This window comes from Bacteroides oleiciplenus YIT 12058, assembly GCF_000315485.1.
In the GTDB taxonomy this organism is placed as follows: domain Bacteria; phylum Bacteroidota; class Bacteroidia; order Bacteroidales; family Bacteroidaceae; genus Bacteroides; species Bacteroides oleiciplenus.
The window spans coordinates 230,687-346,029 of the sequence record NZ_JH992940.1 but is presented as its reverse complement, the minus strand read 5'-3'; the positions used below and the strand labels follow the sequence as shown (position 1 = coordinate 346,029).

85 protein-coding genes and 3 tRNA genes (2 of these 88 running past the window's edge) are annotated in these 115,343 nt (G+C 41.7%); 46 read left to right on the top strand and 42 right to left on the bottom strand.

Annotated elements, in window-relative coordinates; genetic code table 11:
* The 10 genes in view from HMPREF9447_RS01320 to HMPREF9447_RS01275 are tightly spaced (at most 57 nt apart) and all read left to right on the top strand, a layout consistent with a single transcriptional unit that may run on beyond the window.
* A protein-coding gene (locus HMPREF9447_RS01320) for a glycosyltransferase (RefSeq protein WP_009127403.1) crosses the window boundary here: on the top strand, nucleotides 1–354 show its end. It extends 624 nt beyond the left edge of the window; the window shows 354 of its 978 coding nt (coding positions 625–978); its start codon lies beyond the left edge, outside the window; it ends in the stop codon at nucleotides 352–354.
* Entirely contained in the window at nucleotides 351–1,244 is an 894-nt protein-coding gene (locus tag HMPREF9447_RS01315) for a glycosyltransferase (protein WP_009127402.1), read from the top strand. The genes HMPREF9447_RS01320 and HMPREF9447_RS01315 overlap by 4 nt, the downstream gene beginning before the upstream one ends.
* Before the next feature lie 11 nt (nucleotides 1,245–1,255).
* Nucleotides 1,256–2,452, top strand: coding sequence for a glycosyltransferase (locus tag HMPREF9447_RS01310; protein WP_009127401.1), 1,197 nt, complete (start codon nucleotides 1,256–1,258; stop codon nucleotides 2,450–2,452).
* Nucleotides 2,453–2,491: 39 nt separating this feature from the next.
* Nucleotides 2,492–3,505, top strand: a complete 1,014-nt coding sequence (locus HMPREF9447_RS01305; RefSeq protein ID WP_009127400.1) for a radical SAM/SPASM domain-containing protein — start codon at nucleotides 2,492–2,494, stop codon at nucleotides 3,503–3,505.
* Nucleotides 3,506–3,509: 4 nt separating this feature from the next.
* Nucleotides 3,510–4,607 (top strand): glycosyltransferase family 4 protein, encoded by a 1,098-nt coding sequence (locus HMPREF9447_RS01300; RefSeq protein ID WP_009127399.1) that lies wholly within the window; start codon nucleotides 3,510–3,512, stop codon nucleotides 4,605–4,607.
* 57 nt (nucleotides 4,608–4,664) lie between these two features.
* On the top strand, nucleotides 4,665–5,285 hold the full coding sequence (locus HMPREF9447_RS01295; RefSeq protein ID WP_009127398.1) for a sugar transferase: 621 nt from the start codon (nucleotides 4,665–4,667) through the stop codon (nucleotides 5,283–5,285).
* Between the two features lie 4 nt (nucleotides 5,286–5,289).
* On the top strand, nucleotides 5,290–6,726 hold the full coding sequence (locus HMPREF9447_RS01290; protein ID WP_009127397.1) for a capsule assembly Wzi family protein: 1,437 nt from the start codon (nucleotides 5,290–5,292) through the stop codon (nucleotides 6,724–6,726).
* 4 nt (nucleotides 6,727–6,730) lie between these two features.
* On the top strand, nucleotides 6,731–7,276 hold the full coding sequence (gene rfbC / locus HMPREF9447_RS01285; protein WP_009127396.1) for a dTDP-4-dehydrorhamnose 3,5-epimerase: 546 nt from the start codon (nucleotides 6,731–6,733) through the stop codon (nucleotides 7,274–7,276).
* 9 nt (nucleotides 7,277–7,285) lie between these two features.
* The gene (locus HMPREF9447_RS01280) at nucleotides 7,286–8,599 is read left to right on the top strand and encodes a UDP-glucose dehydrogenase family protein (RefSeq protein WP_009127395.1); all 1,314 of its coding nucleotides are present in this window, start codon (nucleotides 7,286–7,288) and stop codon (nucleotides 8,597–8,599) included.
* Between the two features lie 24 nt (nucleotides 8,600–8,623).
* Nucleotides 8,624–9,421: a DUF4738 domain-containing protein gene (locus HMPREF9447_RS01275; RefSeq protein ID WP_009127394.1), complete on the top strand. Its 798-nt coding sequence runs from the start codon at nucleotides 8,624–8,626 to the stop codon at nucleotides 9,419–9,421.
* 41 nt (nucleotides 9,422–9,462) lie between these two features.
* On the opposite strand, the gene HMPREF9447_RS01270 is transcribed toward HMPREF9447_RS01275, so the two are convergent.
* From HMPREF9447_RS01270 to serB, 4 genes are all read right to left on the bottom strand, one after another.
* Nucleotides 9,463–10,770: a DEAD/DEAH box helicase gene (locus HMPREF9447_RS01270; protein WP_009127393.1), complete on the bottom strand. Its 1,308-nt coding sequence runs from the start codon at nucleotides 10,768–10,770 to the stop codon at nucleotides 9,463–9,465.
* A gap of 80 nt (nucleotides 10,771–10,850) precedes the next feature.
* The gene (locus tag HMPREF9447_RS01265; protein ID WP_009127392.1) at nucleotides 10,851–12,479 is read right to left on the bottom strand and encodes a RagB/SusD family nutrient uptake outer membrane protein; all 1,629 of its coding nucleotides are present in this window, start codon (nucleotides 12,477–12,479) and stop codon (nucleotides 10,851–10,853) included.
* A gap of 11 nt (nucleotides 12,480–12,490) precedes the next feature.
* Entirely contained in the window at nucleotides 12,491–15,223 is a 2,733-nt protein-coding gene (locus HMPREF9447_RS01260; protein WP_009127391.1) for a SusC/RagA family TonB-linked outer membrane protein, read from the bottom strand.
* Nucleotides 15,224–15,298: 75 nt separating this feature from the next.
* The gene (gene serB / locus HMPREF9447_RS01255; protein WP_009127390.1) at nucleotides 15,299–16,528 is read right to left on the bottom strand and encodes a phosphoserine phosphatase SerB; all 1,230 of its coding nucleotides are present in this window, start codon (nucleotides 16,526–16,528) and stop codon (nucleotides 15,299–15,301) included.
* Nucleotides 16,529–16,915: 387 nt separating this feature from the next.
* On the opposite strand from serB, the gene HMPREF9447_RS01250 reads away from it, so the two are divergent.
* The gene (locus HMPREF9447_RS01250; protein ID WP_009127388.1) at nucleotides 16,916–17,419 is read left to right on the top strand and encodes a thioredoxin-like domain-containing protein; all 504 of its coding nucleotides are present in this window, start codon (nucleotides 16,916–16,918) and stop codon (nucleotides 17,417–17,419) included.
* A 159-nt stretch (nucleotides 17,420–17,578) separates the two neighbouring features.
* Here HMPREF9447_RS01250 and HMPREF9447_RS01245 read toward each other — a convergent pair whose 3' ends face one another.
* The 3 genes from HMPREF9447_RS01245 to lon are packed head-to-tail and all read right to left on the bottom strand — an operon-like array spanning nucleotide 17,579 to nucleotide 22,319.
* Complete coding sequence (locus tag HMPREF9447_RS01245) at nucleotides 17,579–18,715, bottom strand: LptF/LptG family permease (RefSeq protein ID WP_009127387.1); 1,137 nt, start codon at nucleotides 18,713–18,715, stop codon at nucleotides 17,579–17,581.
* Entirely contained in the window at nucleotides 18,712–19,842 is a 1,131-nt protein-coding gene (gene tgt, locus HMPREF9447_RS01240; RefSeq protein WP_009127386.1) for a tRNA guanosine(34) transglycosylase Tgt, read from the bottom strand. Before tgt ends, HMPREF9447_RS01245 begins: the two co-directional genes overlap by 4 nt.
* Nucleotides 19,839–22,319: an endopeptidase La gene (gene lon, locus HMPREF9447_RS01235; protein ID WP_009127385.1), complete on the bottom strand. Its 2,481-nt coding sequence runs from the start codon at nucleotides 22,317–22,319 to the stop codon at nucleotides 19,839–19,841. Before lon ends, tgt begins: the two co-directional genes overlap by 4 nt.
* A 173-nt stretch (nucleotides 22,320–22,492) precedes the next feature.
* Here lon and HMPREF9447_RS01230 point away from each other — a divergent pair, with 173 nt between their 5' ends.
* Nucleotides 22,493–23,200, top strand: coding sequence for a tRNA1(Val) (adenine(37)-N6)-methyltransferase (locus HMPREF9447_RS01230; RefSeq protein WP_009127384.1), 708 nt, complete (start codon nucleotides 22,493–22,495; stop codon nucleotides 23,198–23,200).
* Nucleotides 23,201–23,372: 172 nt separating this feature from the next.
* Here the strand turns inward: HMPREF9447_RS01230 and HMPREF9447_RS01225 are convergent.
* Nucleotides 23,373–23,447 (bottom strand) — tRNA-Pro (locus HMPREF9447_RS01225).
* A 417-nt stretch (nucleotides 23,448–23,864) separates the two neighbouring features.
* Here HMPREF9447_RS01225 and HMPREF9447_RS01220 point away from each other — a divergent pair.
* The gene (locus tag HMPREF9447_RS01220; protein ID WP_009127383.1) at nucleotides 23,865–24,224 is read left to right on the top strand and encodes a lipocalin-like domain-containing protein; all 360 of its coding nucleotides are present in this window, start codon (nucleotides 23,865–23,867) and stop codon (nucleotides 24,222–24,224) included.
* A 72-nt stretch (nucleotides 24,225–24,296) separates the two neighbouring features.
* Here the strand turns inward: HMPREF9447_RS01220 and HMPREF9447_RS01215 are convergent, their stop codons facing one another.
* From HMPREF9447_RS01215 to HMPREF9447_RS01195, 5 genes are all read right to left on the bottom strand, one after another.
* On the bottom strand, nucleotides 24,297–25,253 hold the full coding sequence (locus HMPREF9447_RS01215) for an ABC transporter permease (protein ID WP_009127382.1): 957 nt from the start codon (nucleotides 25,251–25,253) through the stop codon (nucleotides 24,297–24,299).
* Nucleotides 25,240–25,989, bottom strand: a complete 750-nt coding sequence (locus tag HMPREF9447_RS01210; RefSeq protein WP_009127381.1) for an ABC transporter ATP-binding protein — start codon at nucleotides 25,987–25,989, stop codon at nucleotides 25,240–25,242. Before HMPREF9447_RS01210 ends, HMPREF9447_RS01215 begins: the two co-directional genes overlap by 14 nt.
* A gap of 2 nt (nucleotides 25,990–25,991) precedes the next feature.
* A complete protein-coding gene (locus HMPREF9447_RS01205; RefSeq protein WP_044137293.1) occupies nucleotides 25,992–27,140 on the bottom strand; it encodes a COG1470 family protein in 1,149 nt (382 codons plus the stop codon).
* Nucleotides 27,141–27,317: 177 nt separating this feature from the next.
* Nucleotides 27,318–28,622, bottom strand: a complete 1,305-nt coding sequence (locus tag HMPREF9447_RS01200) for a sensor histidine kinase (RefSeq protein ID WP_009127379.1) — start codon at nucleotides 28,620–28,622, stop codon at nucleotides 27,318–27,320.
* Between the two features lie 11 nt (nucleotides 28,623–28,633).
* On the bottom strand, nucleotides 28,634–30,004 hold the full coding sequence (locus HMPREF9447_RS01195; RefSeq protein ID WP_009127378.1) for a sigma-54-dependent transcriptional regulator: 1,371 nt from the start codon (nucleotides 30,002–30,004) through the stop codon (nucleotides 28,634–28,636).
* Between the two features lie 184 nt (nucleotides 30,005–30,188).
* Here HMPREF9447_RS01195 and HMPREF9447_RS01190 point away from each other — a divergent pair, with 184 nt between their 5' ends.
* The 13 genes from HMPREF9447_RS01190 to HMPREF9447_RS01130 all read left to right on the top strand — a co-directional run bounded on the left by HMPREF9447_RS01190 (nucleotide 30,189) and on the right by HMPREF9447_RS01130 (nucleotide 57,836).
* Nucleotides 30,189–31,682 carry a TolC family protein gene (locus HMPREF9447_RS01190; RefSeq protein ID WP_009127377.1) on the top strand — a complete coding sequence of 498 codons (1,494 nt, stop codon included), beginning with the start codon at nucleotides 30,189–30,191 and terminating at the stop codon, nucleotides 31,680–31,682.
* Nucleotides 31,683–31,738: 56 nt separating this feature from the next.
* Entirely contained in the window at nucleotides 31,739–32,989 is a 1,251-nt protein-coding gene (locus HMPREF9447_RS01185) for an efflux RND transporter periplasmic adaptor subunit (RefSeq protein WP_009127376.1), read from the top strand.
* Between the two features lie 11 nt (nucleotides 32,990–33,000).
* Nucleotides 33,001–35,301: an ABC transporter permease gene (locus HMPREF9447_RS01180; RefSeq protein WP_009127375.1), complete on the top strand. Its 2,301-nt coding sequence runs from the start codon at nucleotides 33,001–33,003 to the stop codon at nucleotides 35,299–35,301.
* 23 nt (nucleotides 35,302–35,324) lie between these two features.
* Nucleotides 35,325–37,694, top strand: coding sequence for an ABC transporter permease (locus HMPREF9447_RS01175; protein WP_009127374.1), 2,370 nt, complete (start codon nucleotides 35,325–35,327; stop codon nucleotides 37,692–37,694).
* A 38-nt stretch (nucleotides 37,695–37,732) separates the two neighbouring features.
* The gene (locus HMPREF9447_RS01170) at nucleotides 37,733–40,141 is read left to right on the top strand and encodes an ABC transporter permease (RefSeq protein ID WP_009127373.1); all 2,409 of its coding nucleotides are present in this window, start codon (nucleotides 37,733–37,735) and stop codon (nucleotides 40,139–40,141) included.
* 14 nt (nucleotides 40,142–40,155) lie between these two features.
* Entirely contained in the window at nucleotides 40,156–42,561 is a 2,406-nt protein-coding gene (locus tag HMPREF9447_RS01165) for an ABC transporter permease (protein WP_009127372.1), read from the top strand.
* A 28-nt stretch (nucleotides 42,562–42,589) separates the two neighbouring features.
* Nucleotides 42,590–45,001 carry an ABC transporter permease gene (locus HMPREF9447_RS01160; RefSeq protein WP_009127371.1) on the top strand — a complete coding sequence of 804 codons (2,412 nt, stop codon included), beginning with the start codon at nucleotides 42,590–42,592 and terminating at the stop codon, nucleotides 44,999–45,001.
* 29 nt (nucleotides 45,002–45,030) lie between these two features.
* Nucleotides 45,031–47,418, top strand: coding sequence for an ABC transporter permease (locus HMPREF9447_RS01155; RefSeq protein WP_009127370.1), 2,388 nt, complete (start codon nucleotides 45,031–45,033; stop codon nucleotides 47,416–47,418).
* Between the two features lie 196 nt (nucleotides 47,419–47,614).
* Complete coding sequence (locus tag HMPREF9447_RS01150; protein ID WP_044137290.1) at nucleotides 47,615–49,933, top strand: ABC transporter permease; 2,319 nt, start codon at nucleotides 47,615–47,617, stop codon at nucleotides 49,931–49,933.
* 23 nt (nucleotides 49,934–49,956) lie between these two features.
* Entirely contained in the window at nucleotides 49,957–52,353 is a 2,397-nt protein-coding gene (locus HMPREF9447_RS01145) for an ABC transporter permease (protein WP_009127368.1), read from the top strand.
* A gap of 11 nt (nucleotides 52,354–52,364) precedes the next feature.
* Nucleotides 52,365–54,650: an ABC transporter permease gene (locus HMPREF9447_RS01140; RefSeq protein ID WP_009127367.1), complete on the top strand. Its 2,286-nt coding sequence runs from the start codon at nucleotides 52,365–52,367 to the stop codon at nucleotides 54,648–54,650.
* A gap of 29 nt (nucleotides 54,651–54,679) precedes the next feature.
* Nucleotides 54,680–55,354, top strand: a complete 675-nt coding sequence (locus HMPREF9447_RS01135) for an ABC transporter ATP-binding protein (protein WP_009127366.1) — start codon at nucleotides 54,680–54,682, stop codon at nucleotides 55,352–55,354.
* Nucleotides 55,355–55,508: 154 nt separating this feature from the next.
* Complete coding sequence (locus tag HMPREF9447_RS01130; protein ID WP_009127365.1) at nucleotides 55,509–57,836, top strand: ABC transporter permease; 2,328 nt, start codon at nucleotides 55,509–55,511, stop codon at nucleotides 57,834–57,836.
* On the opposite strand, the gene HMPREF9447_RS01125 is transcribed toward HMPREF9447_RS01130, so the two are convergent.
* From HMPREF9447_RS01125 to HMPREF9447_RS01115, 3 genes are read right to left on the bottom strand one after another with little or no spacing between them, the layout of a single operon-like run.
* Nucleotides 57,823–58,422 (bottom strand): aminotransferase class IV family protein, encoded by a 600-nt coding sequence (locus HMPREF9447_RS01125; RefSeq protein ID WP_009127364.1) that lies wholly within the window; start codon nucleotides 58,420–58,422, stop codon nucleotides 57,823–57,825. The two genes, HMPREF9447_RS01130 and HMPREF9447_RS01125, sit on opposite strands and share 14 nt — an antisense overlap.
* Nucleotides 58,406–59,398: an aminodeoxychorismate synthase component I gene (locus tag HMPREF9447_RS01120; RefSeq protein ID WP_009127363.1), complete on the bottom strand. Its 993-nt coding sequence runs from the start codon at nucleotides 59,396–59,398 to the stop codon at nucleotides 58,406–58,408. The genes HMPREF9447_RS01125 and HMPREF9447_RS01120 overlap by 17 nt, the downstream gene beginning before the upstream one ends.
* A 43-nt stretch (nucleotides 59,399–59,441) precedes the next feature.
* Nucleotides 59,442–60,128: a hypothetical protein gene (locus HMPREF9447_RS01115; protein ID WP_009127362.1), complete on the bottom strand. Its 687-nt coding sequence runs from the start codon at nucleotides 60,126–60,128 to the stop codon at nucleotides 59,442–59,444.
* Nucleotides 60,129–60,345: 217 nt separating this feature from the next.
* Between HMPREF9447_RS01115 and HMPREF9447_RS01110 the strand changes: the two genes are divergently transcribed.
* Nucleotides 60,346–61,179, top strand: a complete 834-nt coding sequence (locus HMPREF9447_RS01110) for a hypothetical protein (RefSeq protein WP_009127361.1) — start codon at nucleotides 60,346–60,348, stop codon at nucleotides 61,177–61,179.
* Between the two features lie 500 nt (nucleotides 61,180–61,679).
* Here HMPREF9447_RS01110 and HMPREF9447_RS01105 read toward each other — a convergent pair whose 3' ends face one another.
* The 3 genes from HMPREF9447_RS01105 to spt all read right to left on the bottom strand — a co-directional run bounded on the left by HMPREF9447_RS01105 (nucleotide 61,680) and on the right by spt (nucleotide 64,939).
* The gene (locus tag HMPREF9447_RS01105) at nucleotides 61,680–62,831 is read right to left on the bottom strand and encodes an acyltransferase family protein (RefSeq protein ID WP_009127360.1); all 1,152 of its coding nucleotides are present in this window, start codon (nucleotides 62,829–62,831) and stop codon (nucleotides 61,680–61,682) included.
* Between the two features lie 97 nt (nucleotides 62,832–62,928).
* Nucleotides 62,929–63,492, bottom strand: a complete 564-nt coding sequence (locus tag HMPREF9447_RS01100; protein ID WP_009127359.1) for a Crp/Fnr family transcriptional regulator — start codon at nucleotides 63,490–63,492, stop codon at nucleotides 62,929–62,931.
* Between the two features lie 259 nt (nucleotides 63,493–63,751).
* Nucleotides 63,752–64,939 (bottom strand): serine palmitoyltransferase, encoded by a 1,188-nt coding sequence (spt, locus tag HMPREF9447_RS01095; RefSeq protein WP_009127358.1) that lies wholly within the window; start codon nucleotides 64,937–64,939, stop codon nucleotides 63,752–63,754.
* A gap of 213 nt (nucleotides 64,940–65,152) precedes the next feature.
* Here spt and HMPREF9447_RS01090 point away from each other — a divergent pair, with 213 nt between their 5' ends.
* The 3 genes from HMPREF9447_RS01090 to HMPREF9447_RS01080 all read left to right on the top strand — a co-directional run bounded on the left by HMPREF9447_RS01090 (nucleotide 65,153) and on the right by HMPREF9447_RS01080 (nucleotide 68,464).
* The gene (locus tag HMPREF9447_RS01090) at nucleotides 65,153–66,196 is read left to right on the top strand and encodes a diacylglycerol/lipid kinase family protein (protein WP_009127357.1); all 1,044 of its coding nucleotides are present in this window, start codon (nucleotides 65,153–65,155) and stop codon (nucleotides 66,194–66,196) included.
* Nucleotides 66,197–66,304: 108 nt separating this feature from the next.
* The gene (gene aspS / locus HMPREF9447_RS01085; protein ID WP_009127356.1) at nucleotides 66,305–68,062 is read left to right on the top strand and encodes an aspartate--tRNA ligase; all 1,758 of its coding nucleotides are present in this window, start codon (nucleotides 66,305–66,307) and stop codon (nucleotides 68,060–68,062) included.
* Nucleotides 68,063–68,077: 15 nt separating this feature from the next.
* Nucleotides 68,078–68,464 (top strand): GtrA family protein, encoded by a 387-nt coding sequence (locus HMPREF9447_RS01080; protein ID WP_009127355.1) that lies wholly within the window; start codon nucleotides 68,078–68,080, stop codon nucleotides 68,462–68,464.
* A 23-nt stretch (nucleotides 68,465–68,487) separates the two neighbouring features.
* On the opposite strand, the gene HMPREF9447_RS01075 is transcribed toward HMPREF9447_RS01080, so the two are convergent.
* The 4 genes from HMPREF9447_RS01075 to HMPREF9447_RS01060 are packed head-to-tail and all read right to left on the bottom strand — an operon-like array spanning nucleotide 68,488 to nucleotide 72,185.
* Nucleotides 68,488–69,651, bottom strand: a complete 1,164-nt coding sequence (locus HMPREF9447_RS01075; protein WP_009127354.1) for a clostripain-related cysteine peptidase — start codon at nucleotides 69,649–69,651, stop codon at nucleotides 68,488–68,490.
* Nucleotides 69,652–69,673: 22 nt separating this feature from the next.
* On the bottom strand, nucleotides 69,674–70,558 hold the full coding sequence (locus HMPREF9447_RS01070; RefSeq protein ID WP_009127353.1) for a carbon-nitrogen hydrolase: 885 nt from the start codon (nucleotides 70,556–70,558) through the stop codon (nucleotides 69,674–69,676).
* 13 nt (nucleotides 70,559–70,571) lie between these two features.
* Nucleotides 70,572–71,609, bottom strand: a complete 1,038-nt coding sequence (locus HMPREF9447_RS01065; RefSeq protein ID WP_009127352.1) for an agmatine deiminase family protein — start codon at nucleotides 71,607–71,609, stop codon at nucleotides 70,572–70,574.
* Nucleotides 71,610–71,642: 33 nt separating this feature from the next.
* Nucleotides 71,643–72,185 carry a ferredoxin domain-containing protein gene (locus HMPREF9447_RS01060; RefSeq protein WP_009127351.1) on the bottom strand — a complete coding sequence of 181 codons (543 nt, stop codon included), beginning with the start codon at nucleotides 72,183–72,185 and terminating at the stop codon, nucleotides 71,643–71,645.
* Nucleotides 72,186–72,370: 185 nt separating this feature from the next.
* Here HMPREF9447_RS01060 and HMPREF9447_RS01055 point away from each other — a divergent pair, with 185 nt between their 5' ends.
* Together HMPREF9447_RS01055 and HMPREF9447_RS01050 are read left to right on the top strand one after the other, a co-directional pair.
* Nucleotides 72,371–72,991, top strand: a complete 621-nt coding sequence (locus HMPREF9447_RS01055) for an ABC transporter ATP-binding protein (protein WP_044137621.1) — start codon at nucleotides 72,371–72,373, stop codon at nucleotides 72,989–72,991.
* A gap of 15 nt (nucleotides 72,992–73,006) precedes the next feature.
* Nucleotides 73,007–73,816 carry an ABC transporter permease gene (locus tag HMPREF9447_RS01050; RefSeq protein WP_009127349.1) on the top strand — a complete coding sequence of 270 codons (810 nt, stop codon included), beginning with the start codon at nucleotides 73,007–73,009 and terminating at the stop codon, nucleotides 73,814–73,816.
* Here the strand turns inward: HMPREF9447_RS01050 and HMPREF9447_RS01045 are convergent.
* Nucleotides 73,813–74,220 carry a DUF4891 domain-containing protein gene (locus HMPREF9447_RS01045; RefSeq protein WP_009127348.1) on the bottom strand — a complete coding sequence of 136 codons (408 nt, stop codon included), beginning with the start codon at nucleotides 74,218–74,220 and terminating at the stop codon, nucleotides 73,813–73,815. The two genes, HMPREF9447_RS01050 and HMPREF9447_RS01045, sit on opposite strands and share 4 nt — an antisense overlap.
* 107 nt (nucleotides 74,221–74,327) lie before the next feature.
* Between HMPREF9447_RS01045 and HMPREF9447_RS01040 the strand changes: the two genes are divergently transcribed.
* The 5 genes from HMPREF9447_RS01040 to HMPREF9447_RS01020 all read left to right on the top strand — a co-directional run bounded on the left by HMPREF9447_RS01040 (nucleotide 74,328) and on the right by HMPREF9447_RS01020 (nucleotide 82,168).
* Nucleotides 74,328–75,422 carry a Nif3-like dinuclear metal center hexameric protein gene (locus HMPREF9447_RS01040; protein WP_009127347.1) on the top strand — a complete coding sequence of 365 codons (1,095 nt, stop codon included), beginning with the start codon at nucleotides 74,328–74,330 and terminating at the stop codon, nucleotides 75,420–75,422.
* Nucleotides 75,423–75,427: 5 nt separating this feature from the next.
* A complete protein-coding gene (locus HMPREF9447_RS01035; protein WP_009127346.1) occupies nucleotides 75,428–76,246 on the top strand; it encodes a zinc ribbon domain-containing protein in 819 nt (272 codons plus the stop codon).
* A gap of 150 nt (nucleotides 76,247–76,396) precedes the next feature.
* The gene (locus HMPREF9447_RS01030; RefSeq protein ID WP_009127345.1) at nucleotides 76,397–77,833 is read left to right on the top strand and encodes an efflux transporter outer membrane subunit; all 1,437 of its coding nucleotides are present in this window, start codon (nucleotides 76,397–76,399) and stop codon (nucleotides 77,831–77,833) included.
* A 43-nt stretch (nucleotides 77,834–77,876) separates the two neighbouring features.
* A complete protein-coding gene (locus HMPREF9447_RS01025) occupies nucleotides 77,877–78,995 on the top strand; it encodes an efflux RND transporter periplasmic adaptor subunit (protein ID WP_009127344.1) in 1,119 nt (372 codons plus the stop codon).
* 38 nt (nucleotides 78,996–79,033) lie between these two features.
* Complete coding sequence (locus HMPREF9447_RS01020) at nucleotides 79,034–82,168, top strand: efflux RND transporter permease subunit (protein WP_009127343.1); 3,135 nt, start codon at nucleotides 79,034–79,036, stop codon at nucleotides 82,166–82,168.
* Nucleotides 82,169–82,276: 108 nt separating this feature from the next.
* Here the strand turns inward: HMPREF9447_RS01020 and HMPREF9447_RS01015 are convergent, their stop codons facing one another.
* Nucleotides 82,277–82,726: a type I restriction enzyme HsdR N-terminal domain-containing protein gene (locus tag HMPREF9447_RS01015; protein WP_009127342.1), complete on the bottom strand. Its 450-nt coding sequence runs from the start codon at nucleotides 82,724–82,726 to the stop codon at nucleotides 82,277–82,279.
* A gap of 135 nt (nucleotides 82,727–82,861) precedes the next feature.
* On the opposite strand from HMPREF9447_RS01015, the gene HMPREF9447_RS01010 reads away from it, so the two are divergent.
* The 5 genes from HMPREF9447_RS01010 (at nucleotide 82,862) to HMPREF9447_RS00990 (ending at nucleotide 88,025) form a co-directional block, all read left to right on the top strand.
* On the top strand, nucleotides 82,862–83,638 hold the full coding sequence (locus HMPREF9447_RS01010) for an AMP nucleosidase (protein WP_009127341.1): 777 nt from the start codon (nucleotides 82,862–82,864) through the stop codon (nucleotides 83,636–83,638).
* Nucleotides 83,639–83,645: 7 nt separating this feature from the next.
* Entirely contained in the window at nucleotides 83,646–84,665 is a 1,020-nt protein-coding gene (gene holA / locus HMPREF9447_RS01005) for a DNA polymerase III subunit delta (RefSeq protein ID WP_009127340.1), read from the top strand.
* A 1,147-nt stretch (nucleotides 84,666–85,812) separates the two neighbouring features.
* Entirely contained in the window at nucleotides 85,813–86,274 is a 462-nt protein-coding gene (locus HMPREF9447_RS01000) for a helix-turn-helix domain-containing protein (RefSeq protein ID WP_044137284.1), read from the top strand.
* Nucleotides 86,275–86,349: 75 nt separating this feature from the next.
* Complete coding sequence (locus tag HMPREF9447_RS00995) at nucleotides 86,350–87,126, top strand: dihydroorotate dehydrogenase electron transfer subunit (protein ID WP_009127337.1); 777 nt, start codon at nucleotides 86,350–86,352, stop codon at nucleotides 87,124–87,126.
* A complete protein-coding gene (locus HMPREF9447_RS00990; protein WP_009127336.1) occupies nucleotides 87,114–88,025 on the top strand; it encodes a dihydroorotate dehydrogenase in 912 nt (303 codons plus the stop codon). The genes HMPREF9447_RS00995 and HMPREF9447_RS00990 overlap by 13 nt, the downstream gene beginning before the upstream one ends.
* An 89-nt stretch (nucleotides 88,026–88,114) precedes the next feature.
* Here the strand turns inward: HMPREF9447_RS00990 and trmD are convergent, their stop codons facing one another.
* Nucleotides 88,115–88,795: a tRNA (guanosine(37)-N1)-methyltransferase TrmD gene (gene trmD, locus HMPREF9447_RS00985; RefSeq protein ID WP_044137282.1), complete on the bottom strand. Its 681-nt coding sequence runs from the start codon at nucleotides 88,793–88,795 to the stop codon at nucleotides 88,115–88,117.
* A gap of 79 nt (nucleotides 88,796–88,874) precedes the next feature.
* On the opposite strand from trmD, the gene ligA reads away from it, so the two are divergent.
* Nucleotides 88,875–90,872 carry an NAD-dependent DNA ligase LigA gene (gene ligA / locus HMPREF9447_RS00980; protein WP_044137619.1) on the top strand — a complete coding sequence of 666 codons (1,998 nt, stop codon included), beginning with the start codon at nucleotides 88,875–88,877 and terminating at the stop codon, nucleotides 90,870–90,872.
* 104 nt (nucleotides 90,873–90,976) lie between these two features.
* The gene (dapA, locus tag HMPREF9447_RS00975) at nucleotides 90,977–91,870 is read left to right on the top strand and encodes a 4-hydroxy-tetrahydrodipicolinate synthase (protein WP_009127333.1); all 894 of its coding nucleotides are present in this window, start codon (nucleotides 90,977–90,979) and stop codon (nucleotides 91,868–91,870) included.
* Nucleotides 91,871–92,107: 237 nt separating this feature from the next.
* Here dapA and HMPREF9447_RS00970 read toward each other — a convergent pair.
* The 5 genes from HMPREF9447_RS00970 to HMPREF9447_RS00950 all read right to left on the bottom strand — a co-directional run bounded on the left by HMPREF9447_RS00970 (nucleotide 92,108) and on the right by HMPREF9447_RS00950 (nucleotide 99,530).
* A tRNA-Arg gene (locus HMPREF9447_RS00970) sits at nucleotides 92,108–92,181 on the bottom strand.
* Nucleotides 92,182–92,197: 16 nt separating this feature from the next.
* Nucleotides 92,198–92,271 (bottom strand) — tRNA-Arg (locus HMPREF9447_RS00965).
* A gap of 75 nt (nucleotides 92,272–92,346) precedes the next feature.
* Nucleotides 92,347–94,638, bottom strand: coding sequence for a patatin-like phospholipase family protein (locus HMPREF9447_RS00960; RefSeq protein ID WP_009127332.1), 2,292 nt, complete (start codon nucleotides 94,636–94,638; stop codon nucleotides 92,347–92,349).
* A gap of 183 nt (nucleotides 94,639–94,821) precedes the next feature.
* The gene (gene htpG / locus HMPREF9447_RS00955) at nucleotides 94,822–96,867 is read right to left on the bottom strand and encodes a molecular chaperone HtpG (protein ID WP_009127331.1); all 2,046 of its coding nucleotides are present in this window, start codon (nucleotides 96,865–96,867) and stop codon (nucleotides 94,822–94,824) included.
* Between the two features lie 134 nt (nucleotides 96,868–97,001).
* Entirely contained in the window at nucleotides 97,002–99,530 is a 2,529-nt protein-coding gene (locus HMPREF9447_RS00950; RefSeq protein WP_009127330.1) for an ATP-dependent Clp protease ATP-binding subunit, read from the bottom strand.
* 302 nt (nucleotides 99,531–99,832) lie between these two features.
* On the opposite strand from HMPREF9447_RS00950, the gene gyrA reads away from it, so the two are divergent.
* Both gyrA and HMPREF9447_RS00940 read left to right on the top strand, forming a co-directional pair.
* Complete coding sequence (gyrA, locus tag HMPREF9447_RS00945) at nucleotides 99,833–102,415, top strand: DNA gyrase subunit A (protein WP_009127329.1); 2,583 nt, start codon at nucleotides 99,833–99,835, stop codon at nucleotides 102,413–102,415.
* Nucleotides 102,399–103,703: a tetratricopeptide repeat protein gene (locus HMPREF9447_RS00940; RefSeq protein WP_044137280.1), complete on the top strand. Its 1,305-nt coding sequence runs from the start codon at nucleotides 102,399–102,401 to the stop codon at nucleotides 103,701–103,703. The genes gyrA and HMPREF9447_RS00940 overlap by 17 nt, the downstream gene beginning before the upstream one ends.
* Nucleotides 103,704–103,886: 183 nt before the next feature.
* Here the strand turns inward: HMPREF9447_RS00940 and HMPREF9447_RS00935 are convergent, their stop codons facing one another.
* From HMPREF9447_RS00935 to HMPREF9447_RS00885, 11 genes are all read right to left on the bottom strand, one after another.
* Nucleotides 103,887–105,017, bottom strand: a complete 1,131-nt coding sequence (locus tag HMPREF9447_RS00935) for a universal stress protein (protein ID WP_009127327.1) — start codon at nucleotides 105,015–105,017, stop codon at nucleotides 103,887–103,889.
* 82 nt (nucleotides 105,018–105,099) lie between these two features.
* Nucleotides 105,100–105,372 (bottom strand): hypothetical protein, encoded by a 273-nt coding sequence (locus HMPREF9447_RS00930; protein ID WP_009127326.1) that lies wholly within the window; start codon nucleotides 105,370–105,372, stop codon nucleotides 105,100–105,102.
* A gap of 199 nt (nucleotides 105,373–105,571) precedes the next feature.
* Nucleotides 105,572–106,402, bottom strand: coding sequence for a tetratricopeptide repeat protein (locus tag HMPREF9447_RS00925; RefSeq protein ID WP_187389030.1), 831 nt, complete (start codon nucleotides 106,400–106,402; stop codon nucleotides 105,572–105,574).
* 15 nt (nucleotides 106,403–106,417) lie between these two features.
* Nucleotides 106,418–108,268 carry a BatD family protein gene (locus HMPREF9447_RS00920; protein WP_009127324.1) on the bottom strand — a complete coding sequence of 617 codons (1,851 nt, stop codon included), beginning with the start codon at nucleotides 108,266–108,268 and terminating at the stop codon, nucleotides 106,418–106,420.
* 22 nt (nucleotides 108,269–108,290) lie between these two features.
* Entirely contained in the window at nucleotides 108,291–109,001 is a 711-nt protein-coding gene (locus HMPREF9447_RS00915) for a tetratricopeptide repeat protein (RefSeq protein WP_009127323.1), read from the bottom strand.
* Nucleotides 108,985–110,031, bottom strand: coding sequence for a VWA domain-containing protein (locus tag HMPREF9447_RS00910; protein WP_009127322.1), 1,047 nt, complete (start codon nucleotides 110,029–110,031; stop codon nucleotides 108,985–108,987). The genes HMPREF9447_RS00915 and HMPREF9447_RS00910 overlap by 17 nt, the downstream gene beginning before the upstream one ends.
* A 42-nt stretch (nucleotides 110,032–110,073) precedes the next feature.
* Nucleotides 110,074–111,057: a vWA domain-containing protein gene (locus tag HMPREF9447_RS00905; protein ID WP_009127321.1), complete on the bottom strand. Its 984-nt coding sequence runs from the start codon at nucleotides 111,055–111,057 to the stop codon at nucleotides 110,074–110,076.
* A gap of 57 nt (nucleotides 111,058–111,114) precedes the next feature.
* On the bottom strand, nucleotides 111,115–112,194 hold the full coding sequence (locus HMPREF9447_RS00900) for a hypothetical protein (RefSeq protein WP_009127320.1): 1,080 nt from the start codon (nucleotides 112,192–112,194) through the stop codon (nucleotides 111,115–111,117).
* Nucleotides 112,195–112,202: 8 nt separating this feature from the next.
* Complete coding sequence (locus tag HMPREF9447_RS00895) at nucleotides 112,203–113,072, bottom strand: DUF58 domain-containing protein (protein WP_009127319.1); 870 nt, start codon at nucleotides 113,070–113,072, stop codon at nucleotides 112,203–112,205.
* Between the two features lie 125 nt (nucleotides 113,073–113,197).
* The gene (locus tag HMPREF9447_RS00890) at nucleotides 113,198–114,193 is read right to left on the bottom strand and encodes an AAA family ATPase (protein ID WP_009127318.1); all 996 of its coding nucleotides are present in this window, start codon (nucleotides 114,191–114,193) and stop codon (nucleotides 113,198–113,200) included.
* A 264-nt stretch (nucleotides 114,194–114,457) separates the two neighbouring features.
* Nucleotides 114,458–115,343 carry the 3' portion of an HU family DNA-binding protein gene (locus tag HMPREF9447_RS00885; protein WP_009127317.1) on the bottom strand. The gene runs 428 nt beyond the window's last position, so 886 of the gene's 1,314 nt are visible here — the last part of the coding sequence; its start codon lies off the right edge, out of view; its stop codon occupies nucleotides 114,458–114,460.

Sequence of the window (115,343 nt, the reverse complement as noted above, 5' to 3'; positions counted from 1 at the left end):
ATTTTTAATAATGTACGGTTAGCTGAATTTAACAAGTTATTGCAAGAATCATCTATTGTGGTGCTCCCTCTAAACACTGATGCACCAGCAGGGTTAATTGTGATATTTCAGGCTGCATCACAGCAGAAACCGATTATTACAACATCCACTCCAGTCACCAAAGAATATATTGATGAGAAATCAGGAGTACTATGTAAAAGCGACCCTAATCAATACATCAAAGAAATTAAATATCACCTGCAGCATACCGATATTGCCAGAGCGAAAGGAAAGGCATTACGTGATAGACTGAAATCAGAGTGCTCTAAAGATATATACACCAAGAAACTTTATAATATCTTACTTCAAAAATGAAAACAGTATCAGTCATACTCGCATCATATAATGGTGAGAAATATATTGAAGAGCAATTAGATTCCATCTTTGCTCAGACTTATCCTATCCATGAACTACTCGTAGGAGACGATGGAAGTACGGATAACACAATGACTATTCTGAATAATTACGCACATAAATATAAGAATATCAAAATCATCAATCCGGATGATAAACATCATGGAGTCAACTACAATTTTAAGCGATTGATGGATATGGCATCAGGCGATTACATCGCTATTTCAGACCAGGATGACATATGGTTTCCTGAAAAAATAGAAGTTATGATGAAAGAGATAGGAAATCATGTGCTTGCCTATAGCAATGCCATACCTTTCTCTGGGTCTATCTCCGGTTTTAAAGACCAAACCTTTGAATGTGATTCTTCTATACCTGAGAATCAGATTGAAGATATCATGTTCAATAATATAATCTCAGGACACCGGATGTTGATAAAAAAAGAGTTTATTAATGAAATTCACGAATGGAACTTTGATGTTTATTATGATTGGTGGTTGGCTATTTCGGCAGCATATCGCAATAGTATAGTGTATATTTCTGATCCTCTGGTCCTTTGGAGAAGGCATAACGACTCCATGACACTCCTTAACCACAGAAAACAAAAGAAAATATTCAAGATATTCAAATTTATCAAAAGACGATATTTGTATTTTCGATCTCTGCTAAAGCTATTTGAAAGTTTGGGTATCGAGAACAGAAAGCAGCTTATAATCTATAAATTAGCTCATAGGTTCGCCTCAAAATCTTTATGTATTAATCTATATGGTTGTCTCTATTATTGCATTAAAATAAAGTCTGAAATATCATATACTAACTTTATAAAGCCAATAAAAATGTGGTCTAAATAAATATATCAGCAATGAAAATTCTTCTTGTCAATAAGTTCCTTTATCCCCGGGGAGGTGATTGTATTCATACCCTGAACCTTGGCCAGATGCTGCGCGAAGCGGGGCATACGGTACGCTTTTATGCTATGGATTATCCGGAAAACATACAGGATAAAGACAAACCTTTTTTTGCAAAAGAAATCAACTTCTCTTCAGCAAGCCTATCCGGAAAAATAAAAGCCGCCAAGCGTATTTTATGGGGTACAGGAGTAAAAGAAGGTTTTAAAGAACTCTTAAAAGATTTTCAACCGGACATTGTGCATCTGAATAATATTCACTCTTATCTTTCTCCTCTGGTTGCCCGACTTGCGCACGAACAGGGAATCAAGGTTATCTGGACACTGCATGATTACAAGTTGCTATGCCCGGCATATAATTGTCTATGTAAGGGAGAAGTATGCGAGGCCTGTTTTTTCAATAAAAAGAATGCAATACTCCGTAAATGCATGAAAGATAATCTGCCGGCAAGCATTTTAGCTTGGGCAGAAGCTAAAAACTGGAATAAGAAAAAACTTATGGAATGGACAGATACATTTATTTGTCCCAGTCGTTTTATGGCAGAGAAAATGCAACAGGGAGGATATTCGGCTGAGAAACTACAAATTATTCACAATTTCATATCAGAAAAGCAAATCAAATCCGATGTAAATCCGTCCGGTTACGAACGGGAAAATTCCTATGCTTATATCGGACGTTTATCAGAAGAAAAAGGGGTAGAACCACTCTTAAAAGCTGCTACTCAATTACCTTATACATTATATATTGCTGGTACAGGACCTTTAAAGAATGATTTGGTACGAAAATATACAGCAGATAATATTGTCTTTCTTGGACATTTGGCTTCTAAAGATATTGCAGAGCTTTTAAAGAAGGTATCATTTACCGTAATTCCTTCTATCTGGTATGAAAACAATCCTCTTAGCGTCATCGAATCTCTGTGCTATGGTACTCCCGTATTAGGCAGAAACATCGGCGGCATTCCGGAACTATTGGAAACCGACAAATGTAATTGTCTCTTTGAGCGGGATAATGAATTGCCAACACTCATTACCGAAATGTTTGCTTCTGCAACTTCTATACATCGGGGTAGTCTGGCGGCTACTTCACTCCGGCGTTTTTCCGATAAACGATATTACCAAAAGTGGCTTCAAATAGCAGAAAGAGAGTGAAAAGTACTAATTTTGTAAACCTATTAATTTTATATATACATGAAATCAGACATTAGCTCACCTACTGATATGTGTATTATCGTCACATACCGCTGCCCTATGCAGTGCCAAATGTGTAATATCTGGCAAAATCCGACCCATAAAGATAAGGAAATTACTCCTGCAGAGATAGAGAAACTACCTAAAGTGAAATTCATTAATATAACCGGCGGAGAACCATTCATCCGGGAGGATTTGGAGGAGATAGTGGAAGTAGCATTCCGCAAGTCTCAACGTGTTGTTATTTCAACTTCGGGATGGTATGAAGAACGCATTATTCATCTGGCTGAGAAATTTCCCAATATAGGAATACGCATCAGTATCGAGGGATTATCTCAAAAGAATGATGAACTTAGAGGACGTCAAGGTGGATTTGATAGAGGAATACGTACTTTATTGCGATTAAAAGAAATGGGTATCAAAGATATAGGCTTCGGCATTACGGTTTCCGATTCTAATTCGACTGATATGCTTTCTCTCTATCGTTTGTCACGTTCACTCGGTATGGAATTTGCAACTGCTGCTTTGCATAATTCGTATTACTTCCACAAAACAGATAATACTTTCACCAATAAGGAAGAAGTTTGCAGCAACTTCGGCAAATTAATTGAATGGCAATTGAGAGAAAAACATCCCAAAGCTTGGTTTCGCGCTTACTTCAATTGGGGATTAATAAATTATATACAGGGAAAACCACGTTTGCTTCCTTGTGAAGCCGGACTGGTAAACTTCTTTGTAACTCCTTATGGCGATGTGTATCCATGCAATGGATTAGAAAGTAAATACTGGAAAGAAAGCATGGGAAACGTCCGCACAATGTCTTCTTTTCAGGACTTATGGAGAAGTGAACAGGCCGAGCGTGTCAGAGACTACGTACGTAAATGCCCCAAGAATTGCTGGATGGTAGGCACCGCCGCTCCAGTAATGAAGAAATATATTACCATCCCATTACGATGGGTGTTACATCAAAAAATACAGTCCGCAATGGGACACCCTATAAATCTGAAAGGCTAAAAGAATGAAAATCGTAGTTACAGGTACCAGAGGTATTCCCGGCATACAAGGAGGAGTAGAGACCCATTGCGAAGAACTATATCCTTTAATTGCAGATGAACAACATGAAGTGATTGTAGTTCGTCGTCCAGGCTATGCAACAGACCATACCGTAAAAAGCTATAAACAAGTTACAATAAAAGACATAAAAGTGCCTCGAAACAAGCATCTGGAAGCTTTCTTACATACGTTTCTGGCCGTATTGTATGCTCGAAAAGTGGGAGCGGACATAGTACACATCCATGCAGTAGGCCCGGCGCTGATGACCCCTATTGTACGTATGTTAGGAATGAAGGCGATAGTAACACATCACGGTCCGGATTATAACCGGGAAAAATGGGGAGCATTTGCCAAATGGATACTTCGGACGGGAGAAAAGGCCGGTATACGTTATGCAAACCATGTGATCGTGATTTCAGAGCATATACGGAATATGATACAGCAACAATATTCATCGAAAAACAATATCACTGTAATACATAACGGAGTCAATGTAAGCACCGAGATATCTGATACAGGCTATCTTCACAGTCTGGGGTTAACCGAATACTCTTATATTCTAGCTGTTGGCCGTCTGGTAAAAGAAAAAGGATTCGACAAGCTGGTTGAAGCATTCAAAGAGCTGTCTCCGTCCTCCGTAAAGTTAGTAATAGCCGGTGATGCCGATCATCAGGATGAATATGCCCAAAAACTAAAAGGGATATGCCAAAGAGAGGAAAATATACTTTTGACCGGATTTATAAAAGGAGACAAATTAGCACAATTATATGCATATGCCCGGATATTTGTATTACCATCGACTCATGAAGGATTGCCAATCGCATTGCTCGAAGCTATGAGTTATGGATGTCCTATACTTGCAAGCGACATACCTGCCAACAAGGAAATAGGATTGCCGGATGAATGTTACTTCAAAAATGGTAATCTTGCCAGCCTGCAGCAAACATTAGAAAAGAAAATAGAAAGTATTCAGGCTGAACGGATTACTTATAACCTATCATCATATGACTGGAATAATATTGCCCGGCAGACTAAAGAAATTTATGATTCTTTGATTATCTAAAGCAATATAGAATCAGATTTACCGTTCTATTAATCAAAAGTATTGTAATATTTTAGCATGAATATACATTATCCATCATATCATTTTCCGCTGCAACGGAAATGCAATAGAATTCTTAAACGTACATTAGATATCGTGTTTGCATCCATAGTCTTGATTCTGATATATCCATGGGCATATATCATTATAGGATGTTGTATCAAGATTAAAATGCCCGGTAACATCATATTTTCTCAAAAGAGAAATGGGCAGTGCGGTCGGGAATTTACCTGTTACAAATTTCGTTCCATGTTGCCTAACTGTAAAGCAGATACCCAACAAGCATATGATGATGATCCCCGTATCACTCCATTCGGACGTATCCTGCGTGTTACCAGCATTGATGAATTACCCCAGTTTTGGAACGTGCTCATCGGAGACATGTCGATAGTAGGTCCCCGGCCCCATATGCTGATACACACGGAACAATATTGCGGCATCATCCCTGACTATAACAAGAGATTGCTGGTAAAACCGGGGATAACTGGTTGGGCGCAGATACACAACCTGCGTGGAGAAACGGAGAAATTGGATAAAATGAAAAAAAGAGTGGAATATGATATTTGGTATATTGAACATTGGTCATTTGCACTGGATCTGAAAATCATGCTTAACACTCTGAAAATTATATTCCGATAAGCCTATGCGTACAGTCTGTCATATTCTTGCTATTCTATTTTGCTGTTCTACCGGATTGGCAGTAAAGGCGCAAAATGGGTGGAAACGGCAAAATTTATCTTCTTTTGTAGAATATGGTGTCTCCGCCCACACAGGCGAGAATACTCCTCTATGGCAAGTAAGCAACCAACATGGTTTTTCCTCAATCGACAATAATACTTACCTAAGAGGAGGAGCTTTTTATACGGATACACTTCGTAATTGGCGTCTTGAAGGTGGCTTGGATATGGCAGTAGCTTCTGGTTTCACATCTACCTTTGTACTGCAACAAGGCTATGCGGACATCCGGTACAAATGGATAGGATTACTTGTTGGTAGTAAAGAAAATGACTCTCCATTATTAAACCAACAATTGAGCAGTGGCGGATTAACCTGGTCGGGCAATGCAAGACCCATTCCGCAAGTATGGATAGGGCTTCCTGAATATGTACAGATACTCCCGAGGCTTGCCATGAAAGCAGAAATTTCATACGGATGGTTTACTGACAACAATTATCAAAAGAAACAGGTAGGAGAGGATTATTGGTATACCAAAAGTATTAAGTATCACCACAAAAGCGGCTTCCTTCGCATCGGTGTGCCGCAAGGTAAATGGCAACTGGATGTAGGCATGAGTCTGGATGTACAATTCGGTGGCTATAAAAGTGCCGGAATGGATGCAGGAGATTTAGGAAATAGCTGGAAAGATTATTTCAAAGTATTCATCCCCAGTCGTGGAGATGACAGCAGTCCGGAAGGAGAGCAAATAGCTTACCAAGGCAATTTCATGGGTAGCGAGCATATCCGTATGACCTACCGTCACGACGACTTTTCCATAAGTGCCTATCTGGAAAATTATTACGATGATTTCAGTGGAATGGGGAAATTAAATGGTTTTGATGGTTTGTGGGGAATTGAATATAAATCCAACCACCGACAAGCCATCAATGGCTTTGTACTGGAATATTATCAGACTACCAATCAAAGCGGCCCGATGCATGGAGTGGATTTCACGGTAGTGGAAAAAACAGGCGGAGCTGACAACTATTATAATAATGACTGGTATCCCGGTTGGGTGCACTGGGGAATGGCGATGGGAAATCCCTTGGTTGCATCTCCCATCTACAACAAAGATGGCGATATGGCCTTCAAATACAACCGTATCCGGGCAATGCATGTGGGTTGGAGCGGAGACATCAGTGCCGAGTGGACTTATCTCGCAAAACTATCATATAATAAAACTTGGGGAACTCCTTTCAAACCTATACCCGATATATTAGAAAATTTTTCTACTTTTGCATCAGTTTTCTATTCTCCCCGAAAATGGAAGGGATGGCAGTTCAATGCTTCCATCGCTTTTGACATGGGAGAAATATATGGCGACAATTTTGGTTGCCAACTGAAAGTACGAAAAAAATTCTAAGAAGATGAATTATATACAAACGGAAATTGATGGTGTATGGCTGATTGAACCGAAAGTGTTTCGTGACGAACGCGGTTATTTTATGGAAGCCTTTAAAGAAGAGGAATTCAAAGCGCACGTCGGGGACGTTCATTTTATTCAGGACAACGAGTCGAAATCCTCTTTCGGCGTGTTGCGCGGATTGCACTATCAAAAAGGAGAATATTGTCAGGCCAAACTAGTGCGTGTCATAAAAGGGAGAGTGCTGGATGTGGCGGTAGATTTACGTCAATCATCTCCAACGTTCGGTAAGTATGTCAGCGTGGAACTGAGCGAAGAGAATAAACGCCAATTCTTCATTCCCCGTGGATTTGCACACGGCTTTCTAGTACTCAGCGACGAAGCTATTTTTACATATAAAGTGGATAATGCGTATGCCCCACAAGTAGAAGCATCCATTCGTTTCAATGATGACACAATAGGCATAGACTGGCCTGTTGCCGAAGAACGATTATTATTATCCCCCAAAGATAAAGATGCCCCGCTCTTCCGGGATGCGGAATATTTTTAATAATAGAATATGAAAATAGCTATTGTCGGTACAGGGTACGTCGGTCTGGTGACCGGAACCTGTTTTGCAGAAATCGGTGTCAACGTTATTTGTGTAGACACCAACAGTGAGAAAATAGAAGCACTGAAGAAAGGTATCATTCCTATCTATGAGAGTGGCTTGGAAGAGATGGTGAACCGCAATGTAAAAGCAGATCGCCTGCACTTCACGACTTCCCTGGAAAGTTGCCTGAACGAAGTGGAAGTCGTTTTCAGTGCTGTTGGTACTCCGCCCGATGAAGATGGGAGTGCTGACCTTAGCTATGTGCTCGAAGTTGCCCGCACCATCGGACGGAATATGCAGAAGTACATGCTGGTAGTTACAAAGAGTACCGTTCCCGTAGGTACGGCAAAGAAGGTGCGTGCCACCATTCAGGAAGAATTGGATAAACGGGGTGTTAGCATTCAATTCGATGTAGCTTCCAATCCCGAATTTCTGAAAGAGGGCAATGCCATCAATGATTTCATGAGTCCCGACCGCGTAGTAGTGGGAGTGGAGTCTGAACGTGCAAAGAAGTTAATGAGTAAGCTCTACAAGCCGTTCTTGCTGAATAACTTCCGCGTCATCTTCATGGATATTCCATCTGCCGAAATGACCAAATATGCAGCCAACTCAATGCTTGCCACCCGCATCAGTTTCATGAACGATATTGCCAATCTTTGCGAACTGGTAGGTGCAGACGTCAATATGGTGCGTAGCGGTATTGGTTCGGACACCCGTATCGGACGCAAATTCCTGTATCCGGGCATCGGCTATGGCGGTTCTTGTTTCCCTAAAGACGTAAAAGCGCTTATCAAGACTGCTGAGTTGAACGGTTATCAGATGCGCGTGCTCCATGCTGTAGAGGAAGTGAATGAATTGCAGAAAAGTATTCTCTTCGAAAAACTCTGTAAGCATTTCAATAATGACCTGAAAGGTAAGACCATCGCCTTGTGGGGATTGGCTTTCAAACCGGAAACCGACGATATGCGCGAAGCACCCTCACTGGTCTTGATAGACAAATTGCTGAAAGTCGGATGTAAAGTGCGTGCTTACGATCCTGCTGCAATGGACGAATGTCGCCGCCGAATAGGTGAAAGCATATATTATGCAAAGGATATGTATGATGCCGTACTTGATGCCGATGCCATGATGCTGGTTACGGAATGGAAAGAATTCCGCTTGCCGTCGTGGGCAGTTATCAAGAAAACTATGGAGCAGGCTGTAGTGCTGGACGGACGTAATATCTATGATAAAAAAGATATGGAAGAGCAAGGTTTTGCTTACCATTGCATTGGACATTAAGAATTTAACAAAACAGAGGGAGTTATGATAAAGTGGGGTGCTATTTCCATGGTGCTCGTTATGATGCTGGCTTCTTGCAACAACGCTAAAAACGGAGAGGCTTCCGACAAGGAAGACCTGACCGCAAAAAGACTTTTGCAAGGTATATGGCTGGATGACGAGACGGATATACCGTTAATGCGTATTAACGGTGATACGATCTATTATCTCGACCCACAGAATCTGCCCGTTTACTTTAAAGTTATCCGCGATACGATATACGTGCGTGGAAACACACCAATAGCTTATAAGATAGATCGGCAAACGGAATATAGTTTTTGGTTCCACAGTCTCTCTGATGAGATTGTGAAGTTGTATAAGTCGGACAATCCGGAAGATACACTGGCATTTTCCAGCCAAGAAACGGAAATCACTCCTAACATTCCGGAAGTGGTGAAAAAAGATAGTGTAGTAGTATATAAAGGTACGAGATATCGGGGCTATGTCTATATCAATCCCTCGCAAATGAAAGTAATAAAGACTGCCTACTCTGAAGAAGGTATCGGCATGGATAATGTATATTATGACAACGTAATACATATCTGTGTGTACGAAGGACGGAACTTGCTATACGGAAAAGACATTACCAAGAAGATATTTGCGGACATCTTTCCAGAGGAAGAATTGAAACAAACGATCCTTACTGACATGAATTTCATGGGAGTAGACGGAAAAGGTTATCACTACGAGGCAACACTCCGCGTTCCGGAAAGTTCTGTTTATCACCTCGTGAATCTGACTATCAGCCCTGACAAACAACTACATATAAAAATGGTGGAGTAAAACTCCACCATCAAATAAAATATCAAAGGAAAAACATCCTCTTATTTCTGACTGCTTCCCGAAGTATTGTTATTCCTCTTCGGAGCACCACTTCTTCCTTTCGAAGGATTACCTTTTTTCTGGGCATTTCCACCACCTCGATTCGCATTCCTGCCTCCCTTAGCGTGGAAGTTCCGTCTGCCACCATCGTAACTGCGCGGCTTGTATTCAGGTGCTTCGCCCAATTCCTCCGGCACAGGTATTTTATAAATATCTTTTTCCAGAAAATTTTCTATCTGTTTGAAATTACTCTGTTCTTTCTCATTGATGAAAGTCAAGGCAACACCGTCGTTATTGGCACGCGCTGTACGACCAATACGGTGAACATAGTCTTCACTATCATGCGGAACGTCGTAGTTGAGAACAAGACGAATATCGTCGATATCAATGCCACGTGCCACGATGTCAGTAGCTACAAGGATATTTATGCGGCCAGCTTTGAACTCATGCATCACTTCCTCACGCTGTGCCTGCTCCAGATCAGAGTGCATTTCACCTACGTTCAACTTCATTAACTTCAGCGCTTTTGTCACTTCTTTTACTTTCAATTTGGATGATGCGAAGATAATAACGCGTTCTGGCGTTTGCTCGGCAAAGAGACTGCGGATAATACCCAACTTCTGGTTTTCGTAGCAAACATAGGCTGCCTGTACTATTTTGTCAGCAGGACGGGAGACAGCAAGCTTTACTTCGGCGGGATTATTGAGGATGGTGTTAGCAAGTTGTTGTATTTTGGCGGGCATAGTGGCAGAAAACATGATGGTTTGCCGTTCTTTAGGCAGGTATTTCACAATCTGCATGATGTCGTCGAAGAAACCCATATCGAGCATACGGTCGGCTTCATCAAGAATGAAGTAGGAAACACGAGAGAGGTCGACATAGCCCAGACTAAGGTGAGCAATCAAACGTCCCGGAGTAGCTATCACAACATCAGCACCCAGCATCAAGCCTTTCTTTTGTTGTTCAAAAAGTATCCCGTCGTTACCTCCGTAGACTGCCACGCTACTGACAGGCATAAAATAAGAGAAACCTTCCATCTGCTGATCTATCTGTTGCGCCAATTCTCGTGTGGGCGACATGACAATACAATTGATAGCATCTTCAGGGTGTCCGCCTTCGGAAAGTTTATTCAGTACCGGCAGTAAATAGGCAGCAGTCTTACCGGTTCCGGTTTGCGCTACGGCTATCAAATCTCTGCCTTCAAGTATAACGGGGATGGATTTCTCTTGTATGGGTGTACACTCATCGAAGCGCATGGCTTCCAGCGCATCAAGCACCCGGTCATTCAGTTGTAGTTCGGAAAACTTCATGTTTCTTTTTTATTTAGCCGCAAAGATAGGAAATAAAGTGATTATTACAAAAGAATGAAGCTACTTTGCAGCTCATTCCTTTAATACCCCGGATGCTGTTTCCATCCTGGGTTCATCTGCCTGATTTTCTCAGGGATAGGAAAGACAGTAGTATATCCGTTTTCTTCATCAGGTAGTTGCGGACGACTACTGTAAGCACGGGTAAACTGGCCGAAACGGATTAAATCCTGACGTCGCCAACCTTCCCAGGCAAATTCCATCTGGCGCTCGGCAAGAAGGTTTGTTAAGGTTGCAGTACGTTGCGGCACTCCAATGCGAGCACGTACCAGGTTCAGTTCTTCATCTCCGTTGCGTCCGTCGCGGACTTTAGCCTCACTCTTCATCAACAGCACATCGGCATAACGGAACAGGACAATATCATTTTCTATCAATTTACCATCCTTCATTGCCTTATCGTCTATCTCATATTTCTTCATACGGGCACCGGCAGTCTTCTCATAAGATTCGTCAGATAAATCTAACTTAACCTTCCATGGTTCGTAAACCAAAACCGTTCCATCGTCCAATTTTACGACATTTCCTTTTAAATCATAGACCGTACCGGCATAATAACAATAATCAAAGCGTGGGTCTTGTTCATCGGTTTCATATCCAAAGGCCTGCAAAGCTTCGATAGTAGCACTCGACCCATTCTCGCCGGACAGTCCCAATGCTTTAGCATGGTTGTAGTGGCGTGAGCGGAAAAGATATTGCATCTGATTGGTATATAAGGTCTTATTCATCGGAATAGTAAAGATATTTTCAACAGAGCTTTCATTATATACAGCAAAGTTATCAGTGTAGTCCGGTTCAAGACGATAACCAAGGGCAGTAATTTTGTCACAATAAGCTTCCACTGTTTGCCAGGCATTGAATGTGCTGCCATCTACATCAAAAAAGATTGTTTTCCCATCGGGGTGCGTATCGTCCGTCCAATCATTGTCTGTATAAATTTCAACGTTCAGTGCCAGCTTCGCAAGTAAAAAGTAGGCAACAGGACGTGTCAGACGCCCGTAGTAATTGCCCGAACGGTTACTGAATTCAGCGGGCAGGAATGGAGCGGATTCTTGTAATTCCCTGAATATAAAATCGAATACTTCTTTACGCTCGCTTAGTACAATATCTTTCGAAGCAACCTTAGAAGCCATGACTACCGGGATACGTCCAAATAAATCCATCAGATAATAATAGTACATCGCACGGAAAGCACGCACCTCGGCACGATAGGCAGGAAGTTCCGCATCGGAATGGTTGAGAGCATAAGTTTCTATATGTTCCAAAGAGCTATTGCTGAGCATGACTACTTTATAAAGATACTCCCAAGTGGCCTGTATCGCATCATTGTTGACACCCCATTTGTGCAGGAATAAGCCTTGCCAGAAACCACCGTCATACCAGTCACCGCCACGGGTGGGCATTATGGCTTCGTCGGTAGTAAAAGTATTCAGATCGTATACGCCACGACCTGTTCCCTGCAAGCCCTGACTGTCAGAGTTACCACCGATATAGTTGTAAAGGGAAGCGACTGCGTTGAGATAAAGTTCGGAAATATTGCGATAGCCTTCTTCTTCGGGTTGTGCATCGCGGGGCTTCTCTTTCAGAAAATCATCGCATGAAGTCACTAGCCAGCAAAGGGCAGCTAAAATGCAGAATATTGAATAACGTTTCATAGCTTTAGGTTTTAGAAGTTTACACTTAGTCCGATAGTATATGTGCGGTATAAAGGATAGGTACGTTTATCATCTATACCTAAAGTAGAGTTTACCGACGAACTGTTTATCATAGGGGTCAACCCTGAATAGCCGGAAATGGTAGCCAGATTATTGACTGTCAGTGATAAACGGAGCGACTGCAAATAGCGGGCGTTCTTTAGCGGAACATTCCAGCCTACCGTCACATAATCGAAGTTGACATAGTCACCATCTTCCAACCAATAGTCCGTGGCGGTCTGGTCTTTTATGTTCCGGGCAGGCGCCTTCTTCATGACGTTGTAGTCGGGGAAGCTGTTCATATTCATATAAGTCAGTGAGGTGCCGTTGTAAACTTTATGGCCGAAAGCACCGTTAATCTGCAACGATATGTCAAAGTCCTTGTAGCGGAAACTTATGTTAGAGCCAAGAATCGTTTTCGGCACAGCTTGTCCTGCCACATAACGGTCTTCGCCATCTTCCAAGCTAACACCACCGCCATTGAGATCGGCAATCTGATAAGTATAACCATCATTGCCATCAGATACCAACCCTGTAGAATGAGGTAAATAGAATACGCCTAATGGCTGGCCCACAATCTGATAAACGATATGGTTGTATCCACCATGAAATCCGGCGCCATCTAGTCCGGCAAGACTTTTATACTCAGTTGCTGAAATCTGCTCACCCTGATATGTTCCATTGAGGGAAAGCAATTTGTTCTGTTGGAAGGTCAGATTGGCATTGATATTCAGCTCCATATCTTTGGTTTTAAGCGGAGTAATGCCAATGGATAACTCCGTTCCGTAGTTGCGCATGGAACCGATGTTTGCCAACAAAGTGTTGTAAGTAAAAGGCGGTACACTAACATTATAAAGATAAAGCATGTCTTTCGTCTTAGAGTTATAGTAGTTCGCAGTCAGCAATAACCGGTTGCCCAACAAAGCTATCTCCATACCGGCATTGAATGTTTGTTTCACCTCCCACTTTAGATCAGGATTCGTATTCCGCAACTTATTCATCGTGACTACAGGCGAGGAACCGACCGGAGCCACACCATTAGGACGCATCAGGTTCAATGTAGTATACGAGTCAATACCATTTTGATTGCCCGCCAATCCATATCCGGCACGAATTTTCAAATTGTCAATAAAAGGCAGCTTCTCCATGAACTTCTCATTACTGACTACCCATGCAACTGATACTGCCGGAAAAAATCCCCATTTATGATTACTCCCGAACTTAGAAGAAGCATCCCCACGAGCATTCACCGTCAGGATATAACGGTCATTATAGGTATAATTCACACGTCCCATAAAAGAGACAAGACGTGGGTCTTCATAATAAGAGCCACTACCTTCCCACGGACGAAGAGCCCCTCCTTGCAGATTATTATAGCCAGCATCATCGCTACTAAACTTTGTTGCGGTAACATAGTAACCTGTATATTGATCTTTCTGCAATTCTGCCAGCCCTAAAATATCAAAGAAATGTTTTTTCCATTCCTTCTTATAAGACAACACCAGATTACCGAGCAATGATTCCATCTTTTTAGTCCCTCTGTATGCCTGTCCATTCGCCCAGACAGCAACAGGCAGATACTGTGAATCCTCTACTACATTATAAGTATAAGAACCAAAAAGAGTAAGTTTCCATGCTTCAGACAGATTAAACGTCAGCCGGGCATGCGTGCTGATGTGCGATGTAGCATCTTTATCATTCACATCCATCCAGGCCAATGGATGAGATAACTGGCTGGCAAAGGCACTTCCATCCCAACTTCCGGTTTCCGAATTTTTATGATTAGGGAAAGTGGGGTTAAATGAAGCTGCAGAATAGAATACCTTGTGCAAATTCACCAGATTACGCTCTTTTTGTATGGAGCCAAACATACCAAGATCGCATTTCAGGAAATTATCGAAAACATACTGCGTCATATTCATATTCGATGTGAAGTTTTGCAATTTTTCATTGACGATAACCCCTTCACGATTCATCAAGGCAAGTGAGACACGATAATTAGAAGTATTTGTGCCTCCGGAAAAAGCAATGTGATGGTTATGCTGTAATCCGTTTTGCTCTATCTCTTTCTGAAAATCAGTGTTGTTACCCAAATCAGTAATAGAAATACCACGTTCCCGGGCCACGCTACGAAATTCGTCTCCACTAAGCATCCTCACAGTTTTATAACTCGAGGCAATACCAAAGCTACCGTTGTAATTGACGCTAGTACGCCCGCTGACACCTTTCTTTGTAGTGATTTCTATGACTCCCGATGCGCCTCGGGAGCCGTACTGTGCCGTTTCCGAAGCATCTTTCAGGATCACGAAACTTTCAATGTCTGCCGGATAAATAGATGTAAGCATACTTAAATCACCGAAAACGCCATCCACTATAATCAGCGGATCGTTCCCGGTAGTCAGTGAGGTAGTACCGCGTAAGCGAACAGCATCAAGTGCTGCAGGACCGTTTGAACCTTTTAGAATGGTCAGTCCGGGCACCCGTCCGCGAATAGCATCCAGCGGATTGGTTATCTGATCCCTATTCATCTGATTTTCAGTAATTCTTTCTACCAGTCCGGAAAGGTTCTTACGAAGACCTGTGGCATATCCGACAGTCGTTATGGAGTCGGGTAGAGTAGTGTGAAGCTTCTTTTGTGCAACGGCAGGAAAACCGGGTACAATCAAAAGTAAAGAGAGGTAGAATAGATTCCTGATTCTCTTCATAGTATTAATATTTAAGAGGTTCCGCAAATATATATGTCATTATATGAAACAAATATATTTGCGGAATAGTTCAGGCTACTTCGGCAAATCGATGTAGGAATCTTTAAAGCCCAAGAAATAAAGTACTCCATCCAGACCGATGGTGTTAATGGATTGCTTAGCATTGGCCACCACTTTCGGTTTAGCATGGAAAGCGATACCCAATCCGGCAACGCCTAACATCGGAAGGTCATTAGCCCCGTCACCCACAGCGATAGTCTGGGCAATGTCTACCTTCTCCACTTGCGCGATAAGACGCAGCAACTCGGCTTTCCGTTTGCCATCCACCACGTCCCCCAAATAACGACCGGTCAGTTTACCGTCCACAATTTCCAATTCGTTGGCATATACATAGTCAATTCCGTATTTCTTTTGCAGATACTGACCGAAATAGGTGAAACCACCGGAAAGAATGGCAATCTTGTAACCATACTTTTTCAGTACATACATCAATCGGTCTACCCCCTCCGTGATAGGCAGGGTTTCTGCAATTTCCTGCATTACAGATTCATCCAATCCTTTCAATAAAGCCACGCGTTCGCGAAAACTTTCTGTAAAGTCTATCTCGCCACGCATGGCACGTTCGGTGATTGCCTTCACCTCATTACCCACGCCGGCACGTATAGCCAGTTCGTCAATAACTTCCGTTTCAATCAGCGTGGAGTCCATATCAAAACATATCAGACGACGCATACGGCGATACATATTATCAAGTTGGAAAGAGAAATCCATTTCCAGTTCACTGGCCAATTTCATCAATTGCTCCTGCATAGCAATGCGATCTTTGGGAGTACCACGAACAGAAAACTCAATGCAGGCGCGGGTACGCGAGTCACATTCATCCAATGGAATACGTCCAGTCAGACGCTTGATGGCATCAATATTCATTCCCTGTTCAGACAGGATACGAGTAACCGCGGAAATCTGACGGGCGGATAACTTACGCCCCAACAACGTAAGGATATAGCGGTTCTTGCCCTGCATATTTACCCAATCCTCATATTCTTTCACCGAAATAGGATAGAAGCGGATAGTGACTCCCAAGGAAGAGGCTTTGAAAAGCAATTCCTTCATGATAAAACCGGAATGTTGTTCTTCTGTCTTACATAAGATACCAAGTGATAGCGTATTATGAATATCAGCCTGACCAATGTCAAGGATAGTAGCGTCGTATTTTGCTAAAATTTCCGTAACTGACGCAGTCAATCCCGGACGGTCTTCACCCGTGACACGAATGAGAATAAGCTCTGTGCTCAATGGTTGCATATTAAGTTGTCTATTTAAATTAATGAATAATACAGTGCAAAAGTAGGGAAAATTCCCGCTACTCATACTAATATAACGAAAATATATGCTTTACACCCTTTTATTGAACGAGAATAGCAACGGAATGTTCGCGGTTTACAATAAGGAGCAGCAAGTGAATAATAATGCCTACAGAAGATATCTAGAGACATAAAACATGTTATATAACATAAATAAATTAACCATTCACTTGGTTTTCAATAATAATGTTGTACCTTTGACGCCGATTTAGGACAAGTAGTTCTACAATCTTAGTAAATGTTGATTTTACATTTGTTTTATAAGACGCTAATTTAGCATCATAACAAGCATCTGTAAATCAACCAGTATTAACCAAAACCGCCTTACATGAAGTATGTAAAATGGATTTTTGTTGTATTACTAATTAGTTCCTTGACTTCTTTCGTAGAAAAAGACAAACCAACCGGTGGTTTGAATGTGGGTGACATAGCCCCTGATTTTAAAATCGAAACTATGTCGACTGAGCAATCTACTCAAAATCTTTCCCGGATGAAGGGAAAGTATGTGTTACTCAGTTTCTGGGCAAGTTACGACGCGCAGTCCCGGATGCAAAACGCAAGTTTAAGCAATGCGCTTCGCTCAACTTCTCCAAATAATAATGTGGAAATGGTTTCCGTTTCATTCGATGAATACCAATCTATCTTCGAGGAAACCATTCGTAAGGACCAAATAGTTACGCCCACTTGTTTCGTGGAAACTAAAGGCGAGTCGTCCGGCATCTTTAAAAAGTATCGCTTAGGTCGAGGATTTACTAACTATTTACTGGATGATAATGGTGTGATTATAGCCAAAAACATCTCTGCCGCAGAGCTTTCAGCTTACTTGAATTAAGTGTTTTCATTGCATAATGCTATGAAAAACTTAAAGAACCTGTAAGACGAAAGTGGGGTTGATTTTGAAAAGGAAATGAATACAACAAAAAGCCCCTCCCGCACTTGTGGTAACACAGGAGCAGGAGGGGCTTCTTATTTTTATCAACTTTAGATTATCTTATTTCGGCGCTTTCTGATACAAATAAAACGCAATGAATGCATAAAGTATATTCGGTATCCACACGGCAATTACCGGAGGAACATTACCATTCACCGCAAATGTGGAAGCAATCGTCTGGAACAAGATATATGAGAAACTTAACGCCAAACCTATACCCAGATGTAGCCCCATTCCGCCCTTTGTCTTTTTCGAAGAAAGAGAAACACCTATCAGCGTAAGAATAAACGATGCAAACGACATGGCAATACGCTTATGGTATTCAATCTCAAACTCCTTGATATTGGCAAACCCACGCTGCCGCTGGCGAGTGATGTATTCACTCAACTGTGGGTTGGTCATCATTTCCTGCTGATTTTTCGTTATCAGAAAATCGGCAGGTTCCATAAAGAGTGTACTGTCAATGCGGTCACCTTTGGTGATACTCTCTTTCATACCGTCCATTTCACGTATCATATAATCTTTGATAATCCATTTATGCACGGAAGCCGTATCGTAAGTGACAGAACGTGCTGTAAGATGAGAGACCAACTGTTTGTCCTTAAACTTATCCAATGAAAAGCGATATCCGGTTTTAGAATAATCCTCAAAGCGTTCAATGTAAGCAATAACACCTGAATCGACTTCCAACTGAATGTTTCGGGCTGTATTATTTTTGCGTTGCTTATAATATTTATCTTCAAAATTAATACGCGTCACACTGCCCTGGGGTATGACATAAGAACCTAGAAAGAAAGTCACCACTGCAATGATGGCTGCTGACACCATGTAAGGTCGAAGCATCCGTTTGAAGCTCATTCCGGTAGAGAACATGGCAATAATTTCCGAGTTCTCCGCCAGTTTCGAGGTAAAGAAGATAACGGCAATGAATACAAACAGCGGACTGAACAAATTGGCAAAGTAAGGGATGAAGTTCAGGTAATAGTCAAAAACAATAGCATTCCAAGGTGCTTCATGCGACATAAACCTATCCATCTTCTCATTAAAGTCGAATACCACTGCAATAGAAATAATCAATGCAATGGCAAACACATAAGTCCCGAGAAACTTCTTTATAATGTAGAAGTCCAGCCGCTTCAACCATTTCCAGTTATCCGGCAGCTTTATACCTTTTATCTTCCAGTTCAGTTTTTTCATAATCTTGTAGATACACGTTTCACCATCATCGGTTTCCACGTAGAGAAGTCACCAGCAATGATATGCTTGCGGGCTTCACCCACCAGCCACAGATAAAATGCCAAATTATGAATGGAAGCAATCTGCATAGCCAGCAATTCTTGTGCATGGAACAGATGACGCAGATAAGCCTTAGTATATAAGGTATCCACAACAGAAGCTCCATCTGCCTCAAGAGGAGAGAAGTCTGCTTCCCATTTCTTATTGCGCATATTGATGATACCATCTTTGGTGAACAGCATGCCGTTGCGTCCATTACGGGTAGGCATCACGCAATCGAACATATCCACACCGCGTTCTATACCTTCCAGAATGTTGACCGGCGTACCTACACCCATCAAATAACGAGGTTTGTCTTTAGGCAGAATCTCGTTCACCAGCTCAATCATCTCATACATTTTATCCACTGGTTCGCCCACCGCCAAACCGCCGATTGCATTGCCATCTGCACCTTTTGACGCGATGAACTCTGCCGACTGCTTGCGAAGGTCAGGATACACACATCCTTGAACAATAGGGAAGAGGGATTGACTATAACCATACTTCGGCTCCGTCTCATTGAAACGCTGGATACAGCGATCCAACCAACGATGCGTCAGTCCTAATGACTTTTTGGCATATGCATAATCCGAATCACCTGGAGGACATTCATCAAATGCCATCATAATATCCGCACCAATAGTACGTTCAATATCCATCACCTTTTCAGGTGTGAAGATATGCTTGCTACCGTCAATATGCGAACGGAATTCAGCACCTTCTTCGCGCAGCTTGCGGATACCCGACAACGAAAACACCTGAAACCCACCGCTATCCGTCAGCATCGGACGGTCAAAGCCGTTGAACTTATGCAGTCCTCCGGCTTTTTCCAGTACATCCAATCCCGGACGCAGATACAGATGATAAGTGTTGCCTAATATAATCTGCGCCTCGATATCTTCTTTCAATTCAGTTACATGCACACCTTTCACTGTTCCCACAGTACCTACCGGCATAAAGATAGGTGTTTCTATCTGCCCGTGGTCAGTGGTAATCAGTCCTGCACGCGCGTTACTTTTACTGTCTGTATATTGTAAATCAAATGTCATTCTACTTTTTTTTCTGTCTTATCTTTCTTTGCGGACAGGTCAATGGCATCGGCTACCTTTTCATTGGTCAGCGCAATAGCAAACACCTCTTTCACATCTTTCACATAGTGGAAAGTCAATCCTTTGAGGTAGAGCTCCTGTATCTCATCAATATTTTTACGATTCTCCTCACTCAGGATGATATCTTTGATACCAGCACGTTTGGCTGCCAGAATTTTCTCTTTGATGCCTCCTACAGGAAGTACCTTGCCACGGAGTGTAATCTCACCTGTCATAGCAAGGTTAGCCTTCACCTTACGCTGGGTAAGGGCAGAAGCAAGGGAAGTAGCCATGGTGATACCTGCCGACGGTCCATCTTTAGGTATGGCACCTTCGGGTACATGCACATGGATATTCCAGTTATCAAAGATATCTTCATCCAAACTCAACAAAGAAGCATGCGCTTTGATGTATTCCAAAGCCAACATGGCAGATTCTTTCATCACATCACCCAGATTTCCGGTCAGTGTCAGACGTCCGCCTTTTCCACGACTCAAACTGGTTTCTACGAACAGGATCTCTCCACCTACGGCAGTCCATGCCAGTCCGGTAACCACGCCGGCGTATTCATTACCTTGATATTTATCACGGGTATACTCCGGTGCACCAAGGAATTCATACAAATCTGCCGGTTTGATTTCCTGTTTTGCAAAATAACCGTCCGTAGCATACTGACGAGCCGATTTACGCAGCACCTTACCGATTTTTTTCTCCAATTCGCGCACACCGCTCTCACGGGTATATGACTCGATAATAGCTTCCAGTGTACTTTTCGGTATCTTAATATCGTTTTTCTTCATACCGTTAGCTTCCAGTTCTTTCGGAACCAGATGGCGGCGGGCAATTTCTATTTTTTCTTCAGTGATATAACCACTTACTTCGATCAACTCCATACGGTCGAGCAATGGGCCGGGAATGGTGTTCAGATTATTCGCCGTAGCGATGAACATCACCCTCGACAAATCATAGTCCACATCCAAGAAGTTATCATGGAATGTCGTATTCTGCTCCGGATCAAGCACCTCGAGCAGGGCAGAAGAAGGATCTCCCTGACGGTCGGAACTCACCTTATCTATCTCATCCAGAATAAACACCGGATTAGAAGAACCAGCTTTAATCAGGCTCTTGATAATGCGTCCCGGCATTGCTCCGATATACGTTTTACGGTGTCCACGGATTTCCGCTTCATCATGCACGCCACCCAACGACATACGTATATATTTGCGCTTCAGCGCAGCAGCAATCGAACGTCCCAAAGAAGTTTTACCCACTCCCGGAGGGCCATACAAACAGATAATAGGCGACTTCATATCACCTTTCAACTTCAAAACCGCCAAGTGTTCCAAGATACGTTCTTTCACCTTTTCCAGACCGTAATGGTCTTTATTCAAGGTCTTTTCCGCATTTGTCAGATTCAGATTATCCGTGGTATATACTCCCCACGGCAAACTGAGCATTGTTTGCAGATAATTAAGTTGCACGCTGTAATCGGGAGATTGCGGATGAGTACGTTCCAGTTTATCCAGTTCCTTAATGAAAATTTCCCTCACTTCCGCACTCCATTTGATAGAGGCAGCCTTGCGACGCATTTCTTCTATTTCCTGCTCCTGACCACCGCCACCCAATTCATCCTGAATGGTTTTAATCTGTTGTTGCAGAAAGTATTCGCGTTGCTGCTGATCTATATCCTCCCGTGCACGCATCTGTATGGATTCCTTGATTTCGGCAAGCTGCACTTCCCGGTTTAGTATTTCCAATAGGCGATAAGTACGTGCCCGCAATGAATCAATACGTAGCAATTCAACCTTTTCATCTTTCTTCAATGGAAGATTGGTACAGATGAAATCTATCAGAAACATCGGATTAGTAATGTTCTTGATGGCAAATGCAGAGTCTTGCTGGAACATATCGGATGACTTGATAAACCGAATAGTCAAATCCTTGCTAGCTTCCACCAATGCGTGGAATTCTTTGTCACTTTTGTCCGGAATATCTTCTTCCAATGCTTTTACTCGTCCTTTCAGGTAGGGAACCGTGTCAACGATCTCTTTTAGCTCCATGCGTTTGACGCCTTGCAAAATGACAGTCGTCGTCTGGTCAGGCATTTCCAGGATACGTATAATCTTACCTACCGTACCAATGGTATGCAAATCCTCCATTAAAGGGACTTCCGTGTCTGCCAGCTTCTGGCAGACCACACCTATATATACACTTTTCTTCTCTGCTTCACGCACCAATTTCATGGAAGTTTTTCTTCCAACAGATACTGGCATAAACACGCCCGGAAATAAAACCATATTCCGCAAAGGCAATATAGGTAGGATTTCATCAACCTCAATATCCATCAATTGTTCTTCATTCCCCTCAAAATCAGCAATCACTGAGAAAGCATTTCCTTCTCTCTCCTCCGTATCTCCTAGGTAAAGTCTTTTCTTCATTTCTTTCTTTTTAAGTTTATGTCATACTGACAGGGCTCATAAAGCGCCTGCAAAGTTAATCTATTCTTCATTAATATAAAGCACCTTTTATATAAAAAGACAAAAACAGTGCCAAATTTGTCATAATATTCTCGACTTTACTTATTTTTGCCCTCAATTAACAAGCATAGACTATGTCGAATCCTTATTTTCAGTTCAAACAATTTACCATATGGCATGATAAGTGTGCCATGAAAGTAGGCACAGACGGAGTACTTCTGGGCGCTTGGGCAGCAGCAGAAAATATCTTTCAGATCCTTGACGTAGGGACTGGTACTGGATTGATAGCTTTAATGTTAGCTCAACGGAATCCGCAGGCGCAAATCACAGCCATAGAGATAGATGCAACTGCGAGCACCCAAGCAAAACTAAACGCGATACGCTCGCCGTGGGCAGACAGAATAGATGTTATCTGTAATGATTTCCGTTTATTTCAAACAAAAAACAAATATAATCTGATCGTTTCTAACCCTCCTTATTTTGTTGATGCTTTAAATTGTCCTGACAAACAGCGAAATATGGCACGACACACCTGCGAGTTGAACTACGAATTGCTTTTTCAGCGTTCGGCTCAACTACTTTGCGAACAGGGGAGGGCATGCATCATTATTCCTGCTGAAGTAGAGAAACTAGTGATTGACACGGCTTGGAAATACAAGCTATACCCTTCCCGGCGTCTTCGGGTTTTTACTAAACCCGGAAAACCATGCCGGAGAGTACTTATCTCATTCAGCCTTCAAGAAAAAGAATGCGTAGAAGAAATGTTATGCATTGAAGTGGAGCACAATCAATTCACCCCTGAATATATTGCATTAACAAAAGATTTTTATTTGAAAATGTAGATTATTAATCAGCCTATCATACACTTATAGACATTTCTTTCTTAAGAATATGGGTATGAAAATCAACCTTCTTCATTATTGATAATTTATTCATTGCTAAAAGTATTATACGAAGGACGGTTATTACATAAAAAAAAAAGGTTCAACTATTCCTAGTCAAACCTTTCCTTCGTCGGGGTAGCGGGATTCGAACCCACGACCCCCTGCTCCCAAAGCAGGTGCGCTAACCGGACTGCGCTACACCCCGAATGCCTTATTTCTTAAAAGCGAGTGCAAAGGTAGAAATAATTTGGTAACAAACAAAGAAATATGAAGTTTTTTAGAAAAAAATATTTTCCATAAGTTCTAAAAGCCTGTAAAACAATAGTGCTACTCATGGTTGTTCCGTACCAACTCCGTATCAAGTCCGTGTCTGCTCCGTAGCAACTCCGTATGAGGTCCGTATCTATAGAGTACGGAGATACTACGGAGCAGACACGGACTTGATACGGAGTTGGTATGGAGTTCATATGGAGCTGATATGCCCCCAACTTGTGAATGGGTATCCTATACTAAATAGGATAAAAAGATGAAATAATATCTGGCAAAACAATATATTTCGTTTAACTTTATCCCCGCAAACAATTAGTACATCTCAACGTTACACTATAAAATAAAAGACATCATGAAAAAACAAATTTTCAGCATGGCTGTTATGGCAGTCATATTTGCCGCTTGTGGCGGAGGAACAAAGGCTCCTGTCACAGTGGTAGGTTCTTGGGTAATGCCTATTGAAGGACAACCCGGAGAAATGCAAGGCATTAAATTAGAAGACAACGGTGAAGCATCTTCCATCAATATGCATACATTGGTATACAAAGAATGGGATCAACAAGGTGATAACCTTTATCTGACTGTAAAAAGTATTGGCAATGGAATTGAAATTGAAGGGGTGGATACGCTGAAGATTGATAAACTGACGGCAGACTCTCTGGTATTGAGTTCCAATTACGGATACACACTGGAATATGTGAGACAGAAATAGCATAAACCACTTATAATAATGCCTGGCGATTTAAATATCACCAGGCATTTTTTTATTTTATCTCACCAACAGTTATCTCGGACGAATTTCCCGTCGCATAAACATAACATAGGAAAGCGCGAAACAGAGAATTGTGACTGCAATCAGTCCTGTCAGTTGCGGCCATATCACTAGCAAACTCTGTCCCAACGGGAGAGGGCTGGGTATTGCTCCCTGCACTTGCTCCATCATCAGCGGCCCAAGGCTCCGGACAGACGGCATCAGCAATACAGAAGTTGCCTGATTGAATAATTCGCAAGGATTAAACGACATTATTCCCCAAACTATTTTCTGATAACCGATAGCATAATAAGGATTCATCACCTCCGAAGGTATAAGCATCCTGGCAATCCAATTGACAATCATCGTATAGAATACACTAAAGAACAACCATATTGCCACTGAAGCTAAAGCTGAAGTTGCCGTCTGACGGAAACAAAGCGAGAACAATATCGCCATATTCAGCCAAAGTCCCACATAAAAGATACTTAGGATAAGAAAGAAGACAATACGTCCAAATTCTTCCGGGGTAGGTGGGATACCGATAGCAACCAGCCCGGCACCCATTACCAGAAATCCCAGCACGAACAACATAATAGCTATTACAATCAATGCTGCCAGAAATTTGGCATTTATCATACAATCACGATGAATAGGCTGTGACAGTATACGGCATAATGTTCCCTTATTCTGTTCCGAATTCATGGCGTCAAAACCTAATGCGATGCCCAGTAACGGACCTAAAAAATTGATAAACAACACAAAAGAGGGGAGAGTGCCATCCGATACAGTAAATAACTTCAGAAAGAAAAATGCATCTTCTGCGTTACCGGATTTGATAGCCTCACGCATGCTGGTAAGCGACGTGTACAATGCTCCCATACAAGTAAGGGTAATGATGACAAGTAGAATAATAAACCGCCAACTGCGGACGTGATCTCTTATCTCTTTATTGACTATCACCCAGAAAGGTTGTTCAGCTTTGTTCATGTTTCTCGCCTCCTTCCTTTACATAGTTATTATAAATATCAATAAGCTCTACTTTCTTACTTTCCATTTCCCTGAGATCGAGTTGTGCTAGCAATTTCCCATGATTAAACACCCCTACACGATCACAAGCCTTCTGCACTTGGTCTAAGTTATGAGAGGAAAATAGTACGGTGAGAGAATGTACTCTGCTCAAATTACGGATTAATTCAATGAATTCTTGAATTCCGGTAGGGTCGATGCCCGACGTCGGCTCATCCAGAATAACTATTTCAGGATTCTTAATGAGCACATCCGCCAGTCCCAGACGTTGCCTCATACCCCGGGAATATTTCCCGGTCTTTTTATTTATCTGTTCAGCAAGTCCCACGCGATTCAGAAGTTCTATTGCCTTTTCTTTTGCTTCTTTTTTTGAAAAGCCATTCAGAAGTGCCGTATAAACCAGATTTTCCAGTCCGGTCATGTCGTCATAAAAGCCTAAATCTTCGGGGAGATAACCGATCTTCCTCTTTACCTCGATAGGGTTCATTGTGGAGTTAATTCCACAAATTTCAACCTTGCCGGAAGTCGGTTCGGTCAGTCCCAGCATCATCAGGATAGTTGTCGACTTGCCTGCACCGTTCGGCCCCAGCAATCCGAAGATTTCTCCTTTACAAATAGACAGGTTGATATGGTCTACAGCTGTGAAATTACCGTATTTCTTCGTCAGATCGGTAAGCACAATCACTTGTTCGCCCATAATTACCTCCTTCCATATTTGCGGAACAGATAGTATACGCCTCCTACAGCTACAACGATGATTAATATTCCTACCCATCCCCACAGCATCGGAGTTTTTACTGCGATACGGAATTGCGCAGTAGCATTCACTTCAGGGGTCTTAGCTTCCATTGTCGCAACGTAGTCACCCGGCAGAGCTTTCTTCGAAGCTTTCATCACAGCCGTTACGGTAGCAGTTTCTCCTGCCTTCAACATCTCTATTTTAGCAGGTTCAAAAGAGACTTCCCAATCCTGAGGCTTACCCGATGAGAGTTGGATATCTTTCAGCAAAGAAGAACCAGTGTTCCTTACCACCAGTTCCAGACGCTTTACATCTCCGGCTGTTATTTCGGTACTCAGCAATCCTCGTGGAGTGGTCAGATCCATTTGATACGTTCCCGTAACTACTACTTCCAAATCCAAATCGGCCGAAGTATTACCGGCAACCGCACGCACCGAAATCTTGTAATTTCCTGCTTCTACATTGGCCGGCGGAGTGACATCGATTGATACGTTCTGACTAGCATTTGCTTCTACTTGTGCCGAAGTAGCCTGCTTGTAGTTGGGCTTGAAGATGACGTTCCAACCTCTGGGAGCATTAGCCATCAAAGCATATAATTGCTGGTCGGCAGTCTGATTCTTCAATACGGCACTGAAGGTGAATGTTGATTTAGAATTGCCCTGCATATTGGGCTGATCGGTAGTGAATTCGGTCTGATAAGTGCCTTGTTGGGCCACGATGACCGTTAGGGGAAGTTGGCAATCTCCAGCAGAGACAACGAAATTATAACTGCCCTTGTTTATTTTCAGCGGAACATCCAACTTCAGATTGAAATCTTTCTTTTCATTGGGCAATACAGCCAGTTTATTTACATTCCAACCACCCGATTTTATCTCACGCTTCCAACTTGATGGTAATCCGGTAACAGCCAAATCGGCATTGACCGGAGATTCCGAATTGTTAATCAAATCAATTTTGTAGTCAATGCTCGTCCCCGGAGAAACGGAAATTTTTGTGTAAGGAGAATAAAGAAACACACTTGATACAGAGTCAGAGGCATGTGTGTTGTTCATGGGTATCAACCCCAACAAAATTGTTAATAGCAGCAAATAATTGGTTCGCATAGTCATATGAAATTTTATGGTTAATTAAATATGAATTATCGATTTGTGAGGCTGCAAAAATAAAAAATGGAATAATTAGCATCTGTTAAAAGCAATAAAATATCAACACATATATTTTACGATTATATAATATTGGTATTTTTTAATAACCACAAACAATCATTTGCAGGTAAAGGTGATTCTCTAACTGAATTGTAAAGTAAAACAGCTTCCTTTGTCTGGTTCTGAATAGACGGAAATATTTCCTCCATGCTGGTTCATGATCTGCTTGCAAAGGCTTAGTCCAATGCCCGAGCCTGCTGTTTTTGTGGTGAAGAATGGAACGAATATCTTATCCTGCACTTCGGGCAAAATGCCCTCACCGTTATCCCGAACTGTGATGGTGCAGCGCCATGAAGAAAGAGAAGAAGTCACTTTGGGAGCAAAGACGGCTTTTACTTCAATCTTGGGCACTTCACGACGAGAGGATGCTTCACGGGCATTTTTCAGAAGATTAATAAGCACTTGTTCTATTTGAGCACGATCCACATCCAAGACTTTGTCTGATGGCGGTAATTCAAAATGAATCGTTTGGTCCGGAAACAGTTTCTGCAAGTCTGCAAATAGTTCGCGAACAGGCACAATTGTGCGAACGGGAACCGGAAGGCGGGTGAGACGGCGGTAGTTTTCTACAAATCCCAACAATCCTTTACTGCGCCGATGGATGGTTTGCATGGCTTGCAGCATTACGGCATACTCTTTTTCACCCGTTGCATGTTGCAATGCTACGGGTACTCCACGCTCACTTAAGGTTTCGGAAAGGGAAATGATAGGAGTAATAGAATTCATGATTTCATGGGTGAGGACACGGATAAGTTTTTGCCAAGCTTCCATTTCATTCCGTTCCAATACAGAGTGAATGTTCTTCAAACTGATAAGCCGCCGCTCCGTACCGCGAGCCACGAAAAGGGTAGTAGCTACAGCCATCTCCAGAGTAGCTCCATTGCGGTGGATACGCATAACATGTGTTTCACCGGAAGAAAGGTTCAGAAGTTCAATCGGTAGCTGCGGCTCCTGTCCCAATTGAGCAGTGGCGGCACGGTTCATCCATTCGATGCGCCCGGATATATCGGTCACTAACACGGCGGTATCTACTTTATTCAGGAGACTTTCATAGTATTGGTGCTTCACTTCCTCTTCCAGCAGACGCCCACGGAAAGCTTGCAGGGTTTCAGATAACTCCATAGCCATCTCTGTCATTAATTTATTTTTATATGGCGGGCGAAAGGCTTGCGTCATATCATTGTAACGCAGGCTATCCGTCAGACGGCGCATCATCTGCAACTGCTTTATCTGCATATAATAAAGGTGCATGCCTGTTCCCAATAGGAATAGGAACGTAATAAGCGTACTAAACCACAACTCAGCGCGGAATAATACATATACACCGATAGAAAGCACTGCCAAAAGACAAATGTGCAGAATCATAACCAGAGAATACCGCTTCATGCTTATTTTATTTACAGACCTAATTTTTCGATCTTCCTATACAACGCAAACCGCGTGATGCCCAGATACTCCGCTGCCCTCGTCATATTTCCTTCGCTCAAGCGCATCGCTTTTTCCACTGCCTGCCGTTCCAATAGTTCCAGATTTAGTACTTCTTCCTCTTTCTTTAGGCGGGGAGTTGAAGCCTGAAATATGAAATTATCAGGGCGGAGCAGCGAACCATCCCCCAAAATCACAGCACGCTCCATTGTGTGCTGCAATTCTCTCACATTGCCCGGCCAGGCATATTTCAGCAATTTAGCTTTCGCCTCACGCGTCAGTCCACGCATTTCTTTCTGATATTTTCGGGCATAACGTTGCAGGAAATAGTCGGCCAACAGAAGAATATCATTCCCTCGTTCCCGCAAAGGAGGAATGTGCAGCTCAATCGTATTGATGCGGTAAAGTAAGTCCTGCCGAAATTCTCCTTCTTCAACCAAACGGCGTATATCCGCATTGGTGGCACAAATCAAGCGTACATCAATAGATACCGCCTGAGTGCTTCCCAGACGACTAATTTGCCTTTTTTCAATGGCTGTCAGCAACTTTGCCTGCATAGGTAACGAGAGATTTCCTATTTCATCCAGAAACAACGTACCGCCCGTTGCCACCTCCATACGTCCGGCTTTCGACTTCCGGGCATCGGTAAATGCCCCTTTTTCATAACCGAATAATTCACTCTCAAACAGCTGTTCCGGAATACTTCCGAGGTCAATCGTCACAAACGGTCGTCCATAGCGGGGTGAACTGCGATATAGCAAACGGGCTATTACATCTTTTCCCGTTCCATTCTCGCCAAGAATGAGAATATTAGCATCCGTATCACGTAGTTTCTCTACCGTTGAAAAAACATCCTGCATCGCAGCAGACTCGCCGATAATGGACTCTTCCGCACCACTCCCGGCACCACTCAGCACTTCCACTTGCTCTTTCAGCAGATTGACCTCGCAACGGGAACGCCGCAATTTGATGCCGGAGAAAAGCGTAGCAAGCAGTTTCTCCTTTTCCCAGGGTTTCGGAATAAAGTCTGTAGCACCGGCCTTGATGGCTCGCACCGCTTTATCCGTATCCGCATATGCTGTCATGAAGATAACGACGGCCTGCGGGTCAATGTGCAGAATTTGTTCCAGACTTTCAAAGCCTTCCTGCCCGCTGATGGCATCACGGCTAAAGTTCATATCCAACAATATAATATCCGGCTGGAAAGTTGTCATAAAATGCTCGATGCGGTCGGGAGTTACCGCCACTTTTATCTTTTCGGCATAGGGTTCCAGCAAAAGGTTGAGGGCAAAGAGGACGTCCTCATTATCATCTACTATCAGTATTTTCCCAAGTTGTTCCATGATTGTTTTTATTCTACGCAGCAAAGATAGATATTATTTCCATGTGTTGTGCGTGCGTATACGCACTATTTTTGTGCGGTATAGCACACGAATCAATATATAACACAAAGAATTAATTGTTGATATACAACCATTTACGATTTTGGCATAAGATTTGAAAGTCTTTTATCAAAAGGGATATACTATGTACAAAAATATACTTTTATCACTGATAACTTGCGGTACTCTGGTAACCGTTGCTGCCCAGGAACGTACCCTGGACCTGACTTTAGAACAAACAATAGAGCGTGCCCGTCAGCAATCGCCCGATGCGCAAACAGCCCGTCACAGTTTCCGTTCGGCCTATTGGAGTTATAAATATTACCGCGCCAATTACTTACCTGCATTGAAGCTGACTTCCGATCCAGCCTTGAATCGTGCAATCAATAAAATCACCATGAGTGATGGTAGTGTGAAATTTGTGGAACAGAATCTTCTAAGTACCGACCTCACACTGAGCCTCACACAGAATATACCCTGGACAGGTGGTACGCTATTCGTGGAAACTTCTGCTCAACGACTTGATTTGTTCAGTGATAATACCATTTCCTGGCAGACGTCACCCATAAATATCGGCTATAGTCAAGCACTTTTCGGATACAATAGTCTGAAATGGAACCGCCGCATCGAGCCATTACGCTACCGGGAGGCAAAGAAAACCTATGTAGAAACTCTGGAACTCGTTGCCGCACGCGCCACGCAGAAATTCTTCGCCCTTGCCACGGCACAGAGCAATTATGAAATTGCTTCTACCAACTATGCCAATGCAGACACCTTGTATATATACGCGCAAGGGCGCTATAACATTGGTACCATCACTGAAAATGAAATGTTGCAACTGGAACTGAATAAACTGACTGAAGAGACCAACCGCATGAACGCACATATCGAGGTAGAAGATTGTATGCAGGAACTCCGTTCGTATCTCGGCATTCAGGAAGATGTGTTGATAAAGGTGGAGGTCAACGACCATGTCCCCAGTCTTCACATAGACTTGAATGCCGCTTTGATGACAGCAAGAGAAAATAGCCCGGACATACTGAATATGCAGCGTCGCAAGCTGGAAAGTGAAAGCAATGTAGCCAATGCCCGCGCCAATGCCGGTTTGAAAGCTGACCTCTATCTCCGTTTCGGACTGACACAGACAGGAAACAAGTTGAAAGATGCTTATCACAATCCTTTAGATCAACAATACGTCACCCTCGGCATCAATCTGCCAATATTGGATTGGGGGCGGGGAAAGGGGCAGGTTCGCGTGGCCCGTTCCAATCGCGACTTGACATATACTCAGGTAGAACAGGATAAAACTGACTTTGAATTGAATGTCCGCAAACTGGTACAGCAGTTCAACCTGCAATCGCAACGCGTACACATTGCCGCCCGCACTGACGAAACAGCGCAACGGCGTGCCGATGTAGCCCGAAGACTTTATATTTTAGGCAAATCTACCGTACTCGACCTTAATGCATCCATCAGCGAAAAGGATGCTGCACGACGTAATTATATAACAGCATTATATAATTACTGGAGTCTGTACTATACTCTCCGCAGCATTACGCTCTATGATTTTGAACTGGATGCCCCACTAACGGAAACGGAAAGGATAGAGGCGGTAATGGATGAGATGATAAGAAAATAGAATGATAAATCATATACTGTATAACCTGATTATAAATCGAAAACATAAATAGCATCATGGATATTAAACTCGAAAAGAAGCCTTGGTACATCCGCTACCGTTATTATCTGGCAGGAGGCGTGGTTTTCCTCGCTTTCCTCATCTACGTCATTATTCTTTCTGCCGGTCCGAGCAAACTTCGCATCGACCAGGAAAATGTGCAGATTGCCGAAGTGAAGAACGATAAGTTCATGGAATATGTAGATGTGGAAGGACTTATCCAGCCAATTCTCACCATCAAGATCAATGCCCGTGAGTCAGGCAGTGTAGAACGTATCATAGGCGAGGAGGGAAGCCTGCTTCAAAAAGGAGATACCATCCTTATGCTTGAAAACCCGGACCTTTTGCGCAGCATCGAAGACCAACGCGATGATTGGGAAAAACAACTGATAACCTATCAGGAGAAAGAAATCGAGATGGAGCAGAAAAGTCTGAACCTGCAACAACAAACTTTGCAGACTAATTACGAACTGGATCGCCTCAAGAAAAGTTTCGACCTCGACAAGGAAGAATATAAAATGGGAATCAAGAGCAAAGCTCAACTGGAAGTTTCCGAAGACGAATACAACTATAAAGTGAAAAATGCCCAGCTACAACGCGAAAGCCTTCGTCATGATTCCGCTGTGACCGTTATCCGTAAAGACTTAATCCGCAACGACCGTGAACGTGAACGCAAGAAGTATGAACGTGCCTGCGAACGACTGGACAACTTAATTGTAAAGGCTCCCGTCGCCGGTCAGCTTAGTTTTGTAAAAGTAACTCCGGGACAGCAGGTTTCTTCTAACGAAAGTATTGCGGAAATCAAGGTGTTAGATCAATATAAGATACATACATCTCTTAGTGAATATTACATAGACCGTATTACAACGGGACTTCCTGCTACAATAAACTATCAAGGACGCAAATATCCGCTTCGCATCACCAAAGTAGTTCCTGAAGTAAAAGACCGTACTTTTGATGTCGACCTGGTATTTACTGGAGAGATGCCGGACAATGTGCGTGTCGGTAAGAGTTTCCGAGTACAGATAGAGTTGGGACAACCAGAACAAGCTATTGTTATTCCACGTGGCAATTTCTATCAAGCTACTGGTGGACAATGGATTTATAAACTAAACGCATCCAAGAGCAAAGCAACACGCGTTCCTCTTAGTATCGGACGTCAAAATCCCCAACAATACGAGATTACAGACGGTTTACAGCCGGGTGATTGGGTAATTACGACAGGATATGATAACTTTGGCGAAGCAGAAGAATTGATATTGAAATAAGAACGAATATCATGATACAGCACTATCTAAAAATAGCTATCAGAAACCTGCTAAGATATAAAGCACAGACTTTAATTAGTGTTATTGGTCTGGCTGTAGGTTTTGCCAGCTTTGCTTTATCTGGCATGTGGGTGAATTATGAGCAGAGTTATGATACTTTCCATGATGGAGCTGATAGAATTTATGTGGCATCTATTTCTTCTGTTTTTTACTCAAACGGTTATTCCACTATAACTTCTCCTTTGTTAGCACCTTATCTGGTCAAGAACTTTCCTGGAATAGAGTCGGCTACCTATACCAATTTTACAACGGAATTTAACGATGAACAAAGCAGACACTGGAAAATGATATCAGTGGACAGTGCTTTTATTTCAATCTTTCCGGTTACAGTGCTGGAAGGTAACTTACAGTTTCTGTACAATACTGCTGACGAAGTTGCCATCAGTGACAAAGCCGCCCGCATGCTTTTCGGCGATGAATCTCCCATAGGTAAAGAATATCCATTTGATAAAAAGATGACTATTACGGCTGTGGTGCAAGAGTGGAAAGGGCATTCCAATTATGATTTTGATGTTATTTCAAGACGCAAAGCTCCTAAATATCAAGAATGGGGGTATGCTGATGGAACAACTTTGTTTCGCGTTGCTCCGGGCACCAACATCGATGCCTTGCAGAAGAAACTGGAAAGTATGGAAGTAGATATGAGAGGTACTATAAGAAAATATCCTGTTCGAATTACTCCATTAACAGAAATGCACTATACATATCCCTATTATAATACATTTGTCCGTATAGAGTATGTTCGCCTCTTTTGTTTAGTCAGCATGCTGATAGTGCTGGGAGCATTATCTAACTACCTTATCATATATCTAATACGCATCCGCATGAGACAGCGCGAGTGGGCACTTCGTAAAGTAAACGGAGCAACAGAGAAAAGTCTTATAATCCTGCTGATGTCTGAGATTATATTACTGTTGTTTGCTGCAATCCTGGTCGGGCTGCTACTGGTAGAAATTTGTCTTCCTACATTTAAACAGTGGTCTTACATATTTGAGGAAAGTTATTTCTTCTATAAAGAGACACTCATTTATATGTCAATTGCAACAGGAATTGTTTTGCTTTTTGCCTGGGGAACCTTAGCAGTTCAGCGGCACTTTACATTGCAGTCTGCCATATCTTCCGTTTTCACCAGCCGTTTCTCTGTTTTTTATCGCCGGATGGGGCTCTGGCTTCAGTTGGTTATCAGTATCGGATTCATCTTTTGCACAGTAGTAATGATAAAACAGCTGCACCATCTCCGTACTTCTGCTGATATGGGAGTTACTCACACTGATGTAGAGTATGTGGCTTACCTCCAAGGTATTTCTGACGATGAAAAGGAGAACTGGGTAAGGCTGATGAAAGAGATTCCAGGCATTGACTTCCGAGAAGTTTCAAACTTACCTTTGCCTGGCTCTTCCAATTCAATGTTTACTACAATAGAATGGGATGATAAACAACCGGGAGATGAAGAGATTGCAATCAGTAGCTTTCAGGTTTCAAAGGAAACATTCAATTTATTCGGATTACAATTAGTGACTGGCATTTTTCCGGATGAATCATCTGACCGTAATGATGTTCTAATCAATGAAGCTCTCGCCAAGAAATTTGGATGGAAAAATCCTATAGGAAAAAAGTTCTCCAAATCTTATGTAGTTGCCGGTGTTCTGAGAGACATTCGTCTTTCACCAACAGTAGAAGCAATGCCGGCCGTATATACTATATCAATGTTTCCTCCCAGAAAAGAATACGCGTATACCTATCATGGAAAGTATGAGGATGCCCAGAAAGCCATTAACGAGCACATTAAGCAGAACTACCCTGACTTTTATATGTGGTCACGAAGTTTCAGCCGCATCATTGATGATGCCACCGCTTCCGAACGTGTTCTGATGAAGCTACTTACTGTATCATCTATAATTTGCATCATTATTGCAGTCTTCGGAGTATTTTCCCTGGTCAATCTTTCGTGCGAACAACGGCGTAAAGAGATTGCCGTTCGCAAAGTGAATGGAGCTACGATATCAGACATCATCGGCATCTTTCTCCGGGAGTATATGAGCATACTGGCATTGGCTGCAATTGTGGCTTTTGCAACAGGCTACATTGTCATGAAACACTGGTTGGAAGGGTATGTAATCCAAACGACCATTACTTGGTGGATTTATGTGGCTATTCTGGCAACGGTGATTGTTATCATTTCCATCAGTATAGGTTGGCGGATATGGCAGGCAGCACGACAGAATCCGGCTAAAGTAATTAAAAGCGAATAATAATAAAATTATATTTGAAAGATATGAAAACACTCCAATACGCCTGGCGTTTCCTGATACGCTCAAAGTCATATACCATCATCAATCTGCTGGGGCTTGCTTTCAGTCTGGCATGTTGCATTATCCTGGTTCGTTATATCCATAGAGAACTGACAGTAGACAACAATTGCATCGACCGGGAACAGGTCTATGGTATCAAAAGGGACATAAATGGTAACATATATCTGTCTACCCTTATAAGTAGCAAAGACAGCAGTCTTATCGATCAACGCTATATCAATAAGCAAACCAGTTTCATTCCATTAGAGAAAGACTATGTGATGGTGGGAACGAACCGTTTCCCTTCACGGATGATTGTGACGGATAGTGTATTCTTTCAACTGTTCCGTTATCCAGTAGTACAAGGCAATATTACATTACGCTCTCCCCAATCTGCCTTGGTTACAGAAACATTTGCACGGAAACTTTTTGGGAAAGAAAATCCTGTGGGCAAAGTGATTCGCAGCTCCAACGACAAAGATATAACAATTGAAGGCGTATTGGGTAATCCGGAAAACAAGACCTTTCTGCAATTTGATGTAGTACTATCCAAAACTTCGTCCAGCAGTTGGGAACGCATGCCTATAGATTTATTTTCATTTATGCCGGGAACCGATATGGATAAACTGAATAAGGAAGGGCGTAATCCCCAATATGTAAACTCTCCCGAAAGTGGTGATACACGTACCTATACTTACTCTTTTATCCCAGTCAAAGAGCTCTATTGGGACACTTCCATCAGCAATGAAGAACCATTGATGTTCTTTACCGGTAGTTACCCCCACCTATTGATTATGATAGGAGTATGCTTACTGGTGTTACTGACAGGTATCATCAATTTCATCAATATCTACCTGGTAGCCATGCTCCGGAGAGGAAAAGAGTATGGGTTGAAGAAAGTGTTCGGTGCAAGAGGAAAGGAATTATTCTTCAATATATGGACAGAAAATACATTGCTGGTATCAGCTGCCATGCTGATAGCTTGGCTGTTCATAGAGATAAGTGCCGCGCCTGTGAAGAGCCTGTTCAATTATCACTTTGTCTATACTGCATTCGACTGGCAATTGTCGTTAGCTATATTGATAATACTGCCATTGATTACCTCCGTCTATCCGTTTATAAAATACAATTATACTCCGCCTATAATTTCAATTCGTTCTATTGGTTCAGAAAATCGTTCGGTGCGTTCACGTATCCTGTTTCTGGGAATTCAGTATATGCTTACCTTCTTGTTGGTGGTGCTCTCACTCTACTTCAACAACCAGTTGGATGTATTGCTCAATACTGAACCTGGTTTCCGCACGAAAGACATTATCATTGCTCAGTTGGCCTATGAGTCCAAAGACTTCAGTTCTTATACCGATGAAAGCATGAAACTGCGTCAAGAGCGGATAGAGGCATTGGATAATGAACTTTCCTCGTGTCCATACATAGAAGATTTCGAATCCAGCTACACTGATATCCTCAAAGGTGATTACGGCAGTAATTACATAAGTGACGAAGGAAAGAAGGCTTACTTGAACATGCGTTTTGCAACACCTCATTTCTTCCATATTTATAATATAAAACTAATCGAAGGAGAACTGCCCAACCTGAAAGATAAAGATTTCTGGGGAGTGCTGGTAGTAAACCGTGCCGCTATGGAGGCTTTGGGTTACACTACTTGCCAAGGTGCCAATGTCACAGAAGAAAACTCACTGAGGCGGGGAACTTCCGGCCAATCCCAGCCTATCGCAGCAGTAGTAGATGATTATTATAGCGGACATTTATCTCTGGGAAAGAAACCAACTGTCTATATGGTAAGTGACCGCATGAGTGGTGATGTTTATCAGATAGCTTGTACGCCGGGGAAGAAGAAAGAAGTGCTCGACTTTTTACGCAAAACAGAATTGAAAATTTATGGAAGTGAAGACTTTGAATATAGTATCCTGGAGGAGGATGTGAAAGCAATCTATGCTCAAGACCAGCAAATAGCTATTATCTACTCCATCTTTGCCTGTATTGCAATAGCTATTGCCAGTCTCGGATTATTCGGCATTTCTCTGTTTGACATCCGTCAGCGTTATCGCGAAATCACAATCCGTAAGGTAAACGGTGCACAGTTGAAAGACCTTTATCCATTGCTGCTACGTAAATATATGGCAGTGTTGGGTGTCGCATTCTTGTTAGTGATCCCTCTTTCCTGCTATATTATTCATATATATACAAGTGGTTTTGCCGTAAAAGCGCCTGTTACCATCGGTATATTTATAATAGGCTTAGTAATAGTTACAGTTATTTCATTGGGCACTTTGTTATGGCAAGTACGAAAAGCAGCCAATATAAACCCGGCTGAGATTATGAAATATGAATAACAAGATATAATAATACAGGAAAAAAATAGAATGAAAATATGAAAACACTCAGATACGCTTGGCGTTTCCTAATACGCTCTAAATCATATACCGCTATTAATATTATCGGGTTAGCACTGAGTCTGGCATGTACTATCATATTAGTCCGCTACATTCATCGGGAACTCCTAGTAAATACACATTGCACAGATGCTGAAAATGTCTATATTCCACTTCGCGATATAGATGGCAATGTATTCCCGGGTAGTGTAGGGGCAGATAGCGGAGCGGACACTATTTATTTTCAGCCTGAAGCTATCAAAGAAAGAAGTAATTTCATTACATTCTGCAATGATAATGTGACGATTGATGAAAAGCCTTATGCTGTCCAAGTATTAGTAGCTGATACAGCTTTCTTCCATTTCTTTAATTATCCGCTGAAAGGCAAACGGATGGTAGCTCCGGAAGAGGCTCTTATCACCCGGAAATTCGCTAAGCGTGTATTTGGAGAAAAGAATCCAATAGGGCAGATTATGGAATATTCCGGAGGCAAACACCTCACTATTTGCGGCATATTGGATGAACCGGCATGCAAATCTTCACTGACATTTGATGTTGTGGTAAACCTCAACCTTAAAACAAGAAGAGAATGGAGCAGAATGTATGTTGAACTTCTACGTTTCATGCCAGGAGTCGATATGAATGCTATTAATGCTTCCAGTAACGTCTACCGCCAGACATCACAAGGGTTTAGAATACGGTATAACTTCATTCCTGTCAGCCAACTTTATTGGAACAAAGAATTGGCGGCTTCCGGTGATGATCCTGAAATATGGCATTACAGTAGCCGTTCCCACATCCTGATACTCACCGCGGTATGCTTACTGCTATTACTGGCAGGCATATTGAACTTTATCAATATCTATCTGGTCTTCATGCTAAGACGTTCTAAAGAATATGGTGTGAAGAAAGTCTTCGGTGTACAAGGACACACTCTCTTCATGCAACTATGGACAGAGAATGCATTAATGATATCCATCGCTTTATTACTGGCATGGTTTTTCATCGAGATATTCTCCGGATATGCCAATCGGTTGCTTGATAGTGACATTCCTTATACAACTTTTGACTGGCAACTGTCATTAGCGGTTTGGGTTCTTCTACCATTAATCACCACAATTTATCCCTTTATCAAATACAATTATCTACCACCCATCATATCCATACGCTCCATCGGAGGATCACGTCAATCAGTTGCAACCCGTACAGTCTTCCTGTTTATACAGTATAGTATCACTTTATTGCTCATTATACTATCATTGTATTTCAGCAGTCACCTCCACTTTTTGCAAGATACTCCTCCGGGATTTCGGACAAAGGGTATATTGTATGCCAACTTAGTACCTCTCTCCAAAACTTGGTATTTAGAGAGTGATGAACAAAAAAAGAAACACTGGCAAGATGCCCAGAGCATTGAGCAAAAGCTGGAAGAATGCCCCTTTATCGAACAGTGGTTCCGTGGAGAACCGTCACATTGTGGCATTTTAGGAGCAGGAGGCGCAGGCACATCCACTCTTATAAATGATAAAGACGTGAAACAAAATATGATGCTGATGTGGGTGCCCCTCGACTTTTTAAAATTTTATGAGCTACAGATGAAAGACAATGTGCTGCCTGATAAAATTGAGGGACGCAATAAATATCTTGTAGTTATGAATGAAGCTGCCATGAAGACCTTCGGCTATACGAAACGTGATGAAGCATTTATCAGGGGAGAAAAAGCACTTTGGATTTCCATGGGCATGGATGGAAATATTGTAGAAGGCGGCACATCTCTGATGCCCGTAGAAGCAGTCATAGAAGACTACTACACCGGACATCTTACTGCCGGTAAAAAACCTCTTGTATTCATGGTATCTCCCAGTGGAGGTGGTTCACAATACCAGATAGCCTGTAAACCCGGAAAAGAGAAGGAACTTATCTCTTATCTGAAAAAGGCCAGACAAGAGATTTTCAATACCGAAGAATTTGATCATCACTGGCTGGAAGAAGATGTGCAGGCCTTATATCGCGAAGACCGTCGTGTGTCAACTGTCTTCACGTTTTTTTCCGCCATTTCCATCTTTATTTCGGTTTTGGGGCTATTCGGACTTTCCTTGTTCGATATCCGCCAACGTTACCGCGAAATAGCCATCCGAAAGGTGAACGGAGCACAGTTACGGAATTTATATTCAATTTTATTCCGTAAATATATATGGGTGATAGGAGGGGCAACACTGCTTACTGTACCATTATCTTACTATCTCATATACATTTATACAAAGGATTTCGTTGTTAAAGCACCTGTCAGTATATCCATATATGTGATTGCCATACTAATTGTTGCAGGCATTTCATTGGGCACTCTGTTATGGCAGGTGAATAAGGCCACACGCATTAATCCGGCAAAGATTATGAAAACAGAATAAAAACATCATAACATATGAAACAAATTCTACTATCCATACGCATGCTATTGCGGTTTAAGGTGTATACCTTTGTCAATTTCATAGGATTAGCAATTAGTCTTGCCTGTGTATTTACCATAACACGATATATTCATCAGGAGAATACAGTGGACCACTGTTATCCGGAATACAAACGGATTTGTTTTATCGAACGTTCTATCAGTGACGGTACAAAAGAACTGGCCGGATACCAATCTGACTTAGAGAAAGATCCGGCAGTAGAACGTTATACATCATTCACTCCATGTACCGATTTGGTTATGGATTTTGGAAAACAAGAAATTACTGTCAATGCTCTGTCCGTAGACAGTACATTCTTTAGTATCTTTCCTTATCCCATATATATGGGCAACGGGAAAATAAAGCGCCCTAACGATGCGCTCATAACTAAAGAGTTTTGGCTTCATTCGCTAAATGGAGTACCCAATCCTATAGGCTTGACTTTCCTGAATTCCATCGGAAGAAAGTTTCACATTGTAGGCGTATTGGATACCCCGGAAACCAAAACGTCATGGCTACCGGACATGTTTTTATCGGACGAACTGGAAGAATTATGGTTCTCAAATCCGAACTATGCCGTAATCATGGCACCGGGTACGGATATAACTGGATTAAATAAAAAATATGATAAAGAACAGCCACGAGACCAATGGAGTACATTTCAAACCATGCACTATCAGTATTTACCATTGGCAGATTATTATTATACAACCTCTCATGAAGAGTCAGCGTTATCCCGACATGGGAATAAAGATTATATTCGTGTATTATGGATTGTAGCCTTTCTGGTGGGTATTATAGGCATACTGAACTTTACCAATATTTATACAGTCATCATGTCCAAACGTGCCCGTGAGTTTGGCATAAAAAAGGTATATGGAGCAGGTAGAAAAGAGATCTTTATTCAGATATACATTGAGAACATATTACTCTCAGGAGCTGCATTATTTGTTTGTTGGCTGATTATTGAAATTACCAGACATCTGTTCTACAATGAAATGTATATTCCTACGAACTCAAATTTAAAGTATGACCTGAATATATCTCTTCTTATCTTATTCGTACTTCCATTACTGACTACATTTTATCCGTTTATAAAATTCACTCATAACACTCCAGTCTCTTCCATGCGTGAACTTTCTTCTACACGTTTCTCTGTCCGTTCACGCATGCTTTTTCTTGGTTTTCAATATGTCATCACTATCTATATGATCGTCATGTCACTTTTCTTCGTACGGCAACTCGAATACATGCTTCATTCCGACCTCGGCTTCCGTACTCATGATGTAATAGAATGCAAGATGTATATTTTCAAAGGAGGAAGTTCATTTCATGAGAAAGAGAAAGAAGATCTTTTGAAAGAAGGGAAAATACAACAGGCTAATAAAGAGTTAGTAAACAAACGAATGAGTGAAAGCACATTATTTACTCATTGGAGCAGAATATCAATGCCGCTTCATTACTTCAAGCAGTCACGTTACGCTCTTAACCAAGCAGAGAATGGTTTCAAACCGGTATTACGGGCCAGAATGTCTCCACGCTATATGGAATTATTCGGATTCCAACTACTGGAAGGCAGGCTATGGAATGATTCAATAGATGAGATGTTTACCAAAAATAGTTTTAAATGTATCATAAACGAATCTGCCAAAAAAGTATTTGGCGTCAAGGATATCACACGCGACAAACTTCAGGGTGAAGACACAAGTTGGGCTTCCAGTAACGTTCCATCTGAATATAATCCTCCACTTGAAATCGTAGGGGTTGTAAAAGATTTCAATGTCAGGCATTTATCACAGTCTACCGCTCCCATGATTATCGAATATTTTGATGAAAAAATTGAACTCACGACTATTACTGCTTCATATCCGCACGAACAACGTGCAGAAGTCATCGACTTCTTGCGTAAACTATATGAAGAAGCTACGGGAAACACTGACTTCGAATATAAACTGATAGAAGATGAAATAGCTTCCATGTACAATGAAGACCGCCAGGTTGTGGATATCTATTCATTGTTTGCCAAAGTTGCCATTCTTATATCATCTTTGGGACTATTGGCCATTTCTTTATTTGATATCCGTCAGCGTTACCGGGAAATAGGATTGCGTAAAGTAAATGGGGCACAAGGGAAGAACATATACCCTTTGCTCATCAAAAAATATCTCTCAGTATTGGGGATAGCCTCATTAATAGCTGTTCCGTTATCATTCGGGGCGATAGTTCTCTATTTAGAAGACTTTGCCCATAAAGCACCCATCACTCCCGATTTATTTATTATAGGCATAGGCGCAACAGCCTTGATTTCACTATTGACTATTATCTGGCAGATTTATAAAGCAGCCAATGTAAATCCGGCAGAAGTGATTAAATATGAATAAGAAAAATAATAATATAAAAGTAGAATATATGAAACAAATCTTATTATCCATACGCATGCTATTGCGATTTAAAGTATATACTTTTATTAACCTCATAGGATTAGTGTTCAGTGTATCTTGCGCATTGATCATAGCCCGCTATATTCACCAGGAAAATAATGTAGATCACTTCTGTCCGGAATTGGAGCGTACTTTTCTGATGACAACGGTCACGCAAAATGGGGAAACTTATTTGGCAGGAGCTATAGACCGTAATAATGATTCCAATTTCAAGAATCCTTTATTGGATCCAAGTGTTGAAAAGGTTAGCCAATTTATTCCATTCTCAGACGATTACATAATGGTAAATAACCGCCGGTTCACCGTCCAGACGATGATAGCCGACAGCTTATTCTTAGAAATGATGCCTTATCCCGTAATAGAGGGAAATAGTACAGTACACTCTCCCGACGATGTCATTATGACTAAAAAATTAGCAACTCGTTTGTTTAAACACGAAAGTCCTATAGGCAAAACATTGAAGACTTCTACGGGCAATATAGTAACGGTTACAGGAGTTATTGACGAACCTTCCACAAAAGCCTCCATGCAATTCGATCTTGTCATTTCTATAGAATTAAGCAAATCCTGGAGCCGTATGGAGAACCAATTAGTACAACTGCATCGCCCCGAAGACGTCATACAACTTAATCGGAAAAATAAAGTACCGATGCAATTAAAGTCGTATTCTGACCGCGCAATATACTACCAGTTAGTGCCCCTAAAAGGCTTTTATACCAATACAACAGTCGCTACATATGACACTCTTATTTACAAGGGAAACCAAACTTCTTTAAATATTCTCACGCTTATAAGCTTTCTGTTGCTACTTGTCGGTATGTTCAACTACATAAATCTGCATACGGTAGTCATGCTGAAACGTGCCCGGGAATTTGGGATAAAGAAAGTTTTTGGGGCTAATGGTAAAACGGTTTTTCTCCAGCTCTATTCTGAAAACTTTTCTCTGGGAGCCATTGCATTGCTTTTCATTTGGACTTTTGTAGAAATAACACGCGGCATTGTAACTTTATGGCTTGAAATTCCTGTTGTGGCAGATTTGTACTTCGATATATGGCTTTCAGTCTTTTTACTGTTAGGCATGCCACTTCTTACTACTATCTTCCCATTTCTGCGTTATAACTACGCACCACCTATTCATTCCCTTCGTTCCATCAGTACAGGCGGAAATTCAGTGGTATCGCGTGTTATATTCCTGTCAGTACAATATATCATTACAATCTGTCTAGTAATAGCAGCCATTTATTTCAGCCGCCAATTACATTATGTGCTCCATTATGACTTAAATTACAAGACTCAGGATATCATCAAATGTTCGCTTTTCTCAACGGATAGAACATATGGAGATGTTATTACCTCCATGGAAGAATGGGAAGCAAAAAGAAAAGAAGAGGACTTAAAAGTAGAATCGGTAAAACGGAAAATGGATGAATCGCCCTTATTTACCCAATGGACCTATGGTGATTCACCTATCCAGATGTTCCCCCCGCATACAGAATGTACTGCATCTACTGGTGAAAAGGCTAAAATCAGTGTTGACTTTGTGGATCAGAAGTATATGGAACTCTTTGACTTTAAGCTCAAAGAGGGACGTATCTGGGATGATGAGAAAGACCAGTTTGCACAATACAAATTCATTATTAATGAGACTGCCAAGAAAGTATTTCACATAGAAGATATCAATAAAACAAAGATGCAAACAGATGCACGAATGTGGTTTAGCGTAGGTACAGATGCAAGTTCAAACCCTCCCTATGAAATAGTAGGTGTAATAGAAGATTTCAAAATGGGTCATCTGGCCAACCCTGTTTATCCACTGGCATTCTGCTATAGTATAGGTGGTCATCAACAACCATTGTTGGCCTCTATTGTTCCCGGAAAGCGCAAAGAAGCCATTGAATTTCTGGAAAAAGTATTCCATGAAATAAATGGGGAAGGGGAGTTCAATTACTCATTCATCGAAAATGAAATAGCTACACTGTATCGCGATGACCAACGCACCACGCGCATTTATATCACTTTCGCCATGATTGCAATACTTATTTCTTGTTTGGGATTATTCGGATTATCGCTGTATGATATTCAGCAACGATATCGTGAGATAGCTTTACGAAAAGTAAACGGAGCCACTGCCCGTGATATCTTCCGATTATTGCTACGTAAATATTGCTATATATTCAGCATTGCTTTTATTCTGGCTTCCTGTATCAGCTATATATTGATTCATAAATATATGGAAAGTTTTTATCATCATGCGCCACTGTCACTCTGGATATTCCTGACTGCCGGACTTCTCATTGCGCTGATTTCACTTTGTACATTAGGATGGCAAATTCATAAAGCAATAAAGATAAATCCGGCAAAAGTATTAAAAGGAGAATAAATACGTTACCAAAGAAAATATAGAATATCATGATACAGCATTATCTTAAAATGGCATCGCGGAATATACTGAAACATAAGACACAAAGTATAATCAGCATTGTCGGCCTAGCAATAGGGCTGGCTTGTTTTGCCCTGTCCACCTTCTGGATACAATATGAAATGACGTATGATAATTTTCATAGGGATGCAGAGCGTATCTATCTGGTACGAACGGACGACCGGCATTTCGGAGCACATTACTCCAACTTTGTACCCTACGCTCTGGGCGGCTATCTAAAAGACACTTATTCGGAAATAGAAGACTTCTGCATATTCGAACAACAAAGTTTCTTCACCCTAAAAAACAAACAACAGATAGAATGTCCGTATATTGCGCCGGATTCTACTTTTATTCGCATGATGGATATAAAGATTTTAGAAGGTAGCCAAAATTTCTATTTATCAAATTCAGGAGAAACCAAAGAGGTGGCCATTACGGAAACGATGGCTCGTGAACTTTTTGGCACTACCAAGGTCATTGGACAAAATCTGATTGCTTCCAACAATATGAGGGAATATCGCATAGGAGCCGTTATAAGTGACTGGGGGAGACATTCTAATTTTAAATACTCCATTATGGGGTGGATGAGCAGTGATGACACTTCATGGGATAACAGCCACTATAGACTGTTGATAAAGGTAAAGAACGGGAGTGACGCTCATGCACTTTTAGAAAAGATGAACCGGAATTTCCCTGAAGAATTGAAAAGGAATAAATACACTGACGTGACCGGAATTACCCGCTTCTATCTGGAACCTATCACAGAATTACGCTATGCGGATGAATTTATTCGTGGAGATGAACTCATTGTACAATTCCGTTATATTGTTTATTTCTCAATAACAGGAATACTCATTATTCTGTGCGCATTAGTAAACTATCTGACGATTTATATGGACTGCTTCCGCTCCCGCAAACGTGAGATGGCCTTGCGTAAAGTAAACGGAGCTTCCGAAGGTTCGTTGTTAGCATTGCTCAGCACCGATTTCTTATTTACCATTCTGCTGGCTTCAATATTAGGAATGTTTTTCATAGAACTGCTCAAGCCTTGTTTTTTGCGCTATTCCATGATTGTTGATACAGATATATCTGTTTATGGTAATTGCATGATATACATAGCAGGTATGGCAATATTAGCATTTCTCGTTGCTATACTTTCTGTCGTTATATTCCGCCGCCATTCGTTACAAAATACGATACATAGGCCATATGCAAATGCCATAGGACATATGTGCCGAAAGGGGAGCATTATAGTGCAACTGGTTGTCTGTATAGCATTTATCCTCTGCACTACCATTATGCAAATGCAACTCTATCATTTACGTAATGTAGATACGGGAATGGACTATCAGAACCGTGCATCCTTGGGTATCTGGATGAATGTAGACATGAATGTGTGGGCGGAAAAAGTGAAGGCATTACCCATGGTTACCGAAGTTGTGAGGCCTGTTTACTGGCCTCTTATCAGCATGGGTGCCTATTCTGCTTTTGAAGTCGACTCATGGGATGGCTTGGATGATACAATTGAAAAGCCACTCGGTATAGATGAAATTTTAGCAGGAGAAGAGTTCTTCAAATTCTACAATATGCAACTGCTGGCAGGAGAGTGGGTTTCAGATAAATCAGATGTCCGCGAGGTCAATATCATGGAAACAACAGCCCGGACTATGGGCTGGACACCTGAAGAAGCAATCGGAAAACACATTTCTTATTGTAATAAAGAAGTGACACCTATGACCGTAATAGGAGTTATAAAAGACTGTGCTTACAAATCTCCTACAAAAGATTTACCGCACACAGTATTTGTCAATACAAACAAATCGAAATATATGTGGCCACGTTGTTTCGTACTCTTCAAATACAAGCCGGGAACCTGGGAAGAATGTCGTCGTCGTATTGAAGAGATGCAGCAGTCTGAACTTCCTGACCGCAAATTATTTTTGGATAGTGAAGAAGAAAGATACAACAAGTACCTGAAGTCAGAAGATGCTTTATCCAGTCTTTTGAGTTTTTCCTCATTAATTTGTATTCTGATATCTGTATTTGGTATCTATTCTCTGGTTACATTGACTTGCGAGCTACGACGGAAGGAAATAGCTATCCGCAAAGTGAATGGAGCTACCATCCGTAATATTCTAAATATTTTCCTTAAGGAATATTCTTTGCTTCTGATTATATCTTCACTGATAGCTTTCCCGATAGGCTATATTATCATGAAACTGTGGATTGAGACTTACAATCGCCAGGTCAACATAGGAGTGTTGCCATTCATTTTTATATTGGCAGGCATTGCGATAGTGATTGCCCTTAGTATCGGCTGGCGTGTATGGCAGGCAGCGCGACAGAATCCGGCAGAAGTTATTAAGAGTGAATGAGTCGGGAGTAACTTGAAACACATGTGCGAATATGCACTGCTTTTGTGCAGTATAGCACACTTATTTCATATTACTACATTCAATATTCACCTATTAAACAAGCTGTTATGAGTTTGGCACAAAATTTGAAATCTTTATATGAAAAGATTCTGTGAAACCCATCAATAGTGAATAAAATGTGAGAAAATTTAAAACCATGATACAACATTATTTTAAGATAGCATTCCGTAATATACTGAAATACAAGATACAAAGTATTATCGGCATCTTTGGTTTGGCAGTAGGCTTCACCTGCTTCGCCTTTGCTAACCTGTGGATACATTATGAAACGACGTATGATGCTTACCACGAAGGAGCCGACCGGATGTATATTCTCTGCAAAGAAAATGTATTTGGTGTAAACGGGTACTCTACTTCCATGCCATACCCGGCATCGACTGTGCTGAAAAACGATTTCCCTGAGGTGGAAGCTGTATGTGCCTATACAAGATGGGGACAAAAAATAGATCTTAAAGCAAATGGTCGTACGGTGAAAACTAATGATATACAAGCAGACTCCTGCTTCATGAAGATGTTCAATATATCCATTCTATCAGGAAGCATGGACTTTATGTATTCCAATGACAAGATAGCCTTAACAGAAGATATAGCCATGCATTTATTTGGTTCTACAAATGTACTGGGCAAAGAAGTTAAAAACTACAATGATGATACACTGACGATTTGTGCCATTCTCTCAAATCTCAATCATAGTAATCTGTCATTTGGCTACTGGGGACAGGGAGAATATTTCCGCCGCTGGCAGAATGATTGGAGTAATGGAAGTTTCGAAATCATTATCAAGTTACGTAAAGGGACTGATCCAGTAATCTTTCAAAAGAAACTTGCCGCAAATGAAACTAAAGCCGATCCGAGAGATCCCCGCAGAGTGTTTGAGGACATCCGGCTAATACCACTCAATGAATATCATTATTCATCAATTAATAGGAACAAATCTTTCCAATTCTATTATCTGATACTATTTTCCGTAGCCGGAGGTCTGGTGATTCTTTGTTCTTTGTTCAATTATCTCTCTCTGTTCATCACTCGCATGAGGATACGCAGCCGTGAGATAGAATTGCGCAAAGTATGTGGTTCCTCCATTGGGGGTGTATTTATTCTACTTTCTGTGGAGTACCTATACATCATATTGCTATCCGGGGTATTGGGTATGGCTTTGGTTGAGATGGTCTTACCTGCTTTTAAGAAAATGTCCGGGATATCCGGGAATATTTATGGAGAATCACTTCTTTATTTCGCAGGGATTCTTTTACTGTCTTTACTTCTGTTAGTGCCATTCGCCATCAAACGATCGTCCCCCCAGAATACCGGAAACAAGTACGCACTCCGTAAAGTAAGTATTGCATTCCAGTTAGCAATAGGGATTCTTTTCATGTTCTGCACAATGGTGATGATGAAGCAAATCTATTTTCTTACGAATACAGATTTAGGATGGGAAAGAAAGGATATAGCTTCCATCAATCTTTTATATCCGGACAATGATTTTGAAATCATTGCTAATAAGATCAAACAATTCTCATGTACAAGGGAGGTGGTGTCCGGACATTGTTGCTTATTGCCTCAATCATCAGGCTTTTCACAGACTTTCGATAATTGGGACGGGAAAGAAGATGAAGCGAAAAGTATAGATATGCTATGTCTATGGAATTGTGAAGAGACAGTCTCCTTTTACAATCTGAAACTGTTGGAAGGAGAGATGGTGAAGCCGACAGAGACGAATAAAATAATGATTAATGAATCGGCTGTAAAAGCACTTGGAATAAGCGATCCGATTGGAAAGAAACTTTATCAGCAGAATAGAGCATGGACCATTGTAGGTATAATTAAAGACTTCCACATCACGGTACCGACAGCACCAGTACAACCTTATACTTTAGTTGCAATAGATATTCTTAAAGGCATTGGATTTTCTTTAGGGAAAGGGCAAATCTTAATCAAGTTTCATAATGGTAGATGGAAAGAACTAAAAAACCAGATAGACAGTATATTCAGCCAGGAATATCCGGAAGTGAGATACAGATTATACAACACAGAAGAAGAATATGCCGGATATCTTAAATCAGAAGATGCACTGATAAAGTTATTGAGCTTTGTTGCCGTGGTTTGTGTACTTATTGCAGCTTTTGGCATCTTCTCCCTCGTTACGCTTAGTTGTGAACAACGACGCAAAGAGATAGCTGTGCGTAAGGTGAATGGAGCAACAATCAAAGATATACTACTCATGTTCGTAAAAGAGTATATACTTTTATTGCTCATTGCATCCATCGTAGCATTCCCGATAGGATATGTCCTGATGAAACGCTGGCTTGAAAATTATATAGAACAAACAACCATCAATGTCTGGATCTATCTAACTATCTTTGCATGTATAGCAATAGTCATCTTCGCATGTATCGGCTGGCGCGTATGGCACGCAGCCCGTCAAAATCCGGCAGAGGTAATTAAAAGCGAATAAAAACATATAATTCACATAGACTTATGATATCTCATTATTTCAAAATAGCAATCAGGAACCTGTGTAAATACAAGACACAGAATATCATATCTATTATCGGTCTATCCGTAGGATTGTTATGTTTCTGTATCTGCATGTATTGCAGCCGCTTCGTAGACAGCACCAATCATTGCTTCGCCAATTATGAGCGCATAGCCGAACTAAGCCTTTACGACAGTAAGGCTGACAGATATTTTTCCGGTAGCCCCGTACCTTTGTCCGAAGAGCTTCGCACCTGGTCCATGGGAGAAGTGGAAGCTATTTCATGCGTAACCTATCCGCGTGAACGCCCTTTCTATGTGGAAGTATCCTCGGAAAAGACATTGCCTTATGAACTCGAAACGATTGAAGCGGATACTTGCTACAATAAAGTATTCACTCCGAAAATGGTGGCAGGACATTGGGAAATGGCAAGCCGATCTCTTAATTCCGCCATTTTAAGCCAATCCATTGCCATTAAGATATTCGGTAATGCGGAAAGTGCCATCGGTAAGCACATGACTTTGATGAGAAGGCTCAATACGTCCCCCGAAAGTACTCCAAGAACAGGAGGCATCGTATATACCATTCAAGCTGTAATGGAAGATATTCCTTTGAATAATAGCATTGACTTCATGCAAAACATAGATGTACTGACCGTGAATGACAGCGAGGGACTTCTACAAAGCCCTAAACGCCACAACATGACAGGAGCAAGTACTTATGCACTGCTATCACCACAAACCACTTGTGCTGCTTTAGAAAAACAAATTTCAAAAAGGAACTATACCTATACTTTGTATAACGAAGCCTACACCGTCACCGCCGACCGCATGGGAACCCAACTAAAAAAACAAGGAGCTTCCTATCTGGCATTGGTGACCGGAATCATAGGCACACTGATACTATTGGTGGGGTTGATAAACTTCTTTCATTTTCTCATAGGTTCATTCTTTAACCGCACTAAGGAATACAGCATCATGAAGATGGCAGGTTGTAACTGGAAACAATTATTCAGTTTGCTATTCACGCAATCATTAATTGTCATTTCCATATCATCCGTACTGGTATTTTGGGGAATAGAATTACTTGGAGGTCATATGAATTTCTCTTTACCGGGTTTTGCCATGTCCTTTACTGCTGAAGCCCTTTTGATACACGCCCTGCAATATATCATTTTCCTTATCATACTTTGCACTGTCATTTGCCTGTCTGTTTCTGCTCGTATCTGTAAGATTTCAGTGCAAACAGGTATCTATGGAAGCAGTAAACGCAGAGGGAAACAATGGGGGCGCAACTTCATGCTGGGTATCCAATTCTTTATTTGCTGGATATTCGTATCGCTAACAGTCGCCTTATACCTGCAATCAGAAAAAACAGCCAATACCTTATTCCACACATTAAGCCAAAAAGAGAAAGCGGAAATATTAAGTATCCCATTAGATTATCCGTTCATGAAAAACGAAGAAAAGCTGACTATGATAGAACGCTTTAAGCAACATGCAGGAGTAAAAGAGGTCCTATTGTCGGATATCGGCTATATGTATGGAATATCAGGAAATGGGTTGACAACAGAGAAAGGAAATGACAACTCCTGGATTGATATTAACATCATGGCAGTTCCGTCCAATTTTTTCTCTTTCATGAATATTCCCATAGAGCAGGGAAGTAGGTCACAAACTGATAAAGAAATTATAGTGGACAGAGCCTGGCAGGAAATACAAAAAAAAGACGTAATCGGTATGAATTTATATAGTGGAAATACCGGCTACACAATATGCGGAATATCCGCTCCTTTTCAGGCAGATGTATACAACCAGAGTAATGGATATGCCTTTGTACCATACGATTCTTCTGTCTATATAGGCCATTGTTATATCAAAAGCCATCCCGGACAGCAGAAAGAAGTAACTCAATGGATAGAGAAAGTCTGTCGCGAGATGCTTCCTGAAAACATAACTTACCAGACTAAGACATTCCTTGATGATATTCATGTGGTGCAGGCCATCGAGTACAATTTGAAAGATATTATTTTGTTCTTTGCCATAGTCAGCATCATTATTACCCTGCTGGGAGTATACTCCAGTATCACGCTTGATACAGAACGCAGGCAAAAGGAGGTTGCCATCCGCAAAGTGAACGGAGCAAATGTTCCACAAATCATCCTACTATTCGCTCGTTTATATATCATTTTATTATTGTGCAGTGCTGTCATTGCATTCCCACTTGTATATACTGCACTGATGCTATGGAAACAGATGTATACGGTATTCTTTGATTGCGGCTTCCTATTCTGGTTCTACATATTCCTTATTGTAACTTTGATTACAGCTATTACCATACTTTTCCGTATCTTGCGGATAGCAAGAACCAATCCGGCAGAAGTAATTAAAAACGAATAACAAGTAAAAGAATGATTATACATTACCTGAAAATATCGCTCCGAAACCTGCTGAAATATAAAACTCACAGTCTGATTTCTGCCCTTTGCCTGGCAGTAGGGATTGTTTGCTATACGTTGGTATGCTTTTTCATTCAGGAGATAAATAGACAGGAAGATTTGCCCAATAGTGAACAGAGAGTAAGGATTGAAGTTAACCAACGCCAAAGTTCTTTTTTCCGAGCTAAAGAAATACAACGTTTGATAGAACAATCCATCATGGGGTTGGAATGCCTGACCATACAATCTTATAACAATTCGACAGAAATAGAAGTCATTGACAATGAACAACGCAATCTGCCTTTCCTGATACAATACAGAGGGGTTAACGGGAACTTTTTCTCTTACAATGCCAAAAAATTGCTATATGGCAACCAACTTCCCAAAGCTCCTGATGAAGTTGTGTTGTCGCAGAAGTTTGCCCGTAAAGCATGCGGCACCGCAAATCCTATTGGAACAATCATACACTTGGCTAACCCGAAAAATATAGCAGAGAATTCTATTCAGGACTTTAAAGTTATAAATGTGGTAGAAGAAGAAGACCTGCAAAGTTTAAAAACTGACTGTTACTTCTTCTACGAAGTCATACCATATGAAGCCTTAAGCGTAGGAGGTTATCTATCGCCTAAAACAGATATAGAGACACTAAACAAGACTTTACAATCAATAACATGGCAACGGGATGAAGAGACCGTTCACCCCGTTGCTAAATTCACGCAGAGACATGACAACACTTTTGCAATGGCAAAGCTATTGATACTGTTTATAGCTTCACTTATCCTGATTTCAGGGTTGATTAACTTCCTCAAATTTATCATTCAGATGTTCTATAATCGTCAGCGTGAAGTGGCGCTTCGCAAGTGTATGGGTTCGGAGATAAAAGGGTTGTTCCTGCTTCTCTTTGCCGAGATATTTTGGATGATATCCGTCGCTTTTCTTTTATCCTTAGCATTGACGGAGATTATGATAAGTCTGGCAGAACTATACATACCGAACCGAGATATGCCCGATTTATCATTATCGGCTATCTACGTTGTGCAGTTGCAGATATATCTCGCACTTTTGGCAGTATGTATGCTGGTGATATGGTTTCCTATCCGCCGATTACGCCAAGTGAGCATCATTAGTCAAATCAACAACAACCGTAGCCGCCATATCTTCCGTTCGGTCATGATGTGGTTACAACTGGGTATTTCCATATTCTTTGTGGGCAGTACACTCGGCATTAATATGGTGTGGCACGAGATATTCGGTGAGGCATATAGTCCGCTAACCTCCGAAGAAGAGAAAAACATCATCGCCCTGAACGTGAACAGCCAACGTATGTGGCAAAATCTAAATCCTATATTAACTGATATTCAAGCTCTTCCGGAGTGCACAGAAAAACTGGCAATGATGAGTGATATACAAAGTGGACAATTCTTTATGCGTACCTACAAAAAAGCTGACCAATCGGAAGCTATGATTGCCATCACAGAAGGTTCATCCAATTATTTCAAGTTTCTGAACATTCTGTTGCAAGGCAAGGAAGTAAGTGAAGAAGCGGAAGGCGTTATTTATGTCAGCGAAGACTTCAAACTGCAACTGGATAAAGACAGTGTACAAGGAATGGTAGAACTCAACAATCAGAATTACCGCATTGCCGGCACCTACAAAGCACTTTATAAAGAATCCCAAGGAGGGCGTACTATCGGTTCAGCATTCTTCCCTGGCAACCGGTTCAGAACCTTTTACTTTAAGTTTGCACCGGGAACAGACCCTGACAGGAACCTCCGTCGCATCACTGATATTTGCCGGAACTACATACCAATGACTTTACCCCTTGAGGTTCGTTCCCTTGCTGATAACAAACAAACCGTCATGGGCTCTATGTATATGACCCAAGTAGGGATGACAATACTGGCTGTTGTAAGTATACTATTGGTTGTACTGAGTATCTATTCTGCCATTTCCATGGACACAGTCAGCCGACAGAAAGAAATTGCCATCCGCAAAATCAATGGGGCCACACCGTGGATTATCGCCGGAATATTCGGAAAAGCCTATTTGGTGATTTTCATACTGGCATTTACAGTTGCTTATCCACTGGTGAGATTAATGCTGTTATCGCTAAATGACACTCCGGCTAAGTGCATACAGAGCTGGGACTGGGGCATCATGCTTTTCTTCTCTGTAGCCTTGATGATATTCCTCACTACAGCATACAAAATTTATCGGATTATGCATATCAATCCGGCTGAGATAATAAAAAATGAATAAATATATTACTAATTTAAATTTTTACTATTATGATTAAGACAGTTAACTTGCAGAAAATCTTCAAGACCGAAGAAGTGCAAACATGGGCCTTGAACAATGTGAACATTGAAGTGAAAGAAGGAGAATTTGTCGCAATTATGGGACCTTCCGGTTGCGGTAAATCTACGTTGCTGAATATCCTTGGTCTACTTGATAATCCTTCGGGCGGAGAATACTACCTGAATGGAAAAGAAGTTTCCAAATATACAGAAGCACAGCGTACCAGCCTGCGTAAAGGTGTCATCGGCTTCGTATTCCAGAGCTTCAACCTGATTGACGAATTGAACGTATATGAGAATATCGAATTGCCATTACTCTACATGGGCATCCCTGCCGCCGAACGTAAACGCCGCGTAGAGACCGCTATGGAACGCATGGCAATTACGCATCGCAGCAAGCACTTCCCACAGCAACTCTCCGGTGGTCAGCAACAACGTGTAGCCATCGCCCGTGCCGTAGTAGCCAACCCGAAGCTGATTCTCGCCGATGAGCCTACCGGTAACCTGGACTCCAAGAATGGTAAAGAAGTTATGGAGTTGCTGAACGAACTGAACAAAGAAGGAACCACTATTGTCATGGTGACCCACTCACAGCACGATGCCGGATTTGCCGGACGCATCATCAATCTGTTCGACGGACAAGTAGTGACGGAAGTCAGTCTATAAAGAAAGTTCGTAGTCTCATGCTCTGGCAAAAGGATTATTCTCACCGTAATGAGAATTTCTTCTCATTACGGTGAGAGTTTTTTCTCATCGCAGTGAGAAAAGATTCTCATCACTATGAGAATATATCATTTCATTCATATCTATTATCAGAAACATGCATACACTAAAGATAGTCCTGCGTAGTTGGTGGCGAAACAAATTATTCGTTACCATTTCCCTTGTCAGCTTGGTCATCGGCATCACCTGCACCAATTTGTTAACGGCATTCGTTCTGTATGAGTATAACATTGAGTACAATAATCCCAATCGCGACCGCATCCTCCGGCTTACACAGACACTACCATTTGCACAAGAAGAGATGCAGGGCACATTTGTATATCACGAATCAGTACCGGAAATCATTTCACAATTTTCTGAAATAGAAGCTGCACTACGCACACAAAGTGTTACACATGCGAAAATCCGGGTAAACAATGAAGATTTTTCTGACTTAAACCTGTTATCGGCAGATTCTACACTTGAGGAATTCTTTCCGATAGAAACCCTTGCAGGAAAAGTAGAGGAGGCACTCACGCATCCCGGAACCATTGCCATCAGCCAGGAAGTAGCCAAACGTTGTTTTGGAACAACCGACTGTATCGGCAAACTATTAGAAATGCCACAGTCTGATGGAAAAGCCTACCGGATTGTCGCAGTCTTCAACTTGCCTCCTCAAAGCATGCTGAAAGCAGATATGCTCACAAGTCTCAAAGCTCAAGCAGGAGTTACATGTTCGATACTTCTCAAACAGGGAACAGATATCGATGCTTTTCGTCAACGGTTTGAAACAACCGAACTCCCGACCTTATTGGGCAAAGGATACTACCGCACATTGACCTTGCAGGAATCTTATTTTAATACCACCCTGCAAGATAGTGACCAATGCATCGAACATCGGCAAAAAGCCCTGTTAAGCGTCGGACTGTTATCCGCCTTATTAATTCTGTTCATCGGTTGTTTCAACTACATCAACCTGAGTTTTTCCCGTTTACTAAAGCAAATACGTACTTTGCATATCGAGAGCCTCTTAGGTGCAACCCACCGTCATATCCGTTGGCAGCTCTTTGTTGATACCTTTCTGATGGTGATTACAGCATTCCTCCTGTCCATTTTGTTAACGAGCGACTTACTGATAAGTTTCAACACGGTAGTAATCGCAAACCTGTCATTGTCTTATCTCTTCTCCGGTCAGGTAATTCCGATTATCCTGCTGTTTGTGATTATTCTTTCCGTAGTCCCGGCCGAATATATGAGTCGGAAGATACACATGCTGTCCGAAAGCAGTTACCGTAGTTTCTTCACTGGTCGCAAAAAGCAGCGTATTGTTGCAGCATTAGTTACTTTGCAATTCATTATCTCTATTGGCTTGCTAAGTGCCTTTATGGTTATCCGTAGCCAGATGGACTTGATAGAGCAGGAGGGAAGCCGCTATAAAGGAATCATTGAATTTGGTATTGGTGACTCTGCGCACTCCCCTTTGCAGACATGGATAGAAGAGATCAAACCTATAGCTGGAGTAAAAAGTATCGTACCTTCCCAGTCAGGTCTTTATCCAATTAGTATGGCTGTACCACGCAAAGAGAGTGAAGAGAACGACCTTCTAATGTTGGAACTCTACGAGGTTTGCCCAGACTTCTTGTCCATATACAACCTCGAACTGTCAGATGCAAAACAGACATTTAATTTATTACCCCGTACCCCCATACCGGCAGTAATCAACGAAGTATTTATCCGCTATCTTGTTCCGGCAGGAGAAAATCCGATAGGGCAGCCTATCTCCAAATACATCCCTGAAGAAAACGAAAAGGGTACTATCATCGGAGTAATAAAAGATTTCAAGAAGTACTCGCTCACAAACAATATCTTCCCGCTAAGAATGCTTCTGCACGAAACACCCCAAGAGAATTTCACTACTTTGACTATACAATTCGATGAAAAGAATCGCGCAGAGCTAATCGATCATATCCGTAGACTTTGGGAGAAAAAGTATCCGAATACTCCGTTTGAATATACAGCTCCTCATAAAATACTTATGTCTTATAATCAAGAAGTTACCGACTTCTCCCGCATTCTTCTGATGTATGCTTCAATCAGCCTGTTCCTCACGCTGTTCGGATTGTTCGGCATAACCCATTATGCCATCCGTCAGCGCATTCGCGAGATAGGAATCCGTAAAATTCACGGAGCATCCCCCTGGCAGATATTGTGGCTTGTCAATCGTCCATTCTTATGCTATATAGGCATTGCTTTTGTGCTGACTATTCCCGTTATCTGTTATTCAATGAACTACTGGTTACAACAGTTTGCCTATCACACACATCTGGGAATCATCCATTTCCTGCTTCCTCTGCTATTCACAATCTGCATCACCCTGCTCACAGTATGTTTGAATAGTTACCGGGCGGCAAGAAATAATCCTGTAGAGAGTATCAAATGTGAATAACCGTATCCCGGTTAATGTCCAGAACCAAAGATCCGAAATCAATCATCGCATTAAATAAAGTGATGTGGGAATAAGAGTAAATCTCATCTGCCGGAATATTACATTCCGTCAACACCCCTTGTTCCAACAACCACGCACGCTTTGTTCCTTTCAAGAGGGGAGTCGTTGGGGTATACCAGACTCCCTCTTTCTCTAACGCCACATTGGCAATGGAAGTGTCCGTCAAAAGGCTATTTCTGACAATCAACACATCATCCTGATTTCCACGAAGGGAATGCAATGCTTCCAACTCTTTCCGGTCCGTACTTTTATAGTGGTAATCAACCGTATCGGAATATACCAGCCGAAGTGAATGTACCGGCCTCATTGCATAAAGTGAAAACGCCACCTCACATATCTCTTTATCATAAATAACACGGCATTTATGGATTCCATCCACAGGACAATTTCCTGTATATTCCCGGATATCCAACTGCTCCGACACTCCGAAAACAGCTCTCCGCGTCTCATTCATTCTCCTGTTATGATGGGTAAGATTCTGCAACTCACCATCACGCACTTGTATGGTTTCAATAAATCGGCACATATACTTTCTGTTTCATTTCTTCATATTCGCTGCGGACATCACTCTTGAAAGTAATGCCACCGCCACTCTTAAAATACAGTCCTTCCGGTTGTTGCTCTACGAAGCGGATCATCACGGCACTATCCAAATTAGTTCCGTCAAAATAGCCGGTTACGCCCGTGTAAAATCCACGTTCATATCCTTCAGCCTCACGGATAATCTGCATCGTTTTCTTTTTGGGTGCTCCGGTGATGGAACCGGCAGGCAACATACTGAAAAGAATATCTCCTAAATGTAGTTTGTAATCTTCCGGCAATTCGCCACATATCTCCGAACTAGTTTGCAGGATAGGACCGCGATTGGTTTGTAAGACATCAATATAGCGGTAACGGCTGACTCTGACATGGGAAGCCACTATACTCAGGTCATTCCTTATCAAATCTACAATCGTGGCATGTTCTGCAGCCTCTTTTTCATCTTCCAATAATATATGCCGGGCGTCGGGCAAGGCAGCGTCAATCGTTCCCTTCATAGGATAAGAACTGATAATTCCATTATTTATCCGCACAAAAATCTCCGGTGAGAATACAACAAACCGCTCTTTCACCCAAACCTTATATAAAGCGCGGGAATGGCAATATATGCCCTCTAAAGTAAGATTGGTATGTACCGGAGTCTTGGACGTCAAGTTCGTGAGAAAACTGTTTCCCGCAAGGATGTTCTTCCGTACATGCTCAAATGCACAGCTATATTTCTCAAAAGAAACAGGATCGGGATTCCATTCTATTTGTTCCGGCAAGTCCTTCTGCTGTTGACGCCAACCGTCTTCATTCGTAAATCCATTCAGGTTATACACCAGTTCCGTCGGAGAAACGTTCTTCGCTTCTTCCACATAAACCTGTTCCTGTAAGTAATCAATTAGAAAGACAAACGGTTTTGCACAACTTGCCAGAACGTTCATGCGCTCCATTGCTTCCTGCTTATTATATAATTTCATATATCTATTCTTATTCTTGCAGGAAGCAAAGGTAACAAAAAAACTATTTCCGTGCTGCTACTGCCAGCAAGACTCCCAGCACAATACCCAGCAATGCGGCAAACAGTACGCGCATATCCGGCGGCAACATGAAAGTAATCGTATGCGCCGGATACCAGAAGAACGGGATGGTCTTTTTGAAAACAAAGTTCCACTGAACGTTCCAGTTCAGCCCGGTGATGATTTTCGTCATTGGGATAGGAGTGATAAGACTCTTGAGAGAACCGCCGCACATCAGGATATGCGTATCCGTGATTTTATGGAAAGTCATGAAAACCGGAGCAAAGATAGTGTTCATAGTCACGGATATAGCCAGCGCCACCCACACTTTATCAAGAGACATCACATCGCTCGTAAAGATTGCGGCCGCGTTTGCCATTCCCATATATTCCATGAACTGGGGCACGCCTTTGGAGAAGATAATCATGGCCGCATTGATACCCATACCGAGTATTCCCCATACCACCATACGCGGAATAATGCCGAAGCCTTTCCTATTGTATACTCCTGCACTGATACGAAGTCCCAGCACTTCGCCCAATGAGGACAGAATAGCAAACTTCAGGAAGCTCATCACCATGCCATGTTCAGCATTGAACGATTTGTACCAGTCGTAAACGGCACTACTCACAAAAAACGGCAGGAAAACCACCACTACCAAAAGGATAAACAGGAAATCTTGCTTTTTCATTGAAAAGACGTGTTTTTCATTAATAATGCGACAAACATACTAAAAAAGTTTCAAATTCAAAGCAAGATGATAATAAAATAAACAAGATTGTTATTTTATTAATTATCAACGAGCGGTATAGTTTCAAGCATTTCTTATCAGGTAAAATGCCTGATTCTATATACAATTCATTACCTTTGTCCTCAGCAGGATATAGGAAACAAATTTTTAGATAATTATGAGTTTACGATTCTTTTCATTATGTATTGTGTTGATAGCTTCCACTACGGCAGAAGCACAATCTAAACTTACCTTTAAGGATAAGTTCATGTACACGGATGTGTCGGTGGCAAATAAAAGAAATGTTCATAATGTTCTGGCTCTCATTGATACAGGCAACACACTGTGTATGGTTGATTCTACTTTTGCCGTTGATTCGTGTGGGGTGAAAGAGAATGACCTGAAAACAGTCCTTGTCAATGAATCTCAAGTAAAAATATCAAGTGTCACCATTGACTCAATTCATTTTTGTGGCAAAACATATTGCAAAGTATATTGCCTCATAGCAGATCTTTTAGGTATTTATCAAAAGTATGCACCGAAATTCATTGTTGGAGCAAATATCCTCAAGTCAGGAGCCTGGAAGTTTGACATGGAGAGAAGTATTATAGAACCGTACAATGCCAACAAAAGAGCAGCGGGGACTGTTTTCAAATGGAAAAATCATAAAAATTATTCTGATGTTGCGATAGATTATATCATTTTTGATAGTAAAATAGACGGTAAGAAAACACGTTTTGCATTCGACACAGCATGTAAAAACAACAAACTTCAACGTAACTTTTATACGGGAGCAACAGAAAAAATCCAAAAAGAAACTGCTAATATCGAAAATAAGTTATCCATTAAAACGGTCGATCTTTGTAGGGATGTCAAATTCAAAATAGATAAGAGTGAGTTTACGCTGGATTTTGTAATAGGTGATTATAATATCGGGTTATTAAATATAGAGTTCCTGCAAGGTCGTTCCTTCATACTTAATTATAAGAAGCAAACGCTTGAATTATTATAAAGGTCTTCACACTTCACCATATCCCACCCCTTGAACTGTAGCAATAACCGATGCAGCGTTGTTCCATCAGCAAGCCGGCGTGCCACTTTGTCTTCACTATATTGCGACAATTGGCGGCGTCACTTTTCGGATAAACTACTACTGTTCCCGCAAGAAACTAATCGCAAACATACGATGAACTAATATGCAAGAAAAATATTAGTTTATAGTAACGACAAGATTAGTACCTTGCGGTGCTGGGGTTAGTTGATTATACTCCGGGGCTGCCTCTTTTCTAAAGACTTCATAACGGATAAGAAAGGAATGAAGTTACAAGCTACGTGCTACAAGTGCCTTTCGGAATATAGCGCAGCTACTTGTAGCTTGTAGCTCGTAACTGATTCATAACCGCACTGACATGAGCTACTGAAATCCTGCGAAATCCGCCTTTGTCAAATCTTGTATATCTAAAAAAGGGGCTTCTTCTTCTCAGAAGCGCCCCTCACACCTATTGCAAACTATCATTTCTTCTTCAAGAAACGTTTAGCCAAATATTTTCGTATAGGCTCATCATACCACTTCAAGCACAGATAAGCTAACAATATATTCCATGCATAAACACATAAAGCAACTTGCCAGGTCTGTTCCAAAGTAAAGAGTTGATTTTTAATCAACCAGGCATAGAACAAATACATGAACGGATAGTGAATCACATAAATCGGATAAGATATATCTCCCAGAAATTTGCATATCTTAGTTGACTTTTTATCCGTGGTAGTCCCCGACGCTCCCATCCAGACAAGGGCGGGGAAAGCTATGATAATACAAAATGCTTCATAAAGGCCATTTGTGCAAATCGGCTCCGCACCTTCCAGATAAGGCACCGCAAATAAGGCTATCAACACAATGGTACATATCCAGAATGCACCTCTCAGCTTGATAGGCTTAAAGTTACGCGACATGAGCATACCTACAGAAAAAGGGAAAAGCATTCTCAGTAATCCGCCTGCAAAGTTTACGCCGTCCAACGTCCAGCCCACACCTATGTTTCCATAACCGGAAACATCGAAAATAGCAAATAGCGCCAATGCCACTCCCAGCAATATCACAAGCACTGTCAACGCCCTGTTTGATAAGCGGCGAATAAACAAAGCATAAAGGATATTGCCTATATATTCAAAAAACAACGACCAGCAAGGCCCGTTCAATGGGAACATTTCACCATTACCACGAACTTCATAGCCCACACCCGGCATCGCAGGAATAAAGAAGATTGTACAAAGAAGAGACAACATTACCATCGATATGCCGATATGCGTTCCATCCCATTGCACCGAGCCCTGAATGCAGAATGTAATAGCTCCTAGCACAGCACCCATAATCACCATAGGATGAAGACGTATCAGACGACGTTTAAAGAAATTTTTCATTGTAAGACTCTTCCCCCAACGATCATCGTAAGCATAACCGATAACGAAACCTGAAAGGATAAAGAAAAAATCTACGGCTAAATATCCGTGATTGAAAGTTGTAATCATTGTATCGCCGGCAAAAGCATAGCCTTCGAATATATGATACCATATAACCATAAGAGCCGCTACACCACGAAGTCCGTCAAGGAGATCATAATGCGCCTTAGTGTCTGCAAAAGCTGCTGAGGGGGTATTAGACATTTGTTTCTTTGTATTAAGTTAATATTGTCGGACGGCAAAGATATAGCATGCCAAACGAATTTTCTTTGCTTAAAAGCAAAAAAAGACCGACAAACACCTATTTTTTAGCACGCACCCGGCTGAGAGTATAAATAGAGATTCCCAGAAAAGCAGCCACATATTTTAGTTTCACCCGGTTTATCAGTCCGGGATAACGCCGGTTAAACTGTTCGTACCGCTCCTTAGGTGAAAGCTGGAGTCGCTCCACAAACATGTGGCTAAGTTCCTTGTTTACATTCTGATGCAGAATTCTTCCCCAATTGGCTATGTCGATATATGTTTCGTAAAGAAGGTTCAGCTTGTCTATATGGATGACGTAGATTTTGCAATCCGAAAGAGTTTCAATACTCTCTACCGATGGCAGTTTGTAATACAAGGAATCCATGCCAAAGGTAATGTCACCTTCCTGACTGAACCAAGTAGTGGTATCTTGTCCGTTGTGGTGAAATACGGAGCGGGCAATCCCTTCCTCAATGAAATAAACCAGACGGTCTGTTACTCCTGATTGCACTATATAAGTATTTTTGGGATAATATCTCACCTGCATATCTGCCTGCAATGCCTGAAGCGCTTCGTCGGAAACCGGATAGATTTGCTTAATCTTGTTAAGGATGTTTTTCATTGAATAGGAATTCATTATTCTGCCACAAACTTACACAATTTTATCAACTCCTAAAAGAGTAGAGAGCTAATTGTACCCAATTTGATACTGCCAACAATCAATACCTACATATAATTAGGAGAATATTCAAAATTACTATGGGGCCTTAAATAAACCATCTGTTAAAGGTAAACAGACCGCCTATCCGGAGATGAATAGAAAAAGGGCTGTACATGTCAAAAATGCACAGCCCTTTATTTTATCTTAATCCTAAAGATTCTTATTCAATAACTCCCAAAGCACGGAAACACTTCGTCAACTTCTCTACAGCATAGTCAACCTGATCTTTCGTGTGAGTAGCCATCAGCGCCACGCGTACCAGTGTATCTTGCGGTGCACATGCGGGTGGAATTACCGGGTTAATAAAGATACCTTCATCAAATGCCATCTTAGTCACCACAAATGTCTTTTCTGCATCACGTACATAAAGCGGAATAATAGGAGACTCTGTTTCACCGATTTCGAAACCTGCATCGCGGAATTTCTTCAAAGCATAGTTGGTGATATCCCACAAACGTTGCTGGCGTTCCGGCTCATTCATTATGATGTGCAGGGCTTCGCGTGCGGCAGCCGTAGCAGCCGGCGTATTACTTGCCTGGAATATATAAGAACGGGCGTTGTGGCGCAACCAGTTAATAACCGAAGCATCTCCAGCAACGAAACCACCGATAGAAGCCAGTGACTTACTGAACGTACCCATAATCAAATCAATATCTTCTGTAACCCCGAAGTGGTCGCAAACACCGCGGCCTTGCTTTCCGAATACACCCAGACCGTGCGCTTCGTCCACCATGATGCTGGCATTGTATTTCTTCTTCAGACGTACGATTTCAGGGAGATTGGCAAGGTCACCTTCCATAGAGAAAACACTATCCACTACAATCAACTTGATAGCATCCGGATCACACTTCTGGAGTTCTTTTTCCAGATCGGCCATGTCGTTATGCTTGTACTTCAACTGAGTGGAGAAAGAGAGACGACGACCGTCCACAATAGAAGCGTGCACGCGATCATCACAGATGATGTAATCATTACGTCCTGTCAACTGAGGAATGACACCTTCATTTACAGTAAATCCGGTAGAAAAACAGAGTGAATCGTCTTTTCCAACGAACTCAGCCAATTCTTTTTCCAACTCTACGTGTATATCAAGAGTTCCATTTAATAAACGGGAACCTGCACAACCAGTACCGTATTTATCTGTAGCAGCTTTCGCAGCTTCTATAATTCTTTTATCGTAAGTCAGTCCCGTATAAGCATTCGAACCGAACATCAGGACTTTTTTACCATCCATCAACACCTCAGTATCCTGATGGCTGTCAATTGTGCGGAAATAGGGGTATACGCCCATTGCCATATATTGCTGCGGCAAGTCGTATTTCGCCAATTTGTCTTGTAGTAATCCCATGAAATGTTTATTATATAATAGTATGAAATATTTAACTCCTAATTATAAGCCTTTTGAAAACAGGGGGCAAAGATAGCAAAATATGTGTTTATATGTTCTTTTTCTACTAAAAAATATATTTGCCTACGGATTAAAAGTCTCTTCATGACTAAAAATTCAAGTATTTGTATTACTTTTGCCATTTGAATAATTGCATAGTGAAACAACCCTTGCATGGACGAAGAAAAGAAGAAAATATCATTCATTATAAATCCGAAATCCGGTACGCAGAGCAAAGAACAAGTTCTCCATTTGCTTGATGAAAAGCTGGATAAGACGAAGTATGCCAAAGAGGTGGTGTACACCGAATATGCCGGTCATGCCGTTGAAATTGCTGCACAAAAAGCAAAGGAAGGCGTACATGCCGTAGTTGCTATTGGCGGAGACGGCACGATTAACGAAATAGCCCGTTCGTTGGTGCATACAAAAACAGCATTAGGTATCATTCCTTGCGGTTCGGGAAACGGATTGGCACGCCATCTGCAAATTTCGATGGAGCCGAAAAAAGCAATCGAAATCATCAACGAGGGAATTATAGACGTCATTGATTACGGAAAAATCAACGATGTGCCGTTTTTTTGCACGTGCGGCGTGGGTTTTGACGCCTTTGTCAGCCTGAAATTTGCAAAAGCGGGCAGGAGAGGCCCCCTTACTTATTTAGAGAAGACCTTGTTGGAGAGCCTGAAATACCAACCGGAAACTTATGAATTGGAAACGGAAGATGGTACATTAAAGTATAAGGCATTCCTGATAGCCTGCGGCAATGCTTCGCAATATGGAAACAACGCATATATAGCCCCTCAAGCCACATTGACGGACGGACTGCTGGATGTAACCATCTTGGAGCCTTTTACAGTGCTGGATGTGCCTGCATTGTCTTTCCAGTTATTTAATAAAACAATAGACCAGAATAGCCGTATCAAAACTTTCCGTTGCCAGACTCTGCGCATCCACCGTACCAAGCCGGGGGTAGTACACTTTGACGGTGACCCTATGATGATGGGTGAAAACATCGACGTAAAGGTAATTAAGGAAGGATTGCAGGTCATCATACCCCGGTATGCCGAAAAAGATTCTTCGAACGTATTGCAACGGGCACAAGATTACATTAATGGACTGAAGCAGATTAATGAGGCCATTGTGGAAGACATTGCCCATAAGAACAAGATGATACTGGACAAGAGCAAAGAACAGATTAAGAAGTTAACGAAAATCTGAGTTTTTTATAAAATAAATCTGTATTTTTGCACGTCGTAAGCAATTAAGTATGCGCCCTGACAGCGCAACCAATTTATAATTTATAATTCATAATTTATAATTATCAAGATGTTTAGATCACACACCTGCGGAGAACTTCGTATCTCCGATGTCAATAAGCAAGTAACGCTGGCAGGTTGGGTGCAGCGCAGCCGCAAAATGGGAGGCATGACTTTCATAGACCTCCGAGACCGTTACGGTATCACCCAGTTAGTTTTCAACGAAGAGGTGGACGCAGCACTTTGCGAAAACGCCAACCGTCTGGGACGTGAATTCGTTATCCAGATTACAGGAACAGTGAATGAGCGTTTCAGCAAGAATACCAATATCCCGACCGGAGACATCGAGATCATTGTATCGGAACTGAACGTACTGAACGCAGCAATGACTCCTCCTTTCACCATCGAAGACAACACGGATGGTGGTGACGATATTCGCATGAAATACCGTTATCTGGACTTGCGCCGCCCGTCTGTACGCAAGAATCTGGAACTTCGCCATAGAATGACGATTGAGGTACGCCGCTATCTGGACAGTCAAGGCTTCATCGAAGTGGAAACTCCCGTACTGGTAGGTTCTACTCCGGAAGGTGCCCGCGACTTCGTGGTGCCCTCACGCATGAATCCGGGACAATTTTATGCTCTGCCACAGAGCCCGCAGACCTTGAAGCAACTGTTGATGGTATCCGGTTTCGATCGCTACTTCCAGATTGCCAAATGCTTCCGCGACGAGGACCTTCGCGCCGACCGTCAGCCGGAATTTACACAAATTGACTGTGAAATGTCTTTCGTGGAACAGGATGACATCATCAACCTGTTTGAAGGCATGACGAAATATCTCTTCAAAGAAATTCGTGGAGTAGAATTGGAAGGACAATTCCAACGCATGGCATGGGCTGACGCTATGAAATATTATGGTAGCGACAAACCTGACTTGCGTTTCGGTATGAAGTTTGTGGAACTGATGGATGTGTTGCAAGGTCATGGTTTCTCCGTATTCGATAATGCTGCATACATCGGTGGTATATGCGCCGAAGGTGCCGCACACTACACCCGCAAGCAACTGGATGCATTGACGGAATTCGTAAAGAGACCGCAGATTGGCGCAAAAGGTATGGTTTATGCACGTGTGGAAGAAAACGGAACCGTAAAATCGAGCGTTGACAAATTCTATACGCAGGAAGTGCTGCAAAAGATGAAAGAGGCTTTCGGTGCCAAACCGGGCGACTTGATTCTGATATTGAGTGGTGACGATGCCATGAAGACGCGCAAACAACTTTGCGAGCTCCGCTTGGAAATGGGTAGCCAGTTAGGACTGCGCGATAAAAATACATTTGCATGCTTGTGGGTGGTTGATTTTCCGATGTTTGAATGGAGTGAACAAGAAAATCGCTTGATGGCTATGCACCATCCGTTCACGCATCCGAAGGACGAAGATGTCGCTCTGTTGGATACCGATCCGGCAGCAGTACGTGCTGATGCTTATGATATGGTTATCAACGGTGTGGAAGTTGGTGGCGGTTCTATCCGTATCCACGACCCCAAGTTGCAGGCGAGAATGTTTGAAATCCTGGGCTTCACTCCGGAGAAAGCAGAAGAACAATTCGGCTTCCTGATGAATGCATTCAAGTATGGTGCACCTCCTCATGGTGGTTTGGCATATGGTCTCGACCGTTGGGTATCCCTCTTCGCCGGATTGGACAGTATTCGTGACTGCATCGCATTCCCGAAGAACAACAGCGGACGCGACGTGATGCTGGATGCTCCTGCAGCACTTGACCCGTCACAATTGGATGAGCTAAACTTGATTGTTGACATAAAAGAATAGGGGCCACATCCTGCTGTGAAAGAGTCCAGACGCATCTTCCGCTTTGCAATAATCGGCACACTGAATGCCTTGATTATAGCCGCAGTCATTTGGCTGATGATGGATGAATTGGATATCGACTATATGCTTTCAAATGTAACTGCATATATAGTTGCACAGACTCATAATTTTATCTGGTGCAAATACTGGATATTTCCTTTGGATAAAGAAAAAAAGAGCAACACCTGGAGGCAGGTGTTGCTCTTTTCTATCGCTTTCGGAATAGCTTATCTGGCACAATTCCTGTTCTTAGTAGTATTAGTAGAGGGACTGAACTGCGATGAATATCTTGCCCAGTTCCTGGGATTGTTCATTTACGGAGGGGTGAACTTCATAATGAACAAAAAGGTGACGTTTAAATAAGAAACATTCTTATTCTATATGAATTAATGGGTTGCCTTATACCAGGCTGTTTCTGCTTTTTTAGCCGCGTATCTGTGGGTACTGATATCTGAAATGGTTATTCCAGAATAAGTGTTTATCTTGATACTCCTGTCAATCCCCACTGTTGTATAAAAATAGTCTGTATGACTCTTGAAGGGAACAGTGTGTGCCAATTGCGTCTCCAATTTATTCAGTAAGTCCTGCTCCGGACAGAGTTTAGCAACATAATCTCCAAAATCAAAAAATATCGTAGGAGAATATCCCCCCATAATCTGCACGGAACTCAATAAAGAGGGGTCAAAAGTATATTTACTATTGATTTCCTTCATGATGGTTGCCAACTCGTCCAGTTCCGAACAATCCGTTACCCCAATCGTTCCATAAGGTGCTTCATAGTTCTTATAAAAATCAAGAAAGACTTCACAGATACCAGCATAATCAACTTCACCGAACAGGTAAGTACACATATCCTCATAGGGCATACCATGAACCATGATTTCAGTGGGGCAGCCAATTAGATAATGAGTGACGTCCTTCAAATCATAGGCAACTTCAACGCACGACATATAGCAGTCATCAAACATGATATATTCCATTTTCAAACCTGCATCTTCTATTCCCTGAACAAATGTGGTAATATCTGTCTGGTATTCAGAAGTTTTTCCTCCAAACAAACGGGTTCTATACGCCCCCTGACCATCCCAGTGCATCCGTTGTTCACCAACACTACGGGTTGAAGCACTTGAAACTGGAATCCAGCCAAGTCCATGACTGCCTATAATCATAGAATAGCTATTGGCAGGGGCATAACTCTTGACATCATTTAGGATTGAAGTTATACCTGGCGCTGTGGTAAAAGCAGGATTTTCATAAGCTTTCAGCACATTGCGAACACACTTACCATTCTGACATTGAAACTCGAAGAGTGTTGCTTTCTTTGGAGTAGTAGAGAGAAATACGAGCACACGTTCGTTTTTAAGTATTCCTCGCCCTATAGCAATCTCCATATCATCAAGATTTTTCTCAAAATACGTTAGAAGATCGGTTGACCAAGGCATATAAACAAACACCGTCCGTTGAACAACCGACAGTCCAGGAGTATCTTCCTTCTCACACGAGGTTAGAAAAAAGGACAAGACTAAAAATAGGAATACAAGCTTCTTCATAGGGTATAAGGTATAACATTAATTAGTCAAGGAAACGTTTCGTCAATCCTCCATATTCATCAATACGACGGTCACGCAAGAAAGGCCACCAGCGACGGACATTTTCAGAACGTTCCATATCTATTTCCACTACCATATTTTCAGGATGATCGTTTCCGGCTTGCGCCAGGAATTCGCCTTGCGGACCTGCAATGAAACTATTTCCCCAGAACTGAATGCCATTTGTCTGCATAGACGGATCGGGCTCGTGACCGACGCGGTTGACGGAAATGACCGGCAATCCGTTGGCTACGGCATGAGCACGCTGTGAGATAATCCAAGCATTGAGTTGGCGGGCTTTTTCATCGTCGGTGTCACTGCTTTCCCAACCAATAGCGGTGGGGTATATCAGCAATTCGGCACCTTTCAATGCCATGAGGCGGGCGGCTTCGGGATACCATTGGTCCCAGCAAACGAGCACACCCAACTTTCCGATAGAAGTCTGAATGGGTTCAAAACCTATATCACCGGGAGTGAAATAGAACTTTTCATAATAGGCAGGATCATCGGGAATGTGCATTTTACGATACTTTCCGGCAATGCTTCCGTCACTGTCGAAAACGACTGCTGTATTATGGTAGAGTCCCGGCGCACGTTTCTCAAACAAGGAAGTCACCAACACAATTTTATTGGCAGCAGCCAGTTCAGAATAAAATCCGGTGGAAGGGCCAGGAATCGTTTCCGCCATATCAAACAATTGCGTATTTTCAGTCTGGCAGAAATACAGGGAGTTATGCAATTCCTGCAAAACCACCAGTTGGGCACCGTGTGCAGCGCAGGCTTCTATACTTTTAGCCAGGTTCATCAGGTTCGTACGAAGATCTGATGTATTAGCTTGCTGGATAATACCGACTTTTATTTTTCTCATATATCTTCTGTTTTTATTTCAATACTCCTGCAGGATATTGCATCGTTACACAATGAAGGGAACCATGCTGCTTGATTAATGCCCGGCAATCAATGCCGACAATTTCGTATTCAGGAAAAGCTTCCTGCAAGACTTCTCCGGCACGGGCATCATTCTCCGGTTGGCGATAAGTAGGATAGAGCACTGCATCATTCATTATCAAGAAGTTGGCATACGTAGCAGGAAGGCGTTCACCCTCTTCTTCAATTTTATCCGCCATGGGTAATGCCAACAAACGATAAGGTTCTCCATTTATAGTACGGAAAGTTTTCAGTTGTTCTTCCATCCGGTGGAGAGCTTCGTAATGCTCATCCTGTCTATCAGTGCATTGCACATAAGTGATAGTATCCGGCGAGCATAAGCGGGCAAGGGTATCGACATGGCTATCCGTATCGTCTCCTGCCAGATAGCCGTGGTCGAGCCAGAGCACGCGTTGCAGATGGAACACGGAACAAAGATATGCTTCGATTTCATCGCGGCTCATCTGTCCGTTGCGATTGGGAGAAAGTAAACACTCGGAGGTGGTAAGTAACGTTCCCTGCCCGTCGCTCTCAATGGAACCGCCTTCCAGGACAAAGCCAAGACGATTTATATAACGGCCATGCAGAAAACCTGCTTCCACAGCTTGGCGGGTAATCAGATTATCCTTATCCGAAGCAAATTTCAATCCCCAGCCATTGAAAGTGAAATCAAGAAGGGAAGGGCCATCTGCATTGAGCAGGGTGATTGCTCCGTGGTCGCGCGCCCAGGTATCATTTGTTTCACACTCCATGAAACGGACATTCTCCATATTGACGGTAGCTGAGATTTGCTTTCTGACTTCCTCCGGTTCGGGAGTCACAATGAGAAGTAATTCCCGTTTAGCTATCTCGCGAGCAATGGTAGCGAAACATGACCGTACTTCCGTAAGCATGTATGCCCAATCCGTTTCGGCATGGGGCCAGGTCAGTTGTATTCCACTTTGTGGAGCCCATTCGGCAGGAAGACTGTTTTTCAAATCCTTATCGCTCATCATCTTATCGTTTTATCACATTATCAACTTAAATCACTCTTCCTTCTCTTCTTTCGGTTTACGGTCGAAGAACGGATTCTTAGACGATGCACTGACCGGAATGGCATACACAGATCTGCAGCCAGGCAACCATTCCAATTGCTGTGCAGCAAGTCCGGCAGAGAACATGACGCGCGTATCTACGCGCAGATCGGCTGCTGTTGCACAAGCCGAACCAATGGCTATACCAACATCCACCGAATTAATAGCACAAGGTACCCCCTCGGGACGACCGGCACAGGTGGGGTATCCGCAATGTCCGCAGTTCAGCCCTTGCGCCTGCTCGCGCGTACCTATTATTATTACACATTCTGCCTGCAAAATGTTTGCCGCATCACGCAGAAAGAACTTCATTCCATGTTCTTCTACCATAGCAACCATTTTGTCCGATAATACCTTCAAATCGTTTCCGGTAACCATAGCAATTTCTATAATATCAACACCCTTGCCCTTAGGTGCAGTGCGGGCAGCAGTCATCATTTGCCTTGCCACATCCAACACATGTTCATGGCGGCTTGCACGTTCGTTCTGTATCATAATTCTCACTTTTATTAAAAACTGATAGCAAAGATAATGCAAATTGAGTGCAGAACTTTCATGCTTGCATGAAAAAGTTATGCCGAAATGCAGCTTATCTTATTTAAAGATGCTTATTTCGGCTAATAATCCGCCGTTTTCTCAGAATTCCTTTCTATATTTGCTTGCAAATGGAGACTAAGACTATACTTCAGATAGATGACGCATGCATTGCTTTCGGGGAAGACACACTTTTTTCCGGTTTCTGCTTACAATTGCATGAGGGTGAAATTGCCTGCATATCCGGACAATCGGGGCGGGGAAAAACTTCTTTGCTAAATGCAATTTTAGGATTCGTACCCCTCAAAGCCGGACGCATCATCGTTAATAATACTTTATTGGAAAAGGCCACTATCGACCATATACGCCGCCAGGTGGCATGGATACCACAGGAATTGGCGCTTCCATCGGAGTGGGTGAAGGAAATGGTGCAACTCCCATTCAATCTGAAAGCCAACCGCGCCACCCCCTTTTCGCTCGACAAACTCTTTGCCTGTTTTGCAGAACTGGGGCTGGAAGAGGAAGTGTACGACAAACGGGTGAATGAAATCTCCGGCGGACAGCGGCAACGCATCATGATTGCTGTAGCCACCATGATGCAGAAACCGCTACTGATGGTAGACGAACCGACATCCGCACTGGACTCGGACTCTACGGATAAGGTACTTGCTTTCTTCCGGAAGCAAATGAGAAAGGGGAGTGCCATCCTCGCCATTTCCCATGACCAGGGCTTTGCGCAAGGATGTAACCAAATGATTACGTTGTGATAAAAACATTAAGAAGTGGGAACAATTGACATATCATATACCAGTTTAGCCATCGGATTGCTGTTGCTGCTCATTCCACTATTCTACCTGTGGAAGTTCAGGACAGGACTGTTGTGGGTTACTGTGATCGGCATTGCGCGCATGATTGTGCAGCTTTTTTTTATCGGCGTCTACCTGAAATACCTGTTTCTATGGAATAATCCCTGGATAAACTTTCTGTGGGTGATTATCATGATATTCGTTGCCGCCCAAACAGCATTGGCACGCACCCAGTTGAAACGAAAAGTACTGTTTATTCCTATTTCCGTCGGTTTTCTGTGCAGTGTGGTCTGCGTCGGCATGTACTTCATCGCCATCGTATTGCGGCTGGAAAATGTATTCAGTGCGCAATATTTTATTCCTATATTCGGTATTCTGATGGGAAATATGCTGTCCAGCAATGTGGTTGCACTGAATGCTTATTACAGTGGACTGAAACGCGAACAACAACTATATCGCTATCTACTTGGCAACGGTGCCACAAGGGCAGAGGCTCAGGCACCTTTCATCAAACAGGCTATCATTAAATCGTTTAGCCCCCTGATTGCGAACATAGCCGTAATGGGACTGGTGGCGCTTCCCGGCACAATGATCGGACAGATTCTGGGAGGTAGCAGCCCGAATGTAGCCATCAAGTATCAGATGATGATTATGGTGATAACCTTCACAGCATCCATGCTTTCGCTGATGATAACCATTTCATTGGCTTCCCGCAAGTCGTTCGACGCCAACGGGAAGCTGCTGGAGGTCATGGTGGAGAAAAAAGAAAAGAAAAGAAATCGTTAATCTTTCATTTTGGAGGGAGTATAGCGGAGTTGCACATACTGTATGCCCGGATTGATATAAGCACTGTCCATCAACACTTTCTTTACCCGGAACGTTTCAAGGCAACGATTGATATGCTTTTCTACAGACTTTGTCTGCGGCTTCACATAGGAAAGCACTTCAATACTTCCCATCGTATCTATTTCAACTTGCGCCTTTAAGGTACGTATAGGAACCGGTTTTCCGGACATATAACCAGGCAGCTTCTTTTTTTTATCAATCCAAAATATAGCTGTAGCCTTTGGAGTGGTATCCATAAATTCTTCTTGCACATCCCCCTCACCGTCTTCCTGAGATTTAGGTGAAGATTGACATGAAAACAAAATGCACAATAGTGCAAAAAACATGAAAAGCAATGCTTTCATCGTACTAGGTTTTACAATTATCAGAACAAATATACTAAAAAATAGTAAAACAGACAGTTATTCAGTGTATTTTTGCTATATTTGCATCGAAATTTTCTATTCACATAATGAGAATTAAGGAAATAGTAAGCGCCCTTGAACGGTTCGCGCCTCTGCCATTGCAAGACGGATTTGATAATGCCGGCCTGCAAATCGGATTGACAGAAGCGGAAGCAACAGGGGCTTTGTTGTGTCTTGACGTCACTGAAGCCGTGCTGGACGAAGCGATAGCGTTAGGGTACAATCTTGTCATATCCCATCACCCGCTGATATTCAAAGGATATAAATCCATCACGGGCAGGGACTATGTGGAGCGTTGTATCATGAAAGCGATAAAAAACGATATCGTAATTTATTCTGCACATACCAACCTGGACAATGCGCCGGGCGGGGTGAATTTCAAGATTGCCGAGAAGATAGGATTGAGTAACGTGCGTGTGCTGGAACCTAAGGAGAATGCTTTATTGAAGCTGGTTACCTTTGTTCCGGTGGAACAAGCGGAAGATGTGCGGAAAGCCTTGTTTGCAGTCGGATGCGGCTGTATAGGGAACTACGATGCATGCAGCTACAATGTAGAAGGAGAGGGAACTTTCCGTGCCCGGGAAGGAAGTCATCCTTTCTGTGGAAGCATCGGAGAACTGCATACAGAAAAGGAAACGCGCATAGAAACCGTGCTGCCTGCCTACAGAAAAGCAGAAGTCATTAAGGCTTTATTGAGCGCCCATCCATATGAGGAACCTGCATTCGATTTGTACCCTCTTCAGAATAGTTGGACACAGGCAGGTTCAGGGGTTATCGGCGAATTGGAAATACCGGAAACGGAACTGGAATTCCTGAAACGCATCAAGAAAACCTTTGAAGTGGGTTGTCTGAAACATAATAAGCTGAACGGACGCGAGATACAAACCGTAGCTTTGTGTGGAGGAGCCGGAGCATTCCTGATGCCGCTTGCCATACGCAATGGCGCAGATGTGTTCATTACTGGAGAAATCAAGTATCACGACTACTTCGGACATGATACGGACATCTTGCTGGCAGAGATAGGACACTACGAAAGCGAACAATATACGAAAGAAATATTCTATACAATAATCCGGGAGTTGTTTCCGAATCTTGCGCTACAACAGTGCAAAGCGAATACCAACCCCATAAAATATTTATAAGTAAAATGGCTAAAGAAGCAAAAAAAGACCCACAGGAATTGACCGTGGAGCAGAAATTGAAAGCGCTGTTCCAATTGCAAACCATGTTGTCAAAGATTGATGAAATCAAAACTTTGAGAGGTGAACTTCCGCTGGAAGTACAGGACTTGGAAGACGAAATCGCCGGTCTGAGCACACGTATCGACAGAATTAAGGCAGAAGTAGCCGACCTGAAATCCGCCATCGCTACCAAGAGAGTGGAAATCGAAACCTCTAAAGCTTCTATTGCAAAATATAAGGAACAACAAGAGAACGTACGCAACAACCGCGAGTACGACTTCCTGAGCAAAGAAATCGAATTCCAGACTCTGGAAATGGAGCTTTGCGAAAAGAGAATCAAAGAGTTCGCTGTACAGGAACAAGAAAAGTCTGCCGAAGCCGAAAAGAGCACAGCTGCTCTGGATGAGAGACAGAAAGACCTGGATGTTAAGAAGAACGAGTTGGACGAAATCATCTCTGAAACCAAACAAGAAGAAGAAAAGCTAAGAGACAAAGCTAAAGATCTTGAAACAAAGATTGAACCCCGTCTGCTCCAGTCCTTCAAGCGTATCCGTAAGAACTCCCGTAACGGGCTCGGTATCGTGTATGTACAGCGTGACGCTTGTGGTGGTTGCTTCAACAAAATTCCGCCCCAGAGACAGCTGGATATCCGTTCTCGTAAGAAAATCATCGTTTGCGAATATTGCGGACGTATCATGATTGACCCGGAATTGGCAGGTGTGACCCTCGAACACAAAGAGGAGGTAAAAGAAAAGACAACCAGAAGAAGAAAGACTGCGGAATAATCCGTAAGTTATTCAATAGAGCTGCCCCTGTAAGCATTATGATATTGCTTACAGGGGCAGTTTGTTTTATTCCCTAATCACAAAACTACCATAAACAAACAAAGGTTTAAGTTGTTATGATACCTAATATCACAAAAATGACCTAAACCTATGAAGATTAAAGCTTGGGGCAGTACACTGCTCTTATTATGTCTATGTTCTGCCGCCACTGCGCAGAATGGTGACCGTTATCTGGAAAAGCCACTGCCCCGAAGTTGGGGAAGTACGACTATTCCTTCTTCCACTGCGGCTTCTGCAGATGCTGACTTGTTCAGTGGACAGATATTACCCGTAGACGACCAGTGGTGGAAAGCATTCAACGACCCAATGCTGGATTCACTTATCAGCGTGGCATCAGGAGAAAACTATTCCGTACTGGCCGCCATAGACCGCATGGAACAAGCACGCGCCAGTCTGCGAATGGAGCGCAGCAACTTTTTTCCTTCCATTAGCTTGAATGCCGGATGGCTCCGGCAGCAGAGTAGCGGCAATACCAGTGAATTGCCGCAATCCATCGCTCATTATTATGATGCTTCACTGAATGCCAGTTGGGAACTGGATATATTCGGAAGTATCCGCCAGCGAGTGAAAGCACAACGGGAAACCTTCCGCGCCAGTCGGGAAGAGTACATCTCGGTACAGATATCCCTCTGTGCACAAATTGCTTCCGCCTACATTAACCTGAGGGAACTACAACAGGAACTACAGGTGGTAACCCACAACTGCCGGATACAGGAAGAAGTGCTCAATATCACCGAAGTGCGATACAACACAGGACTTGTATCAAAGCTGGATGTAGCACAAGCTAAATCTGTGTATTACAGCACAAAAGCATCCATTCCGCAACTTGAATCCGGGATCAGCCAATACATCAATTCACTGGCAATATTATTAGGAACTTATCCTCAGAAACTTCGCCCGATGCTGGAGAAAACCGGAAAACTACCTGATTATATGGAACCGGTTGGAGTAGGGATACCTGCTGATTTATTACTCCGCCGCCCGGATGTTCGTCAGGCAGAGAGACAGGTCAATGCACAGGCTGCACTGCTGGGAGCAAGTAAGAGCGACTGGTTGCCACAAGTATTTCTAAAAGGTTCTGTGGGATATGCCTCCCGTGACTTGAAAGACCTGACCAGACGGAAAAGCATGACGTTTGAAATTGCCCCTACCATCAGTTGGACTTTGTTCAGCGGAACAAAGTTGGTGAACGCCACCAAGCAGGCACGCGCACAACTGGACGAGGCAGTGCACAGCTTCAACGAGACAGTGCTCACCGCCGTACAGGAGACGGACAACGCGATGAACAATTACCGGAACTCCATCAAGCAGATTGTTGCCCTCCGTGAAGTGAGAAATCAAGGACAAGAGACATTGAAACTCTCTCTTGAGCTTTATAAACAAGGGCTAAGTCCTTTCCAGAATGTACTGGATGCGCTACGGTCATTGTTGACCTACGAAAATCAACTGGTGCAGGCGGAAGGCGACTCATTGCTGTATCTGGTGTCATTATATCAGGCACTGGGAGGAGGATATACAGAGAAATAAAGAAGATGAACAACTTAGATTAATTCCTAAACCATAACCATATATGAGAAATAGAATGTATATCACCCTTGCACTTATTCCGCTATTGGCGGGGTGCGGGGAGAAAAAAGAAACGGCACGCACAGCAATGCCCATTCCTGAGATAAGCGTAGCCCTTCCTGTGGTGAAAGATATCACGCTGACCAAAGAGTATCCGGGTTACCTCAGTTCTGAAAAAACCGTTGACCTGGTGGCACGCGTAAACGGAACCCTGCAAACCATTGCCTATGCTCCCGGAAGCAGAGTAAAGAAAGGACAAGTGCTGTTCGTCATTGAACCAACTATCTACCAGGACAATGTGGAGCAGGCGGAAGCTGAACTGAACACTGCCCGAGCTAATCTGGAATATGCCCAAAACAACTACTCGCGTATGCTGGAAGCTGTCAAAAGCGATGCTGTAAGCCAGATACAAGTGCTACAGTCTAAGTCCAATGTTGCCACTTCGCAAGCGGCAGTGAGTAATGCTGAAGCAGCACTGAATACGGCACGCACCAATCTGAGTTACTGCACGGTGCGTGCACCATTCGATGGAACTGTCAGCCGTAATCAAGTAGATGCAGGCAGTTATGTAGGCGGTAGTGTGCAACCTGTCACCCTTGCCACTATTTATAAGGATGATCTGCTATATACATACTTCAACATCGCTGACAATCAATGGCTTGCCATGCTGATGCAACAAGGAGCGACCCAACAAAAGGACACACTGCCGAGACAAGTCACCGTTAACCTGGGTGAGAATAATATACAGCCTTATCCTGCCACATTAGATTACTTTGCTCCCAACGTGGACTTGAACACCGGAACCCTGAACCTGCGTGCCCGATTGGATAATCCCAAAGGATTATTGAAAAGCGGATTATACGTCAGCATTACTCTGCCATACGGCAAAGAGCAACATGCAGTGCTCGTTCCGGAAGCTTCCATCGGCACCGACCAGTTAGGAAAATACGTATACATAGTAAATGATTCCAACATAGTCCGTTACCGCCATATTGAGGTGGGCCAACTGATAGATGATACCCTCCGGCAAGTAACCAGTGGAATCTCTCCGCACCAACGCTATGTGACCAAAGCACTGATGAAAGTGCGGGATGGGATGAGAATAAAACCTATCAACAAGTAATTAATAACTAAATAGTTAACAACTAAACCTTAACACTCATGTTCTCAAAATTCTTCATAAACCGTCCCATCTTTGCCACTGTGCTGGCACTACTGATTGTAGTGGCAGGACTGGTTACGCTGGGCATACTGCCTATCGCGCAGTATCCGGAGATTACCCCGCCAACCGTACAGGTCAGCGCCGTATATCCGGGAGCCAATGCCCAGACGGTGGCACAAACCGTAGGTATACCTATTGAACAGCAAGTGAACGGCGTGGACGGCATGCTTTACATGTCATCCAATTCTTCTTCGTCCGGTGCTTATTCGCTGACCATCACCTTTGCTGTAGGAACGGACATCGACATGGCCACTGTACAAGTGCAGAACCGTGTCAGTGTGGCACAGGCTTCTCTGCCGACACCGGTTGTGGTGCAGGGGGTGACGGTACAGAAACAGTCGTCAAATATTGTTATGTTCCTTACAATGACATCAGACAATAAAGAATACGATGGACTTTATCTCAGCAATTATGCCACGCTGAACCTTGCCGACCAATTGACGCGTGTACCCGGTGTAGGTGCTGTCAATGTGATGGGAGCGGGCGACTACTCCATGCGTATCTGGCTGGATCCGGCAGCGCTACGCATCCGCAACCTTTCCGCATCTGATGTATACCAGGCCATACAGGCGCAGAATGTCGAAGTCAGCGCCGGCACAATCGGACAACCTCTTCCCGCAACTGAAGTATCCGGCAACAACGGTTCACCTGCCTATCAATACACTCTTACGGTGAAGGGGCGGCTCTCTTCTCCTGAAGAGTTCGGCAACATCATCCTGCGCACCGAAACAGGTGGGCGGGTGCTTCGCCTGAGAGATGTGGCGCACATCGACCTCGGTTCGGCATCCTATAACGTCGTTTCCCGACTGAACGGACAGCCGACTGCCGCCATTGCCATCTATCAGCAACCCGGTTCCAACTCGTTGGATGTTTCCAAAGGGGTACGTGCCAAGATGCAGGAACTGTCGCAATCCTTTCCCCAAGGTATAGATTATAGTGTGACGCTGGATACGACAGATGTCATTCATGCTTCGGTGGACGAGGTGCTGGTGACTTTCCTGGAAACAACCTTACTTGTGGTACTTGTCATTTTCCTTTTCCTGCAAAATTGGCGGGCAGTCATCATTCCCTGTATCACAATCCCAGTGTCACTCATCGGTACATTGGCCGTGATGGCATTGTTCGGTTTCTCCATCAATACGCTGACACTCTTCGGGTTAATACTCGCCGTAGCCATTGTGGTGGATGATGCCATTGTGGTGGTAGAAAATTCGAGCCGATTGCTCGACACCGGACAATACAGCGCCCGGGAAGCAGTAACCAAGGCAATGGGAGAGATTACCGGTCCAATTGTGGGTGTAGTACTAGTATTGCTTGCCGTATTCATCCCTACAATGCTCATTAGTGGTATTTCGGGACAACTTTACAAACAATTTGCACTGACCATTGCCGCCAGTACCGTATTGAGTGGTATAAACTCATTGACGCTGACTCCGGCATTGTGTGCCCTGATATTGCAGCCCACCAAACCTGCCAAGTCACCGCTCTTCCGGGGATTCAACTTGGTATACGACAAGACGCAGGGAACATATGACAGGATTGTGGGATGGCTGCTCCGTCGTCCGGGCGCTGCACTTCTCTCTTATGCAGTGTTTACGGCTCTGGCAGTCGTCTTGTTCATCAAGTGGCCCAGTACATTCATTCCTGAAGAAGATGACGGATATTTCCTTGCTGTAGTGCAGTTGCCACCCGCATCAAGTCTGGAGCGGACGGAAGCTGTGGGACGGGAGATTAATGAGATTCTCAACAGCTATCCCGAAGTGAAAAACTACATTGGCATATCCGGATTCTCCGTGATGGGGGGCGGGGAACAAAGTAATTCCGGAACCTATTTCGTGATTCTGAAAAACTGGGACGAACGCAAAGGCAAGGAACACACCGCACAGGCAGTCGTCAACCGTTTTAATGCACAGGCTTATGGCATACAGGAGGCAGAAGTATTTGCCATGGTTCCTCCGGCCATTCCCGGCTTGGGTACTACCGGCGGACTGCAGTTGCAACTGGAAGATAGAAAGAATCTGGGTGCAACAGAAATGCAACGCGCCGTAGCAACACTGATGGCAACGTATCACACGAAACCCGCATTGGCCAGTGTCAGCAGTCAATACCAAGCCAATGTGCCGCAGTATTTCTTGAATATCGACCGTGATAAGGTACAGTTGATGGGCATTCCATTAAATAGTGTTTTCACCACATTGGGATACTACATGGGAGCGGCCTATGTAAATGATTTCGTTGAATTCGGACGTATTTATCAGGTAAAACTTGGTGCGCGAGACCATGCACAGCGGGTTATTGATGATGTCTTGAAGTTGAGCGTGCCGAATGCAGCAGGAGAGATGGTACCGTTCTCAGCTTTCACTAAAGTGGAAGAGCAACTAGGTATGGATCAGATTAATCGATATAATATGTATTCCACAGCCTCCGTCACTTGCAATGTGATGCCGGGAAGTAGCTCGGGAGAAGCTATACAGCAGATGGAAGAGCTCTTCCGGGAACAACTGGGTGATGAGTTTGGATATGAATGGACTTCGGTTGCCTATCAGGAAACTCAGGCGGGAACAACTACAAGCACCGTACTGGTGATGGCTTTGCTGGTTGCATTCCTGGTACTGGCGGCGCAATATGAAAGTTGGACAAGTCCGGTATCTGCAGTCATGGGACTTCCAGTGGCACTGTTAGGAGCAATGATTGGCTGCCTAGTGATGGGAACGCCAGTCAGCATCTACACACAAATCGGTATCATCTTGCTTGTGGCACTATCTGCAAAGAATGGTATCCTGATTGTAGAGTTTGCCCGCGACTTCCGCGCAGAAGGAAATTCCATCCGTGATGCAGCATTCCAAGCCGGACATATCCGTTTGCGCCCCATCCTGATGACATCACTGGCCTTCGTGCTCGGTGTGATGCCTTTGCTTTTTGCCACAGGAGCAGGGGCAGAGAGCCGTATCGCTTTGGGAGCCGCAGTAGTATTTGGTATGGCACTGAACACATTGCTTGCTACGGTTTATATCCCGAATTTCTACGAATTGATGCAGAAGTTGCAGGAGCGGTTCACTAAGAAAAAGGAGTAACTCGGAGAGGCTACACCCTTTGCATCGGATGGCTACACCCTTTTGGGTATATGACTACACCATACCGGGCAAAGGGTGTAGCCCTTTTTATCCATAACAATGCCAACCTTATAATGACTGATAATCAGGTATATCTGGTAGGAAAGTATAACTGTTTTTTTCGTAATCCATACGGCAGCAATAATGTTGAAGCCCATTACTTACAACCAGATAATCTACTTTCAACACCATATTATAGCGCGTAATCTGATTGAACACCGCTTGAGTGATTTCTATATCAGGAGCTTTGTACTCCACAATCATCCGTGCCGTCAAATCTCGACGGTAAAGCACAGTGTCACAGCGTTTTTTTGTGCCATTCAGTTGTACCTGCACTTCGTTTGCCATCAATGCTTGCGGGTATCCTTTGTGATTCAGGAGAAAATGTACAAAGTGCTGGCGTACCCATTCTTCAGGCGTAAGCGCCACATAACGACGACGTATCACATCAAAAATGGCTGGTTTTCCTTCTCTGTTCACCACTTTGGCATCGAATACAGGTAAATTTAATGACAACATAATTATATAGGATATGTGATTACAACAGCAAGAAATGTTGTTGTTTTAATTTCATGATTCTACTTTTTTATTGTACTTTTGTGAGTTAAATAATCGCTCCCTAAAAGTATTAGGGAACAAATTTAATGAAATCTTATGAAAACAAAGCAAGAAATCGTAGCTAACTGGCTGCCTCGTTACACAAAACGTAGACTTGAGGACTTTGGAGAGTATATTCTGTTGACTAACTTCAACAAGTATGTGGATATTTTCGCAGAGAAATTCAATGTGCCCGTTCTTGGCAAGGACGCTAATATGACGTCTGCTTCTGCTGAAGGCATGACCATCATCAACTTTGGTATGGGAAGCCCTAATGCTGCTATTATCATGGATTTACTAAGTGCCATTCAGCCTAAAGCCTGCCTGTTTTTGGGCAAGTGTGGTGGAATTGACAAGAAAAACCGGATAGGGGACCTTATCCTGCCTATCGCTGCCATCCGTGGCGAAGGAACCTCAAACGACTACTTCCCGCCCGAAGTACCGGCCCTCCCGGCATTTATGCTGCAGCGTGCTGTGTCTTCATCCATCCGCGACCATGCCCGCGACTACTGGACAGGTACCGTATACACCACCAATCGCCGCATTTGGGAGCACGATGAAGAGTTTAAAGAATATCTCAAGAAAACCCGGGCTATGGCTGTCGACATGGAAACAGCAACCTTGTTCAGTTGCGGTTTTGCCAATCACATTCCAACTGGTGCCATTCTGCTGGTTTCCGACCAACCCATGATACCCGAAGGAGTGAAAACCGATAAAAGTGACAACCTCGTCACCCAGAACTATGTGACGGAACATGTAGAAATAGGCATTGCGTCCCTGCGCATGATTATCGACGAGAAGAAAACCGTAAAACATCTGAAATTCGACTGGTAAAACGAATATGGCAAAACAAGAAATCACGTGCGACGACATTCTTAAGGAACTGAGAGCGAAGCAATACCGCCCCGTGTATTATCTCATGGGCGAGGAACCTTATTACATCGACCTCATTGCCGACTATATTACAAATAACATCTTGACGGAAACGGAAAAGGAGTTTAACCTGACCGTCGTTTACGGTGCAGACGTGGATATAGCCACCGTCATCAATGCCGCCAAGCGCTATCCAATGATGTCCGAACACCAGGTAGTAGTAGTGAAAGAAGCGCAGAATATCCGCAATATGGAAGAACTTTCTTACTACCTCCAAAAACCCTTGCTTTCCACCATATTAGTAATATGTCACAAACATGGCGTACTAGACCGGAGAAAGAAGCTGGCCGCCGAAATTGAAAAAGCCGGCGTCTTGTTCGAATCTAAAAAGGTGAAGGATGCCCAACTGCCGGCATTTATCACCTCTTATATGAAACGCAAAGGCATTGATGTGGAACCTAAAGCCACTGCCATGCTGGCGGACTGTGTAGGAACTGATCTTAGCCGCCTTACCGGAGAACTGGAAAAACTGATTATCACACTTCCAAAAGGTCATACACGTGTCACCCCTGAACAGATAGAAAAGAATATCGGCATCAGCAAAGATTATAATAACTTCGAATTACGCAGTGCCCTAGTCGAAAAAGACGTTCTAAAAGCCAATAAAATAATAAAATATTTTGAGGAAAATCCTAAAACGAATCCAATTCAAATGACTTTATCTTTACTTTTTGGATTCTTCTCCAATCTGATGCTGGCATATTATGCCCCAGAAAAGTCGGAGCAAGGCATCGCCAGTATGCTGGGATTAAGAACACCTTGGCAGGCGAAAGATTATCTCGCCGCCATGCGCCGATACAACGGAGTAAAGACGATGCAGATTATTGGCGAAATACGATATGCCGATGCAAAGTCCAAAGGAGTGGGCAATCCTTCCTTAAGCGATGGGGATATTCTCCGTGAATTAGTATTCAAAATCCTGCATTAATTCCTACAACAGAACCATACAAACTTCTCTAAAATAATAGATGGTCTATTTACCCTAAATAGACCATCTATCAGCTATCAACAGACCATCTGTTTGGATGAAACAGACCATCCATTTTTAAGAGATACATTATTAATTTCCATTAGAATCCAAGGATTTTATAGAAAAATAGTATACTTCCTCTTATGAATAAGAGAGTAAAGGTATATAAAAAATAATCAGAAAACCAGTAAAATATAATCTTCAACTAACACTTTAGGAAGATTTTGATTATTAGCATATCAGGTAATTATAGAGAAGAAAACACTGTTTCTACTATCATTATGCTATTCTTTAATAAAAATAGGATTATTTTTCTAGAATAGAGCAAAACTCAGACTTAGAAAAAAGGTATAATCAACTGTAAAACAATAAAATACAGACAAAACATCCCTTTGAGAATTCAAAATATCCAAATCCACAGCCGTTTATACGGAAAGAAAGCAAGGATTTCCAATTACGAGGAGTATTAGAGGGAACCATTGAGGCTTTCTAATTTCAGTGTAACAAATTATTTCTAATAATAATAAGATTACCCATCAAACATAATCACAGTATAGCTGAAAATAGTTGCTTTCTCAACTACAAAATATCAATGTTGTAATATATAATATATTACAATAATACTAATTACATTCTCACACATAACATTGGTAATAACATCTTGCAATACACAATTGTAATACATATAATTTCAAAGGAGTAATAGCCAAATAACAAAATTAATAGGATAGGAGTTAACGAGATGATAGCTATGATCTAATTCACTAAAAATCAGTACAATTAAAGATGTCATATCACCTAATAGTTAAGATAGTAACGATTGAACATAAAAACAATTGTAAAACAGTAATAAATAGCATTATTTCACAAACATATACCACTAATAATCATATAAATATAATATTTTATTAAAGTATAAATAGAAGATTACAATACAGTTAAAATAGAGATTTACAATTGTACGTATAACAATTGAAATTTAATTATCAACATTGTAATATATCATAATTCACAAAATTAATTTGCTATTGTAACTTCTTTTTTTTACTTTTGTAAATCGAAAGTAAAAAATACAATTGTAAACTCACACCTATATCGCAACAGTATGAGCATAAAAGATAGGTTCAAAATGATTATGGAGCGGGAAAGATTAACCGCAGGTGCATTCGCCGAAAGTATTGGAGTAGCTCAAGCTACTATCTCACATATCTTAGGTCCCCGCAATAAGTATCCAAGTACGGAAGTTATTCTTCGCTTGCATCAAAGGTATAATGACATCAACCTAGAATGGTTACTTACCGGAGAAGGCGAAATGAGTAACACGCCTGACTCTTCTATCGAAAGCGGATTTGACTATCCATTATTCGCTGAGAATGCCGTAAATCCGTCCGAAGTTACGAGTCATGCAGAAAATCGCAAGGAAATCGCATCAGAAACACCAGTAAATGTGCCTAAAGAGATTGTTAAACAGGAGATTATATACAAAGAAAGACCTCCCAGGAAAATTACCGAAATAAGAATTTTCTTCGACGATAATACATACGAAACATTCAAACCCGAAAAATAAAAGGTAAAAACGACATTCTGCACAATTTCCCGTATCTTTGTACGCTGAAGACAAAATTCACCTCTTATATAGGATATGAAAAAATATATTTTAGATTTAACTGTGACCGAGAACGTCAGACTGCATACCAACTATGTGCTGTTGAAACTGACGGCTCCGTCTCGGCTTCCGGAAATGCTTCCGGGACAATTTGCGGAAATTCGCGTGGATGGTTCTCCAACCACTTTCCTGCGTCGCCCTATTTCCATTAATTATGTAGACAGACAACGCAATGAAGTTTGGTTTCTTATCCAGTTGATTGGCGACGGAACTAGGCGATTAGGCGAAGCTAAAGCTGGAGATACAATCAACGTAGTACTTCCCTTGGGAAATAGCTTCACAATGCCTGAAAAACCCTCTGATAAGCTTTTGCTAGTAGGTGGAGGTGTTGGTACGGCTCCTATGCTCTATTTAGGTGAGCAATTAGCTAAAAATGGCAGTAAACCGACATTTCTTCTGGGGGCAAGAAGTGATAAGGACCTGATGCAATTAGAGCAATTTGCAGCTTATGGTGATGTATACACGACTACTGAGGACGGCAGTCATGGAGAAAAGGGATACGTAACGCAACATTCCATATTAAATAAGGTGCAGTTCGAGCAAATCTACACTTGTGGCCCCAAACCAATGATGATGGCTGTTGCCAAATATGCCAAAAGTAAAGACACAATCTGTGAAGTATCATTGGAAAATACGATGGCATGTGGTATAGGCGCCTGTCTTTGTTGTGTGGAAAACACAACAGAAGGACATTTATGTGTATGTAAAGAAGGTCCGGTTTTTAATATAAACAAACTATTATGGCAGATTTAAGTGTAAACATAGGCGAATTACAAATGAAGAATCCGGTAATGACAGCCTCCGGTACATTTGGATATGGTGAAGAGTTTTCCGATTTCATCGATATTGCGCGAATAGGCGGTATAATTGTAAAAGGAACCACCCTTCACAAACGTGAAGGTAACCCATATCCGCGTATGGCAGAAACCCCGGCAGGTATGTTAAACGCTGTAGGACTGCAAAATAAGGGTGTAGATTACTTTGTTGAACACATCTATCCACGCATCAAGGACATTGAAACCAATATGATTGTGAATGTTTCGGGTTCCGCGATAGAAGATTATGTAAAAACAGCAGAAACCATCAATGCACTTGACAAAATTCCTGCCATAGAATTGAATATCTCTTGCCCTAATGTGAAGCAAGGTGGAATGGCTTTTGGAGTCACTGCAAAAGGCGCCGAAGAAGTAGTGAAAGCAGTGCGCGCAGCTTACAAAAAGACACTTATCGTAAAGCTGTCTCCTAACGTTACGGACATAACGGAAATCGCTCGTGCTGTAGAAAATGGCGGTGCAGATAGCGTATCATTAATTAATACACTGCTGGGAATGGCTATTGACGCGGAACGCAGACGTCCGGTGCTCTCTACTATAACAGGTGGCATGTCGGGAGCAGCCGTTAAACCGATTGCTCTCCGCATGGTATGGCAAGTTGCTAAGGCGATAAAAATTCCAGTCATAGGTTTAGGAGGTATCATGAACTGGAAAGACGCTGTGGAATTTATGCTTGCCGGAGCTTCAGCTATCCAAATCGGTACAGCAAATTTCATCGATCCGGCAGTTACGATTAAAGTTGCGGAAGGTATCAATGACTATCTCGATAGACACGGCTATAAGTCTATGAAAGAAATTATCGGTGCGCTTGAGGTATAACTAATAACAGAAGAATACCGTTCGCGCCTGTTTTACACAAAAAAGGACATTCGGAAAGAATGTCCTTTTTCTGTTTTTATACAACTGTTTTATTCTTCTCCAAGCAAATCCGGACGAAGTCTGCGCGTCCGTTCCAAAGACTGCTGCAACTCCCATTCCTTAATCTTTGCCTCATGGCCAGACAATAAAATTTCCGGAACTTTCCAACCATTATAATCAGCAGGTCGCGTATAGACCGGAGCTGCCAATAAGTTATCTTGAAACGAGTCAGACAGTGCCGATTGTTCATCAGAAATCACACCGGGGATAATACGGACGATGGCATCCGCCATCACTGCCGCCGCCAGTTCACCACCAGTCAGCACATAGTCTCCAATACTAATTTCTTTGGTAATAAAATGCTCGCGAATACGATAATCTATTCCTTTAAAGTGCCCGCAAAGAATAATAAGATTCCGAGAAAGAGAAAGCATATTGGCCATTGGCTGGTTGAATTGCTCACCATCAGGGGTAGTGAAAATGACTTCATCATAGTCCCGTTCTGCTTTCAGAGCGTTAATGCAGCGTTCTATCGGCTCTATTTTCATCACCATCCCGGCAAAACCACCAAAAGGATAATCATCTACCCGACGATATTTATCTTCTGTATAATCACGCAGGTTATGAATGTGTATTTCTGCAAGCCCTTTATTTTGAGCACGTTTCATAATAGAGCAATTGAAAAAGCCTTCAATCATCTCAGGTAAAACTGTTATAATATCAATGCGCATATTAATTTTAATTTTCTGCAAAAGTACAAATATTAGAGGAGAAACCTGTATTTTTGCGTTCAAACAATCTGAAATAGCTATGACTACAAAAGAAAATATAGATCAGCTCCGTGCCGAACTGCATCGGCATAACTATAATTATTATGTATTGAATGCTCCGGAAATTTCTGATAAGGAGTTTGACGATATGATGCGGGAGTTACAGGATTTGGAACGGGAACATCCGGAATATCAAGATGATAGTTCACCGACAATGCGCGTAGGAAGTGATTTGAACAAGAACTTTACGCAAGTGGCACATAAGTATCCGATGCTTTCACTAGGCAACACCTATTCCGAAGGTGAGGTATCAGACTTCTATGATCGCATACAAAAGGCATTGAACGAGGATTTTGAAATTTGCGCTGAACTGAAATATGATGGCACTTCGATCTCTCTGACATATGAAGATGGGAAATTAATACGTGCTGTAACTCGTGGGGATGGCGAAAAAGGTGATGATGTAACGGATAATGCCAAGACAATCCGCACAATCCCTCTCGTATTGCATGGAGACTATCCTGCACTGTTCGAAATAAGAGGTGAAATATTAATGCCATGGGTTGTTTTTGAAGAACTGAACCGTGAGAAAGAAGCTCGTGAAGAATCCTTGTTCGCTAATCCGCGCAATGCAGCATCAGGGACCTTGAAGTTACAAAATTCTGCTATCGTGGCTTCCCGTAAGCTGGATGCATACCTTTACTACCTGTTAGGTGAAGAATTGCCTTGCGACGGACATTATGAAAACCTACAGAAGGCTGCACAGTGGGGCTTTAAGATATCAGACCACATGAAGAAGTGTCATAGCCTGCAAGAGGTATTCGACTATATCCATTATTGGGATACCGAACGCAAAAATCTACCAGTGGCTACGGATGGCATTGTTTTGAAAGTTAATAGTCTGAAACAGCAAAAAAACCTCGGTTTCACCGCAAAATCTCCCCGCTGGGCCATTGCTTACAAGTTTCAGGCAGAACGCGCATTAACCCGTTTGAACAAGGTAACTTATCAAGTAGGTCGGACGGGAGCAGTCACCCCGGTTGCCAATTTAGATCCGGTGCAATTATCCGGTACAATCGTAAAACGCGCTTCCCTGCATAATGCCGATATCATTGAAGGACTCGACTTACACGTCGGAGACATGGTTTACGTAGAGAAAGGTGGTGAAATTATACCGAAAATTACCGGAGTAGACAAAAACGCCCGAGGTATGATGATTGGTGAAAAGGTAAAATTCATCACACACTGTCCTGAATGCGGCAGCAAATTGATACGCTATGAAGGAGAAGCTGCACATTATTGCCCCAACGAAACGGCCTGTCCGCCACAGATAAAAGGAAAAATAGAGCACTTCATCAGCCGAAAAGCCATGAATATCGACGGACTGGGACCGGAAACTGTGGACATGTTCTTCCGATTAGGACTAATTAAAAATACTGCCGACTTGTATAAGCTAAGCGCCGATGATATCAAAAATCTGGATCGTATGGGAGATAAATCGGCCGAAAACATCGTAAACGGTATTACTCAAAGCAAAGAAGTTCCTTTTGAGCGGGTATTGTTTGCACTGGGTATTCGCTTTGTTGGTGAAACGGTAGCAAAAAAGATTGCCAAGTCCTTCACCGACATAGAAGAATTGGAAAATGCAAATCTTGAAAGACTAGTAAACATTGATGAAATCGGTGAAAAAATAGCGCAAAGTATCCTCACTTACTTCTCTAATCCGCTGAATAAAGAACTAATAGAACGCTTGAAGGCTGCCGGATTACAATTTAATCGAAACGAAGAAGACTTGAGTAGTTACACTGACAAGCTTACCGGGCAGTCCATTGTCATCAGCGGCGTATTCACACATCACTCCAGAGACGAATATAAAGATTTGATAGAAAAGAATGGAGGAAAAAACGTAGGTAGCATTTCCGCAAAAACCAGTTTCATCCTGGCAGGGGAAAATATGGGTCCAGCTAAATTGGAAAAAGCTCAAAAACTGGGTGTACGAATCATGAGCGAAGATGAGTTTTTATCACTCATTTCGTAACATTTTTCCAGTGAAATCTTTTTTATAGCTTATATTTGCTGTAGAAATCGAAAATATTCGTACTTTTGCGAGTCATTTAATTAGAGATTACTTAAATTTCACTCATGATACAGACTAAATTGAAAGGAATGGGGGTAGCGCTGATTACTCCTTTTAAAGAGGATGAAAGCGTTGATTACGATGCATTGATACGTTTGGTGGACTATCAGCTTCAAAACAATACTGATTTTTTATGCGTGCTGGGCACCACGGCAGAGACTCCGACATTGACGGAAGAAGAAAAAAAGAAAATCAAGACAATGGTCATTGAACGCGTAAATGGTCGAATACCTATCCTACTTGGCGTTGGTGGAAATAACACCCGTGCTATTGTAGAAACTCTTAAAAACGACGATTTCACCGGAGTAGACGCCATCTTATCTGTTGTCCCATATTACAATAAACCATCTCAGGAAGGTATTTATCAACACTATAAAGCGATTGCAGAAGCTACAGAACTTCCAATAGTGCTCTATAATGTGCCTGGCCGTACTGGTGTGAATATGAAAGCAGAAACAACCTTGCGCATTGCCCGTGACTTCAAAAATATCATTGCAGTCAAAGAAGCATCTGGCGATATTACCCAAATGGATGATATTATTAAGAATAAGCCCGCTAATTTCGACGTTATTTCGGGCGATGATGGCATAACCTTCCCTTTGATCACCTTGGGAGCAGTTGGCATCATATCAGTCATAGGAAATGCTTTCCCACGCGAATTTAGTCGTATGGTGCGTCTGGCATTACAAGGGGACTATGCAAATGCATTGACCATTCACCATAAATTTGCCGAATTATTCAAATTACTTTTTGTAGATGGAAATCCGGCAGGCGTAAAAGCAATGTTAAATGTGATGGGAATGATTGAAAATAAGCTCCGTCTTCCGCTTGTACCTACCAGAATTACAACTTTTGAAGCTATGCGAAAGATTTTGGATGAACTAAACATAAAGTGCTAAAGAAAAACTAACTTTACCATATTCGTCCCCTAAGCATCTTAGGGGACGTTTTTTTCGTCTCACAAGATTTATATTGCTTGCCCGTGTGCTATCTGATAACTTGTACACTTGCGACTATGACTATGGCCAGGTTACATTTGCGAGTGTATACCCTCACTTGCGGAAAGTATAACCCAATGTAGTCAAGTGTGTAGTAACCAAAAAACCTCTGCAAAACATATCTTGCAGAGGTTTTTGTGATCGCGACAGGATTCAAACCTGTAACCGGCTGATCCGTAGTCAGCTACTCTATTCAGTTGAGCTACGCGACCTTGTTATCAAAAAGTGTGACCGCGACAGGATTCAAACCTGTAACCGGCTGATCCGTAGTCAGCTACTCTATTCAGTTGAGCTACGCGGCCTTTTTGTTTAACGGGTGCAAAGATACGGACTTTTTTCGTAACTGCAAGTTTTACGCAAACTTTTTTTGAAGAAATTTATTCGATGAAACGGTAATTAAACAGTTGCCAGCCGATACTTAGACCTACATTCCACTCCCTTCTCGGTGAACTATAATGATTTACATAAGCAGAAATCGCCCCGAAGGGTAATTGGCAAATAACAGAAATTTCTCCCATATATTCAACCTTTGAAAAAGCTTTTCCATAGAATGCCTTATTTTGCGTATTCTTTTCAATCGGAAAAATAGGCATAAAGCCATAGAATTCTCCTCTTATATGGAACATATCATTGAAAATAAACATGGGTTTAACCCCAGCAGCCAGAAATTGATTAGCGCGGAAAGCTTCATTATACATCAATTTACTGTGCGGAGTTGGTGAGAACGCTGCTGCCTGCATCATAGTCGCCGTAAAATTCTCCGAGAAATTTTTCGATGAATACAATGCTTCTGCCATCCATCCCAGTACAAATTTAGGCGCCATGTTATGATAAGCTTCTTTCATGTAAGAAATCTGTAGCCATGATTGCCGTTCCTGAGTGGTAGCTAATTCTGTAGGATTTCCAGGTGTATACCTTTCTTTTCCCGTAAATATCTGGGCTATTAACTTTTCATTATATCCTTTTGTAGCATATTGACGCGTATTCAATGTGCTGCCATAGAAACTGATAGAACCACCTATAAGCCTATAAACACTTCTATCTGAACGGTCTTCCTCAAAGTTAATCACACTGGACTGAAAATAATTATCTTGTAATTTTCCAATGCCAAAGCCAAATTCCGCTCTTTTATTCGACAAAAATGGTAAAGCTATTATTAACTTCAGAAAGCGTTCATCTTTTGAGTTAAAAGAAGGCTTATCATTTTTGGAGAATAGTTTATCTTTCTTGTAATAATCGAAAGTGCTAATAGATGCAATAAGCCGATATGACGTAGGAATATGCGTAGGCAAATCGATGCGTCCCATTAGTTGTGCATTATTATAGACTTTGCCCAATTGCCCATCGAATGTAAACTCCTTGGCATAATAATTAAGATTCTGATATCCCAAGCCCAAATAAATCTGATTGGAACTTGTTGTAGATACGCTACCTCCCAAGCGGACAGAAAAGTTATCCTCCATCTTGACTTTCAGATGCAAATCGTACATATCCGTCTCTTCATTGAACACCGCTTTCGGAATAATTTCAGAAATCATATTATCAGCCAATAAACGAAAATATCCACGCTTCATATCCTCGTAAGTAAATGCTTCATCTTCTTCATCATGAAATTCCTTCTGAATATAAGCTTGTTGTTGTGGATTGGCACCCTGAATATAAATTTTCTGAAAATAAAGTTGCGGTAGATTACTGCGGTAAACCAAACGACGTAAACGCACATTATCTGCATTTACTCTGCGGCGAATACGGTTTTTTATAGAATCCATCATGCTAATAGTACGATTATAGCCTATATCATGAAGTTCCTGAAGACGGTCGAAATCAAGCAAATTCACATCATCATACTTGAATGTCATGAGAATACCAACAGAATCTGGAATAGAATAATCCGTTTTCTGCATCACCATATTTTCTATCTGACTCATAAGATCATTCTCCTTTGGTTTGGATGGATTGGCCGCAACAACACTACCAATAATGATATCCGGATGAAAATCATCCCGCATCACGTCAGTCGGAAAATTATTATAAATACCACCATCATAAGCCAGTACACTATCTATCTCAATAGGTTTGAAAACAAACGGGAAGCTCATCGAAGCACGAACTGCATCACCTAAATCACCTTTTCCTAATACAATCTGTCGCTTATTATACACATCAGAAGCTATGCAGCGGAAAGGAATAAAAAGTTTATCGAAATCACCATCACATGCAGCAGTAGCACGAGCAAACAGTTCCACAAAAACCAGATTCATCTGAATAGGATTAACCATACTGGTCGGCAACTGCGGTTTGACATTCAAAGAATCTTTAAAATCAAAACGAATATTAAAAAATTCCGGTGTAGGAAGATTTTTCTTGAAATAATAGGCATACTTTGGTTCTACCTTTCCCGAATACCAACGCTTGAAGTCCTCTGAACGCAGCAAAGCTTCCATATCATCAGGAGAATACCCCATAGCATAGAGTGAACCAATTATGGCTCCCATAGATGTACCAGTAATATAGTCAATGGGAATGTTGTTTTCTTCCAAAGCCCGAATGATGCCGATATGCGTCATACCTTTCGCACCGCCACCACTCAAAACAAGTCCCACTTTTTGGGCTTGCAGCATAGGTAGCAACAAGAAACAAAACGATAAAAGCAAAAGAATCCTTTTCATACTTCAAACTTCCGAGCTGAATAATAAATATTATCAAAGCTCAAATATATGCAATTGTTTCGAAATTGGACGTATCCAACGCAAAAAAACAAGCAATCCTACACAAATTATATGAAAAAAAGAGCATTACAACTCCTTAGAGTTGCAATGCTCTTAACTATAGATTGTGAATAAAAGGCGTATTTAAATTAACTCGATACTTCTCTTCACAAAATTGTTTAGAGCTTCACCTTTCAGCATACCGTTTTGCAGTAAGGCCAAGTCAATCAACTGACGGACAACCTTATTCTTAGCAGCATATTCAGCAAAAGCTTCATCTTTCTTTGTTTTCAGTTCTTCCCACTTCTTGTCTAGGGTATTTACTTCATCTCTTTCTCCAGTAGAAATTTCTTCATCTTTCTTACCTTTTTGCTTATCTTTCAGTTCATTGCGATGTTTGTCCACTTCATTCATTTCCTTTTGAATAGGTGCTATAACATGTTCACATTCCTTTTCTTCGTCAGCTAAAACTTCTTTTATCAACTTATGATCGGAGTTCAGTACCAAATTAAACATATCAGGCATTTCACCATAGAAACTCATACCTGCTTGAATATTAGCCATCTCTTTCATACGGCGCATATATTCACTTTGAGTAATCATTACAGGAGAAGAATTCTCACCCAAAGCTTGTGCAGTAATATTGAACTCAACCTTCTCCAACTTCGGTAACTGACTCTTGAACACAGCTGAAAGAGCTTCCTGCTTGCTGGCCTCCAATGTTTCACCTTTTTTATCTTCTTTAATAATCAGATTGTCGATAACATCGCTATCCACACGAGTGAAACGGGATTTTTCAAATTTCTGCTCCAACATGCTCACTAAAGCAATATCCAACTGACCATCCATCAGCAACACGCTATATCCCTTATTTTTAGCTGCTTCAATATAGCTAAATTGCTCATCTTTATGATTTGCATACAGATAAATCAGAGTGCCATCCTTATCTGTCTGATTATCTTTGATGAGTTTATTATATTCCTCAAACGTGTAACATTTGCCATCCGCATCAGTAAAAAGAGAAAAATCTTTTGCCCTATCATAGAAATCTTCTTGAGTAAGCATTCCATAATTGATAAAGATTTTCAAATCATTCCATTTCTCTTCAAACTGTTTGCGATCGTTCTTAAAGATAGATTGTAAACGGTCAGATACTTTCTTCGTAATATACGTAGAAATCTTCTTCACATTAGAATCACTCTGAAGATAAGAACGGGATACGTTCAAAGGAATATCTGGAGAATCAAGTACACCATGCAACAGCGTCAAAAAGTCAGGCACAATACCTTCTACAGAGTCTGTAACATACACCTGATTACTGTAAAGCTGTATCTTATTCTTATTCAATTCTATATTACTCTTTACCTTCGGGAAGTAAAGGATACCGGTCAGATGGAACGGATAATCTACGTTCAAGTGTATCCAGAACAAAGGTTCATCAGACATCGGATAGAGATCCCGATAAAATTTCTTATAATCTTCATCTTTCAAGTCACTGGGTTTCAACGTCCACAATGGGTTACTATCGTTGATAATATTATCTTCATCTGTTTCTACCTGTTTTCCATCTTTCCAATCTTTCTTTTTGCCAAAAGCAATGGGGATAGGCAAGAAGCTACAATACTTCTTCAGTAAAGAAGAAATGCGAGCTTCTTCAAGAAATTCCTTGCTTTCATCATCAATGTAAAGCACGATATCTGTACCACGGTCAGCCTTATCTATGTTTTCGATAGTGAATTCAGGACTACCATCACAGCTCCATTTCACAGCCTGAGCACCCTCTTTATGAGATTTTGTAATAATCTCCACTTTCTTCGCGACCATGAAGGCTGAATAAAATCCCAAACCAAAATGGCCGATAATAGCATTGGCATCATTCTTATATTTCTCCAGAAAATCGTTAGCACCAGAAAAAGCAATCTGATTGATGTACTTATCGATTTCTTCGGCTGTCAAACCGATACCACGGTCAGAGACAGTAATCGTATCCTTTTCTAAGGATACACGTACAGTCAAATCTCCAACTTCACCCTTAAACTCACCAATAGAAGCTAAAGTTTTCAACTTCTGTGTAGCATCTACGGCATTAGAAACTAACTCACGAAGAAAAATCTCATGATCACTGTACAAGAACTTCTTAATAACGGGGAAAATGTTTTCGGTAGTTACCCCAATATTTCCTTTTTGCATACTACTATTATTTATATTTTAAGTTTATATATTAATCGCTTGGCAAATATAATGCAAAAAAAATGCCAGTCCATATAGACTGACATTTTGACTGTTTATTAGCTGGAAAAACTCTATAGATAGAAGTGAAAAATTTACTTAGTCACTGCTTTGATATCCAATTCTCCCTTCTCTTCATTCAAAGAGACAGAAATCGTATCACCCAGATTCAATTCGGAAGAGACAATCAATTCCGAAAGACCATCTTCCAGGTAAGTTTGAATGGCACGTTTCAGCGGACGGGCACCGAACTGTACATCATAACCTTTGGACGCCATAAATGTCTTAGCCTTACCATCAATAATAAGCTTATAACCCAGAGCTTCCACACGTTCAAACAAGCCTTTTAATTCAATGTCGATAATCTTTTCAATAGCATCCAATGAAAGCTGATCAAAAGTAATGATTTCATCTATACGGTTCAGAAACTCAGGAGCAAAAGATTTGTTCAAGGCCTTTTGTATTACCCCTCGCGAGTACTCCTTGTCGTCCGTACGGTTTTGTGCAGCAAAACCTACACCACGACCAAAATCCTTCAATTGACGCGTACCAATGTTTGAAGTCATGATAACAACTGTATTTTTAAAGTCTACCGTTCTGCCATAACTGTCAGTCAGACGACCTTCATCCATCAGTTGCAACAAGATATTGAACACATCGGGATGCGCTTTTTCAATCTCATCCAGCAGTACGATAGAATAAGGTTTCCGACGTATTTTCTCTGTCAACTGACCACCTTCTTCATACCCTACATATCCCGGAGGCGCACCAACCAGACGAGAAACAGTAAATTTTTCCATGTATTCACTCATATCCACACGTATAAGTGCATCAGCAGAACCGAACATGTATTTTGCCAATTGCTTAGCCAAGTGTGTTTTTCCTACACCAGTAGGTCCCAAAAACAAGAATGTTCCAATAGGGCGATTCGGGTCTTTCAAACCTACACGACTACGTAAAATAGCTTTCGTCACTTTCTCAATGGCTGGATCCTGAGCTATTACCTTAGCCTGCAATTCTTCTTTCATACCTGCCAATTTAACACCTTCCGCCTGCGCCATACGCTGCACGGGCACACCGGACATCATGGACACAACATTAGCTATTTCCTCTTCACCAACTGTCTGACGGTCATCTTTTAAACGAGCTTCCCATTCCGCTTTCATCTCTTCCAAACGAGCAGAAAACTCTTTTTCACGGTCACGATAACTGGCAGCAAGCTCAAAATTTTGTGATTTTACCGCATCTGCTTTTTGCTGACGCGCTTCTTCTATGAACTTTTCCTGTTCTTCAATTTCTTTCGGAACTGTAATATTCGTTAGGTGAACACGAGAACCAGCTTCATCCAAAGCATCAATAGCCTTATCCGGGAAATTACGATCAGTAATGTAGCGGTCTGTCAACTTGACGCATGCCTCCAAAGCTTCATCTGTATAAATCACATTGTGATGATCCTCATATTTCTCTTTGATATTTTTTAATATCTGAAGAGTTTCCTCAGCTGTAGTCGGTTCCACAATCACTTTCTGAAAACGACGCTCCAAAGCACCATCTTTTTCTATGTTCTTCCGATATTCATCGAGAGTGGTAGCACCGATACATTGTATCTCACCACGCGCCAATGCAGGTTTCAGCATATTAGCAGCATCCATGGAACCAGCAGCAGCTCCAGCCCCCACAATAGTATGAATTTCATCAATGAACAGAATGACATTCGGATTCTTCTGCAACTCATTGATAATAGAACGGATACGTTCCTCGAATTGTCCACGATATTTAGTTCCTGCTACTACGGAAGCCATGTCGAGCATAACCACACGTTTATCAAACAATACACGGGACACTTTCTTTTGAACAATACGCAATGCCAATCCTTCTACAATTGCAGATTTGCCTACACCAGGTTCACCAATCAATACTGGGTTATTTTTTTTACGACGACTCAGAATCTGAGCCAATCTCTCAATTTCCCGTTCACGACCTACCACAGGATCCAGCCTACCTTCTTCTGCAGCCCGAGTCATATCCATACCAAAGTTATCCAATACCGGAGTATCATTGGATGACTTCTTAGCTGCTGTTTGTGTAGAAGACTGCGAACCAGCACTTTGTGATGAGCGTGAAGACATATTCATTTCTTCCTCTTCATCATCGTCATCTTCCGTGAATCCCATACCAGCATTAGGACTAGCTTTCATAGAAAGTTGTTCGAACACAGACTTGTAATCCACATTATTCTCTTCCAAAACCGTAGCGGCCAAATTATTACCATCTTTTAAGATAGCCAGCAATACATGTTCCGTATCCGCAGTGGCACTCTTTAATAGACGAGCCTCGAGTATACACATTTTCAATATCTTAGCTGCCATAGGAGACAATGGAATGTCCGCATCAGGCAATAAGTTATCATCTTCAATCTCTTTCAGAAAACCTTCCAGACGCTTTTTAACTCTGTTCAGGTCTATATCCAGCTTCTGCAATATTTCTATAGCTTTTCCTCCGCCGTCTCGCAACATGCCGAGTAGAAGATGTTCCGGACCGATATATCTATTCTTCAGTCGGTTAGCTTCTTCCTTGCTGTAGGTGATAATATCAGAAACTCTTTGTGAAAACTGATTATTCATACTTAATATTCTCCTTCCTTAATCTTTAAGGTGTTACTATAATACAAAGATACGCATTAATAATTTCTAGTAAGCAAATATATTCTTCTATTTATTGTTTGTATACAAATCCCGTGCCACAGTTTAATATCCGTTCACCAGTATTTTTTAATACCTTATTTATATATTTATAAGAACAAAGTAGGCGAGAGAATGGTTCTGAAACAAAGTTTATGCGCGAAAACTTTTGTATGTCGTAAAAAAGCAGTACTTTAGCGTGGTTTTTCATGAACCAAAGTATGTATAATTAATAATCTTTTTAAATGCTTGAACAAGACAGAATTATAAAGATTAACATCGAGGAGGAAATGAAGTCATCGTACATTGACTACTCCATGTCGGTCATAGTTTCACGTGCCCTTCCGGATGTTAGAGATGGTTTTAAGCCTGTCCACCGTAGAATTCTCTACGGAATGATGGGACTAGGAAATACGTCTGATAAACCTTATAAAAAATCAGCCAGAGTTGTAGGTGAAGTATTAGGTAAGTATCACCCACATGGTGACTCTTCCGTTTACGGTGCACTAGTTCGCATGGCACAGCCTTGGGCAATGCGCTACTTGATAGTAGACGGGCAAGGTAACTATGGTTCAGTGGATGGTGACAGCGCAGCAGCTATGCGTTACACTGAGTGCCGTCTGCAAAAGATTGGTGAAGACATGATGCAAGACCTTGACAAAGAGACCGTTGATATGCAAAGCAACTTCGACGACTCCTTGCAGGAACCTACTGTAATGCCAACTCGTATTCCGAATCTTTTGGTAAACGGTGCATCTGGTATCGCAGTAGGTATGGCAACCAATATGCCGACACATAATTTATCTGAAGTTATTGATGCATGCGTTGCATATATCGAAAATAACGATATTGAAATAGAAGAGCTGATGAACTATGTGAAAGCTCCCGACTTCCCAACAGGAGGATATATATATGGTATGAGTGGTGTACGTGAGGCTTATCTTACCGGCCGTGGTCGTGTCATCATGCGCGCTAAAGCAGAAATTGAAACCAGTTCCACACATGACAAAATTGTCATCACAGAAATTCCGTATGGTGTCAATAAGGCTGAATTAATTAAAAATATCGCAGATCTGGCTAACGATAAAAAGATTGAAGGTATCTCCAATGCCAATGACGAATCTGACCGCGAAGGTATGCGTATTGTTATTGATATTAAACGCGATGCCAATGCCAGTGTAGTTCTGAACAAGCTTTATAAGATGACTCTATTGCAGACATCTTTCAGCGTAAATAACGTAGCACTGGTACACGGACGTCCCCGTCTGCTGAACCTGAAGGACATGATCAAATACTTCGTGGAACATCGTCACGAAGTAGTCATCCGTCGTACTCAATATGATTTGCGTAAAGCAAAAGAACGTGCCCACATTCTGGAAGGTTTAATTATCGCATCAGATAATATTGATGAAGTGATTCGTATCATCCGTGCGGCTAAAACTCCTAATGATGCCATTGCAGGCTTAATTGAGCGCTTCCAATTAACTGAAATCCAATCCCGTGCTATCGTAGAGATGCGTCTGCGCCAATTGACCGGACTTATGCAAGATCAGCTTCATGCCGAATATGAAGAAGTAATGAAGCAAATTGCTTATTATGAAGAAATACTCTCAAATGACGATCTTTGTCGCAAAGTCATTACAGATGAATTAATTGAAGTAAAAGCCAAATATGGAGACAAACGGCGTTCAGAAATCGTATATTCATCTGAAGAATTTAATCCAGAAGATTTCTATGCAGACGATGAAATGATTATCACCATTTCACATATGGGATATATCAAGCGTACGCCATTGAGCGAGTTCCGAGCTCAAAACCGCGGTGGAGTGGGCTCTAAGGGTACAGATACTCGCGATGCAGACTTCATCGAGCACATATATCCAGCAACCATGCACAATACCATGATGTTCTTTACTCAGAAAGGCAAGTGCTACTGGCTCAAAGTATATGAAATACCTGAAGGTACCAAGAACTCAAAGGGACGCGCTATTCAGAATTTGCTGAATATTGACTCTGACGATGCTGTAAATGCATATTTGCGTGTGAAGAACCTTTCTGATCAAGAGTTTATTAACAGTCATTATGTTTTCTTCTGTACTAAAAATGGCGTCATCAAGAAAACATTGCTTGAACAATATTCACGTCCTCGTCAGAATGGTGTAAACGCTATAACTATCCGTGAAGATGACCGTGTTATTGAAGTACGTATGACTAACGGAGACAATGAAATTATCATAGCCAACCGCAATGGACGCGCTATTCGTTTCCACGAAAATGCTGTACGCGTTATGGGACGTACTGCAACAGGTGTACGTGGTATGACACTTGATGAAGACGGACAGGATGAAGTAGTGGGAATGATTTGCATTAAAGATCTTGAAACAGAAACCATCATGGTCGTTTCTGAACAAGGTTATGGTAAGCGTTCTGATATTGAAGACTATCGCAAAACAAATCGTGGTGGTAAGGGCGTGAAGACTATGAATATCACTGATAAAACAGGTAAATTGGTAACAATCAAGTCAGTAACAGATGATAATGACTTGATGATAATTAATAAGTCGGGTATTACTATTCGTCTAAAAGTAGCTGATGTTCGTATTATGGGCCGTGCCACACAAGGTGTTCGTTTGATTAATCTTGAAAAGAGAAACGATGAAATCGGTTCAGTATGCAAAGTTACTTCCGAAAGTTTGGAAGACGAAATACCAGTTGATATAGATGAGACGTCTCCGGTATCTCCAATAGTATCCATAAGTGAAACTGCAGAAGGAGAGGAGGAGGATTACAGCTCTGAAAGTGAAATAAATAATGGAGATGAAGAATAGACATAATATTAATTTTAATTTTACATTTATCATGAAAAGAGTATTATTTTCAGTGATTTTATTGCTCGCTGCAGGCTTCACTTTCGCTCAGGAAAAGACTGTGAAAGAAGCTAAAAGCATTGCGAATGAAGTGAATCCGGACTTTAATAAGGCCGAACAGCTCATCAATCAAGCCTTAACTAATCCTGAAACAAAGGATAATGCTGAGACTTGGGATGTAGCAGGCTTTATTCAAAAAAGAAGTAATGAAAAGCAAATGGAAAATGCTTATTTAAGAAAACCTTACGATACACTTAAGGTATATAATAGTGCATTGAACATGTGTAAATACTACCTTAAGTGCGATGAATTAGCACAGGTTCCGAACGAAAAGGGAAAAATTAAAAATAAATACAGGAAAGCTAATTCTGCTGCTATTATTGCAGAACGGCCTAACTTAATCAATGGTGGTATTCAATACTATAATCTGGAGAAGAACAAAGAGGCGTTAGATTTCTTTGGAACTTACATTGAAACAGCTCAGAGTCCAATGTTTGAGAAAGAAAACTTCTTGCAAACAGATACTATCTTGCCTCAGATTGCGTATTACGCAAGCTTGGCTGCTGCTAAAATGGAAGATTATCCGAGCGTTTTGAAGTATGCTCCGTATGCCCAGAATGATAAAGAAGTAGGTCAATATGCTATGGAGTTCATCTCTACAGCCTTAAAAGCACAAGGTGATACTGTTAAATGGGTTGCTTCCTTAAAAGAAGGTTTGCAGAAATATCCGCAACATTCATTCTTCTTTGGTCATCTGATTGATTATTATAGCAACAATAATAAATATGACGAGGCTATGCAATTTGCTGATGGTATGTTGGAAAAAGATCCGAATAATACATTCTATCTATATGTAAAAGGATATCTTTATCACAATATGTATACTAACCTAAAGAATGAAAAGAAGGATCAAGAGGCTGCAGATGCACTTAATAAAGCTGTTGAATATTACCAAAAAACAACAGATATAGATCCTACTTATGCAGAAGCATATTCCAATTTAGGTTTGATCTACTGTTTGCAAGCACAAGACTTTTCTGAGAAAGCAAGTGCAGATGTTAATGATCCGAAATACAAGGAAGATCAAGCTACTTTGAAAGCTTTTTATGAAAAGGCAAAACCTTGCTATGAAAAAGCAAGAGAATTGAAACCGGACCAAAAAGATTTATGGATGAATGGTTTGTATCGAGTATACTATAATCTGGATATGGGACCGGAATTTGAAGAAATTGAAAAAATGGTGAATTAAAAAAGCCTAGGTATAAAAACTAAAAAGCCTAGTCACTTCAGTGTTGACTAGGCTTTTTAGTTTTTATTTTTTTCTCTGAATCTCTTTATAAAATGGGGAAGTAATAATTAGATATGAAGAATAATATCATTTTGTATTAAACATAATACCGATTATTAATTTAAAATGCAGGCGTTATTTTCTTTAACTTGGACGCCCATAAATAACCAATAGCGGCGTATCAGAATGAAAAATCATCTTCCGTGCAATTCCTGGATTAAATAAGCGGGAAAAGATATTCCGTTTATATGTTGTTAATGTGATAATATCAATATGATTCGTTTTTATATAGTTATCTAAGCTATTTAAGAAATCATCATTCATCACAACATCATAATGTATTTCTAAATCCGGATACTGTTTTTGGAAGTATTCTTTAATACCACCTAATTTGATTTCATTCCATGTATCTTTAACATCCGATAAATGAATTAAAGATACAGAGAAATGAAATGGTTTCAAAGCAGCAATCAATGAATCAAATGCAATTAAGTCCCGTTGATCAAAATTGGTGATAAATGCAATGCGTTTAGCTTCAGCCAATTGTTTAAATGGAGTATTCTCTGGTATGGCCAAAACCGGCATACGACTTCGCTCAATAACTTCAGCCGTTACACTACCAATCAAGTCAATATCTTTCTGATTTTTACCACGGGTACCCATAATAACAATACGTGGTCGATATTCTTTTGAATATCGAAGGATTTCTTCTTCAGGAATACCTTCACGCAATACACAGCTATATTTCACATTTGGGAATTCTCCTGAAGCCACTTTTTCCTTCACCTTATTCGATAAAGCATTTAAATCCTCATGGACTTTATGTAGTATATTTTTCACATTCTCTTCATCCGTAATCTGGTAATTAAAGACATCTCCATAAGGCAATGAAGTAGTATAAATCGGTGTAAAGTAGACATGTAATAATACTACTTCTGCACCCATATTTTGAGCAAAGTTAAAACCAAATTCACATGCTTTCATCGAATAATTAGAGAAGTCGACAGGAACTAAGACCTTATTGCTCTCTTTCTCCACTTTAGGTGACTTCCCTCCCACTACCTCTTCAGATAGCCAGGCAGAGCTTTCAGTAATCTTCAGTGCACGTGGTAAATCACTTTCTTTTATACGTAAGCGCACACCCGAAGATACTACAGGTTGTATTTGATTTACATTGTGAATATAAGTCTCGATACCTTCATTCTCAAGTACATTTTTCAATATCTGAGCTTTGGCATAAGTCAGAATGGCTAAGGTTACTAACTTGTCTTCCATAATCAACTGTTTTTACTTTATAAACAAATAAGAAATCCCAATTGTTTGTTTATCAATTGGGATTCATTTTTACTTTCTTTTCTTAAGCTCGAACAGGCTCAGCATTAGCATTCATCTCATCTAGTATTTTGAGAGCTCTATCAAGAACTGTAGTGTCGTCCAACATCACCAAACCGCCATCAGGACCAGGCTCCAAATGTATTCCAACACTCTTACCTTCTTTGAAATTGTGTCCCCCAAAGAAGTTTCTAACTGTATCGACGTTCAGTCCGAGCTCATCGGCTATTCTATGCATACTACCAGTGGGTAACGAGTCTTTAATTCTGCGAAGTTCATTAAATGTTATTGTTCTCATATTTATAAATTTAATGGTTAATAACTCTGTGAGTTTTACTTATCACGCTATAAACTTAAGGAAAAAAAAAGATAAAACAAACATTTTTGGTGTCTTTTTTACAAAATAAAAGAAACCTGTTAAAAGAGCATTGATACTTTCTCTTTTAACAGGTTTCTTTCCTATTATTAACTATCTTACTATGAAAAAATTATAGCTATTAGATGACCTCTACAGATGATGCAGGCACCCACCCTACTTTACCATCTTCTAGGCGGATTTCTTTCCACTCACGCATAGAGTTATCTTTAATTTCTACCTTTCGCCCTTCATGCAATATAAACAAACTGGTGCCACTCTCACTAGGAGTACTGCGCACCGTTACACTCGGAGTTAAGACAATAGCATTGTTACGATTCAATAATTCACTTTTTTGCTGGAAGGCAAAAACATTTGCTAATATGACCAGTACCAGAAATACTATTCCTGTGATGAAACCAATCTTTTTCCATACAACCTGTCTGGAAAAGAAAAAGAAATAAAGAGATATCAGCAATAAGAAGAAACCAACAATACCTACTTTTGCCCAAACATCCACACTCAAACAATTAATCAACGATTTTGTCCAGGATACAAAAAAGATTTCAGCTACCGGAATTACTTTATCAACTGTTTTTGCACGAGCTATTTCCAGATTCGCACGGATATCAGCATTACCAGGTTGCATCAGTAAGGCACGCTCATAATTTAAAATAGCCTTTGCTATATCACCAGCTTTATAATAGCTGTTTCCTAAATTATAATATACTTCAGCAGCTTCTCCATCCTTCAACAAAGCTTCATATATCTGAATGGCAGAAGCATAATCATTCTTCAAATATGCACTATCTCCTTCTGCTTTTGTCACACTATTCTCTTGCTTTGTTGCTGAGAATTCTGAGTGAGAACCTACTAATAAAACTGAATCATTTACATTTTGCAATGTATCAGCCTGTCCAAAAGAGGTCATCGCCATAAGCAGGCCGAGGGTCAAAAACAATATCTTTTTCATCATATAACCTCCTAATTAATGTTTAATCGAATTCTCCATTTTACTTATCACCGCCAATGAGGCTGAATAAACCTTATCCATAGCCTGATTATCATCACCAGGAGCAAAACGGGCAAATTCACAATCATTCAGTGCTACTAGGAACTCTTTAATCAAAGCATCTTCTACTCCATATTTACGAAGCTCCTCTTCAATATTGTCTTTAGAGAGTCGTGAAACCGGGATATTCAGTTTGTCACTAATATATCCCCAAAGAGCCTTCAATACCTCATCATAAAAAACATCTTTCTTATTTTCAGCCAATAGCTTACCTGCCAACTTCATACGCTTAACAGCAACCTTATTCGCCTTTTTTGTACGCATTTTAGCCACATTGGCATTAGCAGCTATCTGTTTACGATAAACAATAAAGAATATGATAAATACAACACCAGGTACCAAATAGAGCAACCAATACACCATAGAGTCAAAGAAGAAATCGCCCTTTTGAGAAAGAGTCACATCATTTTGCTTGATGAAACGAATATCTTCATTCAGGATTTTCAAATCTTCTTTATTAGTGAAATTTGCGATAGTCTGTGCAGCATTACCTTCACCCTTCTCTACATGCAATTCATATTCCTCTGTAGTCAGTGTCTTGTAGGAATGGGATTTGATATCGAAATAGCTGAATTTAACAGCTGGTATCTTAAACGTACCAGCATTGCGCGGAATAGCCAGATATTCAATCACTTTACTACCCGATAGCCCTGCATTTGTTAAACGAAACTTATTGTCAACTTTGGGGTCATACACTTCAAAATCATCTGGAAACTTGATCTCCGGATCACCTATCAACTTTAAATTACCTGTACCAGAAATCACAAGTTTAATGGTAATAGCATCGTTTGTCTTCACATTAGTGCTATTGATGGAAGAAGAAATACTGAACTCTCCCACTCCACCAGAGAAATCGGCAGGCTTACCTTCCGGCAATGGCTTAACATCAATTGTCAGCTTAGGGGTAGTTAACGTCTTCTTTATTTCAATATAATTGCTGCCCCCATTAAAAAAGGCTTCAAATGGGTCTGACACTTGGGTAGCTTTTGCAATAGAAGCATCAAAACGCGCCGGTTCAATGGTCAAATTGCCAGATTGTTGTGGAAACAGTACAAACTGACGATAAATGGTAGTTTGATAATTTCTACCCTTATAATGTTCCAAACTCCATCTTCTATCATTCGGAAGTTCTACTTCCTGTGAATGAAACCCTTTGAAATCAGGAAGTTTCACATTATCAAAGCGTTGCAAATCAACCAAAGTATAGATTTTATAAGTCAACAGGAAAGCTTCCTGCTCATATACATTGGTTTTACTTGCAGTAGCCGCAATAAACAAATCCTGATTAGAGACAGAAGCTCCAGAAGAAGCACGGCTAGCATTACTACCTTGCTGAGCACCACTACTTCCACTTGAGGATGCCGCTGCTCCCGCTTGGTCTGCCGGAAGCACTTTGACATGCACTGAATTAGATATCATTTGATTACCATCGGCCGTAATTGTAGCACCCGGAATGGTGAAACTACCTTCCGTTGTAGCCATCAGAATATAAGTGAAGGTGATGCTACTGGTCGAAGTTGATACCCCGTTAATAATCTGCACACTACTTTGCTGCGAACGACTAGGTCCCATCAATACATCAAATCCCTTGATAGAGGGAGCACGGAAATCTCTTACCTTCTGTGTAGTCACTGTATATGTCAGCCGAAACTGGTCACCTACCGCTACTGCATCAGGAGCTGACGCGGAAAATGACACTTTCTCATCGGCAAAAGCCTGTAAACTGACTGCAATCAGTGCTATCCATAAGAAAATTAATTTTCTCATATATTATCGTATCTTTTATTATTTACCAATCCTTTTCTAAGCGACCGCCCTGAATAACTTGTTGCTTCTTCACCTTATCCTGTACATCCTTTTCGTCCTGCATAACCGACTTCAAGAGCTGCTCAGCGTTCTCCTTCGACATTTGATTGTCTTGTGGTTGCTGTGGTTGCTGTTGTTGGTCCTGGTTTTGCTGGTCTTGTTTATTCTGGTCTTGCTTGTCTTTATCTTGCTCTTTTTCCTGATCCTGTTTATTCTGATCCTGATTCTGGTCTTGATTTTGTTGGTTTTGTTCCTGATCTTTCAACATTTTCTGAGCCAGAGCCAAATTATAGCGTGTTTCGTTATCTTTCGGATTATTACGCAACGACTCCTTATATGCTTCCACTGCTTTCGCATAATCTTTACCAGAATGAAATATTACCCCCATATTATGATAGATTTGAGCAAGTTTGCTCTTATCCTTCTCCATTTTAGTGGCAGCAACATACTGTTCCATAGCTTCCTGCAATTTATTTTGTTGCATAAGCGTATTGCCCAAATTATACATGGAAACCGTTGATTTCGGATTAACATCAATTGCCTTGCGATAATTTACTTCAGCATTCACATACGTACTATCCTTATACGCACGGTTTCCCTTACGAATAAAATCACGTTCCGCTTTCTGTGCAGAAACCGAAACAGCCGTCAATAGCAGCAAGATAATTCCGATAGTTTTATTTCTCATCATCATACCTTTCTTCCTTTTTAAACAAATGGATATTACGGAATAACGGGTTCTTACGTTCCAGAATCAGCATTTCAGCCAATAGCAGCAACAGAATAATCCATGCAACGGCCTGAAATTGTTCATTGAACTCTGTGTAAACCTGTGTTTCCACATCCGCTTTCGCCATTTTATTAATTTCCTGAGTAATCGCCTTTTGTGCAGCATTCGAATTATCTACACGCACATAAATTCCATCTCCCGCCTGAGCTATCTCCTGACACATCTGCTCATTCAGTCGAGTTACAACTACATTTCCTTCACGGTCACGACGGAAATCATTCGTTCCTTCTACAGGAATGGGAGCACCGTCAGGCATACCTACGCCCAAAACGTTGACTTGAATACCTTTCTCTGCAGCAGCTTTAGCAGCTTCTACCGCACCACCTTCATGGTTCTCACCATCAGTAATAACAATCACAGAGCGCCCTACTCCTTCCTGAGGTGTAAAACTACGTGTCGCCAGATTGATTGCCGCCCCGATTGCAGTACCCTGTTTTGATATCAGCGACGGATTAATGGACTCCAAAAACATCTTGGCAGAAATATAATCGCTCGTAATAGGCAACTGCGTAAAAGCATCCCCGGCAAACACAATCATGCCAACCTTATCATTCTCCATCCTATCCACCAACTGTGCAACCAGCCTTTTCGCCTTTTCCAAACGGCTGGGTTGCACATCTTGCGCCAACATGGAGTTAGATATATCCAATGCAATCATCACTTCCACTCCCTGACGCTTCACAGTTTCCAGTTTGGAGCCAAACTGTGGACGTGCCAACAATACTGCAAACAGTCCGATTGCAGCAAACACTAACCAAAACTTCACATCCGGACGATACTTGGATACATCCGGCATCAGTTGTGCCATCAGCACCGGGTCACCAAACTTGCGGATTGCTTTCCGTCTCCGGAAATTGGAGTACAGATAGAAAGCCGCCAAAAGAGGCAACAGGAGCAACAGGTATAAATATGTAGGTTCTTCAAATCGAAACATCTTTCTATTACAATTTAGTAATTTACAATTAACGCATTGTTTTTAAGGTATCTTCTTCAAAATAGAGTTGCGGATCAACACTTCGAGCAACACACACAAGAATGCAGCCAAAGCAAACCAACGATATTCTTCTTGCCGCTTGCTATACTCTTTTACATTTAACTTGGTTTTTTCCAACTTATCAATTTCCTCATACACTTCTTTCAACTTAGAGTTACTGGTAGCACGGAAATAATTTCCTTCCGTAGTGGCAGCAATCTGCGTCAGTGTCTTTTCATCAATCTCAACCGCCATATTGGTATACTGCACCGTATTACCCACAGGATAAGGATAAGGTGCCATACCATTCGTACCTACACCAATAGTGTAAACACGGATACCAAAACTCTTGGCTATCTCTGCTGCTGTCAGCGGAGAAATATCTCCTCTATTGTTTGTACCGTCCGTCAGCAGGATGATGACTTTAGACTTTGCTTTACTATCTTTCAGACGGGTCACCGCATTGGCAATACCCATACCGATTGCTGTTCCATCTTCAATGATACCACTCTTAATACCCTGAAATAAATTTAGCAACACGGCATGGTCCACTGTCAGCGGACATTGCGTGAAACTTTCACCTGCAAATAATGTAATACCGATGTTATCATTAGGACGACCATTGATAAACTCCGCCGCCACATCTTTCGCTGCTTCCAGACGATTCGGTTTCAAGTCCTCTGCCAGCATACTGGTAGATACGTCGATAGCCAGCATGATATCGATACCTTCAATTTCACTGTTTTGCCAGCTATTCGTAGTTTGAGGACGCGCCAGCACCACAATAATCAATGCCAAAGCAACAATACGCAGCATAAAAGGCACATGCAACAAATAGTTCTTATAGCTCTTTGGCGTATGCGCATACACACGTGCATCCGAAATCTGAAGTGTCGCTTCATTATTCTTCCGCTTCATGATATACCATACTATATAAGGTATAAGCAACAGCAGCAAAAACAAATATTCAATATTGGCAAAAACCATTGTATTTACTATTTAACAATTTACAATTTACGATTGAAGTTACCGCTGATTCTGCAATTAAGCAAAATAGCTGTATAACTGCATTCCAATATAAGTGAGCGCACCAATCAAGGAAGCTGTCAATACAGCAATGCCTATGCCCAGCAATATCTTAGTACGCAACGAACGTTTCTCAATGATAGTGATTTCAGTTGGTTGAGGTTTTACGTTCTCAGCTTCTACCTCTTTTGTTTCATTGATAAAATCAATAGCATTAATCAGATTCGCGTCATTTTCATTCATCAGCGGAGCATGCTTAGCGAACTTCACTAGGTCAGCAGTCTGGAAGAGAGTGCGTAAATCAGCAATAGCCTCTTTATCCTCCATTTCCAACAACTTTTCTATAATTTCCGAAGAAGTCATCTCCAACGCATTGAAGCCAAAACGCCCTCGGATATAAGTACGCAAAGCGTCAGTCAGCTCCGTATAGTACTCTTTCGATTGGCCCTTTTGCCATACTTTTTCGCTCTTAATACGTTCTATCTCTTTCATCGCCTGCTGATGCGGTGGCAACTTTGGTTCCACTTTCACCTTACGTATGATCGGCTTATTGTCACAAATACGCATAATCAGATAGATAAGCAACAACGCAAGTGGAATGAGCAGTATCCCACAAGTGATAATTCCATACCAATCTTCCCACACGAACGGAGCTTGCATCACTGTTTTAGGTCCAAAGAACTGCTCCGGATTTTCAGGATCCAACGGCACATTCATCGAGTAGACTTTCAGCGCCAATGCCTTCGAGCGGTATGCTTTATTATCCACCATTACTTCCATCGGCGGCAAATAATACAATGCCGAGTCAAATGACGTTACAGTATATTCCTGCGTAATCAGCATTCGCTTATTATCATTTATATACTGCGTATCCGCCTTTGCAACGTCTATAATTTCCACTCCACGTACCAGCGTATCCGTATAAACAGGGAAAATAGCCCGTTTGTCCGCATCCAGCGCCACTTGAAGTTTAATCTTCGCCTGATCACCAATATATATTTGCAGGGAATCTATGGTAGCATCCACTGTCACCGACTGTGCCACAGCCTTGCCGGTCAATATGCCCAATAGGGTTATCAGAAATAGATATTTTTTCATTTTTCCGATTAATTTCGTTTCGCAAACAAATTCATCAATGCTCTGACGTAGTCCTGATCGGTACGTACCGACACATTATCAACATTACTCTTAGTGAATGCTTCATGCAACTCTACCTGTTTGTCCACCCACCAATCATGATGGGCACGACGAACGGCACGTGATGAAGTGTCAATCCACTGTTCATGTCCGGTTTCAGCATCTTTAATTTTCATCAGGCCGATAGCTGGTAGTTCCTCTACCCTACGGTCATATACCTGGATAGCAACCACATCATGTTTCCGGTTGGCAATAGTCATTGCATTCTTGAAGTTCCCCTGATCGATAAAGTCAGACAAAAGGAATGCCGTGCAGCGACGTTTCATTACGTTCGTCAGGTATTCCAATCCGAGACGGATATCCGTACGCCGACTTTCCGCTTTGAAATCAATCAGTTCGCGGATGATATACAAGATATGCTTTCGCCCTTTCTTCGGCGGAATAAACTTCTCTATCCGGTCAGAGAAAAAGATAACCCCGATCTTATCGTTGTTCTGTATGGCCGAGAATGCCAGCGTAGCCGCAATCTCCGTCACCATATCCTTTTTCATCTGCTTCACCGTACCGAATTCCAAACTACCGGAAACATCCACCAGCAACATCACAGTCAGTTCGCGCTCCTCTTCAAACACCTTCACGTAAGGTTTGTTGAAGCGTGCGGTCACGTTCCAGTCGATGTCGCGTATATCGTCGCCAAACTGATATTCACGCACTTCGGAAAAAGCCATACCTCTACCCTTGAAGGCCGTATGATACTGGCCCGCAAAGATATTGTTGGATAATCCTCGCGTCTTGATTTCAATCTGACGGACTTTTTTTAACAGTTCACTTGTTTCCATTTATATAGTAGAATAATTCCGTTAATAAATACCTGCGGCGTTCTTTAAAAACGTCAGCAAGATTCTTTAAAAACGTTGGCAACGTTTATTAATAGCTTTCAAAAGCTATTTCAAAGATTCTTACATTAAGGTACTTCAACCTTATTCAGTATCTTGCTAATGATTTCGTCAGAAGTCAGATTGCTGGCCTCTGCTTCGTACGTCAAACCGATACGATGACGCAATACGTCGTGAGCCACAGCACGTACATCCTCAGGAATAACATAGCCGCGACGTTTGATGAAAGCATAAGTACGGGCAGCCAATGCCAAATTGATAGAAGCACGGGGTGAACCACCAAAACCGATCATATCTTTCAGGTCTTTCAAATCATATTTCTCCGGATAACGAGTGGCGAACACAATATCTACAATGTAGCGTTCAATCTTTTCGTCCAGATACACTTGGCGAACTACCTTACGGGCTTCCATGATTTCCTCTGCTTTCAGGATAGGTTTCACATTGAACTTCTCACCGTTAATATTCTGACGGATAATCAGTTTTTCTTCTTCCATCTTCGGATAGTCAATGACTACTTTCAGCATGAAACGGTCTACCTGTGCTTCGGGCAACGGATAAGTACCTTCCTGTTCGATAGGATTCTGCGTAGCAAGTACGAGGAAAGGTTCGGGCAACAAGAATGTTTCCTTACCAATAGTTACTTGACGCTCCTGCATCGCTTCAAGCAAAGCACTCTGCACTTTAGCCGGAGCACGGTTAATTTCATCCGCAAGAACAAAGTTGGCAAAAATAGGACCTTTCTTAACCTGGAAAGTTTCATCTTTCTGGCTGTAAACCATTGTACCAATAACGTCGGCAGGCAGCAAATCAGGCGTAAACTGTATACGACTATATTGTGCATCAATTAGGGAAGCCAACGTTTTGATGGCCAATGTCTTTGCCAAACCGGGCACACCTTCCAGCAATACGTGTCCGTCGGATAGCAAACCGATTAACAATGACTCTACCAGATGTTTTTGTCCTACGATAATCTGGTCCATGCCAGTAGTAAGGTTGGTAACGAAAGAACTTTGTCTTTCAATCCGCTCATTCAGTTCGCGGATATCAATTGTTTCAGCCATAAATACATTATTTTTTATTGTTTAAATTCCGTTGGTTATCCAGTATACTACTGGTAATTATTTTTTTCGCTCCCAAAAGTACAGGAATAAATTAACCATACCAACTAATTTTTATTAAAAAACAATTAGATTAAACTACTTTCATAGAGTTTAGTAGTTAGCAATAGTTTCTAAAAAGATTTTCAATTTTGCAAATAGGGATAAATTACAATTCACCCCTGCAAGTGACGCAGGGGGCAACTTACAGGGGTGCAATATTTTCTGTTATTTCTTCACAAGCTCCGGTATCTTGACTACGGTTCCGTAAGGCACGTGATCCGGATTCTTAATAACATCTGGGTTATATTTCACGATATACGGCCAAAGCGCTTTGGTTCCGTAGAAACGGAGTGCAACTTTCGTCAAAGTTTCTCCTTCCGCTATAGTATAGGTCGTCTTTGTTCCTACTATCTTATAGTTCACAGAATCAGGTTCAAAAGGAGCTGCCTTCTTATTATCTTTCTTGGAGGAAGTTGCAGAAATTTCCTTTTGAGCAACTGGCTCCTGTGTAGCAGCAGTCGGCTTCGACGCTATTACAGGCTCTGATGCAGCGGGTTTCGATGTAACAACTTCCGCAACTGTATCTGCTTTTGCAACCAAAGTTGTATCTTTCCGAACAATACTATCCGTCAAGACAACAGGAGACACTGGTTTTTCCGCCTTTCCATCAGCTACTTTTTCAGCAGGCGGTGCAGACCTATCAAACAAATCCGGATAATACATAAAAGTCACAGCACCTACACACAACACAACTACAAGAACTACAATGCCAATGAAGAATTTCATGGTAGAACTATCCGGCTTATCTACAGGCGGCAATGATACATCAACATTAGGTATCTCATAAGTAGGCACCTTATCTTCCTCTTGTTGCTCTACTAGAGATTCTATAACAGGTTCATCAGACTGAACAATAGTTTCTGCGGACGAAAAGTCAGATTCTTCTTCCACTACCAGAGTTGTTTCTTCAACGACCGCTATCGATTTTTCTTCTATTTCAATAGTTTCTTCTTTAACAACTACTTCTTCTATTTCAGTAGGCACCTCTTCTATTTCAACAGGCGCTTCCATTTCATTTACAGGCAGTTCTGCGCTCTTTATGGGTTCTTCT

Coding starts and splice junctions, on each gene's coding strand:
- HMPREF9447_RS01315 (WP_009127402.1), top strand. CDS start 351: ATGAAAACAGTATCAGTCATACTCGCATCATATAATGGTGAGAAATAT.
- HMPREF9447_RS01310 (WP_009127401.1), top strand. CDS start 1,256: ATGAAAATTCTTCTTGTCAATAAGTTCCTTTATCCCCGGGGAGGTGAT.
- HMPREF9447_RS01305 (WP_009127400.1), top strand. CDS start 2,492: ATGAAATCAGACATTAGCTCACCTACTGATATGTGTATTATCGTCACA.
- HMPREF9447_RS01300 (WP_009127399.1), top strand. CDS start 3,510: ATGAAAATCGTAGTTACAGGTACCAGAGGTATTCCCGGCATACAAGGA.
- HMPREF9447_RS01295 (WP_009127398.1), top strand. CDS start 4,665: ATGAATATACATTATCCATCATATCATTTTCCGCTGCAACGGAAATGC.
- HMPREF9447_RS01290 (WP_009127397.1), top strand. CDS start 5,290: ATGCGTACAGTCTGTCATATTCTTGCTATTCTATTTTGCTGTTCTACC.
- rfbC (WP_009127396.1), top strand. CDS start 6,731: ATGAATTATATACAAACGGAAATTGATGGTGTATGGCTGATTGAACCG.
- HMPREF9447_RS01280 (WP_009127395.1), top strand. CDS start 7,286: ATGAAAATAGCTATTGTCGGTACAGGGTACGTCGGTCTGGTGACCGGA.
- HMPREF9447_RS01275 (WP_009127394.1), top strand. CDS start 8,624: ATGATAAAGTGGGGTGCTATTTCCATGGTGCTCGTTATGATGCTGGCT.
- HMPREF9447_RS01270 (WP_009127393.1), bottom strand. CDS start 10,770: ATGAAGTTTTCCGAACTACAACTGAATGACCGGGTGCTTGATGCGCTG.
- HMPREF9447_RS01265 (WP_009127392.1), bottom strand. CDS start 12,479: ATGAAACGTTATTCAATATTCTGCATTTTAGCTGCCCTTTGCTGGCTA.
- HMPREF9447_RS01260 (WP_009127391.1), bottom strand. CDS start 15,223: ATGAAGAGAATCAGGAATCTATTCTACCTCTCTTTACTTTTGATTGTA.
- serB (WP_009127390.1), bottom strand. CDS start 16,528: ATGCAACCATTGAGCACAGAGCTTATTCTCATTCGTGTCACGGGTGAA.
- HMPREF9447_RS01250 (WP_009127388.1), top strand. CDS start 16,916: ATGAAGTATGTAAAATGGATTTTTGTTGTATTACTAATTAGTTCCTTG.
- HMPREF9447_RS01245 (WP_009127387.1), bottom strand. CDS start 18,715: ATGAAAAAACTGAACTGGAAGATAAAAGGTATAAAGCTGCCGGATAAC.
- tgt (WP_009127386.1), bottom strand. CDS start 19,842: ATGACATTTGATTTACAATATACAGACAGTAAAAGTAACGCGCGTGCA.
- lon (WP_009127385.1), bottom strand. CDS start 22,319: ATGAAGAAAAGACTTTACCTAGGAGATACGGAGGAGAGAGAAGGAAAT.
- HMPREF9447_RS01230 (WP_009127384.1), top strand. CDS start 22,493: ATGTCGAATCCTTATTTTCAGTTCAAACAATTTACCATATGGCATGAT.
- HMPREF9447_RS01220 (WP_009127383.1), top strand. CDS start 23,865: ATGAAAAAACAAATTTTCAGCATGGCTGTTATGGCAGTCATATTTGCC.
- HMPREF9447_RS01215 (WP_009127382.1), bottom strand. CDS start 25,253: ATGAACAAAGCTGAACAACCTTTCTGGGTGATAGTCAATAAAGAGATA.
- HMPREF9447_RS01210 (WP_009127381.1), bottom strand. CDS start 25,989: ATGGGCGAACAAGTGATTGTGCTTACCGATCTGACGAAGAAATACGGT.
- HMPREF9447_RS01205 (WP_044137293.1), bottom strand. CDS start 27,140: ATGACTATGCGAACCAATTATTTGCTGCTATTAACAATTTTGTTGGGG.
- HMPREF9447_RS01200 (WP_009127379.1), bottom strand. CDS start 28,622: ATGAAGCGGTATTCTCTGGTTATGATTCTGCACATTTGTCTTTTGGCA.
- HMPREF9447_RS01195 (WP_009127378.1), bottom strand. CDS start 30,004: ATGGAACAACTTGGGAAAATACTGATAGTAGATGATAATGAGGACGTC.
- HMPREF9447_RS01190 (WP_009127377.1), top strand. CDS start 30,189: ATGTACAAAAATATACTTTTATCACTGATAACTTGCGGTACTCTGGTA.
- HMPREF9447_RS01185 (WP_009127376.1), top strand. CDS start 31,739: ATGGATATTAAACTCGAAAAGAAGCCTTGGTACATCCGCTACCGTTAT.
- HMPREF9447_RS01180 (WP_009127375.1), top strand. CDS start 33,001: ATGATACAGCACTATCTAAAAATAGCTATCAGAAACCTGCTAAGATAT.
- HMPREF9447_RS01175 (WP_009127374.1), top strand. CDS start 35,325: ATGAAAACACTCCAATACGCCTGGCGTTTCCTGATACGCTCAAAGTCA.
- HMPREF9447_RS01170 (WP_009127373.1), top strand. CDS start 37,733: ATGAAAACACTCAGATACGCTTGGCGTTTCCTAATACGCTCTAAATCA.
- HMPREF9447_RS01165 (WP_009127372.1), top strand. CDS start 40,156: ATGAAACAAATTCTACTATCCATACGCATGCTATTGCGGTTTAAGGTG.
- HMPREF9447_RS01160 (WP_009127371.1), top strand. CDS start 42,590: ATGAAACAAATCTTATTATCCATACGCATGCTATTGCGATTTAAAGTA.
- HMPREF9447_RS01155 (WP_009127370.1), top strand. CDS start 45,031: ATGATACAGCATTATCTTAAAATGGCATCGCGGAATATACTGAAACAT.
- HMPREF9447_RS01150 (WP_044137290.1), top strand. CDS start 47,615: ATGATACAACATTATTTTAAGATAGCATTCCGTAATATACTGAAATAC.
- HMPREF9447_RS01145 (WP_009127368.1), top strand. CDS start 49,957: ATGATATCTCATTATTTCAAAATAGCAATCAGGAACCTGTGTAAATAC.
- HMPREF9447_RS01140 (WP_009127367.1), top strand. CDS start 52,365: ATGATTATACATTACCTGAAAATATCGCTCCGAAACCTGCTGAAATAT.
- HMPREF9447_RS01135 (WP_009127366.1), top strand. CDS start 54,680: ATGATTAAGACAGTTAACTTGCAGAAAATCTTCAAGACCGAAGAAGTG.
- HMPREF9447_RS01130 (WP_009127365.1), top strand. CDS start 55,509: ATGCATACACTAAAGATAGTCCTGCGTAGTTGGTGGCGAAACAAATTA.
- HMPREF9447_RS01125 (WP_009127364.1), bottom strand. CDS start 58,422: ATGTGCCGATTTATTGAAACCATACAAGTGCGTGATGGTGAGTTGCAG.
- HMPREF9447_RS01120 (WP_009127363.1), bottom strand. CDS start 59,398: ATGAAATTATATAATAAGCAGGAAGCAATGGAGCGCATGAACGTTCTG.
- HMPREF9447_RS01115 (WP_009127362.1), bottom strand. CDS start 60,128: ATGAAAAAGCAAGATTTCCTGTTTATCCTTTTGGTAGTGGTGGTTTTC.
- HMPREF9447_RS01110 (WP_009127361.1), top strand. CDS start 60,346: ATGAGTTTACGATTCTTTTCATTATGTATTGTGTTGATAGCTTCCACT.
- HMPREF9447_RS01105 (WP_009127360.1), bottom strand. CDS start 62,831: ATGTCTAATACCCCCTCAGCAGCTTTTGCAGACACTAAGGCGCATTAT.
- HMPREF9447_RS01100 (WP_009127359.1), bottom strand. CDS start 63,492: ATGAAAAACATCCTTAACAAGATTAAGCAAATCTATCCGGTTTCCGAC.
- spt (WP_009127358.1), bottom strand. CDS start 64,939: ATGGGATTACTACAAGACAAATTGGCGAAATACGACTTGCCGCAGCAA.
- HMPREF9447_RS01090 (WP_009127357.1), top strand. CDS start 65,153: ATGGACGAAGAAAAGAAGAAAATATCATTCATTATAAATCCGAAATCC.
- aspS (WP_009127356.1), top strand. CDS start 66,305: ATGTTTAGATCACACACCTGCGGAGAACTTCGTATCTCCGATGTCAAT.
- HMPREF9447_RS01075 (WP_009127354.1), bottom strand. CDS start 69,651: ATGAAGAAGCTTGTATTCCTATTTTTAGTCTTGTCCTTTTTTCTAACC.
- HMPREF9447_RS01070 (WP_009127353.1), bottom strand. CDS start 70,558: ATGAGAAAAATAAAAGTCGGTATTATCCAGCAAGCTAATACATCAGAT.
- HMPREF9447_RS01065 (WP_009127352.1), bottom strand. CDS start 71,609: ATGAGCGATAAGGATTTGAAAAACAGTCTTCCTGCCGAATGGGCTCCA.
- HMPREF9447_RS01060 (WP_009127351.1), bottom strand. CDS start 72,185: ATGATACAGAACGAACGTGCAAGCCGCCATGAACATGTGTTGGATGTG.
- HMPREF9447_RS01045 (WP_009127348.1), bottom strand. CDS start 74,220: ATGAAAGCATTGCTTTTCATGTTTTTTGCACTATTGTGCATTTTGTTT.
- HMPREF9447_RS01040 (WP_009127347.1), top strand. CDS start 74,328: ATGAGAATTAAGGAAATAGTAAGCGCCCTTGAACGGTTCGCGCCTCTG.
- HMPREF9447_RS01035 (WP_009127346.1), top strand. CDS start 75,428: ATGGCTAAAGAAGCAAAAAAAGACCCACAGGAATTGACCGTGGAGCAG.
- HMPREF9447_RS01030 (WP_009127345.1), top strand. CDS start 76,397: ATGAAGATTAAAGCTTGGGGCAGTACACTGCTCTTATTATGTCTATGT.
- HMPREF9447_RS01025 (WP_009127344.1), top strand. CDS start 77,877: ATGAGAAATAGAATGTATATCACCCTTGCACTTATTCCGCTATTGGCG.
- HMPREF9447_RS01020 (WP_009127343.1), top strand. CDS start 79,034: ATGTTCTCAAAATTCTTCATAAACCGTCCCATCTTTGCCACTGTGCTG.
- HMPREF9447_RS01015 (WP_009127342.1), bottom strand. CDS start 82,726: ATGTTGTCATTAAATTTACCTGTATTCGATGCCAAAGTGGTGAACAGA.
- HMPREF9447_RS01010 (WP_009127341.1), top strand. CDS start 82,862: ATGAAAACAAAGCAAGAAATCGTAGCTAACTGGCTGCCTCGTTACACA.
- holA (WP_009127340.1), top strand. CDS start 83,646: ATGGCAAAACAAGAAATCACGTGCGACGACATTCTTAAGGAACTGAGA.
- HMPREF9447_RS01000 (WP_044137284.1), top strand. CDS start 85,813: ATGAGCATAAAAGATAGGTTCAAAATGATTATGGAGCGGGAAAGATTA.
- HMPREF9447_RS00995 (WP_009127337.1), top strand. CDS start 86,350: ATGAAAAAATATATTTTAGATTTAACTGTGACCGAGAACGTCAGACTG.
- HMPREF9447_RS00990 (WP_009127336.1), top strand. CDS start 87,114: ATGGCAGATTTAAGTGTAAACATAGGCGAATTACAAATGAAGAATCCG.
- trmD (WP_044137282.1), bottom strand. CDS start 88,795: ATGCGCATTGATATTATAACAGTTTTACCTGAGATGATTGAAGGCTTT.
- ligA (WP_044137619.1), top strand. CDS start 88,875: ATGACTACAAAAGAAAATATAGATCAGCTCCGTGCCGAACTGCATCGG.
- dapA (WP_009127333.1), top strand. CDS start 90,977: ATGATACAGACTAAATTGAAAGGAATGGGGGTAGCGCTGATTACTCCT.
- HMPREF9447_RS00960 (WP_009127332.1), bottom strand. CDS start 94,638: ATGAAAAGGATTCTTTTGCTTTTATCGTTTTGTTTCTTGTTGCTACCT.
- htpG (WP_009127331.1), bottom strand. CDS start 96,867: ATGCAAAAAGGAAATATTGGGGTAACTACCGAAAACATTTTCCCCGTT.
- HMPREF9447_RS00950 (WP_009127330.1), bottom strand. CDS start 99,530: ATGAATAATCAGTTTTCACAAAGAGTTTCTGATATTATCACCTACAGC.
- gyrA (WP_009127329.1), top strand. CDS start 99,833: ATGCTTGAACAAGACAGAATTATAAAGATTAACATCGAGGAGGAAATG.
- HMPREF9447_RS00940 (WP_044137280.1), top strand. CDS start 102,399: ATGGAGATGAAGAATAGACATAATATTAATTTTAATTTTACATTTATC.
- HMPREF9447_RS00935 (WP_009127327.1), bottom strand. CDS start 105,017: ATGGAAGACAAGTTAGTAACCTTAGCCATTCTGACTTATGCCAAAGCT.
- HMPREF9447_RS00930 (WP_009127326.1), bottom strand. CDS start 105,372: ATGAGAACAATAACATTTAATGAACTTCGCAGAATTAAAGACTCGTTA.
- HMPREF9447_RS00925 (WP_187389030.1), bottom strand. CDS start 106,402: ATGAAAAAGATATTGTTTTTGACCCTCGGCCTGCTTATGGCGATGACC.
- HMPREF9447_RS00920 (WP_009127324.1), bottom strand. CDS start 108,268: ATGAGAAAATTAATTTTCTTATGGATAGCACTGATTGCAGTCAGTTTA.
- HMPREF9447_RS00915 (WP_009127323.1), bottom strand. CDS start 109,001: ATGATGATGAGAAATAAAACTATCGGAATTATCTTGCTGCTATTGACG.
- HMPREF9447_RS00910 (WP_009127322.1), bottom strand. CDS start 110,031: ATGTTTCGATTTGAAGAACCTACATATTTATACCTGTTGCTCCTGTTG.
- HMPREF9447_RS00905 (WP_009127321.1), bottom strand. CDS start 111,057: ATGGTTTTTGCCAATATTGAATATTTGTTTTTGCTGCTGTTGCTTATA.
- HMPREF9447_RS00900 (WP_009127320.1), bottom strand. CDS start 112,194: ATGAAAAAATATCTATTTCTGATAACCCTATTGGGCATATTGACCGGC.
- HMPREF9447_RS00895 (WP_009127319.1), bottom strand. CDS start 113,072: ATGGAAACAAGTGAACTGTTAAAAAAAGTCCGTCAGATTGAAATCAAG.
- HMPREF9447_RS00890 (WP_009127318.1), bottom strand. CDS start 114,193: ATGGCTGAAACAATTGATATCCGCGAACTGAATGAGCGGATTGAAAGA.